Below are 98,961 nucleotides of genomic sequence, written 5' to 3'. Positions count from 1 at the left end.
GGCCCCCGCGGACGAGCCCGAGCGGAAGAAGCGCGGCCCGCTCATCGCGGCGATCATCGTGGTCGTCCTGGTGCTCATCGGCATCGGGGTCGCGGTGTTCGCCCTCGGTGGCGACGACGACAGCACCCCCGCGCCGACGGACACCACCTCGACCGCTCCGACCGAGCAGCAGCCGAGCGAGCAGCCCGACGACGAGCCGAGCGACCAGCAGCAGCCCAGCGAGCCGGCCGAGCAGCAGCCCTCGCAGCCGGAGCAGCAGCCGTCCCAGCCCGCCGAGCAGCCGAGCCAGCCCGCCGAGGAACCGAGCGAGCCGGCGGAGCCCAGCGAGGAAGCCCCGGTCGGTCCGGAGCCGAGCACCCCCGCGTCGAACCCGGTGCAGGCACCGCAGGGCGGGGCGGGTGCGGTCGACCCGGCGTCGGAGTCCGGCCCGGGCCGGTCCGGGAGCGCGCCCGGGCACACCAAGGGGCAGGACGGGATCCCGGACCAGGGCTGACACGCCGGAGGTTTCGTCCAGCGACTGGAACAAATAGGCTCGGACGGTGCGAGAACTGCAACGGAGCGGTGGGCCGACGACGGCCGTCGCGGCGCGGAACGGTGTCGGCTTCGGATCCGCCGAGGGGTGGCTCGTCGAGCGACCAGCGGGTGACGCCACGGCCGAGGCGGTCGTCCCCGGGTTCGCCGGCCGGACCGTCCAGCCCGGCGACGAGCTGTCGTGGGTGTGGTTCCCCGAGCGCACCCTGCCCGACGGTGCGACGGAACCGTCCGAGGCGGACCTGCCGCACTTCTGGGACGCCACCGCGTTCGCACTCGACGTCGTCTTCGCCGACGGCACCCGCCTGAGCGAGCACGCCGGGGCTCGCGACCAGTACGGCGACGCGCCCACCCCGGCGGCGCAGGACGCCGCCCGCAAGCAGTGGGTCGACCAGTGGAACCGGCGGGCGGTGGACCTCTCGCCGTTCGCGGGGCTGGTCGTCGACCGCCTGGAGGCCCGGCTCGGCTCCGATGCGCCGGCTGCGGGCTCCGACGGGCAGCGTCCCGCACTGCGCGGCTGGCTCGACGCCGTCCGCATCGAGCCCGCGCGGCCGACCCCGGCGAGCCCGCTCGACCACGTCCGCACCACGCGCGGCACCCAGGCGTCCTCCCGGTTCTCCCGCGGCAACAACGCCCCACTCGTCGGCATCCCGCACGGCGGGGTCTTCGGCCTGCCCATGACCGACGCCTCGAGCAACCGCTGGCCCTACGCGTACCAGGAGCACGACCGCCTCGACACCGAGGGCCGCCTGCGCCCGGCGATCCAGGCCTTCGCGACGAGCCACATCCCGTCGCCGTGGATGGGGGACCGCGGGGTGTTCCAGGTGATGCCGTCGCCGCTCGACACCCCCGACGTCGACCGGGCGGCCCGTGCGCTCGGGTTCGACCACGACCACGAGCAGGACGGTCCGCACCGGTACCGCGTGGCCCTGGACCACGGCGTGACGGCGGAGATGACCGCGGGGGAGTTCGCGCTGGGCTTCCGCTTCACCGGCACCAGGTCCGTCGTGCTCGACCACCACGGCCGGGTGTCCGACGTCTCGGTGACGGTCGCCGACGGCACGGCCGTGGTCGAGTGCCTGCTCGACGACCGGCCGGGCACGCCACCGCACCACGTGCACGTGCGCATCCCACGGGTCACCGCCGACCACACGAGCGTCGGGGAGCACGAGCTGCGCGGATGGCTCACGGTCGACGGGGACGTCGACGTCCTGCTCGGCATCTCGACGGTGTCGATCGAGGACGCCCGCGCGAACCTCGACGCCGCCGGACCGTTCGACGCCATGTGCGCCCGCGCGGAGCAGCTGTGGACCGAGGAGCTGGCGACGCTGTCGTTCGAGGGGGCGACGCCCGACCAGCTGACCAGCCTGTACTCCGGGCTCTACCGGCTGTTCCTCTACCCGAACCGTGCGGGCGAGACCGCGCTGACCGGCAGCCCGCGGCACCGCTCCCCGTACGGCGACGTGCTGGCCGAGCCGATCCGCGACGAGCCGGGGCCCGAGGTCGTCGACGGTCCGTTCACCACGACGAACGGGTTCTGGGACACGTACCGGACGGCGTGGCCGCTGCTCGGGCTCCTCACCCCGGACACCGCGGGCGAGCTCGCACAGGGCTTCGTCGAGCACCACCACGACGGCGGGTGGACCCCGCGGTGGAGTGCGCCTGGTGCCGAGGACTGCATGACGGGCACCACGAGCGACACCGTCTTCGCCGACCTCGCCGCGAAGGGCGTGCGCGGCTTCGACCTCGCTCAGGCGTACCGGAGCGCGGTGCGGAACGCGACCGTCCCGCCGCGTGACGAGCGCGTCGGACGCAAGGGGAGCCTCCCGGGCGCCTTCCGCGGCCACGTCGACACCGCGACGTCCGAGGGGATGTCCTGGACCCTCGACGCCGCCATCAACGACTGGGGGCTCGCCGTGATGGCCGGTCTGCTCGCGTCGCGGGCGGAGACGCCCGCCGACCTGTCGCGCTACGAGGCCGAGGCCGAGTGGTTCGCCCGACGGTCCCTGCAGTACCGGCACGTGTTCGACCCGGAGCGCGGGTTCTTCATCGGCCGCGACCCCGACGGCTCGTGGCGGGTCGGCACCGAGTTCGACCCGCGCGACTGGGGCGAGGACTACACCGAGACCAACGCGTGGGGCACCGCGTTCACCGCCCCGCACGACGGGGCCGGCATCGTCGACCTGCACGGCGGACCCGAGCGGTTCGACGCGGCCATCGACGCGTTCTTCGCCACCCCCGAGACCGGTGCCGTGGCGCGGTCCGGCTCGTACGGGTTCCCCATCCACGAGATGACCGAGGCCCGCGACGTGCGGATGGGCATGCTCGGCCTGTCGAACCAGCCGGCGCACCACATCCCGTTCTTCCCGATGTTCACCGGGCGGCACGACGACGCGCACCGCATCGTCCGGGAATCGCTCGAGCGCCTGTTCGTCGGCTCGGACCTGGGGCAGGGGTACCCCGGCGACGAGGACAACGGCGAGATGAGCGCCTGGTACGTCTTCGCGACGATCGGCCTGTACCCGCTGGCGCCGTCGACCGGCACCTACGTGCTCGTGCCACCGTCGGTCCGCCGGACGGTGCTGCAGCAGCCCGTGTCGGCAGGGGGAGGCCCGCCCACCGTCATCGAGGTCGCCGACGGTTCCACGGGTGCCTACATCGCGTCGGTGACGGTCGACGGCTCGCCCTGGACCTCGGTCACCATCCCGCACAGCGTGGTCGTCGCCGCGTCGCGGATCGAGTTCACCCTGTCCGACGAACCCCAGGGCTGGGCATCGGACACCCGCCCCGTCTCGGCCTCCGACGTGCACGGGTACCGGGACGCCCCCGTGGACGTCCTGCCCGTCGGGGCCTCGGCGCTGACCGACGACACCGGCCGCACCGTCACGGCGCTCGCCGTGGGGGAGTCCGTGTGCTTCGACGTGTCGTGCCCCGCCGCCTCGCTGTACACCGTGACCGTTGCCTCGCCCGGGTCCTACTCGTGGCAGGTCGCCCTCGACGACGCCGTCACCGCCGTCGACGGTGCGGAGTTCGCCTGGGCCGGCCAGACCCGGGTGTTCCGGATCATCGGCGGCGGGTCGTCGTTCACCATCACCGCCGGCACCGACCTGGCGCTGACGCAGCTCGAGCTCATCGCGGCCGACGGACAACGTTGACCCGGCGTTCACCGAGCGGGAGCATGCTCGGCCCATGTCGATGAGCGCACCGTTCGATCCCGAACAGCAGGGCCGGTCCACCCCCGTGGACGGCAGTGACGAGTCCGAGCTCGAGGTGGAGGAGGACCGCGGCGCCGACGTCGGCCCCGACTCCGCCGACCCGGGCGTCTCGCCCGTGGGGCACGAGGACGAGGACGAGGCCGGCGGCGGCCCGGTGTTCCGGCGCCCCGAAGCCGGCGACCGCCTGCACCCGGAGGACCTCGCCGACTGACCGGTGGTGCCGGGGTGGTTCAGAGGCCCCGTTCACCTGCGACCGGCATGCTCGTCCGCATGTCGATTGCGAACTCGTTCGATCCGTCCGGCGGCCGTGCGATCCCCGAGGACCAGATGAGCGAGAACCGGCTGGAGCTCGACGAGGACCCGGCGATGCTGGGGATCTCGTTCGACGTCGTGGGCGGTGCCTCTGCCGACCCCGCATCGGTGTCCCCGGTGGACGTGCGTGTGCCGGAGCCGAGCCCCGAGGAGCGTCCCGGCGTCTAGCGCGCGGTTCGGGACCGGTTCGCACAACCGGAGTGACCTCGCGCCGCGCGGAAACGCAGTGCCGTCTCACTTTGGTTGTGCGCCGTCCCACGCGGCTCGAGTGACGAGGGCGACCGGGCCGTTCCGGCTCAGGGAACGGTGTGTCCGGCCGCGGTGAAGATCCGGTACCACTCCTCGCGCGACAGTTCGACGTCCGAGCCGGCCGCCGAGTCGCGCACGCGCTGCGGGTTCGTCGTGCCGAGGACGACCTGGAAGTGCGCGGGGTGGCGGGTGATCCACGCGACCGCGATCCCGGTCGGGGTGACGCCGTGGGCTGCTGCGACCTCCTCGAGCACGTCGTTCAGGTCGGCGTACTGCTCGCGGTCGCCCAGGAAGACACCGTCGAAGAAGCCCTTCTGGAACGGCGACCAGGCCTGCAGCGTGATGTCGTTGATCCGTGAGTAGTTGAGGATGTCGTTGTCGCGGTCGACCGACTGGTCGAGGCCGCCCATGTTCGCCGTGAGGCCCTGCGAGATCACGTTGGCGTGCGTGATGCTCAGCTGCACCTGGTTGAACGCGAGCGGCTGCTGCACGGATCGGCGCAGCAGGTCGACCTGGCCGGGCGTGTGGTTCGAGACGCCGAAGTGGTGCACCTTGCCGGCGGCGTGCAGCTCGTCGAAGGCCTTCGCGACCTCTTCCGGCTCGACCAGGGCGTCGGGCCGGTGCAGCAGCAGCACGTCGACGTAGTCGGTGCGCAGGGCCTCGAGCGACTCGTGCACGGACTCGATGATGTGCTCGTACGAGAAGTCGAAGTACGCGCCGTTCGGCGTCGGCCGGATGCCGACCTTGGTCTGCAGCACGATCTCGGCGCGCTCGGCCGGCGACAGCGTGACGGCCGCGCCGAAGCGCTCCTCGCACCCGTGCCACTCGCCGTACACCGCGGCGTGGTCGAACATGGTCACGCCCGCGTCGCGCGAGGCGCCGTACAGCGAGCGGATGTCCTCGTCGCTCATGTCGTTGATCCGCATCAGTCCGACGACGACGTCGGAGGCGGTGAGGTCCGTCTGTGGCAACTCCAGTGTCTTCACGCCCTCGATCCTGCCAGCCCGACCCCGGTGCAGGCAGGCCCTGCCAGTACCTCAGCCGTGGTCGGGCAGCAGGACGGCGAGCACCCCGGAGCGGTCCGTCCACGTCCCGGTCAGCGTCTCGCCCTCGGGCAGGGCCGTGCCGACGACCCGAGCGATGACGATTGTGCCGTGGTCGGTCGTGATCGACGTCGCGGCGTCCGCAGTGGTCGCTCGCACCGAGGTGACGCTGGGGGAGTCGGGTTCGGAGCCGCTACCGCGGGCCCAGGCGTCCTTCGGCCTCTGCCCGGCACCGTTCGCCAGTTCGAGCTCCGCTTCGTGCCCGCCGGTGACGATCGCTCGGCGCAGCACGTCGGCATGGACCGGATCGCCCACCGCGTCGTACACCCACCGTCGCCCGAGCACGGAGTGGTCCATCTCGGTGACCAGGAACGCGTCGGCGCCGGGCAGTGGTGCGTCCCGGTAGGTCAGTGGCGCCTGCAGGACCCGGCCGTCCTCGGTGCGGACGAGCAGCACTTCGACGCCGACCTCGCCTGCGGGGTCGTCGAACCGGAACTGCCCGACGACCTCGAGCGGTGCTCCCGCGACGACGCCGCTCCACGCCTGGTCGGGGAGCCAGGCGGCGAGCGCCTCGGCCTTGGAGGGGCGCAGCGTTGCCTGCTCGATGACTGCCATGTCCCGACCGTACTGCTGCCCAGCACCCCACCGTCCGTGCGTGACGGCCTCAGTGCACGGAGAACCCGCCATCGACCGCGATCGACTGCCCGGTGACGTACGCCGACCCGGGTCCGGCGAGGAACACCGCCGCCGCGGCGAAGTCCGAGGCGAGCCCGTTCCGGCCGACCAGCGTCCGTGCCGCCAGGGCCGACACGGCAGCCGGGTCCGAAGCGAGCCGCTCGTTGAGCGGGGTGCGCACGAAACCGGGGACGAGGACGTTCGAGGTGACCCCCTGCGCGGACCACGCCTCTGCCTGGGACCGGGCCAGTGCCTCCAGGCCGGCCTTGGAGACCCCGTACGCGCCGCTGGCGGCGAAGGGGCGGTGGGCCTGCTGGGAGCTGATGGACACGATCCGGCCGTGGCCGCGCGCGGCCATGCCGGGCGCGAGCCGCTGGCCGAGCACGAAGGGGGCGTCGAGGTTGACGGCCATCGTGGCGTCCCAGGTGGCCTCGTCGAGGTCCGGCATCGGCGGCCGCAGGTTGATCCCGGCGGAGTTCACCAGGACGTCCACGTCTCCGGCGGCGTCGGCGAGTGCGTGTGCGCCGGCACGTGAGGACAGGTCCGCGACGATGCCGTCGGCCGAACCGCCTGCCTGGCGGATACCTGCGACGGCGTCGTCGATGGTGGCGGACGTCCGGGCGGCGACGAGCACGTGGGCACCCGCGTCCGCGAGTGCGGTGGCGATGGCGCGGCCGATGCCGGAGCTGCCTCCCGTCACGAGTGCGGTGCGTCCGTCGAGGCCGAAGAGCTGCTGCAGCGACATCCGGTCAGGCTACCGAGGCCCGTACGCTGGGCCGGTGCGTGACGACCTGCTGCCGATGCTCGCCTGCCCCGTGTGCGCCGCGCCCCTCGGTCGCGTCGACGGCGGACAGGTCGGCTGCTCGAACGGACACCGGTTCGACGAGGCGAAGCAGGGCCACCTGACGCTCCTGCCCGCGAAGCGGCGGGCACTCACCGCGGACACCCCCGAGATGGTCGACGCGCGGCTGCGGTTCCTGGGGCGTGGGCATTACGCGCCCGTCGAGCGGTCGCTCGCCGCGATCGTCGCGGACGTGACCGCGCCGGGCATCGTGCTCGACGTCGGTTCCGGCCCGGGGACGTACCTGGCGCATGCGCTGCGCGCGGCGGACGGGAGGCTCGGGGTGGCGCCGGACGCGCTTGCACCTGTCGGCCGTCAGCTGACTCGACGACTGGGGGTGGCGCCGGACGCGCTTGCACCGGTCGGCCGTCAGCTGACTCGACGACTGGGGGTGGCGCCGGACGCGCTTGCACCTGTCGGCCGTCAGCTGACTCGACGACTGGGGGTGGCGTTGGACCTGTCGCCCGTCGCGATCCGGCGTGCGGCACGCGCCCACGAGCGGGCGGGGGCCGTCGTCGGGGACGTGACCGAGCGCCTCCCGATCGTCGACGGCGCTGCAGCCGTCCTGCTGGACGTCTTCGCACCCCGCAACCAGACCGAGTACGCCCGCGTCCTGCACCCGGACGGTGTGCTCGCCGTGGTGACCCCGCGGACCGGCCACCTGGCGGAGCTCGCCGCGGCGACGATCTCCGTGGACCCGGAGAAGGAGCGGCGGTTGCACGACTCCCTGACGCCGTCGTTCGCGCTGCGGTCCTCGGAGGACCTGACGTGGACGATGGAGTTGTCGGCGGAGGACGTCCACGACGTCGTGCACATGGGGCCGAGCCACCACCACGTCGCGGCCGACGCCGTGTTCGCGCCGGCGACGGTGACGGCCGCGGTCACCGTGTCGACGTGGACGCCGACGCGCTGACCGCGGCCGTCAGGACGGATCAGTCGCCAGCGGGAGCGACGTCCAGCTGCCACACGACACCGAAGCGGTCGCGCAGCTGGCCGGCCAACGGTGCCCAGGCCGAGGGCTCGAGGGGCTGCCGGACCTCGGCGCCGTCCGACAGGGCGGCCCAGTACCGCTCGATCTCGGCGGTGTCGTCGCCGTGCACGAACACGTAGAACGCGTTCGAGCCCTGGTCGTAGGGCTGACCGGGCCAGACGTCGAAGGCCATGACCCGGAAGCCGGCGTCGGTGGACACCTGGCCGAAGACGATGCGGTCGGCCCAGGCCGGGTCGTCCAGGGCGCCCATCTGCCCGTAGGTCGCGGCCGTGACGTCGCCGCCGAAGACCGATGCGTAGAAGTCGAGCGCCGCGCGGGCGTCGCCGTCGAAGTTGAGGTGGGTTGTCGTTTCGATGCTCATGGGACGAGGATGACGGGCAATGCGGTCAGATCATGTCCGCTTCTCGGACGAAGATGGACGACATGGCCGGACCCTCCGCACGCATGCTCGCGCTGCTCTCCCTGCTGCAGGTGCACCGCGACTGGCCGGGCGACGAGCTGGCCGGGCGGCTCGCGGTCAGTCCCCGCACCGTGCGCCGCGACGTCGATCGCCTGCGTGGCCTCGGGTACCGGGTCGAGGCGCTCCGCGGACCGGCCGGGGGCTACCGACTCGAGGCAGGCTCGGACCTGCCGCCGCTGCTCTTCGACGACGACCAGGCGACCGCGATCGCCCTGGCGCTCGCCGTGGCCCCGGCCTCGGGCGCGGACGTCGCCGAGTCTGCTGCCCGCGCGCTCGCGACGGTCCGCCAGGTGATGCCCGCACGGCTGCGAGCCCGGGTCGACGCGGTCCAGGCCGTCACCGGGCCCAGCGGGACGCGCACCGATCCCGACGTCCTCGTCGCGGTGAGCGAGGCCGTCCACCTGCGCGAGGTCCTCCGCTTCGGGTACGGCGAGGACGAGACCCCGCACCGGGTGGAGCCACACGCCGTCGTCGCCCGGAACGGTCGGTGGTACCTGCTCGACCGGGACCTGGACCGTGACGACTGGCGCACGCACCGCATCGACCGGATCACGCCGCGGATGCGCACCCGTGTCCCGTTCACGCCGACGCCGATCCCCGGGGGTGACGCGGCCGCGTTCGTGTCCGCGCGCTTCAAGGGCTCGGCGGTCGACGACGTCTGGCCGTGCACCGGTTCGGTGACCACCACGGTGGACGACGCACAGACCATCGCGCCCTACCTGCCCGAGGACGCCGTGGTCGAGCAGATCGACGGCGACCGCTGCCGCATCACCCTCGGTTCGTGGTCGTGGGACGGGCTCGCTGGCGTGGTCGCGGGGTTGATCGTCCCGGTGCGTGTCGAGGGGCCGGACGAGCTGCGCGGTGCGGTCCTCGAGCTGTCGAGACGTCTCGTGATCGCGGCCGGTTGAGCTGGGGCCGCCGCACGCGTTAGGGCGGCGCATGCGTCCGTCAGGGCGGCGTGAGGGAACCGTTAGGGGCGGCCTGGAGGCCCGGCGCAGGACCCAGCATCGGTTCGGCACCACTCGTGGTGCCGTCCCGTGCCGCCCGGCGCGGGTACCGCAGACCTTCTGGAGTCCTTCGTGTTCGACGTGTTCGTCGTCGCCGGTGTCCTCGCCGTGTTCGGTGTGGTGGCACTGCTCGCCAAGGGGGTGGAACGGCTGTGATCGGCATCACCATCGCGGCCGCCGTCCTCGGCATCGCCGCAGTCGTGTACCTCGTCTGGGCGCTCGTGCGTCCGGAGCGCTTCTAGTGGGCGCCGTGAGCGCGTCGGGCGCCGGGGACGTCTGGGCGGGCATCGCCCAGGTCGCCACGCTCGTCCTGCTGCTCGTCGTCGCGTACCGCCCTCTCGGCGACTGGATGGCCCGCGTGTACACGCCTGTCCGGCACAACCGGGTGGAGCGCGGGGTCTACCGGCTGATCGGGGTCGACCCGGACGCCGAGCAGTCGTGGCCGGTGTACCTGCGGGGCGTCCTGCTCTTCAGCGCCACCGGGCTCCTGCTCGTGTACCTGCTGCAGCGCATCCAGGTCGTCCTGCCCGGCGACCTCGGACTCCCCGCCGTCGGACCGTCGCTTGCGTTCAACACCGCGGCGTCGTTCGTCGCGAACACGAACTGGCAGTCGTACTCGCCCGAGGTCACGGTCGGCTACACCGTGCAGATGGCCGGCCTCGCGGTGCAGAACTTCCTGTCCGCCGCCGTCGGCCTGGCGGTCGCCGTCGCCCTGGTGCGCGGCTTCGCACGCCGCAAGTCGGGCACGCTCGGCAACGTCTGGGTGGACGTCGTCCGCGGTGTCGGCCGGCTGCTGCTGCCCGGTGCGTTCGTCTTCGCGATCGTGCTCGTCGCCGGTGGTGTCGTGCAGTCGTGGGGGAGCGGCACCGACGTCACCACGCTGCTCGGCGGCACGCAGCACATCCCGGACGGCTTCGTCGCCTCGCAGGAGGCGATCAAGGAGCTCGGCACGAACGGTGGCGGCTACTTCAACGCGAACTCGGCGCACCCGTTCGAGAACCCGCAGGCGTGGACGAACCTGGTCGAGGTCTTCCTCATGCTCGTCATCCCGTTCTCGCTGCCGCGCACCTTCGGTCGGCTGGTCGGCGACGACCGGCAGGGGTACGCGATCCTCGCCGTGATGGGCGCGATCTTCCTCGTGTCGCTCTCGGTCATGTCGATCGCGGAACTCGGCGGAGCCGGGGTCGCGACGCAGGTCGCCGGCGCGGCGATGGAGGGCAAGGAGACCCGGTTCGGGATCCTCGGCACGACGCTGTTCGGCACCACGTCGACCGCCACCTCGACCGGTGCGGTGAACGGCATGTTCGACAGCTTCACGCCGATCGGCGGGATGATGGCGATGCTCAACATGATGCTCGGCGAGGTCACTCCGGGCGGTGTCGGATCCGGCCTGTACGGGATGCTCGTACTCGCGGTCATCACGGTGTTCATCGGCGGCCTGCTCGTCGGCCGCACGCCGGAGTACCTCGGCAAGAAGATCCGCGCCAAGGAGATGACCTTCGCGGCGCTGTACATCCTCGTCACCCCGAGCCTGGTGCTCCTGGGCACCGGACTGTCGCTCGTGATCCCGGGCGTCCGCGAACAGGTGCTCGGCACGTCCATCTTCAACCCCGGCAACCACGGCCTGTCCGAGCTGCTCTACGCGTTCACCTCGGGCGCGAACAACAACGGCTCGGCCTTCGGTGGGCTCACCGCGAACACCACGTGGATGAACTCCGCGCTCGGCGTCGTGATGCTGCTCGGTCGCTTCGTCCCGATGGTGTTCGTCCTGGCGCTCGCCGGGTCCCTCGCCGCCCAGGACCGGGTGCCCGAGACCACCGGCACGCTGCCCACCCACCGCCCGCTGTTCATCGGGCTGCTCGGCGGCGTCGCCGTCATCGTCACCGCACTCACCTACTTCCCGGTGCTCGCACTGGGCCCGCTCGCAGAAGGACTGTCATGACCGTGACCACCGAGCCGGAACCGCGCACCGCAGTGGAGCCGGCCACCCGCTCGTCCGCATTCGGACCCCGCCAACTGGTGGCGGGCCTCCCGGGCGCGCTGCGGAAGCTGGACCCGCGACTGATGTGGCGGAACCCCGTCATGTTCATCGTCGAGGTCGGCGCGGCGCTGACGACGGCGGCGGCCGTCGTCGAGCCGTCCGCCTTCACGATCGCCATCGCCGTGTGGCTCTGGCTCACCGTCCTCTTCGCCAACCTGGCGGAGTCGGTGGCCGAGGGCCGGGGCAAGGCGCAGGCCGACACCCTGCGGAAGACCCGCTCGACCACGAGCGCCCGCCGGGTGGTCGGGTACTCGCAGGCCGATGCGGCCGCGACGGCGAACGAGACCGAGGAGGTCGCGTCCGTCGACCTGGCCAAGGGCGACGTGGTCGTCGTGGTCGCGGGCGAGGTGATCCCCGGTGACGGCGACGTCGTGGACGGCATCGCGTCGGTCGACGAGTCGGCCGTCACGGGTGAGTCCGCTCCGGTCATCCGCGAGTCCGGCGGTGACCGCAGCGCCGTCACCGGCGGCACCCGCGTGCTGTCCGACCGGATCGTGGTGCGCATCACGTCGACCCCGGGTGAGACCTTCATCGACCGCATGATCCGCCTGGTCGAGGGTGCGGCACGGCAGAAGACGCCGAACGAGATCGCGCTGAACATCCTGCTGGCATCGTTGTCGATCGTCTTCGTGATCGTCTGCCTGACCATGCAGCCCATCGCGGGGCTCGTCGGCGCGACCGTCAGCGTGCCGGTGCTCATCGCCCTGCTCGTCTGCCTCATCCCGACCACCATCGGGGCCCTGCTCTCGGCGATCGGCATCGCCGGCATGGACCGGCTCGTGCAGCACAACGTGCTCGCGATGTCGGGCCGTGCGGTCGAGGCCGCCGGGGACATCACGACGCTGCTGCTCGACAAGACCGGCACGATCACGTACGGCAACCGCCGGGCGTCGCGCGTCGTGCCCGTCCCGGGCGTGAGCGAGTCCTCGCTGATGGAGGCCGCCGCGCTGTCGAGTGCCGCCGACGGGACGCCCGAGGGTCGCTCGATCGTGTCGCTCGCCGCGGACGCCGGAGTGACGCCGGACCTGCCGGCCGGCGCGGTCGAGGTGCCGTTCACGGCGCAGACCCGCATGTCGGGGCTCGACCTGCCGGACGGCTCGCAGATCCGCAAGGGAGCCGCTGCCGCAGTGCTCGCCTGGGCGGAGACCTCCGAAGCCGGTCTGGTCAGCGCGATCGACGCCAGCGTCGCCGAGATCTCCGACCAGGGCGGGACACCGCTCGTCGTCGGTCGGCGGAACGCGTCGGGCACGGTCGAGCTGCTCGGCGTCGTGCACCTGAAGGACGTCGTCAAGGACGGCATGGCATCCCGCTTCGCGTCGCTGCGCGAGATGGGGATCCGCACGGTGATGATCACCGGCGACAACCCCCGCACCGCCGCGGCCATCGCGAAGGAGGCCGGCGTCGACGACTTCCTGGCCGAGGCGACCCCGGAGGACAAGCTCGCCTACATCAAGCGGGAGCAGGAGGGCGGCAACCTCGTCGCCATGACCGGTGACGGCACCAACGACGCCCCGGCCCTGGCGCAGGCGGACGTCGGCGTCGCGATGAACACGGGCACGACGGCGGCGAAGGAGGCGGGCAACATGGTCGACCTCGACTCCGACCCGACCAAGCTCATCGACGTCGTCCGCATCGGCAAGCAGCTGCTCATCACCCGCGGGGCCCTGACCACCTTCTCCATCGCCAACGACGTCGCGAAGTACTTCGCGATCATCCCGGCGATGTTCCAGGCGGCGTTCCCCGGGCTCGCGGCGCTCAACATCATGGGACTGCACAGTCCGTCGTCGGCGATCCTGTCGGCGGTCATCTTCAACGCGCTCGTCATCGTGGCGCTCATCCCGCTGTCCCTGCGTGGCGTCAAGTACCGCGCCGCCGCAGCGTCGTCGATCCTCGGCCGCAACCTGCTCGTCTACGGGCTGGGCGGCGTGGTCGTCCCCTTCATCGGCATCAAGCTCATCGACCTCGTGGTCGGTCTCATCCCGGGGTTCTCGTCATGACACTTCGTTCCACCGTCCGATCCGCCGGTGTGGCGGTCCGCCTCACCCTGCTCGCCACCGTCGTCCTGGGCGTCGGCTACCCGCTCGCCGTCTGGGGGGTCGGTCAGGGCGTGTTCCACGACCAGGCGAACGGCTCGGTGGTCCGGGACTCCTCCGGCGAGGTCGTCGGCTCGTCGTTGATCGGCCAGTCGTTCGCGGGGGAGCAGGCCGACCGCTGGTTCCAGTCGCGCCCCTCCGCCGCGGGGGACGGGTACGACGCGCAGAGCTCGTCCGGCTCGAACCTCGGGCCGAACAACCCCGACCTGCTCCAGGCCGTGCAGGAGCGTCGTGCCGCCGTCGCGGAGGCCGACGGGGTGCCGGTCGCCGACGTCCCCGCCGACGCGGTGACGGCGTCCGGTTCGGGCCTCGACCCGCACATCAGCCCCGAGTACGCGGCGCAGCAGGTGGCGCGGGTGGCCGCCGCGCGGGGGCTGTCGGAGGCCGACGTCCGCGCGCTCGTCGAGTCGCACACGGCGTCGCGGCAGCTCGGGGTCCTCGGCGAGCCCGTCGTGAACGTGCTCGCCCTGAACCTGGCGCTGGCCGAGGCGTCCTCGTGACCGATCGCGCCCCGCGGGGGTCATCGCGCCCCGGCTCAGCGGGGCGCGATGACCGCACGGGGGCGCGATCCCGCTCTGCGCGCGGCGCAGCCCCCGCGTCGGCCCGTCGACGCGAGAGGATGAGCACGTGAAGCGCGGGAAGCTGCGGGTCCTGCTCGGTGCGGCGCCCGGTGTCGGCAAGACCTACACGATGCTCGAAGAAGGGCGTCGGCTGCTCGACGAGGGTCGCGACGTGGTCGTGGCCGTCGTCGAGACGCACGAGCGCGCCGCCACCGCAGCGCTGGTGGACGGGCTCGAGGTCGTGCCACGCCGCACCGTCGTGCACCGCGGGGTCGAACTCGACGACCTCGACCTGGACGCCGTCATCGCCCGGGCACCCGAGATCGCCCTCGTCGACGAACTCGCGCACACGAACGCCCCCGGTGGCCGGCACGAGAAGCGCTGGCAGGACGTCGAGGCGCTCCTCGCCGCCGGGATCTCCGTGGTGAGCACCGTCAACGTGCAGCACATGCAGTCCCTCGGCGACGTCGTGCGCGAGATCACCGGCACCGTGCAGCGCGAGACCGTCCCCGACGCCGTGGTGCGTGCGGCCGACCAGATCGAGGTCGTGGACCTCGCCCCGGCAGCCCTGCGCGAGCGGCTCTCCGACGGGCTCGTGTACCCGGCGGCCCGGATCGACGCCGCGCTGTCGAACTACTTCCGACTCGGCAACCTCACCGCCCTGCGCGAGATCGCCCTGCTCTGGTTGGCCGACGAGGTCGACGACGCGCTCAAGGCCTACCGCGCCGAGCACGGCATCGAGCACCGGTGGGAGACCCGCGAGCGGGTGCTCGTCGCCCTGACCGGCGGTCCCGAGGGCGAGACCCTGCTCCGCCGCGGGGCGCGCATCGCCGCCCGGAGCGCCGGTGGTGAGCTCGCCGCCGTGCACGTCACCACGAACGACGGGCTGCGCGAACGGCACCCCGGCGCGCTCGGCACCCAGCGCACCCTGCTCGAACAGCTCGGTGGCACGTACCACCAGGTCGTCGGCGACGACGTGCCGAGCACCCTCGTCCGGTTCGCCCGCTCGATCGACGCCACCCAGATCGTGATCGGCGTGAGCCGCCGCAGTCGTCTGGCGGCCGCCATGACCGGTCCCGGCATCGGCAACACCGTCATCCGTGAGTCCGGCGACATCGACGTGCACGTCGTCACGCACGAGCGGGCCGGCGGTGGGATCACCCTGCCCAAGCTCGGCGGCAGCCTGTCGCGCGGCCGGATCGTCGCCGCGTTCGTGCTCTCGCTCCTGGTCGGCCCGCTGCTCACCTGGGCGCTGTCGTTCGGCAGCGACCCGGACGCCATCACCGTGGACGTTCTGGCGTACCAGCTGCTCGTGCTCGTCGTGGCCCTCGTCGGCGGGATGTGGCCGGCCGTCTTCACGGCGGTGCTGTCCGGCCTGAGCCTCGACTACTTCTTCGTGCAACCCCTCTACATGGTCACCGTCCAGCAGCCGTGGCACCTGTTCGCCCTGGTGATGTACGTGATCAGTGCGGTGCTCGTCAGCTTCGTGGTCGACCGGTCCGCCCGGCGGTCGCGTGCGGCACGTCGGGCATCGGCCGAGTCCGGGCTGCTGATGGGCATCGCCGGCAGCGTGCTCCGCGGCGACGACGCCCTGCAGGCCCTGCTCGACCGCACCCGAGAGGCCTTCGGCTTCGCCGGGGTCCGGATCCGCCAGGGCGACGAGGTACCGGCCACGTCCGGGACGTTCGGTGCGACGCCGGACGCGACCACGAGCCTCCCGTCCGGTGCCGTCCTGGAGTTCGCGGGCGCGCCCGACGACCCCACCCAGCGCCGTCTGCTGCGCGTCGTCGAGCAGCAGCTCGACGCGGCCGTCGAGCACCGCGAGCTGACGCGGACGGCCGTGGGCGCCGAGCGCATCGCCGCCGCGGACCGCGTCCGCAGCGCGCTGCTCGCGGCCGTCGGCCACGACGTGCGCCGACCCATCGCAGCGGCCTCCGCCGCCGTCCAGACGCTGCGTGCGCCCGACATCGAGCTGTCGCGACCCGACCGGGAGGCGCTGCTCGCGACCGCCGACGAGAGCCTCGGTCAGCTGGCGGTGCTGTTGGCCGACCTGCTCGACGTCAGTCGTGTGCAGGCCGGGGTCCTCGCGGTCACCCCCGCGTCGATCGCGCTCGAGACGGTGGTCGCCCCCGCACTCGACGAGCTCGAGCTCGGCCCCGATGACGTGGACCTCGACCTGCCCGCCGACCTGCCGCCGGTGCTCGCCGACCCGGTGCTGCTGCAGCGGGTCGTCGTGAACCTGCTCGCGAACGCCGCGCGGTACGCACCCGACGGCACCCACGTCCGGGTCGCGGCGAGCGCCTTCGCCGGCGGGGTCGAACTCCGCGTCGCCGACCACGGCCCCGGCATCCCGGAGGACCGCCGCGGCGAGGTGTTCCAACCGTTCCAGCGCCTGGGCGACACGGACAACGACACCGGTCTGGGGCTCGGGCTTGCGCTCGCGCGCGGGTTCACCGAGGGCATGGGCGGCACGATCGAGGTCGACGACACCCCGGGCGGTGGGCTCACCGTGGTGGTGCGCCTGCCGATCGCCGGGCACGTGGGAGTGGAGGTCCGATGAAGGTCCTGATCGCCGACGACGACGCGCAGCTCGTCCGGGCGCTCGCCGTCACGCTCGCGGCACGGGGGTACGACGTCGTCACCGCCAGGGACGGGCGCGAGGCCATCGACGCCGTCATCACGGAACGCCCCGACCTGGTGCTGCTCGACCTCGGGATGCCCCGGCTCGACGGCATCGGTGTGCTCGAGGGCGTCCGTGCCTGGTCACAGGTGCCGGTCCTGGTGCTCTCCGGCCGGACCGACTCGTCGGACAAGGTCGACGCGCTCGACGCCGGGGCCGACGACTACGTGACGAAGCCGTTCCAGATGGACGAGCTGCTCGCCCGGCTGCGGGCACTCGGACGGCGGCGGGTGATTGCGTCGGAGGAGACCCCGACCATCGCGATCGGCTCGCTGCTCGTGGACCTCGTCGCGAAGCAGGTGACCCCGGCCGAGGGGCCGGCCATCCGACTGACGCCGACCGAGTGGCGTCTGCTCGAGGTCCTGGTCACGAACCCGGACCGCCTGATGACCCGCGAGATGCTCCTGACCGAGGTCTGGGGTCCGACGCACGGCAACGACTCCGGGTACCTGCGGCTCTACATGGCCCAGCTTCGGCGGAAGCTCGAGCCGGACCCCGCGCACCCTCGCTACCTGGTCACCGAGTCGGGCATGGGCTACCGCTTCGCTCCCGCCGGCTGAGGCGCAGACGCGCGGCGGGCCGTCGGCCGGGTGGCGGCGAGCTGTCCGGCCGGTGGCGTCCGGCTGTCGTGCACGTGGCGGGTCCCTGTCGTGGTGGGTCGTCGGGCGGATCCCTAGTGTTCAGGACATGAACGAGATGCGGATCGGGGAGCTCCGGCGACTGCGGGGCTGGACCCAGGAACGACTGGCGGAGCAGAGCGGCGTCGCCGTCCGCACGATCCAGCGGATGGAGAGCGGCAGGGACGTCAGCCTGGAGACCCTGTCGGCGGTGGCGGCAGCACTCGAGGTCCCCGTCCGCGACCTGTTCGTCACCGAGGAACCGGCCTCGCTCGACCCCGGGGTGCGCGGTCTGGACGAGCGCGCGGAGCGCCAGCAGGTGCAGCGCGAAGCAGCGACCCGCGGCTGGGAGTACCTGTACGCGGGCGTCGGCATCCTCGTGACCCTCGGCACCATCGCACTCATCGGCGCGGACGTCTGGGTCGGGGCGGCGATCTTCGTCATCCCGGCGTACTGGGCCGGCGGCGCGGTGCTCGCGAGGTTCCTGATGGCGGCCGTCGTGGAGCCCGCGCTCGACCGGCGGTACCCGTTGTCGCGGTCGCGCCGCGTCACGCCCGGGAACTGAAGGCCGCGAGCTCCGCACGGGTCCGGGCGCCGTGCTTCCGGAGCAGGTTCGCCACGTGGTACTTGACGGTGTTGACGCTGATGCCGAGTCCGTCGGCGATCTCCCGGTTGCCGACACCCGTCGCGACGAGTCGGAGCACCTCGCGCTCCCGTGGGGTCAGGTCACCGTCGTCGGCCGCGTCCACCTCGGTCGGGCGGGGGTCGAGCGGCAGCGTGATGTCGAGCACGGACCCCCACCCCGGTGTGCTCGCCACCTGCACCCGGCCGTCGAGCGTGACGACCCGTTCGGCGATCGGCCGCATCGCGTCGTCGTGCACGTCGAGGGTGCCGGAGCCGTCGTCGCGGAGCTGCATGAGCAGGTTGCGGCCGTCGCAGTCCCACTGGATCCGCACCCGGTCCGCCGCACCGTCGTCGACGAGCGCGAGCACCGCGGTGCGGACGATCGCCCGGGCCGCGTGGGCGACGTCGCCGGGCAGGGCACGACCGGTGGCGGGCGGTTCGACGAACTGCACGTCGAGGTCGCCGAACCGGACGAGGGGCCGCAGGTCGGCACGGAGCCGCGAGAACGCCCCGGTGACGGGCTCGAGCAGGGTGCTGCGCTGGTGGTCCGTCTCGGTGCGCAGGTCGACGAGTGCGGCGGAGGCGATCTCGACGGCCTCGGCGCGGGCGGCAGCGTCGGACACCCGCGGGGACCGCAGGACGGCCAGCACGGACTCGAGCGTCAGGGCGTGGCGGTCGGCCTGCTCGGCGACGGTCCTGGCGTGATCGGCGGCGGCGAGCCGACCGACGGACCCGTCCCGCGCCTCCAGGTCGGGTGCTGGTGCGTCCATGGGAGCCGAACCTACCCGTCCCACCCGTGCGGACAGGCCCACCCGATCGGACGGGCAGCCCGCCGACGCGGGTAGCGGCGCGGTGGAGCCCACGGCGGAAGGATCGAGGGCATGGCAGCAACCACCGTCTCCGCAGCGCTCGACCTGGTCGTCCGCGAGGTCGGCGACCTGGCAGCCCGCCTCGACGACGCCCCGGCCCAGCGCGCACTCGACCTGATCGAGGGCGCCGACCGGGTGTTCGTGCACGGCGCCGGGCGCTCCGGACTCGCCCTCCGCATGACGGCGATGCGCCTCATGCACCTCGGGCTCGATGCACATGTCGTCGGCGAGGTCACCACTCCGGCCATCCGTCAGGGTGACCTGCTCCTCGTCGCGAGCGGCTCGGGTACGACCACCGGCATCGTCCAGGCCGCGCGGACCGCGCACGAGGTCGGCGCGTCCGTCGTGGCGCTCTCGACCACCGCCGACTCCCCGCTCTCCGAGCTCGCCGACGTCACAATCGTGCTCCCCGCCGCGACCAAGACCGACCGCTCCGGCACGGCCTCGGCCCAGTACGCCGGGAGCCTGTTCGAACAGGCCGTCGCCCTGGTGGGCGACGCCGTGTTCCACGCCCTGTGGGCCCGAGGCGGGCAGTCCGCCGACGACCTCTGGCCCCGTCACGCCAACCTCGAATGAAAGGCATCCCCATGCAGCTCCAGTTCGCCATGGACACCCTGACCACCGAAGCCGCCCTCGAGCTCGCCGCCGCGGCCGCGCCGCACGTCGACGTCCTCGAGCTCGGCACGCCCCTGATCAAGAGCGCCGGCCTGTCCGCCGTCACCGCGATCAAGGAGGCCCACCCCGACAAGATCGTGTTCGCCGACCTCAAGACGATGGACGCCGGTGAGCTCGAGGCCGACATCGCCTTCTCGGCCGGTGCCGACCTGGTCACCGTGCTCGGTGTCGCCGGTGACTCGACGATCGTCGGCGCGGTGAAGGCCGCCAAGAAGCACGGCAAGGGCATCGTCGTCGACCTGATCGGCGTCTCCGACAAGGCCGCCCGTGCCCGCGAGGTCGTCGAGCTCGGCGCCGAGTTCGTCGAGGTCCACGCCGGGCTCGACGAGCAGGCGGAGGAGGGCTTCACGTTCTCGACGCTGCTCGACGCCGGCAAGGAGTCGGGTGTGCCGTTCTCGATCGCTGGCGGCGTGAACGCGTCGTCGGTCGCCTCGGTCCAGGAGGCCGGTGCCCGCATCGCCGTCGCCGGCAGTGCGATCTACAGCGCGTCGGACGTCGGCGCAGCCGCCGCCGAGATCCGCGCCGCGATCAAGTAGCGCGTCGCGGTCGCCCGCCTCGGGCGACACCGAGTGAGCAGAAGACGTCGAGTGCGACCACCGCACCCGGCGTCTTCTGCTCTCTCGCTGTGTCGGGTGCCCGCAACACCGCGCCTGCCGAGCGGTAGCGTCGGCGTGTGACGATCACACTGCGCCGGGTGACGCCGGACGACTGGAAGACCTGGCGGCCGGTCCGACTCGCGGCGCTCGCCGACTCCCCGGGAGCCTTCGGCTCGACGCTCGCCGACTGGGCAGACGCTCCATCGCACCGGTGGCGGGCCCGGCTCTCGATGCCCGGAGCGCTCGACCTGCTCGCCCAGACCGAGGACGGTTCCGTCGTCGGCATGGTGAGCGGGGTGACGGGCGAGGACCCAGGTACCGCTGGACTGATCTCGATGTGGGTCGACCCAGCCGCCCGGGGCCGGGGGATCGCCGCTGCGCTCATCCGTGCCGTCGCAACCTGGGCTGCGAGCACCGGAGCGCACCACCTCGAGCTGTCGGTTGCGTCGGACAACACCGCGGCCCGCCGCACGTACGAGCGCTGCGGCTTCACCGCGGTCGACGAGCCTGGGGACGCCCTGCCTGGCGGGCGGCGCGAGGTCGTGATGCGCCGTGACCTCACCGCCGAGCGCACGCTCGACGCCTACGAACGCGCGGCCGATCGCTACACGGATCGCACGGACGACCACCGCGCCGGCCTCGTCGACGACCTGCTCGCGCTCGTCCCCGTCGGGGCGCGGGTGCTCGAGCTCGGGTCCGGCCCGGGGCGGGACGCCCTCGCGCTCGAGGCCGCCGGGCTCGTGGTCGACCGGACGGACGGCGCGCGGTCGTTCGTCGAGACGCTGCGGAAGCAGGGGCACGAGGCACGCCTGCTCGACGTGCGCTCGGATGCGTTCGGCAGCCCGTACGACGCCGTGTTCGCGAACGCGGTGCTGCTGCACGTCGCACGGACGGAGCTCGGGGGCGTCCTCGTCCGGCTCCGTGACGCCGTGCGGCCGGGCGGCGTGCTGGCCACGACCGTGAAGCACGGCGACGGCGATGCGTGGAGCACCCGGAAGCTCGACCACGCCCGGCACTTCACCTACTGGGCGCCAGAGCCCCTCGCCGAGCTCGTCGCCCGCTCCGGGTGGGCCGACGTCGACGTCCGCGAGACGACGCGTCCGGAGGCCGACGAGCGGTGGCTCACCGTCGTCGCACGGCGCCCCCGGGAAGCAGGGACGCCGTGAACCGAGCACTGCGCGTGACCACCTGGACCGTCGCCGTGCTCGTGCTGCTCGTGGTGGTGTTCCTCGTCTGGGCGCACATCGTCATGCAGGGCACCCGCAGCGCGGCCCTGCAGGTCTGGCGCGACGACCGGGTCGCGGTGCGGGACGCGGGGGACTCGGTCGTGATGACGCCGACCGGGCAGGCCGACGGCGTCGGCATCGTTTTCATCCCGGGCGCGAAGGTCGACCCGTACGCCTACATGGCGACGTTCCGCCAGGTGGTCGCGAACGGCACGACCGTCGTCATCACGAAGCCGACGCTCAACCTCGCGTTCTTCGACACCCGCCCGCTGTCGACGTTCCAGGCGCACGCGCCCGAGGTCGCCCGCTGGGCGGTGGGCGGACACTCCCTCGGCGGGGTCCGCGCGTGCCAGCTCGCCCAGGACGCCGACGGCCTGCTCCTGCTCGGCAGCTACTGCGCCGACGACATCAGCCGTTCGTACGTCGACGTGCTGAGTGTCTCGGGCTCACGCGACGGGCTCTCGACCCCGGCGAAGGTCGACGCGGCGCGGCACCGGCTGCCGTCCACCGCGACCACGACCGAGGTCCAGGGGGCGAACCACGCCGACTTCGGCGCCTACGGCGACCAGCCGGGCGACCGGACGGCGACCATCAGCCCTGCTGATGCCCGCCAGCAGATCTCGGACGCCATCGAGGTCTGGGTGCGCGACCTGCGCTGACGACGCGCGACGACCGGCGGACGCACCACGGGCCTCCAGACCGTCTGCCTGGAGGCCCGTGGTGCGTGCGCGTCAGCGGATCACGCCCGCCTCGTGGTCGCGTCCGGAACGTCGCCCGGTGAACCGGGCGACGAAGTACAGCACCACACCGACGGCCAGCAGGATCGCCGCGTACAGCCAGACCTGACCGCTCTGCTGCGTGAGCAGCAGGATGCACGACAGCACGCCGAGCACGGGCACGAAGGTCCAGACCTTGAAGTGGTCGTGCTCGACGCGGTCGCGGCGGAGCACCAGGACGGCGACGTTCGTGCTGATGAACACGAAGAGCAGCAGGAGCACGACGGTCTCCGCCAGCACACCCACGTCACCGACCAGGGTGAGGAGCATCGCGACGACGGTGGTCGCGACGATCGCGGTCCACGGGGTCTTGCGGTTCGGCAGGACCTTCGCGAGCAGGGCGGGCAGGAGCCGCTGTTCCGCCATGCCGTAGGTGACACGGCTCGCCATGATCATCGTGAGCAGCGCGCCGTTCGCGACGGCGACCAGGGCGATGAGGCTGAACACCCAGGCCGGGATCGGGACTCCGGTGGCGGAGACGACGGCGAGCAGCGGGCCGCTCGACTCGGTCAGCTCCGAGGCCGGCAGGGCGATCGCGCTGGCGAGGGCGACGAGGACGTAGACGACGCCGGCGGTGGCGAGGGCGCCGAACAGGGCCTTCGGGTAGACCCGGCGGGGCTCGCGGACCTCCTCCGCGATGTTCGCCGAGGTCTCGAAGCCGACGAACGAGTAGTACGCGACGATCGCGGCGCTCAGGGTGGCGAGCGCGGGGTTCGCCTCGGCCGGGAAGGCACCGATGCGCGACACGTCGCCGCCACCGCCACCGAGCATCACGGCGACGACCACGATGACGATGACCAGGCCGGAAACCTCGATGATCGTCATCACGACGTTGCTCCTGAGCGAGTCCGAGATGCCTCGGGCGTTCAGGCAGGCGATCAGCGCGAGGAACACGATCGCGGTCGGCACCGGGGGCAGGTCGACGAAGGTGCCGAGGTAGTCGCCGGCGAACGCGAGCGACAGGCCCGCGGCGCTCGTGACACCGGCGGCGAGCATGCTGAACCCGACCAGGAACGAGACGATCGGGGTCTTGTAGGCGCGCTCGGCGAACACGGCGGCGCCGCCCGCCTTCGGGTACTTCGTCACGAGCTCGGCGTAGGAGCCCGCGGTGAGCAGGGCGAGCAGGAGCGCGAGGACGAGTGGTGCCCAGAGCGCCCCGCCGACGTCCTTCGCCAGGGTGCCCATCAGGGCGTAGATCCCGGCGCCGAGCACGTCGCCGAGGATGAAGAGGTACAGCAGTGGTCCGGTGATCGCCTGGCGGAGCTTCGACGGGGAGCCGTCGTGCGGCGGTGCCGCGGTGTCGCTGGTCATGGTGGTGCCTTCCGTCCGGGACAGCGTGCCGGTCCGGTCATCGGTGGATGCACAGGAGAGCCGGTGAACGCGGTGTTCCTCCCCACCGGGCGGGGTGCCGGTGCGCTCCACGGGCTGTGGGCGCGCCGCGACGTGCCACCTGGAGCGGTCCTAGACTCGTCGGGAGCCACACGTCCACCACCAGTCCCCTGGAGGACCGCAGATGACGACGCAGGACCAGCGCACCCCCGCGCGACTCGCCGACCAGCGAGCGCTCCTGTTCGACCTGGACGGGGTGCTCACCCCGACCGCCGACGTGCACATGCGCGCGTGGAGCCGACTCTTCACGCCCTACCTCGCCGCTCACGGCGTCGCGCCCTACACGGAGCAGGACTACTTCGACTCCATCGACGGCAAGCCGCGGTACGACGGCGTCCGCACCCTGCTCGCGTCGCGCGGCATCGTGCTGCCCGAGGGCACCCCCGACGACGACCCGACCGCGGACACCGTGTGCGGTCTCGGCAACCGCAAGAACGCGGAGTTCACCGCCGAGCTCGACGAGCACGGGGTCGAGCCGTACCCGGGGTCGCTGCGGTTCCTCACCGCCGCGATCGCCGCGGGGCTGTCCGTCGCGGTCGTCTCCAGCTCGGCGAACGCCACCTCGGTACTCCGGACCGCCGGCATCCTCGACCGGTTCCCGGTCGTCGTCGACGGGCTCGTCGCGCGACAGGACGGCCTGACCGGCAAGCCCGCGCCCGACACCTACCTCGATGCAGCCGGTCGGTTCGGTCTGACGGCGGCGGAGTGCGTCGTCGTCGAGGACGCCACCAGCGGGGTCGAGGCCGGCCGGAACGGGGCGTTCGGCCTGGTGATCGGTGTCGACCGCGGTGCCGGTGCCGACGCCCTGCGCGAGCACGGTGCCGACGTCGTCGTGACCGACCTCGCCGACCTGCTCGACGAGCTGCCCGCGCCCACCACGACGTAGGCCGGGCGGCCGGACCGACGCACCCCACTTCCCTCCATCCCCACGGAGCAGCATGAACCCCATCACCTCGGACCCGCTCGACCGCGTCCGCTACCCGATCGACGAGTGGGCGCTCGTCGAGACCGAGTACGCCCCCGACGAGCAGGGCGTCGCCGAGACGAACTTCGCCGTCGGCAACGGGTACCTCGGCCTGCGCGGCAACCTCGACGAGGGGCGCGGCGGTGTGCAGTACGGCACCTACATCAACGGGTTCCACGAGACCTGGCCGATCCGGCACGCCGAGGACGCCTTCGGCTTCGCGAAGACCGGGCAGACGATCATCAACGCCCCCGACGCCAAGGTCGTCCGGCTCTACGTCGACGACGAGCCGCTCGTGCTCGCCGAGGCCGACATCCTCCGCCACACGCGGCGGCTCGAGTTCCGCGGCGGCTACCTGTTCCGCGAGACCGAGTGGTCGACGCCGTCGGGCAAGCGCGTGCTCATCCGCTCCCGTCGCCTGGTGTCCTTCACCGACCGGCACCTGGCCGTCCTCGACTACGAGGTCACCGTGCTCGACGCCGACGCCTCGATCCTGCTGTCCAGCCAGATCCTCAACCGCCAGGACGTGCAGGACGAGTACCACGCGGGCATGCGGGCGGCGGCGAACGCCTTCGACCCCCGCAAGGCCGAGGCGTTCACCGACCGGGTGCTCGAGCCCAAGCTGAAGCGCAGCACCGGCGGCCGTTCGGTGCTCGGGTACCAGGCGTCGAGCTCCGGCATGACGATCTGCGTGGGGGTCGAGCACCACCTGGAGACCGAGAACAGCTGGGACGAGTCCTCGTCCATCGAGGACGACCTGGCGAAGCACGTGTACCGCGTGCAGGCGCGCGCCGGGCAGCCGATCCGGCTCGTGAAGCACGTGGTCTACCACACGTCCCGCGGCGTGCCGGTGCGGGAACTCGCCGACCGCTGCGACCGGACCCTCGACCGCGCGCACGCCGAGAACGTCGACGAGACCTTCGCCAAGCAGCGCGAGTGGCTCGACGACTACTGGGCCCGCAGCGACGTCGAGATCGCCGGACAGCCCGCGATCCAGCAGGCCGTCCGCTGGAACCTGTTCCAGCTCGCCCAGGCCACCGCGCGCACCGACGGCCACGGCATCGCCGCCAAGGGCGTCACCGGCTCCGGGTACGGCGGTCACTACTTCTGGGACATGGAGATCTACGTCCTGCCGTTCCTGTCGTACACGGCGCCGATCGTTGCGCGGAACGCTCTGCGCTTCCGCTACAACATGCTCGACGCGGCGCGGGCCCGGGCGCGCGAGCTGAACCAGCGCGGAGCCCTGTTCCCGTGGCGGACGATCAACGGCGAGGAGTCCAGCGCGTACTACGCGGCCGGCACCGCGCAGTACCACATCGACGCGGACATCGCGCATGCCCTCATGCAGTACGTGCGGGCCTCGGGCGACCGGGAGTTCCTGAAGCGCGGTGCCATCGACGTGCTGGTCGAGACCGCGCGCCTGTGGGCCGACCTGGGCTTCTGGCGGTCGAACGGCGACAAGAAGTTCCACATCGACGGCGTCACCGGGCCGGACGAGTACACGACCGTGGTCGACGACAACCTCTACACGAACGTGATGGCGCGGGCGAACCTGTGGTTCGCCGTCAACGCCTGCCGCGAGCTCGCCGCCGACGACGCCGAGGAGTACGACCGCATGGTGCGGCGGACCGGTCTGCGTGCGGACGAGCTGGTCGAGTGGGAGCACGCCGCCGAGTCGATGGAGATCCCCTTCGACCCGCACCGCGGCATCCACCCGCAGGACGCCCAGTTCCTCGACAAGGAACTCTGGGACCTCGAGAACACCCCGGACTCCAAGCGCCCGCTGCTGCTCCACTACCACCCGCTGGTGATCTACCGGTTCCAGGTGCTCAAGCAGGCGGACGTCGTGCTGGCGCTGTTCCTGCAGGGACACGAGTTCACGGCGGCCGAGAAGCGTCGCGACTTCGACTACTACGACGCGCTCACCACGGGCGACTCCACCCTGTCGGCGGTCGTGCAGTCGATCATGGCGGCCGAGGTCGGGTACCACGACCTCGCCGACCAGTACTTCCAGACCGCGCTCTACGTCGACCTGGCGGACCTGCACGGCAACACCTCGGACGGCGTGCACATCGCGTCGACCGGCGGCATCTGGGGTGCGCTCGTCAACGGCTTCGGCGGCATGCGCGACCACGGGGGACGCATGACGTTCAACCCGCGGCTGCCGCGCCACTGGGACCGCCTGACCTACCGCCTGACGGTGCACGGGTCGCGGGTCCGGGTCGACCTGGAGCAGGACACCATGACGTTCACGGTGGAGACCGGTTCGGGCGTCACCGTGTGGGTGCACAACCAGCAGTACGACGTCGAGGCCGGCGCGCCGACCGTCGTCGAGCTGCCCCACCAGGGGCCGCGGATGACCGGGCACGCCCCGACCACGAGCGACATCCAGGGCACGCTGCGCGCGGACGGCTCGGTGATCACGGCGTCGATCCCGACGATCTCGCTCGAGCGCGACTTCGACCTCGACGACTCGACCGGCTGACGCCTTCACCCCGCTGAGATCGCACTCCGCCCCGGTTCCGCCTCGCGGTGCCGGGGCGGAGTGCGATCTCGGGGCCGTCACCTCCGAACGCGCTCAGCCGCCCGGGGGCACGGTCGTGGTGTGCCCGTCGGGCCGACGGCGTCTCCCCGGGCACGGATCGTGCAACGAAGAGGAGACACCATGGGCAACAGGTTCGACGGCAAGGTCGCGATCGTCACGGGCGCCGGTTCCGGCATCGGTGAGGCGACCGCACGGGCGTTCATCGACGAAGGCGCCTCGGTCGTCCTGACCGACAGTGTCGAGGACAAGGTCCGCGCGGTCGGTGACTCGCTGCCGACCGACCGCGTGGTGGTGCTGCACGCGGACGTCGCCAGCCCCGAGGACTGGGAGACCGTCGTCGCCGCGGCGATCGACCGCTTCGACCGGCTCGACGTCCTGGTGAACAACGCCGGCACGTTCAGCTCCGGCGACATCACCGACATCAGCACCGCCGAGTGGCGCCGGGTCATCGAGACCGACCTGTCCGGGGTGTTCTACGGCACGCGGGCGGCGCTACCGTTCCTGCGCGAGACGAAGGGCTCGATCGTCAACACCTCGTCGGTCTCGGGTGAGGACGCCGACTGGCGGATGAGCCCGTACAACGCGGCCAAGGGCGGGGTCACGAACTTCACCAAGGCCGCGGCGCTCGACAACGGGCAGTTCGGTGTCCGGGTGAACGCCGTCGCGCCGGGACTCATCTGGACGGACCTGACCCAGCAGCAGGCCGAGGACGAGGAGCTGCAGGCGAAGTTCGCCGAGCGCGTCGCACTCGGCCGCGGAGGCCGCTCCGACGAGGTCGCCGCCGCCATCCTCTTCCTGGCGAGCGACAGCGCGTCGTTCGTCACCGGTGCCGTGTTGCCGGTCGACGGCGGCACCATGGCGAGCAACGGGCAGCCGCCGCAGGCGTAGGGACCGACGGCCCGGGCTGGTCGGTTGCGGTCACCGCCCGGCCGGCCCGGTCAGTCCGCGACGAGCTCGACCTTGATCCGCTCGGCGTCCTCGAGGAACGCAGCACGTTGGTCCGGGCCGCCGGCGAAGGGGTGGCGGTCCTCGTACAGGCGCGTCCACCCGTGCTCCGGCGCCTCGGCCCAGATGCGCTCGACGGTCGCCGCGTCGCCGGCGTGGAACCCGAGGGTCTCGAGCAGCCAGCCCCACGAGCCGACCACGGCCCGGAGGTCGGCGGTCCGGAGCTCCACGTGGTGGAGTCCCCCTGCGCTCACAGCAGCTTCCGGAGCGTGTTCGCGTTGCGGGTCGTCGTCGTGCGCTTGAAGCGTGCGGCACCGACCCGCTTCGCGAACGGGGTGTCCGTGCTCGAGCCCCTGGGGCAGGACCAGTAGACGACGCCCGACCCGCGCGCGACCCGCTCGACGGAGTCGTCGAGCTCGAGGTCGGCGAGCAGCGCGTCGAGGGCATCGTCGTCCGAGCCGAACACCACGTAGTCGTGCCGGTCCTCGGACGCCTCGAACGGGAACCCGTCGACGATCGCGGCGAGGTCCTGGTGCGGGACGAGCACGATCCACGCGTCGTACCCGAAGCGCTCGCGCAGCGCCCGCTCGATCGACGTCTTCAACTCGTCCGCGGGCACGTCGGCGGAGAACACGACGTTGCCCGAGGCGAGCACGGTCCGGACGTCCTGGAGTCCGAGTTCGCGGAACAGTTCGGCCAGCTCGGCGCTCCGGATCGTGATGCCGTTCACGTTGACCCCGCGCAACAGGGCGATCCACTTGGTCATGCGGGAACCGTAGCGCTGATGTGGAGCAACCTCACGGTCCACAAGAACTGTTGCACAACGTGTCTTGTGTAGTTACTGTCGGTCCGTGACCACCCGTGAACTCGACGACGCCGCGCACATGCGCGCCCTCGCCCACCCGACCCGACTGCGGATCGTCGGCCTCCTGCGCACAGGAGGGCCCCAAACCGCGGCGATGCTCGGGGACGAGATCGACGAGGCCCCGGGGACCATCAGCTACCACTGTCGGCGCCTTGCAGAGGCCGGTTTCATCGAGCCCGCCCCAGAGCTCGGTGCGGACCGACGGGAACGTTGGTGGCGCGCCACGGACGACCGCACCTCGTGGGCGCTCGCCGACACGTTCGACGACCCGGAGCGGATGCTCGCCGCCACGGCGCTGGGCCAGACCGTCGCCCAGGCGTACGCGGCGGAGTACGAGCGGTTCCTCGTACAGGCACCGGCGCTGGGGCGCGACTGGGTGACGGCATCGACCAGTTCCGACGAGGTCCTCCGGCTCACCCCCGACGAACTCGCCGCGCTCGGCGTCGAACTCCGCACCGTGCTCGACCGGTGGGTCCCCGTCAGTGACGCGCACGCGTCGGGGGACGGCTCCGAGCGCATCATGGCCGTCACGCAGAGCTACCGCCTGGTGGGACGGTGAGTGCCCGTGCCAGCCTGGGGGCGCTGCTCGCGGTGCAGGTCGTGTCGCGGACCGGCAACGTGGTCACGACGGTGGCCGTCCCGTTCGCCGTCCTCGCGAGGGGCGGGTCGGCGACGGACGTCGGGATCGCCGCGTTCGCCGCCACGGTGCCGATCGTCCTCGGCGGCCCCTTCGGCGGGGCGCTCGTCGAACGGTTCGGCTTCGTCCGGTCAAGCGTCGCGTCGGACGTCGTCAGTGGTGCAACCCTCCTCGCGATGCCGGTGCTCGCGTGGACCGTGGGGTTGCCCTTCTGGGCACTCCTGGCGCTCGTCTTCGTCAGCGGGTTGTTCGACCTACCCGGGGAGTCCGCACGACGGGTCCTGCTGCCGGGGCTGGCGAGGGCGGCCGGGGTGCCGCTCGAACGGGCGGTGGGACACTTCGAGGCGTCGCAGCGCCTGTCGGTCCTCATCGGAGCCCCGGTCGGTGGGCTGCTCGTCGCGGCTGCCGGACCGATGGCGGCACTCGCCTGCACGGCAGCGGCGTTCGCGACGGCGGCGCTGCTCGCGGCGGTCCTGGTGCGACAGGCGGAGGAGGCGTCCGCCGAGGGCACCGGTGCGGCCCCACGCTCCGGCTACTGGCAGGACATCGCCGAAGGGTTCCGGTTCTGCGTCCGCGACCCCTTCTTCCGGCTCGTGGTGGCCCTCGTGCTCGTCACCAACCTGCTCGACGCGGCCCGGTCGACCACGCTGCTCCCGCTGTACGCCGACGACGTCCTCGGCGGTGCGCAGGCGCTCGGGTTCGTCTCGGGGACGTTCGGCGGTGCAGCGTTCCTCGGTTCGGTGGCCTTCGGCTACGTCGCACACCGTGTTCCTCGGCGCCTCACGTTCGTGCTGTGCTTCGTGCTCGCCGGTGGGCCGTCGCTCCTGGTGCCGGCCCTCGGTCTCGGGTTGCCGTGGATGCTCGCCGGGGCCGCGACGTCGGGGCTGGCGGCGGGAGCCCTCAACCCGATCCTCGGCGCGGTGGAGCTCGAGCGCATCCCGGAGCACATGCGTGCGCGTGTGTTCGGCCTGCTCGGTGCCGGGACCTGGGCAGGGATCCCGATCGGCGGGCTGCTCGCCGGATTCGCCGCCGACGGCGCCGGGGTGCAGGCGACGTTCGGTGTGGTCCTCGTGCTCTACACCGTGGTGACGCTCGCGCCGCTCACCGGGGGCGCCTGGCGGCTGATGGAGCGACCGGCGGCGGCGGACCGGGTCGCCGCCTAGCGGCCCCCGACACCGCTGCAGCCGGCAGCTGCCCTGGTGCCGCCCCGGTCGGGGCCGCTCACGTCCACGTCCGAGCGACGCCCCACCCGTCGCCCTCGGGCACGATGTCCACGACGAGCGACTCGCCGTCCTCGGCGGTGGCCTGGAACCGCCACCCCACCGTCCGTTCCGGCGCGTGGGTGATCGCGGTGGGCAGTTCGGCACGGGTCACGGTCAGTCGGGTGGGGGTGTCGCTCACCCGCCATCGCCGTCCGGCCCACACCATCCGGGTCGGCGTCGCGTGGGACCACCACACCGTGGCGGTCGTGTCGGTGATCAGCATCGGGCTCTCCTCGTTCGAACGTGTGTTCGAATGGTAGGTGCCGACCCCTGACGTCGCAACCGGTGGTGGCGCACGTCGGCGGGTCGTGGACGAAGCCCTCGTCGGTCGCAGACGCCGTCGTGTAGACGGGTGCCATGACGAACGACGCACAGGGTCCCGACGCACGCCACCAGGTCCCCGAGGGGGTGTCCGAAGCCACGGTCGAGGCGCTCGGCACGCTGTCCGCCGCGGTCGAGGTCATCGAGCACGCCCGCGGCCTGCTCTACGGCTTCCACCGGCTGACCGGCACCGCCGACCTGAACATCGGCGAGGCCGTCGAGCAGCTGCGGAAGGCCGGGCACACCGAGCTCGCCGACCGCATCGACACCGAGCTCGTGGGCCGCAACGTCATCGAGGGGCGCTGGACGTTCCAGATCGTCGAGGACTACGACGACGGCTACTACGCCCTGGCCAAGGAGCTCGAGCGGACCGCGCGCGACGAGCTCGTGCAGGGCCGCCGTCACCTGTTCGAGGCGAGCATGAAGGAAGACCGTCGCACCCAGGCGCAGCGCCACCACGAGGCGACGCCGAGCGACCTGCCGGACTGACACCGCGCCTCCAGTCCGACGCGCCGACGCGCGAACGCGACCGACGCGCCGGCGGAAGACGCCGGCGTCAGCGGAAGACGCCCCGGAACCGTCGAGACGCCGCCGATCCCGGCGGCGTCTCGACGACACGACGGCGTCTTGCGCCAAGCCCGGCCAGGCCCAACCCAGCCCAGCTAGGCCCGACCCAGCCAAGCCCGCCCAGCGGGCCCGCCCGGACCGCGTCAGCCGACGCCGAGCAGCGCCTCCAGCGGCCCGCGCGCGAAGTACAGCAGGAAGCCCGCGGCGACGACGTAGAGCAGCCACGAGACCTCACGCCCGCGGCCGGACAGCAGCTTGATGAGCACCCAGCTGACGAAGCCGGCGCCGATGCCGTTCGCGATCGAGTAGGTCAGCGGCATCACGACGATCGTCAGGAACGCCGGCAGGGCTGCGCCGAAGTCCGTCCACGAGATGTCGGCGACCTGCGCGACCATGAGTGCACCGACGACGACGAGTCCGGCGGCGGCGACCTCGAGCGGGACGACCTGGGTCAGCGGCGTGAGGAACATCGACGCCAGGAACAGCAGGCCGGTGACGACGGAGGCCATGCCCGTGCGGGCGCCCTCGCCGATGCCGGAGGCCGAGTCGATGAAGACCGTGTTCGACGACACCGAGGCGCCACCGCCGGCGATCGCGCCGACGCCCTCGACGACGAGCGCCGACTTCAGGCGGGGGAACGTGCCGTCGGGCTGCGCGACGCCGGCGGCCTTGGCCAGGCCGGTCATGGTGCCCATGGCGTCGAAGAAGTTCGTGAAGACGAGGGTGAAGACGAGCATCGACGCGGCGAGCGGACCGATGCGGGTGAAGGCGCCGAAGACGTCGGCGTGACCGACGAGCGACAGGTCCGGCACGGCGAACAGCGCGCTCGGCAGGCCGGGGGCGTTGAGGTTCCAGCCGGTCTTCGAGTCCACCGAGGTCGGCACCTGGAAGATCGCCTGCAGGATGATCGCGATGATCGTCGTCGCGACGATGCCGATGAGCAGCGCGCCCTTCACCCGGCGGGCCATGAGCGTGCCGATGATGACCAGACCGATCAGGAACACGATGGTCGGCAGCGCACCGACGGAGCCGTCCTCACCGAGCTGCAGCGGCGGCGACGCCATGCCGGAGGACCGGACGAACCCGGAGTCGACGAGCCCGATGAACGCGATGAACAGGCCGATGCCGACGGTGATCGCGGCCTTGAGCTGGGCCGGCACGGCGGTGAAGATCATCGTCCGGATCCCGGTCAACGCCAGGACCACGATGACCACGCCGTTGATGACGACCAGACCCATCGCCTCGGCCCAGGTGACCTGCTGCACGACGCTGACGGCCAGGAACGAGTTGATCCCGAGCCCCGCCGCGATGCCGAACGGCAGGTTCGCGATGATGCCCATCGCGATGGTCATGACACCGGCGACGAGGCCGGTGGCCGCGGCCACCTGAGCGTTCTCGAGCCAGCCGCCGTCGACGTCCCTGGCGGCCTGGTCGGCGCTGAACCCACCCAGGATCAGGGGGTTGAGGATGACGATGTACGCCATCGTCACGAAGGACACGACCCCACCGCGGACCTCGCGGGGGATCGACGACCCGCGTTGCGTGATGGCGAAGAATCGGTCGAGGCCGGTCGCGAAGCGGTTCCGGGGCGTGGTGTCGGTCTGCGGGGCGCTCACCACGAGAGTTTAGAGGACGCTGGGTTTCGGGCGTGTCACACCGGTCTCACAGGTTGCACCGGCCGGGAGGCCCGCCCCGCGTCGTGCGCGCACCTCGCGCTGGGCATCCGCTCGCGTTCTGCGGCCAGGACTGGTGTTGGATGAGCGGGTGACGTCACGCATGGACCGTGCCCGTGTGGAGGCCGCCGTGCGCGAGCTGCTGCTCGCCATCGGCGAGGACCCTGACCGCCCGGAACTCACCCGTACCCCCGCCCGCGTCGCGGACTCGTACGCCGAGTTCTTCGCGGGCATCGGCACCGACGCCGTCGCCATCGCCCGGGACGGCACGGTGCACGCCGAGGACGGCGAACGCGGCCGGCTCGTGATCGTCCGCGACGTCAAGTTCCGTTCGGTCTGCGAGCACCACCTGCTGCCGTTCCTCGGGGTCGCCCACCTGGCGTACGCACCGGGGGACCGGCTGATCGGGCTCGGCACGCTGGCACGGGTGCTCGACGCGGTGGCCTCGCGGCCGCAGCTGCAGGAACGCCTGGGTGAACAGGTCGCCGCGACCATCGCCGAGGGGCTCGGCGCCGAGGGGGTCCTCGTGGTCCTCGATGCGCAGCACCAGTGCGTCACGACGCGTGGGGAGCGGCAGACCGACTCGACGACCGTCACGGTGGCCGCCACCGGCTCGCTCGCCGAGGCCGCCGGCCGCGCCGAGGCCATCGCGCTCATCGGCACGGGGCGTGCGACCGACGCCGGGCACGACGCGAGTGCCGGGGCGGACGCATGACGGGCCTCCCGTCCGCGGGAGGACCCGGCTGGGTCGTCCCGGAGCTGCGCCACCCGGTGCGCACGATCGGCCGCCGCACCATCGACTTCGACCACCGGATCGCCGTCATGGCGATCGTGAACCGCACGCCGGACTCGTTCCACGACCGCGGTGCGACCTTCGAGCTCGACCGCGCCGTCGCCGCCTCGGTCCGGGCCGCCGAGCAGGGCGCCGACTGGGTCGACATCGGCGGCGTGAAGTTCGCCCCCGGTCCGGAGCTGCCCGCGGCCGACGAGATCGAGCGCGTGGTCCCCGTCGTGTCCCAGCTCGCGGACGAGTCCGACGTCGTCATCTCGGTCGACACGTTCCGGCCCGAGGTCGCGGCGGCCGCGATCGCCGCGGGCGCGAGCGTGATCAACGACACGACCGGGCTGTCCGACCCACGGATGGCCGCCGTCGTCGCGGACTCCGACGCCACCGTCGTCATCACGCACTCCCTCGCCGAACCGCGGCGGCCCCTGCCAGCACCGCCGCAGTACCCCGACATCACCGCGTCGGTCGTGGCCTTCCTGCGCGAACGGGTCGACCGGGCGCTCGCCGCGGGCATCCCGGAGTCGCGGATCATCGTCGACCCCGGGCACGACCTGCACAAGAACACGGTGCACACCCTGGAGCTGACCCGACGGCTGCCCGAGGTCGTCGCCCTCGGGTACCCGGTGCTCGCCGCGGTGTCGAACAAGGACTTCGTGGGGGAGTCGCTCGGGCGCCCTCGCGGCGAGCGGCTGTCCGGGTCGCTCGCCGTCGCGACCGTGAGCGCGATGCTCGGCGCGCGGATCGTCCGCATGCACGACGTGGCCGAGAGCGTCGACGCGATGCGCATGGTCGAGGCGACGCTCGGGTGGCGCACCCCCGTGGAATCGAGGCACAACACGTGAACGTCCTGCCCCCGTCGATCGCGGAGCTGTCCGACGACGACCTCATCACGCTCTACACCACCGACGCCGGGGACCCCTGGCTGCGGGTGAACTTCGTCGCGACGCTGGACGGCTCCGCCTCGGCCGCCGGGGTGTCCGGAGCGCTCGGGGGCGACGACGACCTGCGCGTCTTCGACCTGCTGCGTCGGGTGGCCGACGTCGTGCTCGTCGCCGCCGGCACGGTCCGCGACGAGGGCTACGGGCCGATGGTCCTGCACGACGCCGACGTGACCTGGCGGCGCGCGCACGGCCTGCCCGACCACCCGGTGTTCGCGATCGTGACGGGGTCGGGCTCGCTCGACCCGTCCTCGCGGGTGTTCACCGAGGCGCCGGTGCGCCCGGTCGTGCTGACCTCGGCGGAGGGCGCCGCCTCGGAGCGGGGTCGGGCGCTCGCCGAGGTCGCCGACGTGGTGTCCTGCAGCACGGACGAGCACCCGGACACCGTGGACGTGGGCACGATCCGGGCGGCCCTGGTCGCCCGCGGGCTGCGCACCGTCCACTGCGAGGGCGGGCCGTCGTTCCTCGGGGCGCTCGTCGCGGCGGACGCGGTCGACGAGCTGACCCTGACGATCGACCCGACGCTCGAGGGCGGCGAGGGCCCGCGGATCGCCCGTGGTTCGTCCCCGGAGCTCCGGCGGATGCGGCCGACGCACGTGCTGCGCGGGGCCGGCGACGTGCTGCTCACCCGGTACGTGCGGGCCCGGTGAACCCGGGGCGGCCGGCGGGGTCGGGTCGCTCGGGCCCGGCGACACCCGGGGCGGTCGACTAGGGTCGGCGGCGTGATCGACATCGTGGTGTCCGGGGTCCTCTTCGACATGGACGGCACCCTCGTCGACTCGACGGCGGTGGTCGAGGCCACGTGGACCGACTTCGGGCACGAGCACGGCGTCGACCCGGACGAGATCCTGGCGTTCTCGCACGGCCGCCAGGCGATCGACACGGTGCGGCGCTTCCTGCCCGACCTGGCCGCCGACGAGCAGCAGCGGATCGTCGCCGCGCTGGTCGCCCGCGAGACCGCCGCCACCGACGGGATCCTCGCGCTCCCCGGAGCCGTGATGTTCGTGCAGCGGCTCGCCGAGCTCGGCGTGCCGGTCGCCCTGGTGACGAGCGCGCCGCGCGAGCTCGCCGCCGGGCGGATGGCGGCGGCCGGCCTCGACCTGCCCGAGGCCTTCGTCCCGTCGGAGGACATGGAGCGCGGCAAGCCGCACCCCGAGGGGTACCTGCGCGGCGCGGAGCTGCTCGGGGTCGACCCCGCGCACTGCGTCGCCTTCGAGGACGCCCCGGCCGGGCTCGAGTCCGCCGTCGCCTCGGGTGCCACCACGGTCGTCGTCGGCCCGCTCGAGGCCCCGGTCACCGTCGGGCTGCACCGGGTGTCCGACTACACCGGCCTGTCGGTCGAGCGCGACGGGGACGCCTTCCGCATCCGGGGCTGATCGTCCCCGCCGTCTGCACACGCGTCCAGCGGCGGCGGACGATCCTGGTCGCTGCGGCCGGAAGCACCGGGCCGCGGAAGGAGCGATCATGGCAACCCTCGACGGCAAGAAGGTCCTCGTCATCGCGACGAACTACGGCGTGGAGCAGGACGAGATCGTCGTCCCCACCGAGCAGCTGCGTGAGCGCGGTGCAACGGTGACCGTGGCGGCGCAGCAGTCCGGGTCGATCGACACCCTGGTCGGCGACAAGGACCCGGGCACGTCCCTCGAGCCGGACACCACCATCGCCGGTGTCAACGTGAGCGGCTTCGACGCCCTCGTCATCCCCGGTGGCACCATCAACGCCGACACCCTGCGGCAGGACCGCTCGGCGATCTCGCTGGTCACGGCCTTCGCCGAGGCGAACAAGCCCGTCGCGGCGATCTGCCACGGCCCGTGGGCGCTCGTCGAGGCCGGTGTGCTGCCCGGCAGGACGATCACGTCGTTCCCGTCGCTGCAGACCGACGTCCGCAACGCCGGCGCCGAGTGGGTCGACCAGGAGGTCCAGGTCGACGGCGGCTTCATCACCTCGCGCACCCCGGACGACCTGCCGGCCTTCGTCGACGCGATCGAGCGGGCGCTGACGGCCTGATCTGGCCCGGACGGCCAGGTTGCGGCGCGAGCTCGCGTCAGCCGAGCGCCACGGGGCGGGCCGTGCGGAGCACCGCGGGACCGAGGGTGAGCACACCGTCGGACTCCGGATCGCACCGCACCCCGCCCCGTCCGCGCATCGCCCGGAACGCACCCGGCGCCACCTCGTGGTCCATCCACGCGCACGGGTTCGCCGGTCGGTACCCGCGCAACCGGACCGGACCGGACCCGCCGTCGAGGCTCGTCAACGAGAACGGCTCGCCGCGCAGGGCCTCGACGTCGGCGCCGCGCAGGAACACGTTGCGCCGGGTCGCCGCGGGGTCGACGGCCACGCCGAGTCCCTCCGCCACGGCCTCCAGCCCCTCGAGCCCGATGACCGTCACCGAGGCGTGCACGTGCGCCCGGGCGGCGAAGTAGCGGTCACCGACGATGCCGAGCCCGGCGCGGAGGGCGATCCGCTCCCGTGACTCCTCCGGATCGTCCGCTCGCACCGGCAGGGCACCGTCGGCCGGGCGTCCCTCGTACCGGTGCCGCGGCGAGACGAGCAGGAGCGCGATCTCGACCTCGGTCCGGAACGGCAGGTCCGCGAGGCCGGCCACGTCGTCGACGCTGGTCACGCACCCAACGCTAGCCGGGCCTCCCTTCTGTCCACTGCTCCGTACGCCTGCGGTGCGACGCCGTCGTGTTGCCAGGACGCCGCGTCCTCCGGGAGACGCCGCCGGATCCGGCGGCGTCTCGAGCGGGTGGAGGCGTCTCGCCGCGACGCCGGCCTATCGACAGGCCGTGCACTGCGCCGTCCGATTCCCGCCAGTCGACGTCGGCGGTGCGTGTCAGGCTGAGCGCATGGACACCCCCGAGACCGACGCGCTGCACGCCGAACGCCACCGCGCGGTCGCGTCGCGCGACGCTCGGTTCGACGGCCAGTTCGTCACCGCCGTGCACTCCACCGGCATCTACTGCCGACCGAGCTGCCCGGCCCGGACACCCAGGGTCGACGGCGTCACCTTCTTCCGCACGAGCGCGGCGGCGCACCTGGCCGGCTTCCGCGCCTGCAAGCGCTGCCTGCCCGAGGCGACCCCCGGCAGCCCCGAGTGGGACGTCCGCGAGGACGTCGCGGGCCGTGCCATGCGCCTCGTGCTCGACGGCGTCGTCGAGCGGGACGGCGTGCCCGGTCTCGCCGCGCGGGTCGGCTACTCCGAGCGCCAGCTGAACCGCATCATGACGGCCGAGCTCGGCGCCGGACCGAAGGCGCTCAGCCGGGCGCACCGGGCGCAGACCGCGCGCACGCTGCTGACGTCGTCGGACCTGCCCGTCGCGGACGTCGCCTTCGCCGCGGGGTTCGCGAGCGTCCGACAGTTCAACGACACCGTGCGCGAGGTCTTCGCCGTCACCCCGACCGAACTCCGCGCGCGCCGGGGCGGTCGGCGCGGAGCACCCGGTGCGCACGCGGACGGCTGGCTGCGCGTGCACCTGCCGGCGCGCGCTCCGTTCGACGCGCAGGGGCTGCTCGACTGGCACGCGCTGCACGCGCTGCCCGCCACGGAACAGGTGGACACGGACGCCGACGGGCGCGTCACCTCGTACGGACGCCTGGTCTCCCTGCCTGGAGGCCCGGGCTGGTTCAGCGCGTCGGCCGCCGTCCCCGACGTGGCCGGTCGGGGCGCCGGGATCGACCTGCGGGTGCGGGTCACCGACCTGTCGGACCTGCCGACGCTCGTGGCGAGGGTCCGCGCGCTCTTCGACCTCGACGCCGACCCGGTCGCCGTCGACGCCGTCCTGGGTGCCGTGCCGGAGCTGGCCGAGCACGTCGCCCGGGTCCCCGGCCTCCGACTGCCCGGGGCGGTGGACGCGCACGAGATCGTGTTCCGCACCCTCATCGGCCAGCAGGTGTCGGTGGCCGCGGCCCGGACCGCGCAGACCCGGCTCGTCGCGGCACTCGGCGCGCCGGTGCCCGACGCGATCCGCCCCGGCGGGCTGCTGTTCCCGACCGCGGCGGTGATCGCGGCCCGCGGGCACGAGGTCCTGCGTGGTCCGGCGGCGCGGGTGGACACGATCCTGCGCGTGGCTGCCGCGCTCGCCGACGGGTCCCTCGTGGTCGACGGCGCGCAGTCCCTCGACGACCTGCGGACCGGGCTCCTCGCGGTGAAGGGCATCGGCCCCTGGACGGCCGACTACGTCGCGCTGCGGGTGCGCCACCACCCCGACGTGTTCCTGCACAGCGACCTCGCCGTGCGCAACGGTGCACAGGAACTCGGACTGCCCGGAGCAGCGCGTGCGCTCTCCCTATGGTCGGAGCAGGTGGCGCCCTGGCGGAGCTACCTCACGATGCACTGCTGGCGACCGATCATCGACCGCGCGATGGCCGCGACCGCCGGAGCCCGGACGCACCGTGCAACCGACGACCCCCGGAAGGACGACCGATGACCGACGCAACCATCCAGACCCTGGACACCCCAGACGGACCGTTCACCGTGCTCGAGGACGGCGAGGGCCGTGTGCTCGCCTCGGGCTGGACCGACTCCGCCGAGCGGATCCTCGCCCGCCTGGCCGACCGGCACCGGCCCGACCGCGTGCTCGACGGGACGGTCGCATCGGCCGACGCGGTGGACGCCTTCTACTCGGGCGAGGTCGAGCACGCCGCCCAGGTCCCGGTGCGGCAGTTCGGCACGGAGCTCTTCACCGAGGGGTGGCGCCAGCTCCGCCGGATCCCAGTCGGCAGCACGTTGACCTACACCGGGTTCGCGGCGGCGATGGGCCGACCCGACGCCGTGCGGGCGGCGGCGAGCGTGTGCGCCCGCAACGCTCCGGCGCTGTTCGTGCCGTGCCACCGGGTGCTGCGCTCCGACGGCACGCTCGGCGGGTTCGCGTGGGGGCTCGACGTCAAGCGGTCGCTGCTCGAACGGGAGTCTGTCGGCACCACGGCACTCGTCTGACTTGTACAAAATGCTCTAGAATGTACAGGTGAGCGAAGTGTCGATCTCTGAAGCACGCGGGCGACTGGCATCGATCATCGACGATGCCCGACGCGAACCCGTCTACCTGACCCGGCGCAACAAGCGCGTCGCGGCCGTGGTCGACGCAGCCGTCCTCGACCGGTTGCTCGAGGCAGCGGAGGACCTGGATGACCTGGTCGCCTACGACGAAGCCGTCGCCGAGAGCGCGCGCATCGGCGGCGACAACGTCAAGTGGGACGACCTCAAGCGCGAACTCGGTCTCGGGTGAGCTACTCGGTCGAGGTCATCCCGGCTGCACAACGCGTCATCCGCAAGCTGCCACTCGACGGGCGGCGGCGGATCGAGGGGCTCCTCGCGATCCTCGCCGAGCAACCACGCCCGCCCGCTGCCCGCAAGCTCGTGAACCGCCCCGGGTGGCGCGTCCGTTCCGGCGACTACCGACTGATCTACCGGATCGACGACGGGAAGCTCATCGTGGTGGTCGTCGACGCGGGGCACCGGCGCGAGGTCTACCGGGACCGCTGACGGGAACGATCAGCCGACCGGGCCGCGCAGGCTGTCCACGTGCAGCTCGACGAGCGCCAGGACCCGCTCCGGGCTCCGGGCGGCCGGGTCCCAGGTGTGCCCGACAGCGAGCCCGTCGACCAGCGCGTGCAGCCGGTCGGCCTCGTCGCCCGGGTCCCGACCGGCGCCGAGGCGGCCGTCCTCGCGCAGGACCTCGAGCGCCCGGGAACACACCCGACGGACCCCGTCGTTCAGGCGACGGGCGCGGGTGGCCAGGTGCTCGTCGGTGCGCGAGAGCACGCCGAGTTGCACCTGCGCCAGGATCTCCGCGGTGCGCTCGGCGTCGAGCGGCAGCACCTGGGCCAGGGTGTCCAACGCCAGCGCGCGGCCGGTGGAGCGCAGCGCGGAGATCCGCGCGGTCACCCGTTCCTCGACGACCGTCAGGCAGTGCTCGCGCAGCGCGTCCTGCGTCGGGAACATGCGTCGGAACGACGCGGGGGCGATGCCGGCCTCGTCCGCGACGTTCCGCACCGACAGGGCGCCCAGGCCGTCCCGTTCCAGGATCCGCAGGCAGGCTGCGGTCACCAGGGCTCCTCGTTCCTCGAGGTCGACGCGGCGGGGCACCGGCTCAGCCTACGACCGGCCCGGCTGTCCGGCCGGCCCACCGAGCGCGGCGGCGGCGGTCTTGCGCGGCCAGATCGTGTAGCTGATCGCCCAGAGCAGGTCGATGCCCAGGATCACCCCGAGCACCGCGACCGTGCCCTGCAGTTCGGCCGTGCGGTCCGGGTCGCCGACGACGAGCACGAGTCCACCGATGATCCCGCCCGCGATGAGGACGGCGACGGTGGTCCGCAGGACGTCGCCCCAGCAGCGGGCCGTGTACCGCCACCCGGACAGCCGTTCCGGAGCCGGCCCGTCAGCGAACCGGTGGGCGAACCGGGCGTCGGCCCACGCGATCATCCGGTGCCCGTAGGCGATCGAGACGCCGATGTAGATCGCGGCGAGCCCGTGGTGCCACGACGCCGTCCCGCCGCCGAGCAGGTCGACCGTGACGAGCGCGAGCAGGAGCACGTCGATGAGCGGTGCCGCCACGAACAGCGCGGCCCCGAGGCGCGGCCGTCGCAGGAGGTACCGGGTGGTCAGGCCGCCGAGGATCGCGATCCAGAACGCGACCTCACAGGCGACGATGGCGATCAGCGTCACGTCTTCCTCCAGTTTTGTGAGTACAGGTGTACTCAACGTAGGGCATGCGGAAGTGCCCTGTCGAGGGGGACTCGGACGGTTCTGCCCCTGGAACCGGGGGGAGACACGGACCACCGGCACTGGGACACTCGGGGGACCGGTACCCGCACGGCCTGCCCGAGGCCTCGACGCAACGCCGTCGACCACCTCTCGAAGGACCCCATGCTCCCTCCCGTCGACCGAACGGTCGCCTCCTCCGACGGCACCGCCCTCGCCGTGTCCGAGGCGGGGGACGGTCCTGCGGTCGTCGTCGTGGGCGGCGCATTCGACCACCGCGGCACGCCCTACCTGGACAGCGTGTCCACCGGGCTCGGGACGGCCCACCGCGTCGTGACCTACGACCGCCGCGGTCGTGGTGCGAGCGGGGACACGGCTCCGTGGGCGATCGAGCGCGAGGTCGACGACCTGCGTGCGGTCGTCGAGAGCGTCGGCGCCCCCGTGACCGTCGTGGGCATCTGCGTCGGCGCCGGGGTGGTCCTGCAGGCACTCGCCACGGGCCTCCGTGCCGACGGAGCGGTCCTGTGGGAGCCGCCGTACCGCGCATCGGTCGACCCGCACGCCGACGACGTCGTCTTCGCCGACCTGCTCGACGAGCACGTCGCAGCCGGCCGTCGCGCCCAGGCGGTCCGCGCGTTCCTGACGCAGGTGCTCGGCGTCCCGATGGGGCAGGCAACGGCGCTGCGGCTGAAGACGGTGCTCTGGCGGGCACTCGTCGCCAACGCGGACGTGCTCGGCCGCGAGGTCCGGGTGATGAACGGCCTGGCGGTGCCCGAACGTGTCGCGGCAGCCGTCGGCGTCCCCGTGCTCGTCGGGGCCGGCAGCGACAGCCTGGAGTGGATGCGCCTGGCCGCCGCAGCCGTCGCCGACGCCGTCCCCGGCTCGGAGTTCGCCGAGGTCCCGGGGCAGGGGCACGTGCCCGACCCGGACACCCTGCTCGCCCTGGTCGACCGCGTCCGCACCCACGCCGTCTCGCCCCGCGGCTGACTGCGAGAGGATGGGCGGGTGAACGCACCTCGTCTCGGCCTCCTGCTCGACGTCGACGGGCCCATCGCGAGCCCCGTCTCCCGCACCATCGCGATCCCGAGCATCGTGGCGGACCTCGTCGCGCTCGCCGCCGAGGGCATCCCGATCGTCTTCAACACCGGACGCAGCGACGCGTTCATCCGGAGCGAGGTGGTGGGTCCGCTGCTCGCGGGCGGCCTGGCCGAGGGCGGCCGGGTGCACGCGGTGTGCGAGAAGGGCGCGGTCTGGTGCTCGATCGGCCCGCAGTACGACGGCGGCATGGGTGAGCTCACCGTCGCCGACGACCTGGCGCTCCCGCGCGACTTCGCCGACGAGATGCGCGAGCTCGTCCGCGACGAGTACGCCGACCTGGTGTTCTTCGACGAGACGAAGCGCGCCATGGTGTCGATCGAGCAGCGCGTCGAGGTGCCGAACGCCACCTACCTGGCCCGCCAGGCGGAGTTCGACGCGAAGGCGATGGCCGCGCTCGAGCGCCGGGGCCTCGGTGTCCGCCGTCTCGACGACGTCCGGCCCGACGCCGACGGTGCGGTGCAGTGGCGCATCGACCCCACGATCATCTCGACCGACGTGGAGTCCGACCGCAGCGGCAAGGACCTCGGCGCCGAGCGCTCGCTCGAGCTCCTCGGGCACGACGGTGCGCTCCCGGTCACCTGGCGCACCGTGGGGGACTCCCGCAGCGACTACGCGATGGCGGACTGGCTGCACGCGAACGGGCACGACGTCGCACACGTCGACGTCCGCCCGGCCGACGGTGTGCCGGCGACCCCGTACCCGGTGCTCACCGCTCCCGACGGCGTGATCCACGACGAGGCGGGCGCCCGCTTCCTGGCGGACTGGCGCGCAGCGCGCTGACCCGCGCAGCGCGCCGACGCGAGCAGCGCACGCCGACGCAAGCAGCAGCGCGCTGACGCGAGCAGCAGCCCACCGACCCGCCCACCCGCCGGACGGGCGGCACGCGCCGGACCTGCGCCGCGCCTCCCGTCCGGCACCGGACCGGACCACCGTCCGGGCGGACGCTTTGCGTGACGCCGTGGTACACCAGTACTCTTCCGAGGTCCGCCGCCAGCCGATGACGGGATCCACCCCATGGCAAGCAAGATCCGCATCAAGTCGATCGAGGCCTCACTGGCCGACTCCGAGGAGCAGGGTCGCTCCCTGAAACGCTCGCTCAAGACGTTCGACATCGCCGCGATGGGCATCGCCGTCGCCGTCGGCGCCGGCATCTTCTCGGTCGGCGCGAACGCCGCCGCGAACTTCGCCGGCCCGGGCGTCATCGTCTCGTTCCTGCTCGCCGCCGTCACCTGCGGCCTGGCGATCATGTGCTACGCCGAGTTCGCGTCGACGATCCCCGTCGCCGGGTCGGCCTACACGTTCACCTACGCCACGATGGGCGAGCTGCTCGCCTGGATCGTCGGGTGGGACCTCATCCTCGAGACCCTCACCGCCAGCGCCGTGATCGCGAAGTACTGGGGCATCTACCTCAGCACCGCGTTCGACGTCTTCGGCGTGACCCTGCCGAGCACGATCCAGCTCGGCCCGATCCCCTTCACCTGGGGCCCGGTGCTCATCGTCGGCATCTTCACCGTGCTGCTCGCGTTCGGCACCCGTCTGTCGTCGCGGGTGTCGGCCGTCATCACGATCATCAAGGTCGCGATCGTCGTGTTCGTCATCGTCGCCGGTGCGTTCTTCGTCAAGGCCGCGAACTTCACCCCCTTCATCCCGCCGGCCGAACCCACCAAGGGTGCCGAGGGCAGCGTCTGGACCCAGTCGCTCGTGTCCTGGTTCACCGGTGCGGAGCCCGCCCAGTACGGCGTCTTCGGCCTGCTCGCCGCGGCATCGCTGGTGTTCTTCGCCTTCATCGGGTTCGACGTCGTCGCGACCAGCGCCGAGGAGACCGAGAACCCGCAGAAGACCCTGCCCCGCGGCATCTTCATCGGGCTCGGCATCGTGACGCTGCTCTACGTCGGCGTCAGCATCGTCATCACCGGCATGGTCTCCTACCAGCGCCTGGCAGAGGAGAAGGCGCCGTCTCTGGCGTCGGCATTCGACATCGTCGGGCTGCCGTGGGCCGCCGGCATCATCGCCATCGGCTCCCTGATCGGCCTGACCACGGTCGTCATGGTGCTGCTGCTCGGTCTGTCGCGCATCGTGTTCTCGATGAGCCGCGACGGCCTGCTGCCGCGCTGGTTCTCGAAGACGAACCCGAAGACCCAGACCCCGGTGCGCGTCCAGGTCGTCGCCGGCGTCGTCGTGGCGCTGCTCGCCGGGTTCACCGCGGTCGACAAGCTCGAGGGCATGATCAACATCGGCACGCTGTCGGCGTTCGTCCTGGTGTCGATCGGGATCATCGTGCTGCGCCGCTCGCGGCCGGACGCCCCGCGTGCCTTCCGGGTGCCGTGGTCGCCGGTGCTGCCGATCATCTCGGCCGTGCTGTGCTTCTGGCTCATGCTGAACCTCGAGGTCGAGACCTGGCTGCGGTTCGTCATCTGGCTGGCCATCGGCTTCGCGATCTACTTCGGCTACAGCCGCCGCCACAGCCGCGTCGGCCAGGGCATGCAGTAGCCCCGCTCCGAATCCGTTCCGGACACAGCACCGTGCGATCGCACGGTGCTGTGTCCGTTCCGGGGGCCGGCACTGCTCCGGATCGTCCTCTGCTGTCTCGGGGACTTGCACTGCTCCCGATGGTCCTCCGCTGTCCCGGGGCTCCTCCGCTGTTGCCGAGGGGCTACGCGCCGACGAGCAGCAGCACCCCGAAGCCGAGCATCACCACGGCGACCAGACCGTCGAACACCCGCCAGGTCAGCGGCTTCGCGAACAGCGGTCGCAGCAACCGGCCGCCGAACCCGAGGGCCGAGAACCACACGCAGCTCGCCGCGACGGCCCCGATCGTCCACAGCCAGCGGTCGTCCGGCCCCTGCTGGTTCGCGACGGACCCCAGGAACACGAGCGTGTCCAGGTACACGTGCGGGTTCGCCCACGTGAAGACGAGCATCGTCAGCACCGCCGTGCGCATGGTCACCGTGCGGCCGGGAGGCGCGGTGCGCGTCCGCCCCGCAGCGACCGTCGCGCCGGTGGTCGCGTGCGCGAGCCCGTCGTCCGCCGCCCCCGCCGCCCCGGCGGTGATCCGCACGACCCCGTCGTCCGCCGCCTCGTCCGTCACCCGCATCGCGTCCCCGGCCGGGCGCAGCGCCCGCCTGGCGGCGAGCACCCCGTACGTGAGCAGGAACGCCGCGCCGACGGACCGGATCACCACGACGGCCGCGGGGAACCGCTCGACCACGACGCCGACCCCGAGCACCCCGGCGATGATGAGCGCGGCGTCCGAGGCGGCACACACCACGACCGCCGCCACGACGACCCGGAGTCCGGCGCTGACGGCGAGTCGGAGCAGGTAGGTGTTCTGCACGCCGATCGCGACGATCAGCGCGAGCCCGGTGCCGAGGCCGGAGAGCAGGGGTAGGAGTGTGGTCACGCTCCGACGCTAGAGGCCGGTCCGCATGCAGTACAGCTCAGGTTCCTGCAGCACCGTAAGCTGCGCTGCATGCCCCGGTTCCAGCGCGAACACCTCGAGACGCTGCTCGCGGCGGTCGACCACGGCACCCTCGACGCCGCGGCCCGCGCGCTGTCGATCACCCCGTCCGCGGTGTCGCAGCGCATCAAGTCGATGGAGCAGCAGGTCGGGCGGGTGCTGCTCCAGCGCACGACCCCGGTGCGACCCACCGCCGACGGCGAGGTCGTCCTCCGACACGCACGACAGGTCCGGTTGCTCGACGAGGAGACCGCGAGTGCCCTCGGCGACGACGGACCGGCCGTGCCCTCGATCCCGCTGGCCGTGAACGCCGACTCGCTCGGCACCTGGTTCCTCGACGCCCTCGCGCTGGTCCGGGCCGACGCCGAGGTGGTCTTCGACCTGCACCGCGAGGACCAGGACCGCACCGCGGAGCTCCTGCGCGCGGGCACGGTGATGGCGGCGGTGACGGCCGAGGCGGACCCGGTGCAGGGGTGCTCGTCCGTGCCGCTCGGGATCGACCGGTACCGCGCCGTGGCGTCCCCGGCGTTCGTCGCGCGCTACCTCGACGGCACCGGCACCGAACGTCGGATGCTCCGGCGGCTCGACGAGGTCCCGCTCGTCGACTACGACCGCGACGACGACCTGCAGCAGGGGTACCTGCGCCAGGTCCTCGGGCACGCTCCCGGTGGGCCACGCCACTTCGTCCCGACGTCGGCGGACTTCGCCCGGGCGGTGACGCTCGGGTTCGGCTGGGGGCTGTTGCCCGAGGCGCAGTGCCTCGAGGCGATCGACCGCGGCGTCCTGGTCGAACTCGCGCCGGGCCGACACGCCGACGTCGCGCTCTGGTGGCAGCGTTGGAACCTGGCGTCACCGCTGCTCGAGCGCGTCACCGATGCCGTGCGTGCCACGGCGGCGGAGCGGCTGCACCCACCGCGGTGACCACCGGACCGATCGTGGCTCAGACGGTGGCGCGGTAGCGGAGCCCGTCGACGAGCAGGCCGACCATGAGCAGGCTCTGCTCCGGGGTCGGGGCGCCGTGGCACAGGTTCGCCACCGCGTGCAGGAGCTGCGGGGCGTCGACGTCCGGGCGGATCGTCCCCGCCTGCGCCGCGGCGTCGAGCAGGCTGCTCAGCGCGCCCCCGAGCCGACCGAGGAAGTACTCGGGGAGCGCCTCGAAGGCGGGATCGCCGGAGTGCAGCGCGGCCGCGAGTCCGCGCTTCGTCGCGATGAACTCCGTGAAGCGCTGCAGCCAGAGCGCCAGGGCCTCGTCCGGCGCGTGGGTCGCCGCGAGTTCGTCGGCGGCGTCGGCGCAGGCGTCCACCGCGCGCTGGAAGACCGCGACCACCAGGTCGGACCGCTGCGGGAAGTGCCGGTAGAGCGTCCCGACCCCGACGCCGGCGCGGTCGGCGATCACCTTCGCCGGTGCGTCGACGCCGTCGTCGGCGAAGACCGCCTTCGCGGCGTCGGTCAGGGCGTCGGCGTTGCGGCGGGCGTCAGCGCGCAAAGTATCTCCTCTTGCGTAAACGGAAAGCGGTTCCGTATAGTTCCGGAAGAGCGTTCCACTTCTGCCAGCGTACGGCACGGACCCGTGGACCGCCATCGACAGGAGGCACGAACATGCACTACCGCACACTCGGACGCACCGGCATCCAGGTCAGCCCCTTCGCGCTCGGAGCGATGATGCTCGGCACCGACGGTCGCATCGGCAACGGGGACGAGCAGGACTCGATCCGGATCGTGCACCGTGCGCTGGACGCCGGCATCAACATCATCGACACCGCAGACCGCTACTCGCAGGGCGGTTCCGAGATCCTCGTCGGCAAGGCCCTCAAGGGGCGCCGCGACGACGTGGTCCTCGCGACCAAGTTCAACGGACCGATGGGTGACGACCCGAACCGTCGGGGCAACTCGCGCCGCTGGATCACGACCGCGGTCGAGGACTCACTCCGACGCCTGCAGACCGACCACATCGACCTGTACCAGGCGCACCGACCGGACGACACGGTCGACCTCGAGGAGACCCTCTCCGCCCTCACCGACCTCGTGCGCAGCGGCAAGGTGCGCGCGATCGGGTCCTCGGACTTCCCGGCCTCGATGCAGGTCGAGGCGCAGTGGACCTCGGAACGTCGCGGTCTCGAGCGCTTCCGGACCGAGCAGCCGACCTACTCGATCCTCAACCGCGGCATCGAGCGCGAGGTCCTGCCCGTGGCGCAGCGGTACGGCATGGGCACGCTCGTCTGGAGTCCGCTCGCCGGCGGCATGCTCACCGGGCGCTTCCGCAAGGGGCAGCAGTCCGACCTGGCTCGCGTGCAGATGTTCCGGCACAACAGCGACGAGCGCCGGATCGACGCCGTCGAGCAGGTCGTCGCCCTGTCCGAGGAGACGGGTGTCCGGATGACCCACCTCGCGATGGCGTTCGCGATCGCGCACCCGGGCGTCACGAGCGCCCTGATCGGGCCGCGGTCGATGGAGCAGCTCGACGACCTGCTGGCCGGGGCGGACACGGTGCTGTCGGACGAGGTGCTCGACCGCATCGACGCCATCGTCCCGCCCGGCACCGACGTCGGCCGGCTCGACCAGCAGTACGACCCGCCGGCCGTCCTCGACGCCACGCTCCGTCGCCGCACCCAGGCCGACCGCCCGGCGGCCTGAGCCGTCCGAGGCCCTACGTCTGGCAGCGCGGGCACCAGTAGGTGTCGCGCAGCGTGAGCTCCGAGTCACCGAGCTCCCCGTGCCGGATGGGCGTCCGGCACCGCAGACAGGGCTTGCCGCGGCGGTTGTAGACCCAGAAGCGCGAACCCGGCCGGTCGACGCCGGTCGTGACCCGGGCGCTGCGGTCCCGGTTCGCCACGATCAACCGCTGCGCCATCGTGATCATCCGGGCCGGGTCCCGCACCTCGCCCACCGGCCGGGTGGGGAGCACCCCGCGCAGGAAGCAGAGCTCGTTCCGGTACACGTTGCCGAGGCCGGCGAGCACCCGCTGGTCGAGCAGCGCGAGCCCGACCGGGCGGGCCGGGTCGCGGGTCAGGTTCTCCAGGGCGAGGTCGGCGTCCCAGTCCGGACCGAGCAGGTCCGGCCCGAGGTGTCCGACGACCTCGGACTCCTGGTCGCGCGGGATGACCTCGAGCACGCCGAGCGTGAACCCGACGGTCGAGACCCCCTCGGCGTCCAGGACGGCCCGCGCCTGGTGCGCCGGACGACGCCACCGGTCACCGGGCGCGTAGACGTCCCACCGGCCCTCCATCTTCAGGTGTGAGTGCACGGTCAGGTCGCCGATGCGGTGCAGCAGGTGCTTGCCGCGGGGCACGACCTCGTCGACGGTGCGGCCGACCAGGTCGAGGGTCGCGAACGCCGGGACCCGGAAGTCGCTCGTCGTCAGGACCTTGCCCGCCAGGGCGGTGTGCAGGCGGCGCGCAGCCCGGTAGACGGTGTCGCCCTCAGGCACAGGTCACCTCCGGCAGGCGGTCGCGGACCGGCCGGGAGGCGCGGCGCGGCTCACACACGGAGCCGCAGTCCCTGCGGGGTCGCGGTGAACCCGGCCTCGCGGAGCGCGCCGCCGAGCGGCGTCTCGAGCACGAAGTCGCCGTCGACCCGCTCGACCGAGAGCTTCCGCAGGCCGGTCCGGACGGTGCCGGCGATCGAGGCCGCGGCTGCCGCCAGGTCGGCCGGGTCGTCGGTGAAGGTGAGCACGGACTTGCCGCCGCGCTCGACGTAGACCGTCAGGCGGCCGTCGACGGTCGTGACGAGCGCACCCGCCTTGCGGCCCGGGCGGTGCCCGCGGCCCGTGGTCTTCGCGGCACCGACGGCAGCGGGGGTCGCCGTCTCGTCCGCAGCTCCGTCGTCGGCGTCGCCGTCGTCACCGGTCGGCCACGCCAGGGACGCCCCGTACGGGTTGGCCGGGTCGGTCGCGGCGAGCGTCAGGGCCTCGCGCGTGCGGTCCGGGTCGGCGCGCTCGTCCTCGTCCAGGTCGCGCGCGTACGTGCGCAGGCGGTCGACGGTCGGACCGGTGGCGAACTGCGCGGCACCGAGCCCCTCGACGAAGTACCCGCGGCGCGCACGGCCGGACTCCTCGAAGCGGGAGAGCACCCGGTAGACCCCGGCGAACCCGCCACGGACGCCCTCGACCTGCACGGCCCCGCGGGTCACGACGCCGTACCGTTCCAGCAGCTGTTCGGCGGTCGCCGCGGCCCGCACGGTCGAGTCGGACTCGGCGAGCGGCAGGAGCGACCACCGCCCACCGACCGACGGCGGACCGGACTGCGTCGGCATCGTCGGCCGCCGGCGTCCGCGGTAGGCCCGTGCCCGAGGCGCGCTCGCGCTCTTCGCCTTGCCGCCGAGCATCGACCGCAGCGGCGCGAACGTGTCGTTCGTGATCTGCCCGGCCCACACCAGGTCCCACAGGGCGGTGGTCAGCGCCTGGTCGTCCGAGCTGCCGACCGCCTGCCCGAGCTGCCGGAAGAAGTACGCGCCGCCCCCGGCGAGGGCGCCGAGCACGTCACGCTGCAGCTCGGTCGTCTCGTCGCCGGAGGGCTCGGCGAGCGTCGTCGCGGCGCTCTCGGCCAGGTGCAGGCGGACCCATCCGTCGTTGCCGGGCAGGGTCCCGCCACCGGACCACAGGACCTCGCCGGTGGCGGTGAGCTCGTCGAGCATGCTCGTCGAGTAGTCGGTCACCCGCGACGGCAGCACCAGGGTCTCCCACGCGCTGGCGGGCAGTGCCACGCCGGCGAGCTGGTCGATCACCTGCAGCACGCCGTCGACGCCCCGCAGCCCACCACGGGTGCCGGGTGCCTGGACGTGCTGCCACGCGGGCAGGAAGCGCGCGAGGGTGTCCGGGGACACCGGTTCGACCTCGTGCCGCAGGGCCGCGAGGGACTTCGTGCGGATGCGCCGCAGGACCTCGCTGTCGCACCACTCGGCACCCTGCCGGTCGGGGCGGAACTCGCCCTCGACCACGCGGCGGTCGGCGACGAGCCGGCGCAGGGTGTCCTGCACGACCGCGATGCCGAGCCCGAGGCGCCCGGCGGCCTCCTGCGCCGAGAACGGCCCGTGCGACCGCGCGTAGCGTCCGATCAGGTCGCCGAGCGGATCGGCGACGGGCTCGACGAACGCGGTGGGCACACCGATCGGCAGCGGTACCCCGAGGGCGTCGCGCAGGCGGGCGGCGTCCTCGATGACGGCCCAGCGGGTCGCCCCGGCGTGCGAGAAGGACAGCACCCGGCGGTCGCGCTCGAGGGCGGTGAGCACGTCGGACAGCTCGGCTCGGGCGGTCGCCCGGGTGTCGTCGTCGACCGCGGTCGCCGCCAGCCAGCTGCGGTCGAGTGCCTCGTCGAGGTCCACGGCGCCCACGAGCCGCAGCACGTCGACCAGTCCCTCGGCGTCCCGTGCACGGCGGTCCGGCGACAGGCGCTGCAGGTCGCGTTCGACCGAGACGATGACGGCGGGGTCGAGCAGTTCGCGCAGTTCCGCGCGGCCGAGCAGCTCGCTGAGCAGGGTGGAGTCGAGCGAGAGCGCCGCCGCGCGGCGTTCGGCGAGCGGGGAGTCGCCCTCGTACATGAAGGCCGCGACGTAGCCGAACAGGATCGACCGCGCGAACGGCGACGGCGTCTCGGTCTCGGTCTCGACGAGGCGGATGCGGCGGCCGGCGATCTCGTCGGCGATGCCGAGCAGTGCCGGCACGTCGTAGACGTCCTGCAGCACCTCGCGCACGGTCTCGAGCACGATCGGGAACGTCGGGTACTTCTGCGCGACCTCGAGCAGCTGCGAGGCACGCTGCCGCTGCTGCCACAGGGGCGACCGCTGCCCGGGGTTCCGGCGGGGCAGCAGCAGGGCACGCGCCGCGCACTCGCGGAACCGGGCGGCGAACAGGGCCGAACCGCCGACCTCGTCGGTCACCAGGGCCTCGAGGTCGTCGCGCTCGAACACGAACAGGTCGGCGCCGGGTGGCTCGGCGTCGGTCTCCGGGATCCGCACGACGATGCCGTCGTCGGCCGCCATGGCGTCCCCGTCGATGCCGTGCCGTTCGCGCAGTCGTGCGGCGACGGCCAGGGCCCACGGTGCGTGCACCTGCATGCCGTAGGGCGAGTGCAGGATGAGCCGCCAGTCACCGAGCTCGTCGCGGAAGCGCTCGACCACCAGGGTGGTGTCGTTCGGCACGTGCCCGGTGGCCGCACGCTGGTCGCGCAGGAACGTCAGCAGGTTCGTGACCGCTCGCTCGTCGAGTCCGCCGGCGGCGACCCGCGCGCGGGCGTCGTCGTCCGAGGCGCCCTCGACCTCGCGCACGAAGGCGCCCGTCGCGCGTCCGAGCTCGGCCGGCCGCCCGATGCCGTCGCCCTTCCAGAACGGCACGCGTCCGGGCTGTCCGAAGGCCGGGCTGACGATGACGCGGTCGTGCGTGATCTCCTCGATGCGCCAACTCGTGGCACCGAGCGCGAAGACGTCGCCGACGCGGGACTCGTAGACCATCTCCTCGTCGAGTTCGCCGACGCGACTGGCCTTCTCGCCGACCATGAAGACACCGAACATGCCGCGGTCGGGGATCGTCCCACCGCTCGTGACGGCGAGGCGCTGTGCCCCGGGGCGCCCGGTCAGGGTGCCGTGCACGCGGTCCCACACCAGGCGCGGCCGGAGTTCGGCGAACTCGTCGCTCGGGTACCTGCCGGTGACCAGGTCGAGCGTGGCCTCGAACGCCGATCGGGGCAGGCCGCTGAACGGAGCACTGCGGCGGACGAGCTCGAACCAGTGCTCGACGTCGATCGTGTCGATGGCACCGGCCGCGACCGTGTGCTGCGCCAGGACGTCGAGTGGGTTCGCGGGCACCGAGATCGACTCGATCTGTCCCGCGACCATCCGCTCGACCGTGACGGCGCTGTTGACCAGGTCCGCGCGGTGCTTCGGGAACAGCACGCCGCGCGAGATCTCGCCGACCTGGTGCCCGGCGCGACCGACCCGCTGCAGGCCGCTCGCGACCGAGGGCGGCGCCTCGACCTGCACGACCAGGTCGACCTCGCCCATGTCGATGCCGAGCTCGAGCGAGCTCGTGGCGACGACGCACCGCAGCCGCCCGGACTTCAGGTCGTCCTCGATGATCGCGCGCTGGTCCTTGGAGACCGACCCGTGGTGCGCCCGGGCGAGCACCGGGACCGACGCGTCGGACCCGCCCCCGCCGGTCTGCCCGGATCCACCGATCAGCTGCGCCGGCGGCCGCTTGGCGCCCTGCGGTGCGACGGCGTGCGCGCTGGTCCGTGCCGGCGACTGCGGTCGGCCCGACGTGGTGAGCGCCTCGGAGCCGTCCGGGGCGACGCCCGCCGGCACCAGGACGCCGTCACTCGCCGCCGCGGTGACGCGCTCCTCGTGGATCTCGTTGAGCCGCGCGGTCAACCGCTCGGCCAGCCGTCGCGAGTTCGCGAACACGATCGTCGACCGGTGTTCCTCGATCAGGTCGACGACCCGTTCCTCGACGTGGGGCCAGATCGACCCGTTGGTCGGGGACTCGGTGGCGTCGGCGCCGACCGGGGGCGCCCCGAGCTCGGTCATGTCGTCGACGGGCACGACGACCCGCAGGTCGAAGGTCTTCTGCGCGGGCGGCGCGATGATCGACACGGGCGCACGACCGCCGAGGAACCGCGCGACCTCTTCCGGGGGGCGGACCGTCGCCGACAGGCCGATGCGCTGCACGGGCTTCTCGAGCAGGTCGTCGAGCCGTTCGAGCGAGACCGCCAGGTGCGCCCCGCGCTTGGTGGAGGCGACCGCGTGGACCTCGTCGACGATGACGGTGTCGACGTTCACCAGGGTCTCGCGCGCCTGCGAGGTCAGCATGAGGTACAGCGACTCGGGCGTGGTGATGAGGATGTCCGGCGGCTGCCGCAGCAGCTTCTGCCGGTCGGACGACGGGGTGTCGCCGCTGCGCACACCGACCGTGACGTCCGGCGGTTCGGTGCCGAGCCGCCGCGCGGTCTGGGTGATCCCGACGAGCGGGCTCCGCAGGTTGCGCTCGACGTCGACGCCCAGCGCCTTGAGCGGTGAGACGTAGAGCACGCGCGTGCGCTGCTTGGCCGGGGGCCGGTCCGTCGCGCTGATCAGCCGGTCGATGGACCACAGGAACGACGCCAACGTCTTGCCCGAGCCGGTCGGAGCGATGACGAGAGCGTGCCGTCCGGTCGAGATCGCGTCCCACGCTCCGGCCTGCGCGGGCGTCGGGGCGTCGAACGCACCGCGGAACCACTCGGTGGTGGCGGGGGAGAAGCGCTCGAAGACGTCCGTCATGGTCCGTCCCATCCTGCCCGTCACCACCGACAGCAGGCCGAGGGAGCGGTACCCCTTGACGCGACGACAGTTACCGATCTATCGTAAACACATCGCGATACGACGAAGACCACTCAGGTCGGAGCGGTCGCGACCGATCACACCCAGGAAGGACGCACCATGCGCCCCATGCACGACGACCACGACACCGGCCGCCACCCGCGCGGCCCCCGCTTCGGCGGTGCCCGACAGCACCACGGCGCCGGGTTCCCCGGCCGCGACCGCGGTGACCACGACCACGGCGGCCGGGGCTTCGGCGGCCGTGGCTTCGGCCCGGGCTTCGGACCCGGCTTCGGCGGACCCGGCTTCGGCCGCGAACGCCGCCGCCGCGGCGACGTCCGCCTCGCCATCCTCGGTCTCCTCGCCGAGGGCCCGCAGAACGGCTACGCCGTCATCAAGACCATCGCCGAGCGCACCGGTGGCGCCTGGAAGCCGAGCCCCGGCTCGGTCTACCCCACGCTCCAGCAGCTCGTCGACGAAGACCTGGTGGTCTCGTCGGGCGACGGCCGCAAGACGCTCTTCGAGCTCACCGACGCCGGCAAGGCCGAGACCGAGGACAAGGCCGACGAGATCGCGGCGGCCCTCGACGGTGCCCCCGGCATCCCGGATGCCCAGCGCGAGTTCTTCGAGGCGCTCCGCAAGACCATGGGTGTCCTGCAGATGTACCGCACCACCGCGACCGAGGAACAGGCGAAGGCCGCCACCGCCAAGGTCGACCAGCTCCGCAAGGACCTGCTGCAGATCCTCGCCGACTAGCGGACAGGAGGCGCGGCGCGCGCCCGCCACGTGCCTCCCGTCCGCCCCGCGGCCGGGTCCCGCTCCTCTGCACCGGTCCTGTGGACGCCGTCGACCGTCCACAGCCCCGCGGCTTCCGCCGAACTCGCCGCCGTCCCTGGTAGACACGGAGCATGGCCTCGCTGCGCACCCCCGATCCCGACCCCGACTCCGGCTGGCTGTCCGACGAGGAACTCGCGAACGTCCGCCGGCGTCTGCCGATCTGCTACGTCGAGGCGGTGCCGGTCCGCACCGACGGCCTCGGCGTCGTCACCGAGGTCGGTGTGCTCCTCCGGGTCTCCCCGAGCGGCTCCATCGCACGCACCCTGGTGTCCGGCCGTGTCATGTTCGGCGAGTCGATCCGGACCGCGCTGTTCCGGCACCTCGAGAAGGACCTCGGTCCGATGGCCTTCCCGCAGCTCCCGCCGAGCCCGACGCCCTTCACGGTGGCCGAGTACTTCCCGCTGCCCGGTGCCTCGGTGTACACCGACGAGCGGCAGCACGCGATCTCCCTCGCGTACGTCGTCCCGGTCACGGGCACGTGCGAGCCGCGGCAGGACGCCCTCGAGCTCACGTGGATGAGCCCGATGGAGGCTGCGTCCGACGCCGTCGCCGACGAGATGGAGGGTGGCCGCGGCGCACTGCTGCGCGCCGGACTCGCCTCGGTCGGGGCGCTCCACTAGCCGCAGGGCCGTCCCCCGGTTCGGCGGGCGCGACCCGCACACGACGAAGCCCCCGGATCCGATCGGATCCGGGGGCTCCGCAGCGCGGTCGCGAACCGGCTTCAGTGCTTGTTGTCGTCCTTGAAGCTGTCGGCGACGCCGTGCGCGGCGTCCTTGACGTCCGTGACGCCCTGCTTCGCCGAGGCCTTGCCCTGGTCGGTCTTGCCCTCGGCCTTCAGGCGGTCGTTGTCGGTCGTGTTCCCGACGGCTTCCTTGACCTTGCCTGCCGCCTTCTCAGCGGCGTTCTTGATGTCATCGATGCCTGCCATGGGCACTCCTTCCTGAAGGGGACGTGTTCCCCGTCAGCCGCTCGCGCGGCCTCCGGTGCCCCAGACCGTACGCCCGTCGGCGTCCCCGTCCCCAGCCGCCGTCAAGGTTGCCCCCGCGCGGCCGGGCACGGACCGGCGTCAGTGGCGGTCGGCGGCGCCGGCCGGACGGGAGGCGCGGCGCGAGCCGCCACGACGGCCACCGCCGGACTCGGTGCCGGTCCCACGACCCGCGGCGTAGCCGCCGTCGGACGACCACACGGCCGACGAGCCGCCGCGCACGACGTCGCTGCTGCCCGAGCGACGGGCGCCGCCGCTGCGGCGACCCCCGGTCGATCCGGCCGCCGCGGCGCCGGAGCGCCCGGCACCCTCGGAACGCGTGCCGCGAGCCGGACGGCCCTGACGGCCACCGGCCGAACCGGCGGACTCGGATGCCGAGCCGGCGCGCGCGGGCTGCGCCGCGCCTCCCGATCGACCGCCGCGACCACGACGACGACCGGCGCCGTCACCGGCGGACTCGGCCGAGCGCTGCTTCGGCTGACGCTGCTGCTGCGCGGGCTGGTCCTCGGCGACGTGACGGATCGGGGCGACCTCGCCGACGAGCGCGGTGACGGCCGGCGAGTTCGAGGTGACGTGCTGCGGGGTGACCTTGATCGCGGCCGCGCGCATCATCTGCGCGACGTCGCGGCGCTCGGCGGGCATCGTCACCGTGACGACGTCGCCGGACGAACCGGCGCGGGCGGTGCGGCCCGAGCGGTGCAGGTACGCCTTGTGCTCGGTCGGCGGGTCGACGTGCACGACGAGCTCGACGTGGTCGACGTGCACACCGCGGGCGGCGACGTCGGTGGCGACGAGCACCAGGGCCTCGCCGGACGAGAACTTCGCCAGGTTCCGCTCACGGGCGCCCTGCGACAGGTTGCCCTGCAGGTCGACGGCCGGGATGCCCTGGCTGGTGAGCTGCTTGGCGAGTCGCTTGGCGTGGTGCTTCGTGCGCATGAACAGGATGCGGCGACCGGTGCCCGAGGCGAGCGTGGTGACGAGCTGCTTCTTGGCGTCGGCGTCGGCCACCTCGAACAGGTGGTGGGTCATCGCCTCGACGGGGCTGGTCTCGTCGTCGACCGAGTGCATGACGGGGTTGTGCAGGAACTTCTTGACGAGCTTGTCCACGCCGTTGTCGAGCGTGGCCGAGAACAGCAGGCGCTGCCCCTGCTCCGGCGTCGCCTGCATGATCTTGGTGACACCGGGCAGGAAGCCCATGTCGGCCATGTGGTCGGCCTCGTCGAGGACGGTGACCTCGATGTCGCCGAGGTTCACGTGGCCCTGCTGCATGAGGTCGGCGAGGCGGCCCGGGCACGCGACGACGACGTCGACGCCACCACGCAGTGCGTCGACCTGACGGCCCTGGCCGACACCGCCGAAGATGGTCGTGGTGTTCAGGCCCATCGCCCTGGCGAGGGGAGCGAGGGTCGCGTCGATCTGCGTCGCGAGCTCACGGGTGGGAGCGAGCACCAGGGCCCGGGGTCGACCGGCGCGGCGCTTGCGGCCGCTGGCGGCGAGGCGGGCGGCCAGCGGGATCGCGAACGCGATCGTCTTGCCGGAGCCCGTGCGGCCGCGGCCGAGCACGTCCTTGCCCTGCAGGGAGTCGGGGAGCGTGTCCGCCTGGATGGGGAACGCCGTGTCCTTGCCCTGGTCGGCGAGGACGGAGACCATCGGCGCGGGGACGCCGAGGTCGGAGAAACGGATGTCTTCGGTGGTCATGGTGACCTTTCGAGCCGGAACGGTCCGGCTGTGGGCGCACGTGCAAGGCAGCGCGCGGGCGGGATGCGCGCCAACGGAGGTGGCTGGCGCAGTCGCCGCAGCAGAGAAGCCTGGGCACCTTCGTGAGGTGCTCGATCATCGACCGGGGTCCGGGGACGGGTGGTCGGGAGTTCGGGGGCGTCCGTACGACGCACGAGGCGATCGGCGCCTCGAGTACCACCAGCATAGCGCGCGGACCCCGGATCACCGAGGCCACCGGCGAACCCGTGCGCGTGCGAGGATTCCCGGGTGCGCACACGAACCGTCCTCATGACCACCGCGATGGCCCTGGTGGCGGTCCTCGGCACCGCCGGCTGCGCCGAGGCCGCGACGACCGCCCGGGCCGCGGGCTACACGAACCTGCCCACCTCCGGTCGGTTCGACTACCAGCTCGGTGGCGCGTACACGCCGCCGTCCGGCGTGACGATCGTCGAGCGGGACAGCACCGCGAAGCCGGCGAAGGGCAAGTACAACATCTGCTACGTCAACGGCTTCCAGACGCAGCCCGGGTCCGCTCGCACGTGGAAGAAGTCCTACCCGTCGGCGATCCTGCGCGACCGAGCCGGCAAGCCGGTGGCCGACCCGGGCTGGCCCGACGAGATGCTCCTGGACACCAGGACGGCCGCCAAGCGCGCCCTCATCACGAAGGTCATCGCGAAGACCGTCGCCCGGTGCGGCGACCGCGGGTTCGACGCGGTCGAGTTCGACAACCTCGACTCGTGGACCCGCAGCGGCGGGCGCCTCACCCGCGCCGGCAACCTGGCGCTCGCGAAGTCGCTCGTCGCCAAGGGGCACCGGCACGGCATGGCGGTCGGGCAGAAGAACACGCCGCAGCTCGGGGCGTCGGGCCGCAAGCAGACCGGGTTCGACTTCGTCGTCGCCGAGGAGTGCGTGCAGTACCGGGAGTGCGCGGCGTACACGAAGGCGTACGGCGGGCGGGTCATCGACGTCGAGTACTCCGACACCCTCGAGCGCTCGTGGGGGTCGGTCTGCACGCTGAAGAGCCGTCCGGCCATGACGATCCTGCGCGACCGCGACCTGGTGGCGCCGAGCGACGACGAGTACGTCTACGAGCGCTGCTGAGCACCCGCGGCTGCACGCGCGGCGCGCGGCCGCCGTGCGGCTACGCCGGCCAGGCCTCGCGCAACGCGGTCGCCGCCTGGTCGGCGGACAGCCCGGCCGAGCGCGCCGCGGCGGCCAGGGCCCGCGCGGCGTCGGCCACGGCGTCCGGCACCTCGGCCGGGCGCACCACACGCGTGCCGGCACCACGGGCGGTGTGCACGAGTCCGGCCTCCTCGAGCAGCTGGTAGGCCTTCGCGACGGTCCCCGCGGCGAGCCCGAGCTCGTCCGCCAGGCCCCGCACGCTCGGCAGCCGCTCGCCGTCCACCAGGTACCCGGCGGTGATCTGCGCCGCGATCTGCGAACGGACCTGCTCGAACGGCGGCACGCGGCCTCCGGCGTCGAGGGCGACGAGTCCTGTCATGCGGTCCACCCTAGAAGTCGTACTGCTCGCCGACCGGGATCGGAACCGGCACGGTGTTGCCCGGAGGCGCGAGCGGGCACGCCCACGCGGGGTCGTACGCGCACGACGGGTTGTACGCGAAGTTGAAGTCGAGCACGAGCGATCCGCCGTCGTCGCCGCCCAGGTCCGCGCCCTTGATCGTGTCGAGCAGGTAGCGTCCGCCGCCGTAGGTGCCCCGGGCCTTGCCGGCGCTGGCGTCCTTCACCGGGACGAACACGCCGCCCGCGTACCCGCCGTGCGACCAGACGTCCAGGGTCCCGACGCCGGGCACCGTGACGACGCCGAGCCGGTCGAAGTGGACGATCCCGTCGGTGCCGGTCTCGAAGTCGAACTCAGCGGGCTCGGTCGGTTCGACGGGCAGCTGGAACCGCCAGGCCGGGTCGTAGTCCGGGACGGGCAGGGACTCGAAGTCACGGGCGTCCTCGTCGAGCAGCGGCGACGCCGGGTGCTCCGCGAACATCGCGTCGCGGGTCTCCCGCCACAGCGCGTGCGCCGTCTCGGGATCGGGGGTGGCGCGCACGCGCCGGTACAGATCGAACGTCATCCGACGCCAATCCACGGTCGCGAGTGTGCCGCGCACGCGGTCGTCGGTCGTCGGCTCCTGGGGGCGCGTCTGGCTCACGTCGTCGAGGCTACGCCCGCTGCGCGGCGGACGGGAGGCCCGACCCGCGTCGGTCACGCGCCGTCGGTCCGCCAGGTGGGCGCGAGAGCACGCATCCGGAACGCCCGCCACTGCCAGATGACCCACATGCCGGGCCAGAGCGCGAGGCCGAGCACGGCGGGACGCATCCGGTAGGTCAGGCGGTCGAGCAGCAGCGTGCGGCCACCCGGCGCCGGGACGACCGCCATCCGGTGCGACATCGTCATGCGGCCGAACAGCCCCGCGGTGCCACCGCCGTTGTCGCGCTGCACCGGGACCCCCTCGACCTCGTACAGGTCGAGGTCGACGTGCGTGTCCCCGCTCGGCAGCACCCCGAGCGCCTTCGCGGTGATCGGGTGCGGGTGGCCCGGTTGCCACCGGTCGGGGAACCCCCGGGGGTCGCGCGAGCGGTACGCCAGGAACGGCTTCGTCACCGCGACCATGACGGACGGGGACAGCAGGGCATCGCGCACGGCGTCGACCGGCGCATCGAGGACGATCCGGAGGCCGACGTGCATGTCCCCGACGCTACGCCCGGGCGCTGCACGTGGCCCGGTGCGCGGCGAGCCGACGGGTCAGGCGTGCCGGGCGGACCGACGGCGCGAGCCCTCGGCGCGGTCGTGCCGCCGCAGCCGCTCGGCCAGCGAGAGCCGCGCGGTCGGCCACTCGGACGCGATGATCGAGAACACCACGGTGTCGCGGAGCGTGCCGTCGCGCCCGATCGCGTGGTTCCGGAGCACGCCGTCCTGCTTCGCGCCGAGCCCCGCGATCGCGGCCCGCGACTGCTGGTTGTGCCAGTGCGTGCGGAACTCGACCGCGATGCACTGCCACGCCTCGAACGCGTGCGAGAGCATGAGGAGCTTCGCCTCGGTGTTGATGCCCGAGCGCTGCGCCGACCGAGCCAGGAACGTGTGCCCGATCTCGACGTGCCGGTTGCCCGGGTCGAGGTTCATGAACGTCGTCGCCCCCACGACACGGCCGGTCGGCCGGTCCCGGACCGCGAACGGCACCATCCGGCCGGCCTCGTGCTCGGCGAGTCGGCGGTCGATCTCGGCCTCGACCTGCGCCGGGGCGGGCACCGAGGTGTACCAGGTGCGCCAGAGATCGCCGTCCGCGACCACCGCCCGCAGGTCGTCCGCGTGCTCCTGCTCGAGGGGCTCGAGGGTCACACGGTCGCCGGTCAGGGTGGGTACGGGGGCGATCTCCATGGACATGCATCCTAGGGTCGCCGGCCCTGGTGGAGCCCGGTCGGACGCCGACCCTGTGGAGAGGGACAGCATCACCGGGCGGCTATCGTGACGGACGTGGCAGAACGCACCCAGGAGCAGTACCAGGTCCGGTTCGCGTGGGGGATCGGGGGTGCGAGCCGCATCGCGCACGGCGCCCACCTGCTCGTCTGGGTCGACGTCCTCCCGGCCACCGCCGACGCCACCGCGCAGCGGCGCGCGCTGCGGACGGTGACCGCGCAGCTGCCGGCGGGTCCGGAGGTCGTGCTCGGCCACCTCGGCAACGCGGCGGCGGTCGCGGAACGGGTGACGGGCCTCCAGGCCGCGCGCGGCGACCGGTGCGTCGTCGCGATCGTCGCTGCCGGGCTGCACCACGGCGCGGTCCACGACGACGCTGCCGAGGCGGCGGGCGAGTCGGTCGACGTCCCGGACGCACCCGACTTCGCCGTCGAGGACCTGCTCGCGGCCGGAGCCGTCGTCGACGCGTTGACCGAGGCCGGGATCGACCACACCTCGCCTGAGGCCGCTGCGGCCTGTGCGGCGTACACGGGCCTGCGCCGCGCGGTGAAGCACCTGGTCAGCGCATGCGAGGGCGCGGCCGCCCTGTCCCGCGACGACGTGCACGCGGCGCTCGCCGCAGGGCCCGACCTGCCCGTCCTGCGGGAATCGGGGGAGCGCGCGTAGCGTTCCGGTCGTCACGCAACCAGCGAGCGAAGGAGCAACGCCATGAAGGCAGTCGTCGGCGACACGGTGATCGCAGAGGCCCCGGAAGAGGACCTCATCAAGATCGAGGGCAACTGGTACTTCCCGCCGTCGAGCGTGAAGACCGAGCTCTTCACCGAGAGCCCCACCCAGTACCACTGCCCGTGGAAGGGCGACACCCAGTACTTCACGGTGAACGTGGACGGGCAGGCGCTGCCGGACCGCGCGTGGTCGTACCCGACGCCGATCCCGTCGTCGTTCGACCGCGTCGGCAAGGACTACTCGGGCTACGTCGCGTTCTGGAAGGACGTCAAGGTCGTCGACTGACGATCCGGGCTCATCCGATCCGGGCTCACCCGGCCCGGACTCACCCGGTCAGGGTGAGCACGACCAGTGCGACGTTGAGCGTCACGATGACCGCCGCGATCACCCACGCCACCACGCGGGTGGTCGCGGCGTTCACGTCCTCCCCCATGACGCTCCGGCGCGAGGTGTAGACCACCAGCGGCACGATGGCGAAGGCGATCCCGAAGCTCAGCACCACCTGGCTCACCACGAGCAGCATCGTCGCGTCGGCGTTCAGCGCGAGCAGCACGATCGCGGGCACCAGGGTGATCGCCCGACGGGCCACCAGCGGGATCCGCACGTGCAGCAACCCCTTCATGATCTCGGCGCCGGCCATGCAGCCGACCGAGGTCGAGGCCAGGCCGGACGCCAGCAGCCCCACCGCGAAGAGCACCCCGACGACGGGGCCGACGTTCTCGGCGATCGCGCGCTGCGCACCCGGGATCGAGTCCGTGCCCTCGACGCCCGGCAGGGTCGCCGCCGCCAACACGAGCATCGCGATGTTCACGCCGCCGGCGACGACCAGGGCGAGGGCGACGTCCCACCGCGTCGCGACCAGCACGCGACGACGCTCCGGTCCGGCGGGCACGTCACCGTGCCGGTCGCGGGCCAGCGCCGAGTGCAGGTAGACCGCGTGCGGCATCACGGTCGCGCCGAGCATCGAGGCGGCGAGCAGCACCGACCCGGCGCCCTCGAACCGCGGCACGAGCCCGGCGACCAGGTCGGCCGGTGACACCCGGGCGAAGAGCAGCCCGGCGCAGAAGCCCACGGTCAGGATCGCGAGCATCGCCGTGACGACGGTCTCGAACAGGCGCGTGCCCCGGCGACTGTGCAGGGTGAGCAGGAGCATCGACACCACCCCGGTGATGACCCCGCCGGCCACCAGGGGCAGGCCGAAGAGCAGGTGCAGGGCCAGTGCGCCGCCGATCACCTCGGCGATGTCGGTCGCCGCGGCCACGATCTCCGCCTGCCCCCAGAACAGCAGGCGCGGGGTGCGGCGCATCCGCAGGCCCAGGTGCTCCGGCAGTGACCGCCCCGTCACGACGCCGAGCTTGGCGGACAGGTACTGCACGACGACGGCACTGGCGTTCGCGGCGACGAGCACCCAGAGCAGCAGGTACCCGTGCTCGGCGCCCGCGGTCAGGTTGGCGGCGACGTTGCCCGGGTCGACGTAGGCGATGGCCGCCACGAAGGCCGGTCCGAGCAGCGTCAAGCCGGCTGCGCGACGACGCGGGGCACCGGGTGGGTGCTCGTCGAGCCGGGTGCTGGCAGTGTCGGTCATGCACCGATCCTGCCAGAGGATTCGGCACACCGAATCTTTTTCTTCGTGGGTGTTGCACCGCCTGGCCGACATGCGCAGGTGCGTGCGTCGAGTGGTCGCGATCGGTCGGCTGCGGAGCCGCCGGCCGACGGTCCGCGACCGCTCGGCGAAGGTGAGCGGGTTGTCGTGACCGCTCGCGGAGCGCGGACGGGAGGCCCGGGGCGGCGCCGCCACGCGCCTCCCGTGCGGTGGGGCGGTCGCGACTCGTCGCGTGCTCGGCGTCGGGTGGTCACGACCTGACGGTCGCGACGCCGTCGGGCGACGGTCGGCGACCGCTCGGCGGTGATGAGTGGGGTGTCGCGGAGGTCGCGGAACCCCGCCGGGCAGGCGTCAGCTCCTGCTCACGCCGCGGAGCGACGGGCGCGGTGCGCGCGCACCTTGGCGCGGTTCCCGCACCGCTGCATGGAGCACCAGCGGCGTGTGCCGCCCCGTGAGGAGTCGTAGAACACGAGCCCGCAGTCGTCGGCCGAGCAGCGGCTCAGCCGGGTGGGGCGCCCGTCGGCCTCGACGTCGTCGAAGCCGACCTCGGTGAAGAGCGCGACCGCGTCGCGCGCGACGCTCGACAGCGCCTGGGCCAGGCGGACGCGGTTCGCCCCGGCGCGGCGGCGGCCACCCGGGAGGCTCGGGGGCACGTCCGGCAGGGCGGCGAACAGGTTGACGGTGTCGATGTCGTCGGGCGCGGGGCGCGTCCGGCCGGCTCCGGCACGCAGGCCCGCCGCGACCGCCGTGCGGTCCGCCGCCGAGCTCGCCGGCGCGGGCGCCGCCGCGACGGCGAGCCGGGCGATCGCCGCGCGCAGGGCACGGGCGTCCTGCAGCTCCCGGGCGCTGGCGCCGACGTCGATCGGCTCGGTGTGCTCGCTCAGCCACTCGTCCAGGTCGGCCGGGCTCGCGAGCAGCTCGCCGAGCTGCGACCGGGGACGTCGTCCGGCGGCGTCGTCCGCGAAGCCACCCGTGTGCGCGAAGTCGAGCGCGATCCGTCCGGCGTCGAAGAACCAGGTGGAACCGGCGTCCGTGCGGATGTGCTGCCCCGTGTGCATCCGCCCAGGCTAACGGCTCACCGGCGCGCCTCCGAGCGGCGAGCTCCTCATGCGGTAGTCGACGACAGGGTGGCCACGTCGTCGGCGGCCGTGCGTCGGCGCCAGGCGATCACGTTGCGCGCATCGAAGCGGCGGGAGCACCGGGCGCAGGCGAGCTGCCGCGTCGGGGTGCGGTACCGGAAGTGCTCGTGGCCCGCCGGGCAGGTGCCGATCCAGGGCGCGAGCTCGCTGGCGATCGGGCCGTCGTGCAGTCGCGACCCCGTGTAGCCGATCGCCGACGCGGTCCGCTTCCAGGCCGGGCCGTGCCCCGCGCGAGCCCCGGCCAGGGCGTGCGCGACCTCGTGCAGCAGGACCTGCTCGACGTCGGCGTCCGAGAACCGCGTGGCCAGGTGGCGACTCACGGTGATGCGTCGCCGGGCGAAGTCGCACTGCCCCGCGCGGGTCTTGGCGTGGTCGAAGCCGAACGACCACGTGCCGCTGCCCAGGTGCTCGGCGATGAGCTCCTCGGCGCGCAGGCGAACGGTCTCGAGCGCCGTCACTGCTCGGCGCGGGGGTCGGCCTGCCCCTTCTTCGCTGCCCGGGCCGCGATCCGGCCCCAGATGTCGTCGGCCTCGGTGCGCGCGGCGTCCGGGGCGCCCAGCACGCGGCGGCGGACCGGCGGCACCTGCTTGACCGGTTCGGCGACACGGGTCGTCGGTTCCTCGTCGTCGGCGCGCCGTGCGGCGACCTCGCGGGCGGTCCGCGGCTTGTCGGCGGTGTCGGCCGGGCTCGTGATGGCGGCACGCATCGCGGCCTCGACGGCGGTGCGGAGCGCATCGGTCCGCTCCGACGGTGCACCGGCCTGCCGGAACGCCTGGTACGCCCGCGACAGTGCGGCGCGGGCCTCCTCGAAGCGGTCGTTCTCGAACAGCGACCAGCCCTCGATCTCGGCGGCGGCGCCCTCGAGCTCGGGCCACTCCTCGGTCGCGGCGGTGTCCCGGGCCATCGCGGCCTCGGCGGCGGCGCGGTCGTGCCGACCGAGGTCGTGCAGGACGTGCGCGCGGCGGATGCGGGCGGCGACCTTGTCCTGGCGCTCTCCGGTGAACATCGCGAGGCGGAAGACCTCCTCGGCGACGACGAGCGACTCGTCCAGTCGACCGAGCAGGCGGAGGAGCTCGGCGCGCTCGGCGAGGGCGTCGGTGCTGCGGCTCTGACCGAGGTCGCGGAGCCGCTGGTGCACGGCGTCGACGTCGACCGCGGGTCGCAGGCTGATGGGCGCGAAGGTGCTGCCCGGGCTGACCCCGGCCGTCACGGGAGCCGCGTGGCGCGGTTCGCGGGATCGGTCGGACGGGTCGGGCTGCTGGCGGTCGTCGGGCGGGAGGGACATCGGTTCGAGGGTAGCCGCGGTCTCCCGGGAGCGGTCGGTGCGACGCGCTCAGGGTTGCCCCGGAACGACGGACGGCCCGCCGTGCCGGAGCACGACGGGCCGTCCGGGGGGATCGGTCAGGAGTTGGCGCCCATGGCGGCGGCAGCGGCGACGCCGACGTAGGTGACGAAGGTCGCGATGGTCGCGACGACGGCCAGGACGATCGCGAAGATGCCCCACCCGCGACCGCGCTTGGTCACCGCGGCGATGATGCCCTGCACGAGTGCCCAGAGGCCGAGCACTGCGGCGATGCCGATCACGGCGAATCCACCGAGGAGCTGCGAACGGACCTCCGGGTCGCTCATGACCTCGTTCTGCATCTGATCGGGGGTGAGGGTCGTCGATCCGTTCTGCGTGAGCTGGTCGACGACCCCGCTGCTGCTGATCGCGGAGCCCAGGATGTACCCACCGACGACGCCGAGGACGAGCGCGAGCAGGCCGAGCATGAAGGCGATGACGCCGACGGTCTTCTTCTTCTTGGGCTTCGGCTCGTCGTGCTGCTGCCACGCCGGAGCACCGGCGTGCGCGGAGCCCGCGGCGGCGTACGGCTGCTGGTCGTGGCCGTCGTGCCGGTCGTGGTCGTGGCGCTGCTGGTCGTTCCAGCTCGGCGTGCTCGACGGCTGGCCGTACTGCTGCTGCTGGCCGTACTGCCCCTGGTGGTCGCCGTGCTGTTGGCCGTACGGCTGCTGCTGCTGCCCGTACTGCTGCTGACCCTGGCCGTACTGCTCGCCGTACTGCGGCGTCGAGGTCGGCGTCGGGTCCACCCGCTCGCCGTACCGCGGGGCGTCGGCGTCGGGCCGCTGCTGCGGGGCCTCGCCCCATCGCGGCGCCTGGCCGTCGCCCGTCCGGTCCTGGTCGTTCCGGTCGTCGTTCGTCATCAGGGTTCCCATCGCTCGGTCGCGCACCTGCGCGGTCGTTCAGCCCATCCTGGCAGCCGGCTCCGGAGCGTGTTCAGGCTGGCGGTTCACCCGGTCAGCCGCCGAACACGCTCCGGTTCGGCTCGGGGGACGCCACCGCGGTCTGGTCGGTGACGATCGGTGCCCCGGCGATGAACGACCGCAGCTCGGCGCCGTGCACGACCTTCGCCGGCATCGGGTCCGACGAGTAGCGCCGTGGCATCTCCGCGATCGGCAGGTCCGTCGGCGACCCGAGCAGCACGATGTTCCCGAACCGACGGCCCTTGAGCATCCCGGTGTCGGCGACGGCCGCGACCGAGGGCAGCACCGACTGCAGCGTCGACGCCTGGCCCCGGGCGAACGCCAGCCCGGCGCCGTCGGCCACGTTCACGGCGAGGATCCCGGTCGGCGACAGGAACGCGGCGACCTCGCGGTAGAACTCGACGCTCGTCACGTGGGCGGGGATCTTCGAGCCGCCGAAGACGTCGACGACCGCCAGGTCCACCGTGCCGCGGAGTCCGCCGGGCAGCTTGCCGAGGACCTCGCGCGCGTCGCCGTACCGCACGCGGATCGATGCGCCGCGGGGGAACGGCAGGACCTCGCGGACGTGTTCGACCAGGTCCCGCTCGAGCTCGACCACCTGCTGGCGCGAGCCCGGCCGGGTCACGGCGACGTACCGGGGCAGCGTCAGGGCGCCGGCCCCCAGGTGGAGCGCGGTGACCGGGCCCTCGGGCAGCAGGTCGATCGCGTGCCCGATCCGCCGGATGTACTCGAACGCCAGGTGCGTCGGGTCCTCGAGGTCGACGTGCGACTGCGGCGTGCCGTCGACCACCAGGGTGAACGACCCCGGACGGTGCCGGTCCGCCTCGACCACCGCGTGCCCCGCACCGATCCGGAAGCCGTCGAACGCATCTGCCATGGGTCAATCGAACACCACCGCGCGCGCCGCCCGCACCGCGGTGCATGCGAACACATGGACCTCCAGCGGACGTGGAGACTCGTTCCGTACCCTCGACGCAGTCGTCCCGCCGTCCGGCGTCGATGCGCGCCGTGCCCCGCGGCACGCGTCCGCCGGGACAGCGGGACCGCGACGTGCCCGTGAGCGACCCCCACCGCTCGAGCGTGCGCGCCGCCGGCGTGCTGCTGCGCGCCGCCCCTCCGGCCACCCGTCCGTGGTGGCCGACGACCGCACCGCACCCAGCGCCGAGTGCCACTGCCCCGCTGCCGCAGGAGCCTCCGTCATGACCGCCGACACGTTGAGCGTGCCCACCGCACGCCGTACCCACCCGACCACGCGCCCCACCGTGCGCCGCCCTGCCCGGGCGACCCGCGCCTCCAGGCCGTCCCACACCGACCACGAGGCGGCGCCCGCGTGGATGCGCGCCGTCGGCGCGCTGCTGCTCGTCGGCGGACTCGGTCTGACGGCCGCCGTGCTCGGCTGGCCCGGCGACGCCCCGGAGATCGCGCTGCTCGTCCCGGGGCTGCTCGCCGTCGTGGCCGGGCTGCTGCTCGTGCTCGCGCGCTCGGGCGTCAGCATCACCGACCGGCACGTCGTCCTGCACTTCCGGCCGCTGCCGCCCCGGCGCATCGCCCGCCGACGGATCGCCGGGGTGCGCCTCGTCGAGGCGGACGCCGCGACGTACGGCGGGGTCGGACTGCGCATCCGGCACGGCGTGCGCGCCCTCATCCTGACCCCGGGGCTCGGCCTCGAGCTGACGGACGACCGTGGTCGCGTCACCTTCGTGCGCACCCGTCGTCCGGAGGACGCGTTCCGTGCGCTGGCGGGCGCACACGGCCGGCCGGGAGGCGCGGCGCACGTCGAGCGGGAACGCATCGGCTGAGCGGGCGGTCGCCTTCGGATCGCCAGAGTCCCGGGCCTGCCGGGGTGCGCGGGGCGGGAATGCCGACCACGGAGACGGGCTTATACACGCCAGTGCCGAATCCGGTCAAGCCGGGACTGGACAGCGCGCCTCGGGCCGAACTATGATGACAGTTCGCGCTCCCTGGCATCCGTGTCGTCATATTGCGGTCGACGCAGAGTTCTTCAACTCGCCCTGGTGCAGCCGGACCCGTATATGGCGGCGGGTCCCGCTCACGGAGATCATCCCACACGTACACCGACGTCCCGCGTCGCGCACGTGTCAGCGTGGTCGCAGGGCACGAACTCTCGGGGTTCGCCGAGCGATCAATCCACTCACCTACACACTGCTCGTCAGTGTCGGCCCGACGGGGCCTACCGGAGGTCACACCCTTGGCTGCTGCGCCCAACGCATCCACCAACCCCAAGAACGGTCGCAACCACTCGCGACTCTCGTTCGCCAAGATCACGGACACCCTCACGGTTCCGGATCTGCTCGCACTCCAGACGGAGAGCTTCGACTGGCTCGTCGGCAACGACGTCTGGAAGGCCCGCCTCGCCGAAGGGCAGGAGCAGGGTCGCACCGACCTCGCGCTGCACTCGGGGCTCGAGGAGATCTTCGAGGAGATCTCCCCGATCGAGGACCTCGGCGAGACCATGCAGCTCTCGTTCACCGCGCCGGAGCTCGAGGACCCGAAGTACTCGATCGACGACTGCAAGGAGCGCGGCAAGACCTACGCCGCCCCGCTGTACGTCAACGCCGAGTTCATGAACCACATGACGGGTGAGATCAAGACCCAGACGGTCTTCATGGGCGACTTCCCGCTCATGACCGAGCGGGGCACGTTCATCATCAACGGCACCGAGCGCGTCGTCGTGTCGCAGCTCGTCCGTTCGCCCGGTGTGTACTTCGAGCGCCAGCAGGAGAAGACCTCCGACAAGGACATCTACTCGGCACGCGTGATCCCGTCGCGCGGCGCCTGGCTCGAGTTCGAGATCGACAAGCGCGACCAGGTGGGCGTGCGCATCGACCGCAAGCGCAAGCAGTCCGTGACCGTCTTCCTCAAGGCCCTCGGCCTGACGAGCGAGGAGATCATGGACGAGTTCCAGGGCTTCGCCTCGATCGAGTCGACCCTCGAGAAGGACGCCGTCCTGACGAAGGAAGAGGCGCTCAAGGACATCTACCGCAAGCTCCGTCCGGGCGAGCAGGTCGCTGCCGAGGCCGCGCGTGCGCTCCTCGACAACTTCTACTTCAACCCGAAGCGCTACGACCTGGCGAAGGTCGGCCGCTACAAGGTCAACCGCAAGCTCGGCATGGACGCCCCGCTGTCCGACTCGGTGCTCACCGTCAAGGACATCGTCGCGACGATCAAGTACCTGGTGTCGCTGCACGCGGAGCGCACCACCATCGACGGCGTCCGTGACGGCGAGCCGGTGCAGCTGCGCCTCGACGTGGACGACATCGACCACTTCGGCAACCGTCGCATCCGCGCCGTCGGCGAGCTCATCCAGAACCAGGTCCGCACGGGTCTGTCCCGCATGGAGCGCGTCGTCCGCGAGCGCATGACCACGCAGGACATCGAGGCCATCACGCCGCAGACCCTGATCAACGTGCGCCCCGTCGTCGCCGCGATCAAGGAGTTCTTCGGGACGTCCCAGCTGTCGCAGTTCATGGACCAGAACAACCCGCTCGCGGGCCTGACGCACAAGCGTCGCCTGTCGGCCCTCGGCCCGGGTGGTCTGTCCCGTGAGCGTGCCGGCGTCGAGGTCCGTGACGTCCACCCGTCGCACTACGGCCGCATGTGCCCGATCGAGACCCCGGAAGGCCCGAACATCGGCCTGATCGGTTCGCTCGCGTCGTTCGGTCGGATCAACTCCTTCGGCTTCATCGAGACCCCGTACCGTCGCGTCGTCAACGGCGAGGTCACGAAGACCATCGACTACCTCACCGCTTCGGAAGAGGACGACTTCGTCGTCGCGCAGGCCAACGCCCCGCTGACGAACGACTTCCACTTCGCCGACGACAAGGTGCTCGTCCGCAAGAAGGGTGGCGAGGTCGAACTCGTCGCCAAGGACGAGGTCGACTACATGGACGTCTCGCCGCGCCAGATGGTGTCGGTCGCGACGTCGCTCATCCCGTTCCTCGAGCACGACGACGCGAACCGCGCCCTCATGGGTGCGAACATGCAGCGTCAGGCCGTCCCGCTGCTCCGTTCCGAGTCGCCGCTCGTCGGCACCGGCATGGAGGGCTACACGGCCATCGACGCCGGCGACGTCGTCACCGCCGACAAGGCCGGTGTCGTCTCCGAGGTCTCGGCCGATGCCGTCACCCTGCAGCTCGACGAGGGCGGCACGCAGACCTACTACCTGCGCAAGTTCGACCGCTCCAACCAGGGCACGAGCTACAACCACCGCGTCATCGTCTCCGCAGGCGAGCGCGTGGAGCAGGGCGAGGTCATCGCCGACGGCCCCGCGACGGAGAACGGCGAGCTCGCGCTCGGCAAGAACCTCCTCGTCGCGTTCATGCCGTGGGAGGGCTACAACTACGAGGACGCGATGATCCTGTCGCAGAACCTCATCAAGGACGACACGCTCTCCTCGATCCACATCGAGGAGTACGAGGTCGACGCCCGCGACACCAAGCTCGGCAAGGAGGAGATCACCCGTGACCTCCCCAACGTCAGCCCGGACCTGCTGGCCGACCTCGACGAGCGCGGCATCATCCGCATCGGTGCCGAGGTCCGCCCCGGCGACATCCTGGTCGGCAAGGTCACGCCGAAGGGCGAGACCGAGCTGAGCGCCGAGGAGCGCCTGCTCCGTGCCATCTTCAACGAGAAGTCGCGGGAGGTCCGCGACACCTCGCTCAAGGTGCCCCACGGTGAAGAGGGCACGATCATCGGCGTCAAGGTGTTCGACGCGCAGGACGGCGACGACGAGCTCGGCTCGGGCGTCAACCAGCGCGTGGTCGTCTACATCGCCCAGAAGCGCAAGATCACCGCGGGTGACAAGCTCGCCGGTCGTCACGGCAACAAGGGCGTCATCTCGACCATCCTCCCGGTCGAGGACATGCCGTTCCTCGCCGACGGCACCCCCGTCGACATCGTCCTCAACCCGCTCGGCGTCCCCGGCCGCATGAACTTCGGTCAGGTGCTCGAGATCCACCTCGGGTGGCTCGCCAAGCAGGGCTGGAACGTCGAGGGCATCCAGGAGTGGGCCGAGGCCCTGCCGGAGGCCGCACGCCACGCGGAGCCCGGCACCAAGGTCGCCACCCCGGTGTTCGACGGTGCGTACGAGCGCGAGATCGAGGGCCTCCTCGACTCGACCCTCCCGAACCGCGACGGCGAGCGCCTGATCGGCTCGTCCGGCAAGGCGCAGCTCTTCGACGGTCGCTCCGGCGAGCCCTTCCCGGAGCCCGTCTCGGTCGGCTACATGTACATCCTCAAGCTGCACCACCTGGTCGACGACAAGATCCACGCGCGTTCGACCGGTCCGTACTCGATGATCACGCAGCAGCCGCTGGGTGGTAAGGCGCAGTTCGGTGGACAGCGATTCGGTGAGATGGAGGTGTGGGCGCTCGAAGCGTACGGTGCCGCCTACGCCCTCCAGGAGCTCCTGACGATCAAGTCCGACGACATCCTCGGCCGCGTGAAGGTCTACGAGGCGATCGTCAAGGGCGAGAACATCCAGGAACCCGGCATCCCCGAGTCCTTCAAGGTCCTCATGAAGGAGATGCAGTCGCTCTGCCTGAACGTCGAGGTCCTCTCGGCCGACGGCCAGGCGGTCAGCCTCCGCGACACGGACGACGAGGTCTTCCGTGCCGCTGAAGAGCTGGGCATCAACATCTCCTCGCGGTTCGAGTCGTCCTCCGTCGACGACATCTGATCCCGCCCGTACATCGAAGCCTGAATCAGCAAGAGAGAAGAACATTGCTCGAAGCAACTTCCTTTGACGCCATTCGGATCGGCCTCGCGACCGCCGAGGACATCCGTCAGTGGTCGTACGGCGAGGTCAAGAAGCCGGAGACCATCAACTACCGCACCCTGAAGCCCGAGAAGGACGGTCTGTTCGGCGAGCAGATCTTCGGTCCCTCCCGCGACTGGGAGTGCGCCTGCGGCAAGTACAAGCGTGTCCGCTTCAAGGGCATCGTCTGCGAGCGCTGCGGCGTCGAGGTCACCAAGTCCTCGGTCCGCCGTGAGCGCATGGGCCACATCGAGCTCGCCGCACCCGTCACGCACATCTGGTACTTCAAGGGCGTCCCGTCGCGCCTCGGTTACCTGCTCGACATGGCGCCGAAGGACCTCGAGAAGGTCATCTACTTCGCGGCGTACATGATCATCGACATCGATGAAGAGGGCCGTCACGCCGACATGCCCGGTCTCGAGAACGAGATGCGTCTCGAGATCAAGACCCTCGAGGGCCAGCGCGACTCGATCATCGCCGACCGCCTCAAGAAGCTCGAGGACGACCTCGCAGCCCTTGAGGAAGAGGGCGCCAAGGCCGACGTCAAGCGCCGCACCAAGGACACCGCCGAGAAGGAGATGTCCCAGGTCCGCAAGTCGTTCGACGAGGACATCACCCGTCTCGAGCGTGTGTGGGAGGACTTCCGCAACCTCAAGGTGGGCGACCTCAAGCCCGAGGACGCCGTCTTCCACGAGCTCCAGGACCGGTTCGGGATCTACTTCGACGCCTACATGGGCGCCGAGGCGATCAAGCTCCGGCTCGAGGCGTTCGACCTGGCCGCCGAGGCCGAGGCGCTGCGCCTGCAGATCGCCGAGGGCAAGGGCCAGAAGAAGATCCGCGCGATCAAGCGTCTGCGCGTCGTCAGCTCCTTCCTCGCCACCGGCAACTCGCCGGCAGCGATGGTGCTCGGCGTCGTGCCGGTCATCCCGCCGGAGCTGCGCCCGATGGTGCAGCTCGACGGTGGCCGCTTCGCCACGTCGGACCTCAACGACCTCTACCGTCGTGTGATCAACCGCAACAACCGTCTCCGCCGCCTGCTCGACCTCGGTGCCCCCGAGATCATCGTGAACAACGAGAAGCGCATGCTGCAGGAAGCGGTCGACGCGCTGTTCGACAACGGCCGTCGTGGTCGTCCCGTCACGGGTACCGGCAACCGCGCCCTGAAGTCCCTGAGCGACATGCTCAAGGGCAAGCAGGGTCGTTTCCGCCAGAACCTGCTCGGCAAGCGCGTCGACTACTCGGGCCGTTCGGTCATCATCGTCGGCCCGCAGCTGAAGCTGCACCAGTGCGGTCTGCCCAAGCAGATGGCGCTCGAGCTCTTCAAGCCGTTCGTGATCAAGCGCCTGATCGACCTGTCGCACGCGCAGAACATCAAGTCGGCCAAGCGCATGGTCGAGCGTTCGCGCCCGCAGGTGTGGGACGTCCTCGAGGAGATCATCCGCGAGCGCCCCGTGCTGCTGAACCGTGCGCCGACGCTGCACCGCCTGGGCATCCAGGCCTTCGAGCCGCAGCTCGTCGAGGGCAAGGCCATCCAGCTCCACCCGCTCGTGTGTGCTGCGTTCAACGCGGACTTCGACGGTGACCAGATGGCCGTGCACCTGCCGCTGTCGGTCGAGGCCCAGGCCGAGGCCCGCATCCTGATGCTCGCCTCGAACAACATCCTCAAGCCGTCCGACGGCCGCCCGGTGACCCTGCCCGCACAGGACATGATCATCGGTCTGCACCACCTCACGACCGTCCGCGAGGGCGCCGTGGGCGAGGGCCGTGCGTTCTCGTCGGTGGCCGAGGCGATCCTGGCGAACGACCAGCACACGCTGCACCTCAACGCGATGGTGAAGATCCGCATGACGGACGTCCACTTCGCCGAGGGTGAGGCTCCCGAGGGCTACGAGCAGGGCGACACGATCCTGCTCGAGACGACCCTGGGCCGTGCGCTCTTCAACGAGACCCTGCCGGCGAACTACCCGTTCGTCCAGAAGGTGACCGACAAGGGCGTGCTCTCCGCGATCGTCAACGACCTCGCCGAGCGCTACTCCAAGACCGAGACGGCCGCCGCGCTCGACCGGATCAAGGACGCCGGCTTCTACTGGGGCACCCGCTCCGGTGTGACCGTCGCCCTGTCGGACGTCGTGACGCCTCCTCGCAAGAAGGAGATCATCGCGGGCTACGAGGTCCAGGCCGCCAAGGTGCAGGGCGAGTTCGACAAGGGTCTGATCACCGACTCCGAGCGTCGCGCCGACCTGATCAAGATCTGGACCGAGGCCACGAACGAGATCGCGCAGGAGATGCGTGACAACTTCCCGGTCGACAACACCATCAACCGCATGGTGTCGTCCGGTGCTCGTGGTAACTGGCTGCAGGTCCGCAACATCGCCGGTATGCGTGGTCTGGTGAACAACCCGAAGGGCGAGATCATCGCCCGCCCGATCATCAACTCGTACCGCGAGGGCCTGACCGTGGCGGAGTACTTCATCGCCACGCACGGTGCCCGCAAGGGTCTGGCGGACACGGCTCTCCGTACCGCCGACTCGGGCTACCTGACCCGTCGTCTCGTGGACGTCTCGCAGGACGTCATCATCCGTGAGGACGACTGCGGCACGACCCGTGGCCTCGAGCTGCCGATCGCGACCGTGGACGCCGACGGCAAGCTCGTGCGCGACGCCCGCGTCGAGAACACCGTGTACTCCCGCACCCTGGCCACCGAGGCCGTGGACGCACAGGGCACGGTCGTCGCCGAGGCCGGTGAGGACGTCGGTGACGTGCTCATCGACAAGCTCGTCGCCGCCGGTGTCGAGAGCATCAAGGTGCGCTCGGTCCTGACCTGCGAGTCGGCCGTCGGTGTCTGCGCGAAGTGCTACGGCCGTTCGCTCGCCACCGGCAACCTGGTCGACATCGGTGAGGCGGTCGGCATCATCGCCGCCCAGTCCATCGGTGAGCCCGGTACCCAGCTGACGATGCGTACCTTCCACACGGGTGGTTCGGCCTCGGCCGACGACATCACCCAGGGTCTGCCCCGTGTCACGGAGCTCTTCGAGGCCCGCACGCCCAAGGGCGCGTCCCCGATCGCCGAGGCCCCCGGCCGCGTCGTCGTCGAAGACACGGACAAGGGTCGTCGGATCATCCTCACGCCGGACAACGGTGACGAGCCGTTCATCTACCCGGTGCTCAAGCGTGCGACGCTCCTCATCGAGGACAACCAGCACGTCGAGCTCGGTGAGCAGTTCATCGCCGGCACGGTGGACCCCAAGGAGGTCCTCCGGGTCAAGGGTGTGCGCGAGGTCCAGAAGCACCTGGTCAACGGTGTGCAGGACGTGTACGGCTCGCAGGGCGTGCCGATCCACGACAAGCACATCGAGGTCATCGTGCGTCAGATGCTCCGCAAGGTCACCGTCGTCGACCACGGCGACACCGACCTGCTGCCGGGTGAGCTCGTCGACCGGTCGCGCTACAACGCGCTGAACCGTGCGGCGCTGCAGGAGGGTCGCAAGACCGCCTCGGCTCGCCAGGAGGTCATGGGCATCACGAAGGCGTCCCTCGCGACCGAGTCGTGGCTGTCCGCCGCGTCCTTCCAGGAGACCACCCGCGTGCTCACGCAGGCGGCCATGGAGGGCAAGCAGGACCACCTCGTCGGCCTCAAGGAGAACGTCATCATCGGTAAGCTCATCCCCGCCGGGACGGGCCTCAGCCGGTACCGCGACGTGGACGTGAACGCGACCGAGGAGGCGAAGGCAGAGCGGTACCCCAACCGCATCTTCGCCGACGACTCGTCGTTCTCGGACGCCGACCTGAGCTTCGTCGACTTCGACAGCTTCTCGTCGGACGACTTCACGCCGGGCACCTACAACTGAGCCTGAAGTGATCCACGAAGGGCCCCGCATCCGTCAGGATGCGGGGCCCTTCGCCGTTGCGGGTCGCGTCCGCGAGGGGGTGGCGGACGGGAGGCGCGGTGCGGGGCCGCGCCGCGCCTCCCGTCCGTCAGGGGGTCACGCTGTCCGGCCCTTCTCGTCGACCAGCGAGTACAGGCTCAGCACGTTGCCGTCGGGGTCGCGCACGTCGAACCAGTCGACCGCGCCGGCGACGCACTCGACCGGGCCGACGTCGATGCCGAGCGCGCCGATGCGCGCGTGCTGGGCGGCGACGTCGTCGACCCCGAACCGGACCCGGGCCGGGTGCACCTCGGCCTGGTCGTCCACGACGAGTTGGATCCAGATGCCGCCGACCTCGTACTCGGCGACGCCGTCCTCGGGCTCGAGGTCCGGCTCGGTGCGCTCGAGGACGGCGCCGTACCACAGGCAGGACGCCTCGAGGTCGGTGACGGGCAGCCCCACGGTCACGCTGGTGATGTCCATGCCTCATCATGTCGCGGCGACGGCCGTGCGTCGAGGGCTTCCCGGGCGGTCCGTCGGGCAGGGGCTCCGTGGCAGGGTGGGCACATGGCGACGCTGCGCGAACGGATCACGGCACCGACCCACCTGGACGTCCCGGAGCCGACGGGTGGCCTGACGTTCCGGGCCGCCTCGCGGGACGACGTCGTCGGCATGCACGCGGTCGCAGTGGCGGCCGCGGCGGAGGACGACCCGCTCGCTCGTCCCTCCACAGGGGCCCTGGAGCGAGCGTTGTCCACCGAGGGCATGGACGTGCCGCGGGACACCGTCGTCGGGGTCGATCCTGATGGGCATGTGCAGGCCTTCGGCATCGTCATCGACGTCCCCTCCCGCGTCACCGCGGCCCGGGCCGTGCTCGAGGGGGCGGTGCACCCCGCACACCGCGGTCGTCGCGTCGGTCGGCGGGTGCTCGACTGGCAGGTCGGTCGGGCGCGGCAGCGGCTGGCGCTGCTCGACGTCGACCTGCCCGCGTCGCTCGACGTCGGTGGCCCGCTCGGCGCGTCCGGACTCCGGCTCGCCGCCCGCGCCGGCTTCGCGCCCGCGCGCACCTGGGTCGCGATGCAGCTCGTGTTCGGCGAGCAGCACGACGGGCCGTCATCGCAGGCGCTGCCGGACGGGCTGGTCGTGCGAGCGAGCACCGCGGACGACATCGAGCCGCTGCGCACCGCCAAGAACGACGCCTTCCGCGACCACTGGGGATCGCAGCCGATGGTCGCCTCGGACTGGCACGGGTTCCTCACCGCGGCCGTCAGCCGACCGGACCTGTCCCGAGTCGTCGTCGACGCGGACGGCCGGGTGCTCGCGTTCGCGATCGTCGAGGTCGACCCGGACGCGTTCGCGGCGCGTGGGCGGTCATTCGGGTACGTGCACTGGGTCGGGGTGGTGCGGTCCGCTCGCGGCCGTGGGCTCGCCCCGCTCGTGCTCGACGCGGCGATCCGGGCGATGCGCGCCGACGGGCTCGCCGCCGCGGTGCTCGACGTCGACGCCGAGAACCCGAGCGGAGCCGTCCGGCTCTACGAGGGACTCGGGTTCGTCGCCGGCGACGCCCACGTCACGGCGTCGATCGCGACCTGACCCGGCGGGGGTCGACCCGAGTCCCCTGTTCTGGGTGCAGTCGGAGGGGTCCCGCCCCCTCATTCTGGGACTGCGGACGGCGCGTGCCCCGGAAGTAGCGTGGTCAGGCGCGACATCCCTGGTGGCGCATCACCCGACGACGTCTCGCCCTGCGCGAGTCCAAGGAGGCACGGGACTCATGGCGACCCTGTCCGAGATCCTCATCCTGAACGGCGCCCTGCCGATCGAGCACCTCGACTCGATGACGGGCGACGAGGACCTCGACGAGCGCGCCATCCGCGGCCTGGTCGACCAGGGCGTCGTGAGCGAGGCCCAGTTCATCACCGCCCGCGCCGCGTCGAACAACTCCCGCACGGTCCCGCTGAGCGACTACCCCGTCGACGGCACCGCGGTGTCGATCCTGCCGGCGGCGCTCTGCCGGCGGCACGGTGTGCTCGGCGTCGGCTTCGAGGGCGACCTGCTCATCCTCGCGATGGTGAACCCGACGAACGTGCTCGCGATCGACGACGCCCGCACGGCCTCCGGTCGCACGATCAAGCCGCTGCAGGTCGAGGAGCGCGACCTCGTGGCCGCCCTCGACCGCTACCTCCGGGCCGACGACGAGCTGAACGACCTCACCTCGTCCCTCGAGGAAGAAGCGTCCGCCACCTCCACCGCGCAGGTCGACATCGCCGACGGAGCCCTCGACGACGTCCCGATCGTCCGGTTCGTGAACCTGCTCGTGTCGCAGGCGATCCAGGACCACGCGTCCGACATCCACATCGAGCCCGGCGAGCACGAGGTGCGGATCCGCTACCGCATCGACGGTGTGCTGCACGAGATGGCGCCGGCCCCGAAGAACATCCAGAACGGCGTCATCAGCCGTCTGAAGATCATGAGCGACATCGACATCGCCGAGCGGCGCAAGCCGCAGGACGGCCGCATGTCGGTCCGCCACGGCGGTCGGCAGATCGACCTCCGTGTCGCGACCCTGCCGACGGTGTGGGGCGAGAAGGTCGTCATGCGGATCCTCGACAACACGAACACGTCGTTGACCCTCAAGGACCTCAACCTGCTCGAGCGGAACTTCCAGGCGTACCAGCGGTCCTACTCGAAGCCGTACGGCATGATCCTGGTCACCGGGCCCACCGGTTCCGGGAAGTCCACGACGCTGTACACCACGCTGAACGCGGTCGCGAAGCCCGAGATCAACGTCATCACCGTCGAGGACCCGGTCGAGTACCGCATGGCCGGCATCAACCAGGTGCAGGTGAACCCGAAGGCCGGGCTGACCTTCGCCTCGGCGCTGCGGTCCATCCTGCGATCCGACCCCGACGTGGTCCTGCTCGGCGAGATCCGTGACCACGAGACCGCGCAGATCGCGATCGAGGCCTCGCTGACCGGGCACCTCGTGCTCTCGACGCTGCACACCAACGACGCCCCGTCCGCCGTCACGCGCCTGACCGAGATGGACATCGAGCCGTTCCTCGTCGGGTCGGCGCTCGACTCCGTCGTGGCCCAGCGACTCGCGCGTCGGCTGTGCGACCGGTGCAAGGCGCCCGCCGTGTACGAGGTCGAGCAGCTCCAGGCGCTCGGCTTCCTGCGCGCCGGCGACGAACTGCCGGCGTTCTTCGCCCCCGTCGGTTGCGCGGTCTGCTCGAACACGGGCTACCGCGGTCGCATCGCCCTGCACGAGGTGATGACCGTCACCGAGGAGATCGAGCGCCTCGCCGTCGGCCGGGCCTCGAGCGCGGAGATCAGCCGGGTGGCGCAGGAGCAGGGCATGCTCACGCTCCGGCAGGACGGCTTCGAGAAGGTCAAGCTCGGTATGACGAGCGTCGACGAGATCCTGCGCGTCGTCGCGTGACCGGAGGACAGGACCCGCACATGACCGACTCCGTGTACGACATCACCATGCCCGGCGACGAGCCCGTCGCCGGGTGGCACCCGGGCACGCCCGGCGCCGAGGTGGGATCGCGCCGTGCGGCCCGGCTCGCCGCGGCGGCCGCCGCGGCTCCGCAGGAGCAGGTGTACGACCTCGGTGACGACGCGTCGGCGTGGGCGGCGCCCCTCGCCTCGGCTGCCGTCCCCACGGCACCGTCCTCGACGGCGCCGGTGACCCCGCCCGCCGCCGTGCCGTCCTCGACCGCCACCTACGGCTACGCGGAACCGCCGACGCAGCAGCTGCCGACCGCACCCGTCGCCGGGACCTCGGTCAGCGCGCCCATGACGACGGCCGCAGCGCCCGGCTCGACCGCCCCGGGCTCGACCGCCCCCGGCGACATCGACTTCGCCCGGCACGCGCGCGAGGTCGCCGACCCCGATCTCATCACGGCGCTCGCGCAGGTCGTCTACCAGGGCGCCTCCGACCTGCACGTCACCGCCGATGCCCCGCCGACCGTCCGCGTCGACGGCTCGCTCCGCCCCGCCGTGCCGGGAGGCGCGTGGTCGCGCGGCAAGGTGATCGCGGCGCTCAAGACGCTGCTGTCCGTCGAGCAGGCCGGCCAGTTCGACCACGACCAGGAGCTCGACTTCGCGTACTCGCTGTCCCCGGAGTACCGCTTCCGCGTGAACTACTACCAGCAGCGCGGCAACTGGGGTGCGGCGTTCCGCATCATCCCCACGAAGATCAAGACGCTCAAGCAGCTCGGCATCCCCGAGCACGTCGGCGCGTTCGCCGGGCTGCCCCGCGGCCTGGTCCTCGTCACCGGCCCGACCGGCTCCGGCAAGTCGACCACCCTCGCCGCCCTGATCGACATGGTGAACGAGACGCGGTCCGACCACATCGTCACGGTCGAGGACCCGATCGAGTTCATGCACGAGCACAAGCGGTCGATCATCAACCAGCGCGAGGTCGGCGCCGACACGCAGTCGTTCGCCTCGGCGCTGAAGCACGTGCTCCGCCAGGACCCCGACGTCATCCTCATCGGTGAGCTCCGCGACCTCGAGACCATCTCCGTCGCCCTCACCGCCGCCGAGACCGGCCACCTGGTCTTCGCCACCCTGCACACGCAGAGCGCTCCCGGCACGATCGACCGCGTCATCGACGTGTTCCCCCCGCACCAGCAGGGCCAGATCCGCACGCAGCTCGCGGCGACCCTGCAGGGCGTCGTGTGCCAGACCCTCGTGCCGAAGGCGAACGGCGTCGGTCGGGTCGTCGCGACCGAGATCATGACGATCACCCCCGCCATCGGCAACCTCATCCGCGAGGGCAAGACGTACCAGATCACCTCGGCCATGCAGGCCGGCCGTGACCTCGGCATGCACACCATGGACCAGGACCTCGCCGAACTGGTCAACGTCGGCACCGTCTCGCGGAAGGCCGCGATGGAGAAGGTGCACGACGAGGAGGGCTTCGACCGGCTGGTGCAGCGCGTCGAGTCCCCGTCCGACTCCTCGGCCGCCGCGATCGCCGCCAGCGGCATCGACTTCGGCGACAAGTTCTCCGGAGGCTACTGATGTCCCTCGCGTTCGACTACCGCGGTCGCGACGGCGCGGGCAAGCTCGTCAAGGGGCGCCTCGACGCCGCGTCCGAAGGCGCCGTCGTCCAGCGCCTGCGGGGGATGGGCGTCTCGCCGATCGCCATCACCGAGGCGAAGGCCGGCACCGGCCTGCAGACCGAGATCAAGATCCCGGGCTTCGAGAAGGGCGTCGGCCTCAAGGACCTCGCGATCATGTCGCGCCAGGCGTCGACCATGCTGACGTCGGGGCTCTCGCTCCTGCGTGCACTCACGATCCTGTCCGACCAGACCGAGAACAAGAAGCTCAAGGACATCCTCGGCAAGGTCCGCGACGACGTCGAGCGCGGCGTCTCGTTCTCCGACGCCGTGGCGAAGTACCCGGTCGACTTCCCGCCGATCATGATCAACATGATCCGTGCGGGGGAGACCGGCGGGTTCCTCGACCAGGCCATGGACTCGATCGCGACGAACTTCGAGAAGGAGCACAAGCTCCGGTCGACGATCAAGTCGGCGATGACCTACCCCGTCGTCGTGCTGTGCATGTCGCTCGCCGCTGTGGTCATCATGCTCATCTTCATCGTCCCGATCTTCCAGGACATGTTCTCGTCGCTCGGCGGGCAGCTCCCCGTGCCGACGCAGATCCTCGTGACCCTGTCCGACGCGATGCGGTGGCTCGGGCCGGTGCTGGCGGTCGTGCTGATCGCCGCGTGGCTCTGGTACCGCGCGAACAAGAACACCGACCGTTTCCGGAACTTCCGCGACCCGATCCTGCTCCGTCTGCCGGTGTTCGGCGCCCTGACCCGCAAGATCGTCATCGCTCGGTTCGCCCGCAACTTCTCGAACATGATCGGGGCCGGCGTCCCCATTCTCCAGGCATTGTCGATCGTCGGTCAGGTGTCGAACAACTTCGTCGTGCAGAAAGCACTCGAACGCGTTTCCGAAAGCGTTCGGAAAGGCGAATCGATCGCCGCGCCGATGGAAAAAGAAACAGTGTTCCCGGCAATGGTTTCGCAGATGGTCGCGGTCGGTGAAGACGCCGGGTCCCTCGAGGTGATGCTCGAGAAGATCGCCGTGTTCTACGACGCCGAGGTCGAATCCACGACGGAATCCCTCACCGCGCTGATCGAGCCGTTGCTCATCGCGTTCCTGGGCGTGGTGGTGGGTGGCATGATCGTCGCGCTGTACCTGCCGATCTTCCAGATCACGTCGCTCGTCCAGTAGCGGCAGCTCGTTCCTGGCCCTCGTGCGGGGGCGGCCAGCGCTGAATTGCCCCCGCTACTGGGGGCATTTCGGTGCGTCCGGACCCCCCGTTCTCGGGATTCCGCCCGCAAACGCCCCTGAATACTCTTGTCAGCGGCGGCGGAGCACTTCCCTGCACAACCCAAACGCATTCCCAGAAGAATGGAAACCACCATGTACTTCGCTCTCATGGGCAAGCTCGACGCTCGCCGCAAGGGTCTCCTCGAGGACAAGGAGAAGGGCTTCACGCTCATCGAGCTCCTGGTCGTCGTCATCATCATCGGCATCCTCGCCGCGATCGCCATCCCGGTGTACCTGAACGTGCAGAACAACGCGAAGGACTCGGCAGTCAAGAGCGACCTCGCGAACGCGAAGACCGCCGTCATCGCGTACCAGACCGAGAAGGGCAACCTGCCGGACGGTTCCAGCACAGGGCAGAAGCTCGAGGCTTCGAACACCGAACTCGGCAAGTACGGGCTGACGGTCAGCGCGAACACCAAGGACCTCAAGTACGGGACGAACCCGACCACCGGCGCATCGACGTTCTGCATCCAGCAGACCTCGGACAGCGGTAAGACCTTCCGCATCACCGAGTCGACCTCCGTGGTCGACAAGGCCTGCGGCGCGGCCTAGGCAACAAGTGAAGGGCGGCCCGTCGATCGGACGGGCCGCCCTTCGCCACATCGGACGACGAGGAGGTGACCATGATCCAACGACTGCGCGACCGGCTGTCCCGGCACGATGCCGAGGCCGGCTTCTCGGTCATCGAGGTCATGGTCGCCATGATGGTGTTCGCCGTGATGTCCATCGGCATCGCCTACGGCATCGCGAACAGCCTGCAGCTCACCCAGACGAACCGCGGACGCGAGACCGCCGTCGCCCTGGCCTCGCAGGACATCGACACCCTCCGCCAGACGGCTGCCGCGTCCACCGGTGGCATCTTCAAGGTGCTCAGCAGGGCCGGCGAGGACAACAAGAAGACCATCGGCGGTGTCACCTACCAGGTCGACCGAGCCGTGCGCTGGGTCCAGAGTGACGGCGCAACCGGTGCCTGCGGAACGTCGAACGGCAAGCTGGCGTACAAGAGCGTCGTCGAGACGGTCACGTGGCCCAACCCGCGTGGTGGGTCGAGCACGACCTCGGTGTCGTCCGCCATCGCACCGAGCGACGCCGTGACCGACCCCGGGTACGGCACGGTGATCATCTCGGTCACCACCGCGTCCGGCGCCCCCGCCGCGGGTGTCGGCATCAGCATCGCGCCGGTCAGCGGCGGCGGCGGGAGCCCCCTGACGACCCCGGTCCTCCCGACCGACGACCAGGGCTGCTCGTACGCCGTCAACGTGACGCAGGGCGACTACACCGTCACCGCGAACGCTGGTGGCGGCATCGACACCAACCAGGGCCAACCGTCCGTGCAGTCGCCGATCTCGGTGACCGCCGGCGCGAGCGCACCCGTCCCCTTCGTCTACGACCAGGCGAGCCGACTGACCCTGCAGTACGCGACCGGGCACCAGGCGACCCTGCCCACGAACATGCCGACGACCCTGTCGAGCACCGCCGGGGGACTGGACACGATCCGGCCATGGGACCTGGCGAGCACCTCGCTCAACGTCACGTCGGCGTCGAGGCCGTCGGTGCCGGTCTTCCCGTTCACCTCGGGCTACACGGTGTACGCCGGGCCCTACTCCAACACCCCGGGCGCATCGACGAGCTGCCTCAGCCCGAACCCGTCGTCCTGGTCGACACCCGACGCCGAGAACGCCATCGGGGTGAGTCCCCCGACCGTCGCGACCGCGCCCGGACAGCCGTCGACCGCCGACGTCCAGATGGGCGTCGCCACCGTCACGGGTGTGAAGGGGCGGTACGTCACGGCCGTTTCGTCCGTCAACCCGGCGGCGGGCGACCCCGGTTGTGCTGCGGGGATGACGATGCGGTTCCCGGTCTCGACCACGGACACCGCCACCATCGCCCTGCCGTTCGGCACCTGGACGATCTCCTCCGGCACCACGTTCGGGTCGACGAGCAAGAACGAGATCGCGGCGAAGGCGTCGAACGTCAAGCCGGTCACCAACGGCATGGTCAACCAGAAGACGACCCTCGTCGTCATCAACTACGACAACACGCTGACCCTCGACCCGCGGGGTCAGACACCGTGAGGCGGCTGGTCCTCCGCCTCCACCGGGACCAGGCGGGCGTCTCACTGTCCGAACTGCTGGTCGCCGTCAGCGTGTCGATGATCATCCTCGTCGCGGTGGGCGGGTTCTTCACCTCGACGCTGCGTGCGGGCACCACCAACACCGCGTCCGACCAGAACGCGCGGACGGCGTCGATCGCGATGAACTCCCTGACGCGCTACGTGCACGCGGCGAGCCTGCTGCCGAAGGCCGACGGCACCTACGCGGCTGCGGTCACGCAGGCCGGACCCACGCAGGTGGTCTTCTACGCCTACATCAACCTGGACGGCAACAGCACCGACAAGCCCGTCCAGGTCCGCTACTCGCTCAACGCCGCGAAACGTCTCGTGGTGGACCAGTGGGACGGGTCGGCGACGAAGGGCTTCTACTCGTTCCCCGCCACGTCGCAGACGCCCGCGCGGAGCCTGGTGATCGGCGGACCGATCGCGTCACCGACGAGTGACGGCGCCCCACTGCTGACGTACCTCGGCGCCGACGGGAAAGCCCTGCCGACCCAGCCGGACGGCACCCTCGCGAGCGCGCAGCTCGGCAACATCCGTGCCGTCCGAGTCAACCTCGAGCTCGGATCGACCGCCGCGGGGGCGAGCGGCAACACCCACGTCCAGAACACGCTGTACCTCTTCAACGTCGTCTACGGCACGAGCATCGGAGCAGGAACCCCATGATCGGTCGCTTGAGCCGAGTGCTGGACCGGGCGCACCGGGACGAGCGCGGGATGATCCTCGGCAACGTGCTCATCTTCGGTACGGTCATGATGTTGCTCGTCGCCACGATGATCGCCGTCTCGACCTCGGGTGCCGTCAAGGCGGCGACGGACCGCAACTTCCAGAACGCTATGGCTGCGGCGTACGCAGGACTCGCCGACTACCAGTCGAAGCTCTCGAACGACAACGGGTACGCCCTCTACGGCAACGCGGACGCGCAGTTCAGCAAGTCGAGCGGGTCGACGTTCGTGAACGCGGACAAGAACATCGCGTTCACCACCTCCGGGCGGGACTGGGCGCCGGTCGTGGGGTCCAGCGACCAGTGGTTCCGGTACGAGGTCGACAACTCGGACTACTCCGGCAAGGGCGTGCTCCGGGTCCGGGTCACCGGGAAGTCGGGCTCGAGCGTCCGGTCCCTCGTCGCGAACCTCAAGGGCGACGGCTTCATCAACTACCTGTACTTCACGAACTACGAATCGTCGAACCCGGCGCTCACCGGGAGCGACTGCACGACGGCCTACCAGTGGCAGTCCGTCAGCGGCAAGTGCGCCGCGGTGCAGTTCGCCGGGTCCGACACCCTGGACGGCCCGATCCGGACGAACGACGTCTTCACCTCCGCGTGCTCCACGGTCTTCAACGGCTCGGTCGAGCAGCACGACACGACGGTCCTCCCCGCGAGCGGGGGCTGTGCCGGATCGTTCAACGGCGGTCCGGCGTCGGCGGTCCCGTACCTCGGGCTCCCCGCACTGAACACGAACATGTCGCAGGAGACGCGCACGGACCTGCCGACGACGGTCCCGCGGCCCGGGTGCATGTACACCGGTCCGACCCGCGTGAAGTTCCTCGGGAACGGCAAGATGACCGTGTGGTCGCCATGGTCGAAGGCCACGCAGATCAAGGTCGACAGCGCTTCCGGAGCGGTCTCCGCCGCCGACGACGCCGCCAAGGCCGCTGCACTGTGCGGTGGGGTCACGGACCTGCAGAGCGCCGCCGGGGCGACGATCGCGACGCTCCCGTCGAACCTCATGTACGTGCAGGACGTCCCGTCCGCGTCGAACAACGTCAACGCGTGGGGTGCGAGCTACCCGTCGAGGTACTCGAACACCTACTGCACCACCGCGGTCACCGTGCGCGCGAACGGATCCGTGACCACGACACGCAACCAGCCGTTCGACAACGGCCAGGGGTTCCCCGCCGCTGGCGAGTGGATCAACGGCGGAAGGTCCGACAACTCGTACCAGACCGGCTCGGCCTCCGACACGTACGGGTGCAGTGCCGGCGACGTGTTCGTCAGCGGGGCGTTCAGCGGCGCGATGACGATCGCGTCCTCCGGCACGGTCTGGGTCACCGGTGACATCACGTACGGGAGCCCGACGAACGACGTGCTCGGCCTCGTGGGACAGAACGCCGTCGAGATCTACAATCCCGCGCGCTGCACCTCCTACCCGACCACCTACCAGTGGGGGGTCGGGTACGTGACGGACACCTCGCGGTGCAACACTGCGGGTGTCGGGCTGTTGAACCGGTCCGGCGGTGCTTCCATCACGGTGGCCGCGGCGATCGCCAGCAACGCGGGCACCTTCTGGAACCAGAACTACGACATCGGCCCGAAGCTCGGCACCCTCAAGGTGGTCGGCTCGATCGCGCAGAACTGGCGCGGAGCGGTCGCGACGACCGGCAACACCGGGTTCTCGAAGAACTACGTCTACGACCAGCGCCTCCTGACCACCGCGCCGCCGAAGTTCCTGCAGCCGGTGTCGACCTCGTACGGGGTCACCACCCAGGTCGAGGTGCAGGCGGCCTACGCCGCGGACGGTTCCTGCGCGAAGACGACGGGCGGTGCGTGCCGATGACGACGCTCCAGCCCCTGCTCCCTCTGCTCACCGGCGCGTCCGCCCTGCTCGGTCTGCTCGTCGGCTCGTTCCTCAACGTCGTCGTGCACCGGGTGCCGGCCGGTGCGTCCGTGGTCTCGCCACCGAGCGCCTGCCCGGCCTGTGGCCACGCGATCCGTCGCCGCGACAACGTCCCCGTGCTGTCCTGGCTCCTGCTGCGGGGGCGGTGCCGCGACTGCTCGGCGCCCATCTCCGCGCGCTATCCCCTGGTCGAACTCGCCACGGCGGTCCTGTTCGGGGTCGCCGCCGTCCTGGCGGTGACGGCGACGTCGGACCGTGCGTCGCAGAGCACGGCCGCGCAGGTGGTGCTGCTCGTCGCCTTGCTCTGGGCGATGGGGATGTCCGTGGCGCTCACGCTGATCGACACGGACACGCACACGTTGCCAAACGCCGTCGTCTACCCGTCGGCGGTCGTCCTGGCGGTACTGCTCGCGCTGGTCAGCGCGCTCGACGGCGACTGGGGAGCGCTCGGTCGGGCCGCGATCGGGGCAGCGGTGCTGGGGACCGCCTACCTCGCCCTCGCCCTCGCGGTGCCCGGAGGCATGGGGCTGGGGGACGTCAAGTTGGCCGTCGTCCTCGGCCTCGTCCTGGCGTACCTCGGATGGGGACCCCTCGCAGTGGGTGCTTTCGGTGCGTTCGTGGTCGGCGGTACCGTCGCCCTCGCACTCCTCGTCAGCGGTCGCGCGCGTTGGCGCGGTGGCCTGCCGTTCGGTCCGTCGATGCTGGTGGGGGCATGGCTCGGCATCGCGTTCGGCGACGGACTCTGGACCGGGTACCTCCGCGTCCTCGGCGTCGCCTGACCGCGCTCATCCTCCACAGTCAACGAAAGCAGCATCATGGGCAAGAGCATCGTGGGTGTCGACATCGCCGGATCATCGATCCGAGCGGTCGAGGTCGCGGACGCCGACCGAGCACGTCCGACGGTGGTGCGCTTCGCCGAGGTGCCGACCCCGCCGGACGCCGTGAGCCGTGGTGAGGTCCTGGAGCCGAACACCGTCGCCGCGGCCCTGCGCAAGCTGTGGGCGACGGGTCGGTTCCGCTCGAAGGACGTCGTGCTCGGGATGGGGAACCAGCGCGTGCTCTCGCGCGACCTCACGGTGCCGCTCGCGCCGATGCCGCAGATCCGCGAGAGCCTGCCGTTCCAGGTGCAGGAGATGCTCCCGGTGCCCGTCGGTGACGCGATCCTCGACTTCTACCCGGTGTCCGAGGGTGAGAGCGAGAACGGACCGGTCGTGCACGGGCTCCTGATCGCGGCGATCAAGGACGCCGTGCTCGCGAACGTCAAGGCGGTGCAGCTCGCAGGGCTCAACCCGGTGGGCGTCGACATGATCCCCTTCGCCCTCACCCGCGTGCTGCTCAGCAGGCAGGGTGCCCGTGGCACCGCCGCCGTCGTGCAGTTCGGTGCCGACACCACCAGCGTGGTCATCGCGACCGACGGTGTGCCGCAGTTCGTCCGGATCATCCCGATCGGCGGCAACGACATCTCGCGGGCGCTGGTCGGCACCCTCGACGTCACGTTCGACCAGGCCGAAGCGGTGAAGCGCCACCTCGGGTTGGGCGGCCGGGAGCGGACGGCGGACGACGCTCGCGCCGTCTCCGTCATCGCGATGTCGGTCAACGAGCTCATCTCGAGCCTCCGGAACACGATCAACTACTTCGTGAACACCCGTCCCACCGAGCCGGTGACCCGGGTGGTCGTCGCCGGCGGCGGCGCGCGTCTCGCGGGACTGCAGCAGGCGCTCGCGGAGCAGATCCGGCTCCCGATCACCGTGGGCGACGCGTTCGACGGCGTCGGTCTCGCCCGGTCGATCCCCGCGGACGACGTGGTCGACCACCTCGACGCCATCACCGTGGCGTTCGGCCTGGCAGTAGGGAGCAGAGCAGCATGACCGTCGCCGAGACCCGTCCGGCCACCGCCGAGGACGACGCAGGTGGGATGCGCGAGCGGAAGGCCTCCAAGCGCGCGCAGGTGTCGATCGCAGGGCGTGAGCCGCGCGTCGACCTCCTCCCGCCGGAGGTGCACGCCGACCGGCGTGAACGGGGCGTCGCCCGGCGCGCCTGGCTCGGCGTGATCGTCGTCGCCGCCGTCGCGGCGCTCGCCGTCGGGGCAGCGGCGGTGCACCAGCTGGACACCGCGTCGTCGCTGACCGCCGCACAGGCCGAGACGACCTCGCTGCTCCAACAGCAACAGCGCTTCTCGGAGGTCCGCCAGGCCGAGCAGGACAGCCAGCTCCTCGAGGCGGCACGCGCCGTCGGTGGGTCGACGGAGATCGACTGGAACGGCACCCTGTCGCAGCTGAAGGCCCTCCTGCCGTCGGGGGTCGCCATCACGTCGATGACCATCGACTCCGCGGACGTCACCACCCCCTTCGCCCAGTCGGCCGTGCCGCTCGAGAAGGCCCGTGTCGCGACGATGCAGCTGACCGTCTCCAGCCCGACGATCCCGTCCGTGCCCGACTGGACCGCCCGGTTGTCGCAGCTCGACGGGTACGCCGATTCGAGCATCACGGCCGTCGCCCTCCAGGAGGACTCCGGCGGGTACTCCGCGACCGTCCAGGTCCACCTCGGAGCAGGGGCCTTCGACGGCAGGTACACCGAGGAGCAGTCGAAGTGAACCGCAACCGTCTCTCACTCGTCGTCGCCCTCGTCGCGATCGGCGCCGTCCTGGCCGGGGCCTGGTTCCTCGGCGTGCAACCGCAGCTCGCACAGGCCGCCGACCACTCGACCCAGCAGACGGACATCGACGCGACGAACGCCCGCAACCGTGCGGAACTCGCGCGGCTCGAGAAGGCCAGCGAGGAGCTCGGTGCGACGAAGGCGGAGCTCGACGTCCTCCGTGTCTCGGTCCCGTCCACCCCGTCGACGGCGGCGCTCCTGACGCAGCTGAACAACGCGGCGGGCGCCAGCGGTGTCACCGTGACGGCGATCACGATCGGTGACGCGAAGGCCTACGACCCCGTCGCGGCAGCGCCGGCGTCGGAGCCGTCCCCTTCGACGACCGCGACGCCGACTGCGGAGCCGACGCCGTCCGCTCCGGCCCCGCTGACCGACCCCGCCGTCACCGGGGCCAACTTCGTCGTGATCCCCGTCACGGCCGCGGTGAAGGGGTCCTACGACCAAGCGCTCGCCTTCACGAAGGCGGTGCAGTCCGGGCAGCGGTTGTTCCTCGTGACGGGCATCGCCTCGACGAGCTCGGACGGCGGGGCGAGCCCCATGGACGACCAGGCGTGGTCGCTGACCGGCTCCGTCTACGTCTTCGCGGAACCAGGCGACACAGCGGCAGCGGACGCCCCGAAGGGGGACTGACGCGAAGTCAGGGTCGTCCCGGCCACCGGCCGTGCGCTGGCGACCGCCGACCGGACGGCTCCGAGGCGGACGCCACCACGGGCCTCCAGGCTGACGCAGTGGCCGTGGTCCGGCGTCGACCAGCCGGACGGCGATACGATCGCCCCATGTCCCGGTGGTTGATCGCGACGATGACGTCCGTCCTCTTCATCGCGCTCGTGATCGCCGTCACGGGCTTCGAGTCCCTGCTCGCCGACGTCGAGGTCATCTCGCAGCCCGACGCCACCCCGTACCTCGGACCCGCGATGGTGGTCGGCGCGACCGTCGTGGTGTTCCTCGCGACCGCGGTGGGTGCGCGCGAGGGCAATCCGGGCGTGACCGCGCTGGTGGCCGCGGCGACCGCCTACCTGGTGATGCTCGGCGTCGGCGCGGTCGGGTACGCGCTGATCCGGTCGGACCTGACCGAGCTCCTGGTGTTCCCGGCCGGCTACGCCCTCGGTCCGTTCGTGGTCGGGTCCGTCGTGGTGGCCCTGCTCTCCGTGCTCGGCGGCGTCACGGCGGCTCGGCACGGGGCGCGGAACCCGGTGGACACCCACGAGCGGCAGGGGAGTGCCGGTCGTTCGTCCACGGGTGACGAACCCACCGGCCGGTAGTCTGCGGGAGCACGACGGACAGCTGACGGGGGAACGATGAACGACCAGCACGGGCACGACCCGGACGAGCAGCGCGGCTGGGGTGCCGTGCCGACCGTGGCCTCGATCCGCGGCACCGTCGACGCGCCCGCAGCCGGAGCCGCCACGGGGCAGCGCCGACCGCGGCGGCGGTTGCGACGGGGGCAGGTCGTCGCGCTGGTCGCTTCCGGCGCGGTCGTCGTGCTCCTCCTGGTCGCCGGTGGCGTGGGCTACTCGGTCGGCTCGACCTCGCACTCGGCCGACCGGCCCGTGCGGGCGTTCCTCGACGACCTGACGGCGGGGCGGGTGGCGGACGCCCTCGACGACGCCGGCATCGACCGCGAACGCTCCGACGTGCTGCTCGGCGCCACGGCCTACGAGCAGGCCACCGACAAGGTCACCGGGTACCGGATCGCGGCCACCCGGACCGAGGGGGACACGGCGACCGTCCGCGCGTACCTGCGGCAGGGCGGGCAGGACGTGGCGGCGACGTTCACGCTCGCCCGCACCGGCACCGACTGGGGCGTGTTCCCGGTCTGGGAGCTGCAGGCGCCGGAGCTGGGCACGGTCGACGTCGGCGTCCGGGGGCCGGCCGGTGCGAGGGTGCAGGTGGCGGGCCGTGCGGCGCGGACCGCGGAGGACGGCACCGTCCGTCTCCGAGCCCTGCCGGGCACGTACGACGTCACGTTCGACGGCGGCAGGTGGACGACCGCGAAGGGTGGGTCCGCGACCGTCAGCGGCTTCGGGCAGGTCCCGACGCGGCCGGTGCAGACGACGGTGACCCTGACGGAGGCCGGGCAGCGAGCCGCCGAACGAGCGGTGGACGCCTGGGTGGATCGCTGCATCGCGTCGACCGACGCGGCTCCGACCGGGTGCAGCTTCTACGCCTACGGGCAGGACCCCGCCTTCACCTACACGAACCAGAAGTGGACGCTGGAGTCGCGGCCCACGGTGTCGGTCGGCGACTGGACGAGCAACGGGTGGCTGGTGAGCACGACCACCGCCGGTCGTGCGACCTACACGGCGGACATCTCCGGCGCTGCCGGCACCGGGACCGCCTCTGCCGGGCCGCTCGACGTGAACGCGAGCGGGTACGTCACCGGCTTCTCCGACGACGGTGCGACGTTCCGCTCCGCCGTGGGCAACGGTTCCTCTGACACCGGCTCATGACGGTGTCCGTGCCCGGGGTGACCCGGATTGATTTCGTCCCGCTCCGCAGGTAGTCTCTACCGGGTGTGCGCCCTCGGGCGCGCCCGAAAAGTCCGGCGGGCGGAACGCCCAGTCGGACCACTCCGTCCCCCACTCGATCGTCCGCCGTCCGGCGGTGATCAGCGTGGGACGAGGAAGCCGGCGGAACGCGCCGGCCAGAGAGCACGAGCGAAGAACCAGGAGAACAGTTGCCTACCATCCAGCAGCTGGTTCGCAAGGGTCGTACGCCGAAGGTCACCAAGACCAAGGCGCCCGCCCTGAAGGCGAACCCCCAGCAGCGTGGCGTGTGCACCCGCGTCTACACCACCACCCCGAAGAAGCCGAACTCGGCACTGCGCAAGGTCGCTCGTGTCAAGCTCTCGAACGGCACCGAGGTCACGGCCTACATCCCCGGTGAGGGCCACAACCTCCAGGAGCACTCGATGGTGCTCGTCCGTGGCGGTCGTGTGAAGGACCTCCCGGGTGTCCGTTACAAGATCATCCGTGGCGCCCTGGACACCCAGGCAGTCAAGAACCGTAAGCAGGCTCGCAGCCGCTACGGCGCGAAGAAGGGTTGAGTTAGATGCCTCGTAAGGGTCCCGCTCCCAAGCGTCCCGTCGTCGCCGACCCGGTCTACGGTGCGCCGATCGTCAGCCAGCTCGTCAACAAGATCCTGCTCGACGGCAAGAAGGGCCTCGCCGAGCGCATCGTCTACGGTGCACTCGAAGGCGTCTCCGCCAAGAACCAGCAGGACGCCGTCGTGACGCTGAAGAAGGCGCTCGACAACGTCCGTCCGACCCTCGAGGTCCGCAGCCGCCGCGTCGGTGGCTCGACCTACCAGGTGCCGGTCGAGGTCAAGCCGCACCGCGCGAACACCCTCGCGCTGCGTTGGCTCACCTCGTACGCCAAGGCCCGTCGCGAGAAGACGATGACCGAGCGTCTCATGAACGAGATCCTCGACGCGTCGAACGGTCTCGGCGCCGCGGTCAAGCGCCGCGAGGACACGCACAAGATGGCCGAGTCGAACAAGGCCTTCGCCCACTACCGCTGGTAGTCCCGGCACCGTGCGGGCGCCGGTGGTCAAGAACCCCGGCGCCCGCCCGGCCGCCAACCTCTCCTACAACTCTTCCGGAGGAACCCTGTGGCACAGGACGTGCTCACCGACCTGAACAAGGTCCGCAACATCGGCATCATGGCGCACATCGATGCCGGCAAGACGACGACGACCGAGCGCATCCTGTTCTACACGGGCATCACGCACAAGATCGGTGAGGTCCACGACGGCGCTGCCACGATGGACTGGATGGCGCAGGAGCAGGAGCGCGGCATCACGATCACGTCGGCCGCGACGACCTGCTTCTGGGACAACAACCAGATCAACATCATCGACACCCCTGGTCACGTGGACTTCACGGTCGAGGTGGAGCGTTCGCTCCGCGTCCTCGACGGTGCGGTCGCCGTCTTCGACGGCAAGGAGGGCGTCGAGCCCCAGTCCGAGACCGTGTGGCGTCAGGCGGACAAGTACGACGTCCCGCGCATCTGCTTCGTCAACAAGATGGACAAGCTGGGCGCCGACTTCTACTTCACCGTCGACACCATCATCAACCGCCTCGGCGCGGAGCCCCTCGTGCTCCAGCTCCCGATCGGCGCCGAGAACGACTTCGTCGGGATCGTCGACCTCATCGAGATGCACGCCAAGGTCTGGCCGGGCGATGCCAAGGGTGACGTCACCATGGGCGCCCAGTACGAGGTCCAGGAGATCCCCGCGGACCTCAAGGACCGTGCGGACGAGTACCGCGCCAAGCTGATCGAGCGCGTCGCGGAGACCGACGACGCCCTGCTCGAGAAGTACTTCGGTGGCGAGGAGCTCACCAAGGACGAGATCAAGAACGCGATCCGCAAGCTCACGATCGCGTCCGAGGTCTACCCCGTCCTGTGCGGCTCGGCCTTCAAGAACCGCGGTGTCCAGCCGATGCTCGACGCCGTCATCGACTACCTCCCGTCCCCGCTCGACGTGCCGCCGATGATCGGCCACGACGTCAAGGACGAGGAGAAGGAGATCATCCGCAAGCCCGACTCGTCGGAGCCGTTCTCGGCCCTGGCGTTCAAGGTCGCGGTGCACCCCTTCTTCGGTCGCCTCACGTACGTCCGCGTCTACTCCGGCTCGATCGAGTCCGGTGCCCAGGTCATCAACTCGACCAAGGGCAAGAAGGAGCGCATCGGGAAGATCTTCCAGATGCACTCCAACAAGGAGAACCCGGTCGACAACGTGACCGCCGGCCACATCTACGCGGTCATCGGCCTCAAGGACACCACCACCGGTGACACCCTCTGCGACCCGCAGAACCAGGTCGTCCTCGAGTCGATGACGTTCCCGGAGCCGGTCATCGAGGTCGCCATCGAGCCGAACACGAAGGCCGACCAGGAGAAGCTCTCCACGGCCATCCAGAAGCTCGCCGAAGAGGACCCGACGTTCCGCGTCGAGCTCAACGCCGAGACCGGTCAGACGACGATCAAGGGCATGGGCGAGCTCCACCTCGACATCCTCGTCGACCGCATGAAGCGTGAGTTCAAGGTCGAGGCGAGCGTCGGCAAGCCCCAGGTGGCCTACCGCGAGACGCTCACCAAGGTCGTCGAGCGCTACGACTACACGCACAAGAAGCAGACCGGTGGTTCCGGCCAGTTCGCGAAGGTGCAGATCGCCCTCGAGCCGATGGAAGTCACGGCCGAGAAGGTCTACGAGTTCGAGAACGCCGTCACCGGTGGTCGCGTGCCGCGTGAGTACATCCCGTCGGTCGACGCCGGTATCCAGGACGCCATGCAGGTCGGCATCCTCGCGGGCTACCCGACCGTCGGCGTGAAGGCCATCCTCAAGGACGGCGCGGCGCACGACGTCGACTCGTCCGAGATGGCGTTCAAGATCGCCGGTTCGATCGCCTACAAGGAAGCGGCCCGCAAGGCCGGTCCGGCGATCCTCGAGCCGATCATGGCCGTCGAGGTCCGTACTCCGGAGGAGTACATGGGCGACGTCATCGGTGACCTGAACTCCCGTCGTGGCCAGATCGCCTCGATGGAGGACGCCTCGGGCGTCAAGGTGGTCCGCGCGAGCGTGCCGCTGTCCGAGATGTTCGGCTACGTCGGCGACCTGCGGTCGAAGACCTCTGGTCGTGCGGTCTACTCGATGACCTTCGAGACCTACAGCCAGGTCCCGGCCAAGGTCGCCGAGGAGATCATCGCGAAGAACGCGGGGGAGTAGCGCTCAGCGCTTCTCCACAGGCGGGGGCGCCCGGCGACGGGCCCCTCGCCACCAAGTAAAGTACAGACACACACCGCGCACCAACGGTTCCGAGCCCATCCAGGGCCGGCCGGGGGTGACGCTTCCGAGTCCTGAGGAGGACCCCAGTGGCCAAGGCCAAGTTCGAGCGCACCAAGCCGCACGTCAACATCGGAACCATCGGTCACGTCGACCACGGCAAGACCACGCTCACGGCGGCGATCACCAAGGTTCTGCACGACCAGTACCCGGACCTCAACGAGGCCCGCGACTTCGCGCAGATCGACAACGCTCCCGAGGAGCGCCAGCGCGGCATCACGATCAACATCTCCCACGTGGAGTACCAGACCGAGAAGCGTCACTACGCGCACGTCGACGCCCCCGGTCACGCCGACTACGTGAAGAACATGATCACGGGTGCGGCGCAGATGGACGGCGCGATCCTCGTGGTCGCCGCCACCGACGGCCCGATGCCCCAGACGCGTGAGCACGTCCTGCTCGCCCGCCAGGTCGGCGTCCCCTACATCGTCGTCGCGCTGAACAAGTCCGACATGGTGGACGACGAGGAGATCCTGGAGCTCGTCGAGCTCGAGGTCCGCGAGCTCCTCGGCTCGCAGCAGTTCGACGAGGACGCCCCCGTCATGCAGGTCTCGGCGCTCAAGGCGCTCGAGGGCGACGAGAAGTGGGTCAAGTCGGTCCAGGACCTCATGGCCCAGGTCGACGAGAACGTGCCGGACCCGGTGCGCGCCACCGACCAGCCGTTCCTGATGCCGATCGAGGACGTCTTCACGATCACCGGTCGTGGCACGGTCGTCACCGGTCGCGTCGAGCGTGGCACGCTCAACCTGAACGAGGAGGTCGAGATCGTCGGCATCCGCGCGACGCAGAAGACCACCGTCACGGGCATCGAGATGTTCCGCAAGCTGCTCGACCAGGCGGTCGCCGGTGACAACACCGGTCTGCTCATCCGTGGCCTCAAGCGCGAGGACGTGGAGCGCGGCCAGGTCGTCGTGAAGCCGGGTTCGGTCACGCCGCACACCGAGTTCCAGGCGAACGCGTACATCCTGACCAAGGACGAGGGTGGGCGTCACAACCCGTTCTACGCGAACTACCGCCCGCAGTTCTACTTCCGCACCACGGACGTCACCGGCGTCATCACGCTGCCCGAGGGCACCGAGATGGTCATGCCCGGTGACACCGTCGCCATGACCGTCGAGCTGATCCAGCCGATCGCCATGGAGGAGGGCCTCCGCTTCGCCATCCGTGAGGGTGGTCGTACGGTCGGCGCCGGTACGGTCGAGAAGATCATCAAGTAACTCCTGTCACCAGCTGCAGCGGGGTCGGACCTTCGGGTCCGGCCCCGCTGTCGTGTTCCGCCCTGGTCCACCGCGTCCTCCCACGGCGTGCGTGTCGGCCTGGAGGCGCGGTGCCGGTCGTGCGCCTGTCTCCGGTCGGTCACAGGGTCGCGCGGGCACTCTCTGAGGAGTGACCCGTCTCCGCAGATCCCGGACCGGCGGACGTGGCTACCACCGCGTCCGTTCCGGCCGGGGTTTCTCGTACCGTGACCCAGCCGGCAACACCGTCACCGATCCGACGGAGCGCGCGCGGCTCGACGAGTTCGTCATCCCGCCGGCGTGGGACGACGTCTGGATCTCCCCGTACGAGAACGGGCACATCCTCGCCACCGGCATCGACGGTGCCGGCCGTCGGCAGTACATGTACCACCCGTCCTGGCGCGAGCGCATGGACCGCATCAAGTACGACCGCGCGCTCGCCCTCGCCGAGTCGCTGCCGGTGGCGCGCCGTGGTGTCACGCAGGACCTCCGTCGGCCGGAGCCGGACCGGCAGCGCGCTCTCGCAGCGGCCTTCCGGATGCTCGACCAGGGGTCGCTCCGCGTCGGCTCGGAGCGGTACGCCACCGAGCACGGCAGCCGCGGGCTCTCGACGCTGCTCTGCGCCCACGCCCACGTGTCCGGCGACGACATCGAGCTCGACTTCCCGGGCAAGAGCGGCCAGGAGTGGTCCTCGTCCATCCACGACCACGACCTGGCCCGCGTCATCGCCGGCATGAAGCGGCGCGGGCCGAACGCCCGACTGCTGTCGTTCCGCGAACGGCGTGGCGCCGAGTGGGAACCCCTGTCCGCCGAGGACATCAACGCCTACGTCAAGGAGCGCGCCGGGGACGAGTTCACCGCGAAGGACTTCCGCACGCTGCACGGCACGGTCGCCGCCGCCGTCGACCTGGCGAAGACCGGACCGCAGCCGTCGGAGGCCAAGCGGAAGAAGGCGGTCTCGCACGCGGTGAAGGCGGCGAGTGACGAGCTCGGCAACACCCCGACGGTGTGCCGACAGAGCTACATCGACCCGCGTCTGCTCGACGCCTACGCCCACGGCGAGACCATCGACCCGAAGCGCCTCGCATCGGCCGAGTCCGAGGTGCGTGCCCTGCTCTACCGACAGTGACCCCGTGGCCGTCCGGATGACGTAGCGTTGGTCGACGTGCCGGACCACCCCCACACGGCACGGAAGGACCCTCAACAGTCGTGACCGACGAGTGCATCCACGGTTTCCCCACCGAGCTCTGCGACATCTGCGCACCCCGGCAGCGTGAAGCGCCGGAGACCCCAG

93 protein-coding genes and 2 pseudogenes are annotated in these 98,961 nt (G+C 71.6%); 65 read left to right on the top strand and 30 right to left on the bottom strand.

Translation table 11 applies throughout. The features are described from left to right. The 4 genes and pseudogenes from LEL83_RS07135 to LEL83_RS07120 all read left to right on the top strand — a co-directional run. Nucleotides 1-493: pseudogene (locus LEL83_RS07135) on the top strand (hypothetical protein); the annotation flags it as partial. 46 nt (nt 494-539) lie between these two features. Next, nucleotides 540-3,686, top strand: a complete 3,147-nt coding sequence (locus LEL83_RS07130) for a GH92 family glycosyl hydrolase (protein WP_225558285.1) — start codon at nt 540-542, stop codon at nt 3,684-3,686. Nucleotides 3,687-3,720: 34 nt separating this feature from the next. Further along, the gene (locus tag LEL83_RS07125) at nt 3,721-3,957 is read left to right on the top strand and encodes a hypothetical protein (RefSeq protein WP_225558284.1); all 237 of its coding nucleotides are present in this window, start codon (nt 3,721-3,723) and stop codon (nt 3,955-3,957) included. 59 nt (nt 3,958-4,016) lie between these two features. Beyond that, the gene (locus LEL83_RS07120; protein WP_225558283.1) at nt 4,017-4,226 is read left to right on the top strand and encodes a hypothetical protein; all 210 of its coding nucleotides are present in this window, start codon (nt 4,017-4,019) and stop codon (nt 4,224-4,226) included. Between the two features lie 128 nt (nt 4,227-4,354). Here the strand turns inward: LEL83_RS07120 and LEL83_RS07115 are convergent, their stop codons facing one another. The 3 genes from LEL83_RS07115 to LEL83_RS07105 are packed head-to-tail and all read right to left on the bottom strand — an operon-like array spanning nt 4,355 to nt 6,770. Further along, a complete protein-coding gene (locus tag LEL83_RS07115) occupies nt 4,355-5,293 on the bottom strand; it encodes an aldo/keto reductase (RefSeq protein WP_225558282.1) in 939 nt (312 codons plus the stop codon). Between the two features lie 51 nt (nt 5,294-5,344). Beyond that, complete coding sequence (locus LEL83_RS07110; RefSeq protein WP_225558281.1) at nt 5,345-5,965, bottom strand: CG0192-related protein; 621 nt, start codon at nt 5,963-5,965, stop codon at nt 5,345-5,347. Nucleotides 5,966-6,014: 49 nt separating this feature from the next. Further along, nucleotides 6,015-6,770: an SDR family NAD(P)-dependent oxidoreductase gene (locus tag LEL83_RS07105; RefSeq protein ID WP_225558280.1), complete on the bottom strand. Its 756-nt coding sequence runs from the start codon at nt 6,768-6,770 to the stop codon at nt 6,015-6,017. A 34-nt stretch (nt 6,771-6,804) separates the two neighbouring features. Here LEL83_RS07105 and LEL83_RS07100 point away from each other — a divergent pair, with 34 nt between their 5' ends. After that, the gene (locus LEL83_RS07100; RefSeq protein ID WP_225558279.1) at nt 6,805-7,779 is read left to right on the top strand and encodes a putative RNA methyltransferase; all 975 of its coding nucleotides are present in this window, start codon (nt 6,805-6,807) and stop codon (nt 7,777-7,779) included. 19 nt (nt 7,780-7,798) lie between these two features. Here the strand turns inward: LEL83_RS07100 and LEL83_RS07095 are convergent, their stop codons facing one another. After that, nucleotides 7,799-8,218, bottom strand: a complete 420-nt coding sequence (locus tag LEL83_RS07095; RefSeq protein ID WP_225558278.1) for a VOC family protein — start codon at nt 8,216-8,218, stop codon at nt 7,799-7,801. Between the two features lie 62 nt (nt 8,219-8,280). On the opposite strand from LEL83_RS07095, the gene LEL83_RS07090 reads away from it, so the two are divergent. The 9 genes from LEL83_RS07090 to LEL83_RS07055 all read left to right on the top strand — a co-directional run bounded on the left by LEL83_RS07090 (nt 8,281) and on the right by LEL83_RS07055 (nt 17,880). Continuing rightward, a complete protein-coding gene (locus LEL83_RS07090; protein ID WP_225558277.1) occupies nt 8,281-9,225 on the top strand; it encodes a helix-turn-helix transcriptional regulator in 945 nt (314 codons plus the stop codon). A gap of 129 nt (nt 9,226-9,354) precedes the next feature. Further along, on the top strand, nt 9,355-9,480 hold the full coding sequence (locus tag LEL83_RS15905; protein WP_263867284.1) for a hypothetical protein: 126 nt from the start codon (nt 9,355-9,357) through the stop codon (nt 9,478-9,480). After that, nucleotides 9,477-9,566 carry a potassium-transporting ATPase subunit F gene (locus tag LEL83_RS07085; RefSeq protein ID WP_017887940.1) on the top strand — a complete coding sequence of 30 codons (90 nt, stop codon included), beginning with the start codon at nt 9,477-9,479 and terminating at the stop codon, nt 9,564-9,566. Before LEL83_RS15905 ends, LEL83_RS07085 begins: the two co-directional genes overlap by 4 nt. A gap of 8 nt (nt 9,567-9,574) precedes the next feature. Next, the gene (kdpA, locus tag LEL83_RS07080; RefSeq protein WP_225558276.1) at nt 9,575-11,266 is read left to right on the top strand and encodes a potassium-transporting ATPase subunit KdpA; all 1,692 of its coding nucleotides are present in this window, start codon (nt 9,575-9,577) and stop codon (nt 11,264-11,266) included. After that, nucleotides 11,263-13,362 (top strand): potassium-transporting ATPase subunit KdpB, encoded by a 2,100-nt coding sequence (gene kdpB / locus LEL83_RS07075; protein ID WP_198657065.1) that lies wholly within the window; start codon nt 11,263-11,265, stop codon nt 13,360-13,362. The genes kdpA and kdpB overlap by 4 nt, the downstream gene beginning before the upstream one ends. Then, nucleotides 13,359-13,958: a potassium-transporting ATPase subunit KdpC gene (gene kdpC, locus LEL83_RS07070; protein WP_225558275.1), complete on the top strand. Its 600-nt coding sequence runs from the start codon at nt 13,359-13,361 to the stop codon at nt 13,956-13,958. Before kdpB ends, kdpC begins: the two co-directional genes overlap by 4 nt. Nucleotides 13,959-14,085: 127 nt before the next feature. Further along, a complete protein-coding gene (locus LEL83_RS07065; protein ID WP_225558274.1) occupies nt 14,086-16,578 on the top strand; it encodes an ATP-binding protein in 2,493 nt (830 codons plus the stop codon). Next, entirely contained in the window at nt 16,575-17,258 is a 684-nt protein-coding gene (locus LEL83_RS07060) for a response regulator (RefSeq protein WP_225558273.1), read from the top strand. Before LEL83_RS07065 ends, LEL83_RS07060 begins: the two co-directional genes overlap by 4 nt. A gap of 127 nt (nt 17,259-17,385) precedes the next feature. Then, the gene (locus tag LEL83_RS07055; protein WP_225558272.1) at nt 17,386-17,880 is read left to right on the top strand and encodes a helix-turn-helix domain-containing protein; all 495 of its coding nucleotides are present in this window, start codon (nt 17,386-17,388) and stop codon (nt 17,878-17,880) included. Here LEL83_RS07055 and LEL83_RS07050 read toward each other — a convergent pair. Further along, complete coding sequence (locus tag LEL83_RS07050; RefSeq protein WP_225558271.1) at nt 17,864-18,709, bottom strand: helix-turn-helix transcriptional regulator; 846 nt, start codon at nt 18,707-18,709, stop codon at nt 17,864-17,866. The genes LEL83_RS07055 and LEL83_RS07050 overlap by 17 nt on opposite strands. A gap of 111 nt (nt 18,710-18,820) precedes the next feature. Between LEL83_RS07050 and hxlB the strand changes: the two genes are divergently transcribed. The 4 genes from hxlB to LEL83_RS07030 all read left to right on the top strand — a co-directional run bounded on the left by hxlB (nt 18,821) and on the right by LEL83_RS07030 (nt 21,964). Beyond that, nucleotides 18,821-19,384, top strand: coding sequence for a 6-phospho-3-hexuloisomerase (gene hxlB, locus LEL83_RS07045; RefSeq protein WP_225558270.1), 564 nt, complete (start codon nt 18,821-18,823; stop codon nt 19,382-19,384). Nucleotides 19,385-19,395: 11 nt separating this feature from the next. Further along, complete coding sequence (gene hxlA / locus LEL83_RS07040) at nt 19,396-20,019, top strand: 3-hexulose-6-phosphate synthase (RefSeq protein ID WP_225558269.1); 624 nt, start codon at nt 19,396-19,398, stop codon at nt 20,017-20,019. 137 nt (nt 20,020-20,156) lie between these two features. Then, nucleotides 20,157-21,245 (top strand): bifunctional GNAT family N-acetyltransferase/class I SAM-dependent methyltransferase, encoded by a 1,089-nt coding sequence (locus LEL83_RS07035; protein ID WP_225558268.1) that lies wholly within the window; start codon nt 20,157-20,159, stop codon nt 21,243-21,245. Next, complete coding sequence (locus LEL83_RS07030; protein WP_225558267.1) at nt 21,242-21,964, top strand: alpha/beta hydrolase; 723 nt, start codon at nt 21,242-21,244, stop codon at nt 21,962-21,964. The genes LEL83_RS07035 and LEL83_RS07030 overlap by 4 nt, the downstream gene beginning before the upstream one ends. A gap of 72 nt (nt 21,965-22,036) precedes the next feature. Here LEL83_RS07030 and LEL83_RS07025 read toward each other — a convergent pair whose 3' ends face one another. Next, the gene (locus LEL83_RS07025) at nt 22,037-23,392 is read right to left on the bottom strand and encodes an APC family permease (protein WP_225558266.1); all 1,356 of its coding nucleotides are present in this window, start codon (nt 23,390-23,392) and stop codon (nt 22,037-22,039) included. 202 nt (nt 23,393-23,594) lie between these two features. Between LEL83_RS07025 and LEL83_RS07020 the strand changes: the two genes are divergently transcribed. The 3 genes from LEL83_RS07020 to budC all read left to right on the top strand — a co-directional run bounded on the left by LEL83_RS07020 (nt 23,595) and on the right by budC (nt 27,867). After that, nucleotides 23,595-24,356: an HAD family hydrolase gene (locus LEL83_RS07020; protein WP_225558265.1), complete on the top strand. Its 762-nt coding sequence runs from the start codon at nt 23,595-23,597 to the stop codon at nt 24,354-24,356. A 52-nt stretch (nt 24,357-24,408) separates the two neighbouring features. Next, a complete protein-coding gene (locus LEL83_RS07015; RefSeq protein ID WP_225558264.1) occupies nt 24,409-26,919 on the top strand; it encodes a glycoside hydrolase family 65 protein in 2,511 nt (836 codons plus the stop codon). Nucleotides 26,920-27,099: 180 nt separating this feature from the next. Next, nucleotides 27,100-27,867 (top strand): meso-2,3-butanediol dehydrogenase, encoded by a 768-nt coding sequence (gene budC, locus LEL83_RS07010; protein ID WP_225558263.1) that lies wholly within the window; start codon nt 27,100-27,102, stop codon nt 27,865-27,867. Nucleotides 27,868-27,917: 50 nt separating this feature from the next. Here the strand turns inward: budC and LEL83_RS07005 are convergent, their stop codons facing one another. Next, on the bottom strand, nt 27,918-28,154 hold the full coding sequence (locus LEL83_RS07005) for a VOC family protein (protein ID WP_225558262.1): 237 nt from the start codon (nt 28,152-28,154) through the stop codon (nt 27,918-27,920). Between the two features lie 20 nt (nt 28,155-28,174). After that, nucleotides 28,175-28,690 (bottom strand): DUF1697 domain-containing protein, encoded by a 516-nt coding sequence (locus LEL83_RS07000; protein ID WP_225558261.1) that lies wholly within the window; start codon nt 28,688-28,690, stop codon nt 28,175-28,177. An 85-nt stretch (nt 28,691-28,775) separates the two neighbouring features. Between LEL83_RS07000 and LEL83_RS06995 the strand changes: the two genes are divergently transcribed. Continuing rightward, nucleotides 28,776-29,348, top strand: coding sequence for an ArsR/SmtB family transcription factor (locus LEL83_RS06995; protein WP_225558260.1), 573 nt, complete (start codon nt 28,776-28,778; stop codon nt 29,346-29,348). After that, the gene (locus tag LEL83_RS06990; protein WP_225558259.1) at nt 29,345-30,589 is read left to right on the top strand and encodes an MFS transporter; all 1,245 of its coding nucleotides are present in this window, start codon (nt 29,345-29,347) and stop codon (nt 30,587-30,589) included. Before LEL83_RS06995 ends, LEL83_RS06990 begins: the two co-directional genes overlap by 4 nt. 58 nt (nt 30,590-30,647) lie before the next feature. Here LEL83_RS06990 and LEL83_RS06985 read toward each other — a convergent pair whose 3' ends face one another. Continuing rightward, on the bottom strand, nt 30,648-30,911 hold the full coding sequence (locus tag LEL83_RS06985; protein WP_198657049.1) for a hypothetical protein: 264 nt from the start codon (nt 30,909-30,911) through the stop codon (nt 30,648-30,650). Nucleotides 30,912-31,045: 134 nt separating this feature from the next. On the opposite strand from LEL83_RS06985, the gene LEL83_RS06980 reads away from it, so the two are divergent. Continuing rightward, nucleotides 31,046-31,498 carry a hypothetical protein gene (locus LEL83_RS06980; protein ID WP_198657048.1) on the top strand — a complete coding sequence of 151 codons (453 nt, stop codon included), beginning with the start codon at nt 31,046-31,048 and terminating at the stop codon, nt 31,496-31,498. 221 nt (nt 31,499-31,719) lie between these two features. Here the strand turns inward: LEL83_RS06980 and LEL83_RS06975 are convergent, their stop codons facing one another. Then, nucleotides 31,720-33,195 (bottom strand): NCS2 family permease, encoded by a 1,476-nt coding sequence (locus LEL83_RS06975; protein ID WP_198657047.1) that lies wholly within the window; start codon nt 33,193-33,195, stop codon nt 31,720-31,722. A gap of 157 nt (nt 33,196-33,352) precedes the next feature. Here LEL83_RS06975 and folE point away from each other — a divergent pair, with 157 nt between their 5' ends. From folE to LEL83_RS06950, 5 genes are all read left to right on the top strand, one after another. After that, nucleotides 33,353-33,964, top strand: coding sequence for a GTP cyclohydrolase I (gene folE, locus LEL83_RS06970; protein WP_225558290.1), 612 nt, complete (start codon nt 33,353-33,355; stop codon nt 33,962-33,964). Then, a complete protein-coding gene (gene folP / locus LEL83_RS06965) occupies nt 33,961-34,878 on the top strand; it encodes a dihydropteroate synthase (RefSeq protein ID WP_225558258.1) in 918 nt (305 codons plus the stop codon). Before folE ends, folP begins: the two co-directional genes overlap by 4 nt. After that, on the top strand, nt 34,875-35,624 hold the full coding sequence (locus LEL83_RS06960) for a pyrimidine reductase family protein (RefSeq protein ID WP_225558257.1): 750 nt from the start codon (nt 34,875-34,877) through the stop codon (nt 35,622-35,624). The genes folP and LEL83_RS06960 overlap by 4 nt, the downstream gene beginning before the upstream one ends. A gap of 72 nt (nt 35,625-35,696) precedes the next feature. After that, entirely contained in the window at nt 35,697-36,350 is a 654-nt protein-coding gene (locus tag LEL83_RS06955) for an HAD-IA family hydrolase (RefSeq protein WP_225558256.1), read from the top strand. A gap of 88 nt (nt 36,351-36,438) precedes the next feature. Next, nucleotides 36,439-36,981, top strand: a complete 543-nt coding sequence (locus LEL83_RS06950) for a type 1 glutamine amidotransferase domain-containing protein (RefSeq protein ID WP_198657044.1) — start codon at nt 36,439-36,441, stop codon at nt 36,979-36,981. A 37-nt stretch (nt 36,982-37,018) separates the two neighbouring features. Here LEL83_RS06950 and LEL83_RS06945 read toward each other — a convergent pair whose 3' ends face one another. Beyond that, entirely contained in the window at nt 37,019-37,597 is a 579-nt protein-coding gene (locus tag LEL83_RS06945; RefSeq protein WP_225558255.1) for a molybdenum cofactor biosysynthesis protein, read from the bottom strand. Nucleotides 37,598-37,823: 226 nt separating this feature from the next. Here LEL83_RS06945 and LEL83_RS06940 point away from each other — a divergent pair, with 226 nt between their 5' ends. From LEL83_RS06940 to LEL83_RS06925, 4 genes are read left to right on the top strand one after another with little or no spacing between them, the layout of a single operon-like run. Then, complete coding sequence (locus LEL83_RS06940; protein WP_225558254.1) at nt 37,824-39,404, top strand: AlkA N-terminal domain-containing protein; 1,581 nt, start codon at nt 37,824-37,826, stop codon at nt 39,402-39,404. Further along, the gene (locus tag LEL83_RS06935) at nt 39,401-39,913 is read left to right on the top strand and encodes a methylated-DNA--[protein]-cysteine S-methyltransferase (RefSeq protein WP_225558253.1); all 513 of its coding nucleotides are present in this window, start codon (nt 39,401-39,403) and stop codon (nt 39,911-39,913) included. The genes LEL83_RS06940 and LEL83_RS06935 overlap by 4 nt, the downstream gene beginning before the upstream one ends. Before the next feature lie 28 nt (nt 39,914-39,941). Beyond that, entirely contained in the window at nt 39,942-40,202 is a 261-nt protein-coding gene (locus tag LEL83_RS06930; protein ID WP_225558252.1) for a type II toxin-antitoxin system prevent-host-death family antitoxin, read from the top strand. After that, nucleotides 40,199-40,459 (top strand): type II toxin-antitoxin system RelE family toxin, encoded by a 261-nt coding sequence (locus LEL83_RS06925; RefSeq protein WP_198657041.1) that lies wholly within the window; start codon nt 40,199-40,201, stop codon nt 40,457-40,459. The genes LEL83_RS06930 and LEL83_RS06925 overlap by 4 nt, the downstream gene beginning before the upstream one ends. A 9-nt stretch (nt 40,460-40,468) precedes the next feature. Here the strand turns inward: LEL83_RS06925 and LEL83_RS06920 are convergent, their stop codons facing one another. Both LEL83_RS06920 and LEL83_RS06915 read right to left on the bottom strand, forming a co-directional pair. Beyond that, entirely contained in the window at nt 40,469-41,062 is a 594-nt protein-coding gene (locus tag LEL83_RS06920) for a TetR/AcrR family transcriptional regulator (protein WP_225558251.1), read from the bottom strand. Nucleotides 41,063-41,071: 9 nt separating this feature from the next. Beyond that, a complete protein-coding gene (locus LEL83_RS06915) occupies nt 41,072-41,641 on the bottom strand; it encodes a hypothetical protein (protein WP_225558250.1) in 570 nt (189 codons plus the stop codon). A gap of 201 nt (nt 41,642-41,842) precedes the next feature. Between LEL83_RS06915 and LEL83_RS06910 the strand changes: the two genes are divergently transcribed. The 3 genes from LEL83_RS06910 (at nt 41,843) to LEL83_RS06900 (ending at nt 45,265) form a co-directional block, all read left to right on the top strand. Further along, on the top strand, nt 41,843-42,664 hold the full coding sequence (locus tag LEL83_RS06910) for an alpha/beta fold hydrolase (RefSeq protein WP_225558249.1): 822 nt from the start codon (nt 41,843-41,845) through the stop codon (nt 42,662-42,664). A gap of 18 nt (nt 42,665-42,682) precedes the next feature. Beyond that, on the top strand, nt 42,683-43,555 hold the full coding sequence (locus LEL83_RS06905; protein WP_198657037.1) for an HAD family hydrolase: 873 nt from the start codon (nt 42,683-42,685) through the stop codon (nt 43,553-43,555). 234 nt (nt 43,556-43,789) lie between these two features. After that, the gene (locus LEL83_RS06900; protein WP_225558248.1) at nt 43,790-45,265 is read left to right on the top strand and encodes an APC family permease; all 1,476 of its coding nucleotides are present in this window, start codon (nt 43,790-43,792) and stop codon (nt 45,263-45,265) included. 163 nt (nt 45,266-45,428) lie between these two features. Here LEL83_RS06900 and LEL83_RS06895 read toward each other — a convergent pair whose 3' ends face one another. Next, nucleotides 45,429-46,175, bottom strand: a complete 747-nt coding sequence (locus LEL83_RS06895; RefSeq protein ID WP_225558247.1) for a LysE/ArgO family amino acid transporter — start codon at nt 46,173-46,175, stop codon at nt 45,429-45,431. A gap of 69 nt (nt 46,176-46,244) precedes the next feature. Between LEL83_RS06895 and LEL83_RS06890 the strand changes: the two genes are divergently transcribed. Next, nucleotides 46,245-47,153 carry a LysR family transcriptional regulator ArgP gene (locus tag LEL83_RS06890; RefSeq protein WP_225558246.1) on the top strand — a complete coding sequence of 303 codons (909 nt, stop codon included), beginning with the start codon at nt 46,245-46,247 and terminating at the stop codon, nt 47,151-47,153. Between the two features lie 19 nt (nt 47,154-47,172). On the opposite strand, the gene LEL83_RS06885 is transcribed toward LEL83_RS06890, so the two are convergent. Beyond that, on the bottom strand, nt 47,173-47,718 hold the full coding sequence (locus LEL83_RS06885) for a TetR/AcrR family transcriptional regulator (protein WP_225558245.1): 546 nt from the start codon (nt 47,716-47,718) through the stop codon (nt 47,173-47,175). 113 nt (nt 47,719-47,831) lie between these two features. Here LEL83_RS06885 and LEL83_RS06880 point away from each other — a divergent pair, with 113 nt between their 5' ends. Next, a complete protein-coding gene (locus tag LEL83_RS06880; RefSeq protein ID WP_198657032.1) occupies nt 47,832-48,866 on the top strand; it encodes an aldo/keto reductase in 1,035 nt (344 codons plus the stop codon). A 13-nt stretch (nt 48,867-48,879) separates the two neighbouring features. Here LEL83_RS06880 and LEL83_RS06875 read toward each other — a convergent pair whose 3' ends face one another. Together LEL83_RS06875 and LEL83_RS06870 are read right to left on the bottom strand one after the other, a co-directional pair. Continuing rightward, nucleotides 48,880-49,659 (bottom strand): DNA-formamidopyrimidine glycosylase family protein, encoded by a 780-nt coding sequence (locus LEL83_RS06875; protein WP_225558244.1) that lies wholly within the window; start codon nt 49,657-49,659, stop codon nt 48,880-48,882. A 50-nt stretch (nt 49,660-49,709) separates the two neighbouring features. Continuing rightward, a complete protein-coding gene (locus LEL83_RS06870) occupies nt 49,710-54,476 on the bottom strand; it encodes an ATP-dependent helicase (protein ID WP_225558243.1) in 4,767 nt (1,588 codons plus the stop codon). Between the two features lie 168 nt (nt 54,477-54,644). Between LEL83_RS06870 and LEL83_RS06865 the strand changes: the two genes are divergently transcribed. Both LEL83_RS06865 and LEL83_RS06860 read left to right on the top strand, forming a co-directional pair. After that, nucleotides 54,645-55,271: a PadR family transcriptional regulator gene (locus LEL83_RS06865; RefSeq protein ID WP_225558242.1), complete on the top strand. Its 627-nt coding sequence runs from the start codon at nt 54,645-54,647 to the stop codon at nt 55,269-55,271. Nucleotides 55,272-55,423: 152 nt separating this feature from the next. Beyond that, nucleotides 55,424-55,972 (top strand): NUDIX hydrolase family protein, encoded by a 549-nt coding sequence (locus LEL83_RS06860; protein ID WP_198657028.1) that lies wholly within the window; start codon nt 55,424-55,426, stop codon nt 55,970-55,972. Between the two features lie 101 nt (nt 55,973-56,073). On the opposite strand, the gene LEL83_RS06855 is transcribed toward LEL83_RS06860, so the two are convergent. Further along, nucleotides 56,074-56,280: a CsbD family protein gene (locus tag LEL83_RS06855; protein WP_198657027.1), complete on the bottom strand. Its 207-nt coding sequence runs from the start codon at nt 56,278-56,280 to the stop codon at nt 56,074-56,076. 138 nt (nt 56,281-56,418) lie between these two features. Beyond that, on the bottom strand, nt 56,419-58,035 hold the full coding sequence (locus tag LEL83_RS06850) for a DEAD/DEAH box helicase (RefSeq protein WP_225558241.1): 1,617 nt from the start codon (nt 58,033-58,035) through the stop codon (nt 56,419-56,421). A gap of 288 nt (nt 58,036-58,323) precedes the next feature. Between LEL83_RS06850 and LEL83_RS06845 the strand changes: the two genes are divergently transcribed. After that, nucleotides 58,324-59,157: an endo alpha-1,4 polygalactosaminidase gene (locus tag LEL83_RS06845; RefSeq protein WP_198657025.1), complete on the top strand. Its 834-nt coding sequence runs from the start codon at nt 58,324-58,326 to the stop codon at nt 59,155-59,157. Nucleotides 59,158-59,197: 40 nt separating this feature from the next. Here LEL83_RS06845 and LEL83_RS06840 read toward each other — a convergent pair whose 3' ends face one another. The 4 genes from LEL83_RS06840 to LEL83_RS06825 form a co-directional block, all read right to left on the bottom strand. Then, nucleotides 59,198-59,557: a GntR family transcriptional regulator gene (locus LEL83_RS06840; RefSeq protein ID WP_225558240.1), complete on the bottom strand. Its 360-nt coding sequence runs from the start codon at nt 59,555-59,557 to the stop codon at nt 59,198-59,200. A 10-nt stretch (nt 59,558-59,567) separates the two neighbouring features. Continuing rightward, nucleotides 59,568-60,140 (bottom strand): DUF1684 domain-containing protein, encoded by a 573-nt coding sequence (locus tag LEL83_RS06835; RefSeq protein ID WP_225558289.1) that lies wholly within the window; start codon nt 60,138-60,140, stop codon nt 59,568-59,570. A gap of 131 nt (nt 60,141-60,271) precedes the next feature. Next, nucleotides 60,272-60,754: a hypothetical protein gene (locus tag LEL83_RS06830; RefSeq protein WP_225558239.1), complete on the bottom strand. Its 483-nt coding sequence runs from the start codon at nt 60,752-60,754 to the stop codon at nt 60,272-60,274. Between the two features lie 57 nt (nt 60,755-60,811). Beyond that, nucleotides 60,812-61,450: a GNAT family N-acetyltransferase gene (locus LEL83_RS06825; protein ID WP_225558238.1), complete on the bottom strand. Its 639-nt coding sequence runs from the start codon at nt 61,448-61,450 to the stop codon at nt 60,812-60,814. 90 nt (nt 61,451-61,540) lie between these two features. On the opposite strand from LEL83_RS06825, the gene LEL83_RS06820 reads away from it, so the two are divergent. After that, on the top strand, nt 61,541-62,146 hold the full coding sequence (locus LEL83_RS06820) for a hypothetical protein (protein ID WP_225558237.1): 606 nt from the start codon (nt 61,541-61,543) through the stop codon (nt 62,144-62,146). Between the two features lie 36 nt (nt 62,147-62,182). Then, a pseudogene (locus LEL83_RS06815) lies at nt 62,183-62,491 on the top strand (DUF427 domain-containing protein); the annotation flags it as partial. Between the two features lie 40 nt (nt 62,492-62,531). Here the strand turns inward: LEL83_RS06815 and LEL83_RS06810 are convergent. The 6 genes from LEL83_RS06810 to LEL83_RS06785 all read right to left on the bottom strand — a co-directional run bounded on the left by LEL83_RS06810 (nt 62,532) and on the right by LEL83_RS06785 (nt 68,087). After that, nucleotides 62,532-63,791 carry an Nramp family divalent metal transporter gene (locus LEL83_RS06810; RefSeq protein WP_225558236.1) on the bottom strand — a complete coding sequence of 420 codons (1,260 nt, stop codon included), beginning with the start codon at nt 63,789-63,791 and terminating at the stop codon, nt 62,532-62,534. A 380-nt stretch (nt 63,792-64,171) separates the two neighbouring features. After that, nucleotides 64,172-64,867, bottom strand: coding sequence for a CGNR zinc finger domain-containing protein (locus LEL83_RS06805; protein ID WP_225558235.1), 696 nt, complete (start codon nt 64,865-64,867; stop codon nt 64,172-64,174). A gap of 47 nt (nt 64,868-64,914) precedes the next feature. Further along, on the bottom strand, nt 64,915-65,406 hold the full coding sequence (locus LEL83_RS06800) for a SprT-like domain-containing protein (RefSeq protein ID WP_198657018.1): 492 nt from the start codon (nt 65,404-65,406) through the stop codon (nt 64,915-64,917). Further along, nucleotides 65,403-66,233 (bottom strand): hypothetical protein, encoded by an 831-nt coding sequence (locus tag LEL83_RS06795; protein WP_225558234.1) that lies wholly within the window; start codon nt 66,231-66,233, stop codon nt 65,403-65,405. Before LEL83_RS06795 ends, LEL83_RS06800 begins: the two co-directional genes overlap by 4 nt. A gap of 116 nt (nt 66,234-66,349) precedes the next feature. Then, nucleotides 66,350-67,150, bottom strand: coding sequence for a hypothetical protein (locus LEL83_RS06790; protein WP_225558233.1), 801 nt, complete (start codon nt 67,148-67,150; stop codon nt 66,350-66,352). A gap of 94 nt (nt 67,151-67,244) precedes the next feature. Continuing rightward, nucleotides 67,245-68,087, bottom strand: a complete 843-nt coding sequence (locus tag LEL83_RS06785) for a spermidine synthase (RefSeq protein ID WP_225558232.1) — start codon at nt 68,085-68,087, stop codon at nt 67,245-67,247. Between the two features lie 322 nt (nt 68,088-68,409). Between LEL83_RS06785 and LEL83_RS06780 the strand changes: the two genes are divergently transcribed. The 3 genes from LEL83_RS06780 to rpoC all read left to right on the top strand — a co-directional run bounded on the left by LEL83_RS06780 (nt 68,410) and on the right by rpoC (nt 76,834). After that, nucleotides 68,410-69,009, top strand: a complete 600-nt coding sequence (locus tag LEL83_RS06780; protein ID WP_225558231.1) for a hypothetical protein — start codon at nt 68,410-68,412, stop codon at nt 69,007-69,009. Between the two features lie 410 nt (nt 69,010-69,419). Continuing rightward, entirely contained in the window at nt 69,420-72,908 is a 3,489-nt protein-coding gene (gene rpoB / locus LEL83_RS06775) for a DNA-directed RNA polymerase subunit beta (protein WP_198657013.1), read from the top strand. A gap of 44 nt (nt 72,909-72,952) precedes the next feature. After that, nucleotides 72,953-76,834, top strand: coding sequence for a DNA-directed RNA polymerase subunit beta' (rpoC, locus tag LEL83_RS06770; protein WP_225558230.1), 3,882 nt, complete (start codon nt 72,953-72,955; stop codon nt 76,832-76,834). Between the two features lie 135 nt (nt 76,835-76,969). Here rpoC and LEL83_RS06765 read toward each other — a convergent pair whose 3' ends face one another. After that, nucleotides 76,970-77,335 (bottom strand): VOC family protein, encoded by a 366-nt coding sequence (locus tag LEL83_RS06765; protein ID WP_225558229.1) that lies wholly within the window; start codon nt 77,333-77,335, stop codon nt 76,970-76,972. Nucleotides 77,336-77,419: 84 nt separating this feature from the next. Between LEL83_RS06765 and LEL83_RS06760 the strand changes: the two genes are divergently transcribed. From LEL83_RS06760 to LEL83_RS06670, 19 genes are all read left to right on the top strand, one after another. Beyond that, the gene (locus LEL83_RS06760; protein ID WP_225558228.1) at nt 77,420-78,445 is read left to right on the top strand and encodes a GNAT family N-acetyltransferase; all 1,026 of its coding nucleotides are present in this window, start codon (nt 77,420-77,422) and stop codon (nt 78,443-78,445) included. A 178-nt stretch (nt 78,446-78,623) separates the two neighbouring features. After that, nucleotides 78,624-80,291, top strand: coding sequence for a GspE/PulE family protein (locus tag LEL83_RS06755; protein ID WP_225558227.1), 1,668 nt, complete (start codon nt 78,624-78,626; stop codon nt 80,289-80,291). Nucleotides 80,292-80,311: 20 nt separating this feature from the next. Beyond that, complete coding sequence (locus LEL83_RS06750) at nt 80,312-81,883, top strand: type IV pilus twitching motility protein PilT (protein WP_308009887.1); 1,572 nt, start codon at nt 80,312-80,314, stop codon at nt 81,881-81,883. Next, entirely contained in the window at nt 81,883-83,106 is a 1,224-nt protein-coding gene (locus tag LEL83_RS06745; RefSeq protein ID WP_225558226.1) for a type II secretion system F family protein, read from the top strand. Before LEL83_RS06750 ends, LEL83_RS06745 begins: the two co-directional genes overlap by 1 nt. Nucleotides 83,107-83,298: 192 nt before the next feature. Continuing rightward, nucleotides 83,299-83,757 (top strand): type II secretion system protein, encoded by a 459-nt coding sequence (locus tag LEL83_RS16190; RefSeq protein ID WP_308009886.1) that lies wholly within the window; start codon nt 83,299-83,301, stop codon nt 83,755-83,757. A gap of 71 nt (nt 83,758-83,828) precedes the next feature. Continuing rightward, on the top strand, nt 83,829-85,280 hold the full coding sequence (locus tag LEL83_RS06735) for a prepilin-type N-terminal cleavage/methylation domain-containing protein (protein ID WP_198657006.1): 1,452 nt from the start codon (nt 83,829-83,831) through the stop codon (nt 85,278-85,280). Between the two features lie 77 nt (nt 85,281-85,357). After that, nucleotides 85,358-85,984, top strand: coding sequence for a hypothetical protein (locus tag LEL83_RS06730; protein WP_225558225.1), 627 nt, complete (start codon nt 85,358-85,360; stop codon nt 85,982-85,984). A gap of 8 nt (nt 85,985-85,992) precedes the next feature. After that, the gene (locus LEL83_RS06725; RefSeq protein WP_225558224.1) at nt 85,993-87,876 is read left to right on the top strand and encodes a hypothetical protein; all 1,884 of its coding nucleotides are present in this window, start codon (nt 85,993-85,995) and stop codon (nt 87,874-87,876) included. After that, nucleotides 87,873-88,715, top strand: a complete 843-nt coding sequence (locus LEL83_RS06720; RefSeq protein WP_225558287.1) for a prepilin peptidase — start codon at nt 87,873-87,875, stop codon at nt 88,713-88,715. Before LEL83_RS06725 ends, LEL83_RS06720 begins: the two co-directional genes overlap by 4 nt. A gap of 36 nt (nt 88,716-88,751) precedes the next feature. Further along, nucleotides 88,752-89,804, top strand: a complete 1,053-nt coding sequence (pilM, locus tag LEL83_RS06715) for a type IV pilus assembly protein PilM (protein ID WP_198657003.1) — start codon at nt 88,752-88,754, stop codon at nt 89,802-89,804. Further along, nucleotides 89,801-90,529, top strand: a complete 729-nt coding sequence (locus LEL83_RS06710) for a hypothetical protein (RefSeq protein ID WP_198657002.1) — start codon at nt 89,801-89,803, stop codon at nt 90,527-90,529. The genes pilM and LEL83_RS06710 overlap by 4 nt, the downstream gene beginning before the upstream one ends. Continuing rightward, a complete protein-coding gene (locus LEL83_RS06705) occupies nt 90,526-91,221 on the top strand; it encodes a type IV pilus inner membrane component PilO (protein ID WP_225558223.1) in 696 nt (231 codons plus the stop codon). Before LEL83_RS06710 ends, LEL83_RS06705 begins: the two co-directional genes overlap by 4 nt. A 146-nt stretch (nt 91,222-91,367) precedes the next feature. Beyond that, complete coding sequence (locus tag LEL83_RS06700) at nt 91,368-91,853, top strand: DUF6121 family protein (protein WP_225558222.1); 486 nt, start codon at nt 91,368-91,370, stop codon at nt 91,851-91,853. 36 nt (nt 91,854-91,889) lie between these two features. Continuing rightward, a complete protein-coding gene (locus LEL83_RS06695) occupies nt 91,890-93,041 on the top strand; it encodes a hypothetical protein (protein WP_225558221.1) in 1,152 nt (383 codons plus the stop codon). A 227-nt stretch (nt 93,042-93,268) separates the two neighbouring features. Further along, nucleotides 93,269-93,637 (top strand): 30S ribosomal protein S12, encoded by a 369-nt coding sequence (rpsL, locus tag LEL83_RS06690; protein WP_017885540.1) that lies wholly within the window; start codon nt 93,269-93,271, stop codon nt 93,635-93,637. Between the two features lie 5 nt (nt 93,638-93,642). Next, entirely contained in the window at nt 93,643-94,113 is a 471-nt protein-coding gene (gene rpsG, locus LEL83_RS06685; protein WP_017885539.1) for a 30S ribosomal protein S7, read from the top strand. A gap of 87 nt (nt 94,114-94,200) precedes the next feature. Continuing rightward, entirely contained in the window at nt 94,201-96,315 is a 2,115-nt protein-coding gene (gene fusA / locus LEL83_RS06680) for an elongation factor G (RefSeq protein WP_198656998.1), read from the top strand. A gap of 146 nt (nt 96,316-96,461) precedes the next feature. Further along, on the top strand, nt 96,462-97,649 hold the full coding sequence (tuf, locus tag LEL83_RS06675) for an elongation factor Tu (RefSeq protein ID WP_225558220.1): 1,188 nt from the start codon (nt 96,462-96,464) through the stop codon (nt 97,647-97,649). A gap of 169 nt (nt 97,650-97,818) precedes the next feature. Next, the gene (locus tag LEL83_RS06670) at nt 97,819-98,796 is read left to right on the top strand and encodes a DNA topoisomerase IB (RefSeq protein ID WP_198656997.1); all 978 of its coding nucleotides are present in this window, start codon (nt 97,819-97,821) and stop codon (nt 98,794-98,796) included. The last annotated feature ends 165 nt before the right edge of the window (nt 98,797-98,961 follow it).

Source organism: Curtobacterium oceanosedimentum, from assembly GCF_020297365.1.
GTDB lineage: Bacteria > Actinomycetota > Actinomycetes > Actinomycetales > Microbacteriaceae > Curtobacterium.
This window is presented reverse-complemented; position numbering and strand designations above follow the sequence as displayed.

Coding starts and splice junctions, on each gene's coding strand:
- LEL83_RS07015 (WP_225558264.1), top strand. CDS start 24,409: ATGAACCCCATCACCTCGGACCCGCTCGACCGCGTCCGCTACCCGATC.
- kdpB (WP_198657065.1), top strand. CDS start 11,263: ATGACCGTGACCACCGAGCCGGAACCGCGCACCGCAGTGGAGCCGGCC.
- LEL83_RS07090 (WP_225558277.1), top strand. CDS start 8,281: ATGGCCGGACCCTCCGCACGCATGCTCGCGCTGCTCTCCCTGCTGCAG.
- LEL83_RS06765 (WP_225558229.1), bottom strand. CDS start 77,335: ATGGACATCACCAGCGTGACCGTGGGGCTGCCCGTCACCGACCTCGAG.
- LEL83_RS06755 (WP_225558227.1), top strand. CDS start 78,624: ATGGCGACCCTGTCCGAGATCCTCATCCTGAACGGCGCCCTGCCGATC.
- LEL83_RS06985 (WP_198657049.1), bottom strand. CDS start 30,911: ATGCTGATCACCGACACGACCGCCACGGTGTGGTGGTCCCACGCGACG.
- LEL83_RS06935 (WP_225558253.1), top strand. CDS start 39,401: ATGACCGACGCAACCATCCAGACCCTGGACACCCCAGACGGACCGTTC.
- LEL83_RS06745 (WP_225558226.1), top strand. CDS start 81,883: ATGTCCCTCGCGTTCGACTACCGCGGTCGCGACGGCGCGGGCAAGCTC.
- LEL83_RS07000 (WP_225558261.1), bottom strand. CDS start 28,690: ATGACCAAGTGGATCGCCCTGTTGCGCGGGGTCAACGTGAACGGCATC.
- LEL83_RS07125 (WP_225558284.1), top strand. CDS start 3,721: ATGTCGATGAGCGCACCGTTCGATCCCGAACAGCAGGGCCGGTCCACC.
- budC (WP_225558263.1), top strand. CDS start 27,100: ATGGGCAACAGGTTCGACGGCAAGGTCGCGATCGTCACGGGCGCCGGT.
- folP (WP_225558258.1), top strand. CDS start 33,961: ATGACGGGCCTCCCGTCCGCGGGAGGACCCGGCTGGGTCGTCCCGGAG.
- pilM (WP_198657003.1), top strand. CDS start 88,752: ATGGGCAAGAGCATCGTGGGTGTCGACATCGCCGGATCATCGATCCGA.
- LEL83_RS06860 (WP_198657028.1), top strand. CDS start 55,424: ATGGCCTCGCTGCGCACCCCCGATCCCGACCCCGACTCCGGCTGGCTG.
- LEL83_RS06810 (WP_225558236.1), bottom strand. CDS start 63,791: ATGACCGACACTGCCAGCACCCGGCTCGACGAGCACCCACCCGGTGCC.
- LEL83_RS07020 (WP_225558265.1), top strand. CDS start 23,595: ATGACGACGCAGGACCAGCGCACCCCCGCGCGACTCGCCGACCAGCGA.
- LEL83_RS06780 (WP_225558231.1), top strand. CDS start 68,410: ATGACCGCCGACACGTTGAGCGTGCCCACCGCACGCCGTACCCACCCG.
- LEL83_RS06980 (WP_198657048.1), top strand. CDS start 31,046: ATGACGAACGACGCACAGGGTCCCGACGCACGCCACCAGGTCCCCGAG.
- LEL83_RS06695 (WP_225558221.1), top strand. CDS start 91,890: ATGAACGACCAGCACGGGCACGACCCGGACGAGCAGCGCGGCTGGGGT.
- folE (WP_225558290.1), top strand. CDS start 33,353: ATGGACCGTGCCCGTGTGGAGGCCGCCGTGCGCGAGCTGCTGCTCGCC.
- LEL83_RS07050 (WP_225558271.1), bottom strand. CDS start 18,709: ATGGACGCACCAGCACCCGACCTGGAGGCGCGGGACGGGTCCGTCGGT.
- LEL83_RS06910 (WP_225558249.1), top strand. CDS start 41,843: ATGCTCCCTCCCGTCGACCGAACGGTCGCCTCCTCCGACGGCACCGCC.
- LEL83_RS06830 (WP_225558239.1), bottom strand. CDS start 60,754: ATGCACGTCGGCCTCCGGATCGTCCTCGATGCGCCGGTCGACGCCGTG.
- LEL83_RS06710 (WP_198657002.1), top strand. CDS start 89,801: ATGACCGTCGCCGAGACCCGTCCGGCCACCGCCGAGGACGACGCAGGT.
- LEL83_RS07055 (WP_225558272.1), top strand. CDS start 17,386: ATGAACGAGATGCGGATCGGGGAGCTCCGGCGACTGCGGGGCTGGACC.
- LEL83_RS07025 (WP_225558266.1), bottom strand. CDS start 23,392: ATGACCAGCGACACCGCGGCACCGCCGCACGACGGCTCCCCGTCGAAG.
- LEL83_RS07120 (WP_225558283.1), top strand. CDS start 4,017: ATGTCGATTGCGAACTCGTTCGATCCGTCCGGCGGCCGTGCGATCCCC.
- LEL83_RS06760 (WP_225558228.1), top strand. CDS start 77,420: ATGGCGACGCTGCGCGAACGGATCACGGCACCGACCCACCTGGACGTC.
- kdpC (WP_225558275.1), top strand. CDS start 13,359: ATGACACTTCGTTCCACCGTCCGATCCGCCGGTGTGGCGGTCCGCCTC.
- LEL83_RS06795 (WP_225558234.1), bottom strand. CDS start 66,233: ATGTCCCTCCCGCCCGACGACCGCCAGCAGCCCGACCCGTCCGACCGA.
- LEL83_RS07095 (WP_225558278.1), bottom strand. CDS start 8,218: ATGAGCATCGAAACGACAACCCACCTCAACTTCGACGGCGACGCCCGC.
- LEL83_RS06840 (WP_225558240.1), bottom strand. CDS start 59,557: ATGACAGGACTCGTCGCCCTCGACGCCGGAGGCCGCGTGCCGCCGTTC.
- LEL83_RS06855 (WP_198657027.1), bottom strand. CDS start 56,280: ATGGCAGGCATCGATGACATCAAGAACGCCGCTGAGAAGGCGGCAGGC.
- LEL83_RS06805 (WP_225558235.1), bottom strand. CDS start 64,867: ATGCACACGGGGCAGCACATCCGCACGGACGCCGGTTCCACCTGGTTC.
- hxlB (WP_225558270.1), top strand. CDS start 18,821: ATGGCAGCAACCACCGTCTCCGCAGCGCTCGACCTGGTCGTCCGCGAG.
- LEL83_RS06940 (WP_225558254.1), top strand. CDS start 37,824: ATGGACACCCCCGAGACCGACGCGCTGCACGCCGAACGCCACCGCGCG.
- LEL83_RS06870 (WP_225558243.1), bottom strand. CDS start 54,476: ATGACGGACGTCTTCGAGCGCTTCTCCCCCGCCACCACCGAGTGGTTC.
- LEL83_RS06735 (WP_198657006.1), top strand. CDS start 83,829: ATGATCCAACGACTGCGCGACCGGCTGTCCCGGCACGATGCCGAGGCC.
- LEL83_RS07105 (WP_225558280.1), bottom strand. CDS start 6,770: ATGTCGCTGCAGCAGCTCTTCGGCCTCGACGGACGCACCGCACTCGTG.
- hxlA (WP_225558269.1), top strand. CDS start 19,396: ATGCAGCTCCAGTTCGCCATGGACACCCTGACCACCGAAGCCGCCCTC.
- LEL83_RS06825 (WP_225558238.1), bottom strand. CDS start 61,450: ATGTCCATGGAGATCGCCCCCGTACCCACCCTGACCGGCGACCGTGTG.
- LEL83_RS06730 (WP_225558225.1), top strand. CDS start 85,358: ATGATCATCCTCGTCGCGGTGGGCGGGTTCTTCACCTCGACGCTGCGT.
- LEL83_RS07060 (WP_225558273.1), top strand. CDS start 16,575: ATGAAGGTCCTGATCGCCGACGACGACGCGCAGCTCGTCCGGGCGCTC.
- rpsG (WP_017885539.1), top strand. CDS start 93,643: ATGCCTCGTAAGGGTCCCGCTCCCAAGCGTCCCGTCGTCGCCGACCCG.
- LEL83_RS06850 (WP_225558241.1), bottom strand. CDS start 58,035: ATGACCACCGAAGACATCCGTTTCTCCGACCTCGGCGTCCCCGCGCCG.
- LEL83_RS06900 (WP_225558248.1), top strand. CDS start 43,790: ATGGCAAGCAAGATCCGCATCAAGTCGATCGAGGCCTCACTGGCCGAC.
- LEL83_RS06835 (WP_225558289.1), bottom strand. CDS start 60,140: ATGACGTTCGATCTGTACCGGCGCGTGCGCGCCACCCCCGATCCCGAG.
- LEL83_RS06950 (WP_198657044.1), top strand. CDS start 36,439: ATGGCAACCCTCGACGGCAAGAAGGTCCTCGTCATCGCGACGAACTAC.
- LEL83_RS06890 (WP_225558246.1), top strand. CDS start 46,245: ATGCCCCGGTTCCAGCGCGAACACCTCGAGACGCTGCTCGCGGCGGTC.
- LEL83_RS06785 (WP_225558232.1), bottom strand. CDS start 68,087: ATGGCAGATGCGTTCGACGGCTTCCGGATCGGTGCGGGGCACGCGGTG.
- LEL83_RS06750 (WP_308009887.1), top strand. CDS start 80,312: ATGACCGACTCCGTGTACGACATCACCATGCCCGGCGACGAGCCCGTC.
- LEL83_RS07110 (WP_225558281.1), bottom strand. CDS start 5,965: ATGGCAGTCATCGAGCAGGCAACGCTGCGCCCCTCCAAGGCCGAGGCG.
- LEL83_RS06865 (WP_225558242.1), top strand. CDS start 54,645: ATGCACGACGACCACGACACCGGCCGCCACCCGCGCGGCCCCCGCTTC.
- LEL83_RS06880 (WP_198657032.1), top strand. CDS start 47,832: ATGCACTACCGCACACTCGGACGCACCGGCATCCAGGTCAGCCCCTTC.
- LEL83_RS16190 (WP_308009886.1), top strand. CDS start 83,299: ATGTACTTCGCTCTCATGGGCAAGCTCGACGCTCGCCGCAAGGGTCTC.
- LEL83_RS06700 (WP_225558222.1), top strand. CDS start 91,368: ATGTCCCGGTGGTTGATCGCGACGATGACGTCCGTCCTCTTCATCGCG.
- LEL83_RS06720 (WP_225558287.1), top strand. CDS start 87,873: ATGACGACGCTCCAGCCCCTGCTCCCTCTGCTCACCGGCGCGTCCGCC.
- LEL83_RS06790 (WP_225558233.1), bottom strand. CDS start 67,150: ATGACGAACGACGACCGGAACGACCAGGACCGGACGGGCGACGGCCAG.